We start from the raw sequence: 115,343 nt of genomic DNA, 5'->3' as shown, positions 1-115,343 counted from the left end.
TACGTCGTATCCTTCGTTAATATACTTTAGAATTTTGGAATAATTCTTCTCCGCATTCCTCTTCAGGGAATCCGCATCTCCAGCATCTAGCATCGGCGCTCCACAGCATACAAAATCTCCTAGCTCCACTTGTATTCCAAGCCTGGAATATACGTCTACTAGGTCATTTCCTAACTCCACGAAGAAGTTGTCAACCAAACATGTTGGAAATAATACTACTTTACCAACCGGATTGTCTACTTTTACCCTCTTGAATGTTGACTTGAAGCTCTTTGGAGCTACCTTCAACTTGGGTGCGTCTGGACTCTCCAAGAAGTTTACCATTGCTGGAGCTATTGGTCTAGCTAAGTTTACCATGTCGAGCATTTCGTAAAGCCTTTCCTTCAAAGGTATTCCCTTCTCCCTTCTCAGTAGGAGCCATCCCCACTCTAAAAGGTGAGGAAAGTCCATGTTGAGCTCGTTTGGAGGCGTAAACGGACAGTTAACGTAGCACATGTTACAGTGGAAACACTCTGAAGCTACATCGTAAAGGTCATTTAACGTTAATGCCTTAACTCCTTTGGAATCTGTTAGTTTGAATAACGTAGGGAATGCAGGACAATAATTGAAGCATCTCCTGCACCCATGACAAACTGATGATTGTCTGATGAACTCAGATTGCAATCTACTTTTATCAAAAAAATTTGGATTGTCTTTATTTAGAGAATACAAGGGTTACTCTCCTCTAACTTGCTTGAGGATATTGGTGAACTTTTCAGCGTGGCTCTTCTCGGCTCTTGCTAAAGTCTCAAACCATTCTGCAGCCTCGTCGAATCCTTCCTCTCTGGCTGTCTTGGCGAAACCCGGATACATCTGGGTGAACTCGTAGGTTTCTCCTGCCACTGCAGATTCCAACATTTCCTCTATTGTCTTTATTGGTTTCCCAGTGGCTGGGTCAACTGAATCACCTTGTCTTATGAAGTCCAAATGGCCAAAGGCGTGAGCTGTCTCACCTTCTGATATGCTTCTCAATAGTCCAGCCACTTCTGGATAACCTTCTTCATCTGCCCTCTTGGCGAAGTAGAGGTATCTCCTGTTAGCCATTGATTCTCCTATGAATCCTTCTTTGAAGTTCTTCTCAGTTTGTGAACCTTTCAAACTCTTCATTTTTATCCTTAAGATAATTAGGCAGCTTAATATATAAACATTTCTAGAATAAAGCTATTCTTAACTGATAGTTACTATACTTTAGATGTAGTCCTTGAAGCCCAAGTTCTTTAGGAAGCTCTCATCCATGCTTATCAGGCGTTTAGCTCTTTCCATGACTTCCAAGAGACCTTCCTCTGGGGGAAATCCCTCCCTTATGGAAATATAAGAAGTATAGATACCCTTGACCCTTCCTAGGGGAGTGTTGAAATCAAGCTCTAGATTTACCGGAACAGTCCCTCCCTTTATTTCCAGAGATCTAACCAACTCCCTCCAGTTGGTCTCTATATATGTTAACCTAGCTCTATTTAGCGCTAGTCCAAAAAAGGTAGAGTAAACGTTATCCCTACTAATTGATATTCTTCTAAGAAAATCGCTTACTTCCATTTATAGATAATATAGGCAACACCCTTTTTAAAAGGTAGAGATCAAAGAAAGAACGATCAGAGGCAAATATAGTAAATAAGGATTTTTGGTATAAAATTATCAGAAAATACACTTTATTTTTATAACAAGAACTTTAATAACACTTATTTTAATGAATTATTATATATATAAAAAAACATTTTTTGTTACTTCTTCTCTATGTTCTTCTTTATTGCATCTACAGTAGAATCTGGTATTGTAGTCATACCGTGAGCCTTAGCTGCATGAATCTTTAAGATATCCATAAGCTCGGCTTCGCTTGAAGCCCCTTTAACTTCGAAACCACAAGACATACCTACACTTGAACATGAGAAATAATACTTCTTTTTCTTTCCGAAGAGTTGCATATCCTCATTTAATTAAACTGTAACTTAAATGTGCGTTAGGAAAGTTCTAACGAAGTCTTAATATAACAAGTGAACATTCAATCATATGGCAAAATATTCGTTCTCTTGTGCAAGTATAGGTCAAAACTGTGGGTTTGAAATAGTTAATGCTTCCTCTGAGGAGGAATTATTACAGCAGATAACAGTCCACGCTAAAAGTAGCCACGGCATTAACAACCCACCCAAGGACTTGGTTGACAAAATAAAGGCTAACATTAAGAAAAGTGGCAAGTATTCGTTCTCTTGTGCAAGTATAGGTCAAAACTGTGGGTTTGAAATTAAGAATGCAGGAAATGAAGATGAACTAATGCAACAAATCGCACTTCATGCTAAGATGAGTCATGGCATTAACAACCCACCCAAGGACTTGGTTGACAAAATAAAGGCTAACATTAAGACAGAGTAAATATAAACAGAAAAAGATAAAAAATTAGTTATTATAATTTGTTTTATTTTTCTTTCTTGTAAGCAATAAACATTCTTTATACGTTATTACTGTCTTTGCCAAATACGTAGCTTCTTATTTTCTCATCGATTACCTTCGTCTTCGCAATTTCTCTATAAACAAAAGCTGAAGGCCTCCACCAAGTCTCTCTAGTCTTAAAGTTCATCCCCATAAGACCAAACCTAGCGGAGAAGCCAGAAGACCACTCGTAGTTATCAACCAGAGACCAATGTAAATAGCCTTTAACTGGAACTCCCTCGTCTATTGCCTTCTTCACGTAATAAAGATGAGAGACTATGTACTTAGGTCTGAGCCTATCCTGAGAGTCCGCAACACCGTTCTCAGTGACGTAAATTTCTTTACCATATCTTCTCCACGCATCCACTAACACATTATAAAGTCCTTCGGGATAGAACTCCCAGCCGTTATCTGATACATCTCTTCCTTCAAGGCTCAATTGCAAGCCCTGGGCATACATACCTAATCCCCTCTTAACTGAAAATCCATCTTCAAGTGGTTCTACTACTATTCTAGTGTAATAATTCACTCCTAGCCAGTCCCACTTAGTACTATCTAGGAAATAGTATTCCTCGTCCATCTTAGCTTTATCCTGAACTAGCCTATCTTGGCATTGTATGTCAGCCATTGCATATACTACTCCAACCTTCTTTTTGGTCAACGATTTAATGGTGTTGTAGGCTTCGTTCGTGGCAGAAATTAAGTTCCTTCTGGCTATATTAGCCTTCTCAAGGCTTAAATATGATGGAGGAAAGCCCATTTTAACGAGAACAAAGCCCGCTTTCCAGATCACGTTAGGTTCGTTTACAATTACATATTCATCCACTAAATCGTCGAAATACCTGACGGAATCATCAACGAATTTCTTAAAATGGTCCACTGTTGACTCGTTAAGCCACCCACCCTTTTCACCGTTCTCTCCCTTTCTGACTGATATGGGATCGTGAACCCAAAGTGGCATGGACCAATGATAGAGATTCAAAATTACGTGGAAACCCAAGTTTTTCAAGTCCTTTAGAATCTCTCTGTAAGTTTGTACCGCTTTTTCATCAACCTTTCTCTTCTCTGGATTTAGCCTAGACCACTCTATGCCTATTCTTACTGTGTTTAGACTCATTTCCTGAGCGTTCAGATGATATTTATGATAATCGGAAAGATAACCTACACCTTTCTCTGGAAGATCCCCGCTCACAAGACCTCCTATTATATTCTCTTTATCATGAACCCATGCGAACCAATCCGACTTGGAATCCAAAGGACTTTTACCTCCCATTTCAAATTGAAAACCTGATTGCGACCAACCGAACTTGAAATCGTCTGGAAATCTCATTTGAATACCTTGTAATGGTTCATTAAAAGGATATTTTTATATGTCATATAGGAAAAAGAGAAGTCAATTCTCATTCTAACATGTAAAAATCATTATCTATCTTCAATTTCCCTACATGTCTCTTCCACAAGGTCTCTCCATTCTCCGTTTACGGACCTACAGTAAGATAAGAGTGGCTTAACTCTGTCTTTGCCTAATAAACTTAACAATGGCGGCAATGTAGAATACCATGATAGAGCCCTTATTTCTTGATTATTGGACTTCAACATTGAAAATAAACAGTCCAATTTCTCGATGACGTTTTCAATGGAAATCAAACCCGAAGTGACCATCTTGGGAACTAAATTCCAAACTCTGTATCTTGTTCCCTCATCGTGATAACAGAGCAATGGAATAACTTCCTCTTTATGTTTAATGAGTCCTTTTTCTATCATGTCTTGTACAATCTCCCACGCTCTATGCTTAAGTTCCTTATCGTTTGACGATAAGAAATCTAATAAAGAATTAAAAACTGCCTTTGGATCACCTTCAAGTAGTTTTTCATAATCTCCGCGTTTCAAGAGATACTCTACATCCATAAGTTCCTGATCCTTTTCAAAACTTTATTTTTAACACTGAAACGTATGCCTTAGTGTTTATCCTCTAGTCTGTAGTTCAATATTAAAAAATACTAATAAATATATTTATTCTTATTAGTATAATTATAACATTCTTACTAATTATAATAATAATTTTTCTTTACAAAAATTAGAAATATTTTTTATTTTAGTTAGAGTTAAACTTTCGTAAGGTACGGAAACTTATATGATGGAATCTCGAACTAAACCTTTAGAGTGTATTATTAAAAATAGATTGAGTTTCTTTGCAAAACAAGATTTACAATCCTTATTTTATTTTGAAAGAGAAAGATTATAGTCGCTGGCTGCATATAACAGCGTGACTGAAACCAGATACAATAGCCAAAGTGGAATAAGGAGAATTGGAACGAAGGGAGTTATACATGCAAGTATAGCTGAGGCTAGGAACCCAAACGAGGAAACTAGGAATACCTTATCCCTGAAGTCCTCAAACGCTCTGAAAGCACCAAGGAAGTTAGACATTACAGCTCCTAATATGAAAACTCCGCTTATGGATAACGTAAAGAATGGCACACTTGTAGATGGAATTAACAAGCCCACCGCCGACGTGGATAGGAAAACTACAGAGTAGACAGCAACTAAAACGAAAGATAACAAGAGAAGTAGTGTACCGAAGTAAGGCAGCCTATATTTTGGATCCTTTTGCATAGCTTTAGCATACGCTTCCTTTAGCTTGAATATAGATAAAAATAAAATTATTAATCCTATTATCCCAGTTCCTAAGAAACCTAAAAATGAAGTGAAGTTATTGAAGAAGCTACCTCCGTTTAAAAGATATGCTAGTCCTAAAACTACGGATAGATAAATAAGGGAAATTATATTTATGATGCTAAACGATCTAAAACCCTTAAGGAGGCGCCTCTTCTCATCATCTATGAAGGTATACTTAAATGGATATCCGCACCTCATGCAAAATTGATTGTTATCATCGTTAGGGTAATTGCATCTAGGACAGAACTTTACCATCTATTTACAAAGCTGATTTCACTCTTATATCGGTTTTTCGGCATTGTACATCAATATCATTTCCTACACATGTTATCAAAGAGTTATAAGAAAACCTAGCAGAGGAATCAAATAAAGTACTGAAAGCAGTTTTATTGCATTGTTTTGAAGAAAAGTTCCTATTTTATACGTACCGAAGGAAAGACCTATCGTGGAAACCAGCAAGGTTAATGTTCCTAATGTTGCCAGTGTTATCAAAAGGGAACCTAAAAAGGGTTCTTGAAGGAACAGGAAAAGGATTAGAGAACCTACAAATTCCACGATTAGAAGTAACTTGAATCCTACATTAACTAAAATATATGCACTTGTGCCTATACCCTCTAACGCTCTGGCAAGAGACCAGACGGAAACGTCAAATATAATTAAAGAAAGCACTGAAATTAAATATATTTGAGCACCAGAATAGCTATAAAGGAATATTAAGACTGATTCTGGATTTATTAGAGTAGGAATCCTTTCAACTTCTGTTAAAGTAAAAAAATCTAAAGCCGTATATATGAAATAAGTTATGGCTGAAAGAATCACGTATCTCATGGAGGTTTTAAAGCCATATCCACACCTTATACAAAAATTGGCATCATCTTCGTTTTCCTCTCCACATCTAGGACATCGCTTCACACTAAATAATAGGGAAATCGTAGAATAAGTTTTATCATATCTAGGGTTAAGTGGGCGGAAGACCACTTCCGTAAAGGGCGGGGTAGTTCACTGGGGTAACTATGAGAGGTATAGCTCCGTCTCATTTAAAAATGGTAAATGCTCTAAAGATAGAATATTAAAAAACTAAATTGGTTTAAAATTACTGAGTTCGCTTACCTCTCTTGAACAGAAGAACAACTCCAACTATAACTATAACCACTATTATACCGATGATGATATAGAGAATATCAGAAGGTTTAGAGGTTGCAGTTGAAGGTGTAGTTGATGTGGTTGTTGTAGTAGATGTATTCAAAGTACTAACTGGAGGCACTTGAGATGTAATTGTTAATGAGTGAGTGTAGGTTACTCCGTTATAACTAATTTTCAAGTAAATCTGGTTTGTCCCGTTCGTCTTAGGTAAAGTAAGCTCTTCCATTGTGCTTCCATTGGAAGGTAACGTCATGTTATAAGAAGCTGTAGTTCCGTTTGCTAATTTCACCTCCTCGGTTACTGTAGCGGGAACAGGCATATTATTCATGGATGCCGTAATATTAACATAAACTGGAATTCCACCTTTGACAGTGTAGGGCGATGTTAATATCTTACCATCTTGTTCCAACTCTATAGAAACGTTCATGAACTCCTTTGGTAAGGCTAAAGTTACATTGATAGGTAACGTTGAGTTAACGTAGATAGTCTGGTTTCTCTGCATAAAACCTAGAGAGCTAGCGTAAATTGTAAGGTACTCAGGCGTTCCGTTGTAAGTAACGTTGAACGTTACAGAAGAGCCTCTAGCTGTAACTATAGTACCATTGGGATACTTTAGAGACACATTTGATAATAGTGGAGTGCCATTTGTCTCGCTTACTTTTACGTTGATCGGTACTAATGTAACGCTAGTGTTCGGCACAACTTTAAGCTGAGTTACCTTGAAAGCAACTTGGTTATTGTAGATAACTGTAGCGTTAGTCAGTAACTCATAGGGTTTCCCGGTGTATTTTGGAACGACAGTAAAGTTAGTTAAACCATTTGCATTAGTGGCGTTGTTTAGTACGGAAGTTCCACCTTGTAGGTAGAGATACACTATAACGTTAGACTCTGGCATTCCTTGATATTCTACTTGATATTCTAAGGTTATTGGTTTACCTTCAAGGAAGGTCATCGAACTTTCATTTACACCGAAGACCTTCACTAGGTATATGTGAAGTCCAGTATAAGGTAGAGATAAAGTAACGGGGAAAGTTGCATTGGAGTTTACAGTAACTACCTTTGATTCCGTTGCGAATCCGCCGGCATATGCTATGACTGTGTAGTTGATTGGAGATAATGGATATTGAACTTGAAGGTAAGCTACTCCGTTATTTGACGTCTTGTTCATTGCTACTATTGTACCGTTTGGTGCTTTAGCTTCTACCGTAGCCCCTGGTATTATTGTACCGTTTTGTGATTGAACTGTAACCGCAAGATATGCTGGGTAAGAATCTGGAGTTATTGTTAAGTTAAATTCGGCATAAGCGTTTGAGTAAGCATCCTCTAGTAATATTTGATATTTTCCAATCGGGTACTGTCCTGAAATTATAGGACCATAGAAACCTCCGCTTGAATTTGTGATCTCTCCTATTTCATTGTATAGCTTTATTGAGGTTTTCCCAGTAGTGCTATTATAACAGTATTTATTTACAATAATTGTGAACGGATTGTTCTTGTAGGCAGAAGAGAAGTCCAATATAACTGTCTGTCCATCCTTGTACGACTGATTGTCCTGTGATGGCGAGTATATATGAAAACCACTCTGAGAAAACTCCGCTAAATAGGGAGTTACGGTCATGAGCATTCCTACTGTTAATATTAACAGACCTATACCAATTCTACGATTCATCGGCGGCACTACATAGAAAAGTAATACCCCGTTTATAACTTTTAGCGTAATATTTAATTTAGTCTTTGTTGAATTTAACCATTTATAATTAAGAATTCTTTTAATTATATACATGTTATTTTTATCTATAAATGGTAGACAGAACAGTCCATTGCTGTTCCTTTAGGTACAAACTTCGTAAGAGTTAAATAATAACGTAAGTAACATCCAAAAAAAAGAAGATTTAAGTAATTATAAGGCTTTATGTTTTTATTTAAGTAATTTTTAAATATAATGATTATTAAGATTTTATGTAACCCTCTAAGGAATAACTGTAAAACAAGAATAATTTGAACGTTAATGTAATATTTTTATTGCCTCAGTCATGGCTGTAACTACAAATATCGAACCCAGGAAAGCGTATATATAACGCGGATCAGCCTTGTTTGCCAGCTTAGCAAAGAAATATCCCGAAATTAAAGCTATGATTCCTATCACTATTGAGGCATAGATATCTATCACACCGGTATAAATATAGGCTGAAGCTCCGCTTATCGCTGAAAGCAACATACCTAGAGTAGCTGTGCCTATCATCCTCTTTATAGGTAGCCCAGGTTCGAGAATCATCATTACTGCTATAAACATTATTCCACCGCTTGCACCTAGGGTGCCCGTAACTATGCCTACCAAAAAGCTCAGAGAAGGAATACCTATCACCCTCCTTATCAACGACGGTGAAGTTCTAACTTGACCTCCATCCTCCACTTTTTTGTCCTCCCTTTTCTTTATCCTTGAAAAAGATCTTATGGCCATGACGATTGCAAATACAGCGAAAACAGCCTCCAAAGGTGTTTCTGGAACCGCTAACGCAAGTCTAGTTCCAACTTGAGCACCTATTACAGCACCTACTCCTAAAAGTAGAGCTAACCTAACGTCGACGTTTTTATTTTTCATATATGCTATAATAACAGAGATTGTAGTTATTACGTCAACTAACAAGCTGGACCCAACTGACTCTTGAAATGAAAGACCAAGAAGAGAAAGGGCTGGTACTACAATCAATACTCCGCTAGATCCGGTTACTCCAGTCAGTATGCCAACCGCTATTCCAATCAATATAAGTATGATAGGAGAGATCACAAAGATAACGAGAAACCGATGGATAAAAACCTACCTTAGGTTTCGGTTTATCTGCGAAAATAAATTCACAAAAAGAGATAAAGTATCATGTGAAAAAATTGATGAGGAAAAAGATTAAGCAACAAACTGACTTCCTCCCCGCCCTAAAGGGCGAGGGTTCCCACCATCGATTCGGGATTACATCTCTCATTTGGTGGGCAGTCGAGTGGCTCAGAGAACCACTCCCATTTGGACAGAGTGGGTAGGGGACTTTCATTGCTGAGCTCTAGTCCCTTGAAGGAAAAGGAAGATGATGGTTGCTCCTCCCACAGTCCCATTAAGCCCTCAATCGAGCTGGGGAGGAGCATCGTTAGCGTCACTAAAAGATTTTTGAAAAAAGAAATATTTAAACCATTTATAAGGGGGCTATCCATCCCCCGCCTCAGAGAGGCGAGGCTTTCCGCCCCCTTAACCCCCTTCTCTGTAAGGTAAACCTCTCAGCGACGCTATTTCAATAAATTTTTAAAAAAGATTTAACTCCCGCTTACAGATTAATGATAATGAGTGCTATCATAGCTGAAAACTTAAAGAAGTTTTACGACAAAAAGGGTAAGAAGCCAGCACTTAATGGAGTATCCTTTGAGACAGAAAGAGGCTCAGTTACTGCTCTTCTAGGTCCAAACGGCAGCGGAAAGACAACTTCCATAAGGATAATAATGGGTCTCATATTTCCAAACCAGGGAAAAGTTTCCATATTAGGCGATGATCCTTTTTCTTCAAAGAAAGTATTCAGGGAGGTAGGTTATGTACAAGAACTGCCAAATCTTCCACCTTTCATGAGCGGAAGGGAAGTTTTAGAAATGTCATGTTCTCTGAAAGGCATAGATAAGGGTGAGGTGAGTAAGGTATTAGATATAGTTGGAATGAAGGAATTCGCAGACAGGAAAATAGCAAAGTATAGTAAGGGTATGACTCAGAGAATAGCAATAGCGGAAGCCTTGTTAGGAAACCCTTCATTATTAGTTATGGATGAACCTAATATAGGAACTGATCCTATTATAAACCTTAAAATAAGGGAGGTTATACAGGATCTTAAAAAGGGTGGAACTTCAGTTTTCATGACGTCGCATCAGCTCGACGACGTGAGGAAGTTGGCGGACACTGTTTACTTAATATATAAAGGCAAGATCTTCTTCAAAGGAACTGTAGAAGACATGGTAAAGAAGTTCTTAGGCATTATAGTTATAGTTGATACTACGACCCCAGAGAAGTTGCAGGAAGTAATCAAGAGCATAGATTACGTGAAAGTTAGTGAAATGAGGAAAAGAGGAGAGGACTACAGATTTTTGTTATCACTTAAGGAAGATAGAAGGGAAGAGTTGTCTCAAATCTTAATCTCACAAGGAGTTAAAATTAAGGACTTCTTCATAAATGACGAACTTGACGAGGCTTATGGAAGGGCAATGGAGAATGCCTCAAAAACAAGTAATTAAAAGGAAGAGACTGTTTTTAAAAAGGAAAGCGAACTACTCTCTCCCTTATAGATGCAGTCTCTTGTTTAAAAGATGTAAAATATGAGGACGAGGCTTGGACGTCTAGCTCTTTTTCACGACGTCTATTCGTGAACCTTAAAATATATCCTTTTACCTTCCCATTCTTTCTTCTTTGAAGGAAAATCTTCCCTAAAGTGATTACCTCTACTTTCGTCCCTTTTCAATGCTGCCAAGGAAGTTAGATAGGAAATTAACGAGGCGTAGGATTCCTCGCTATTACTGCTGGTGTCAACGCCCTTATAGAATTCCAGAGATTTCTGTAGCCTCTCAGCGTTCCTGACTATACCCATGTTATTCCAGTTAACTTCCCTTATTTCATTCAATGAAACAGACCTTCCTTTCCAAGTAGACACGCCTATCATTATTCCATCGTCTGGGTACATTCCTTCCCAGCTGTCTATGTAACGATAGAGATTGATGCCGAAAACTAAGCCTTCTATCAGAGAGTTACTTGCTAATCTGTTTGCACCGTGAAGACCACTGTCGCTAACCTCACCTATAGCGTATAGACCTTTCACGTTAGTTTCTCCTCTTATGTTTACCCTCACTCCTCCGTCTACGAAGTGAGCTGCCGGAAAGATAGGTATTAATTCCTTCACCGACTTTCCATGTCTGCTCAAAAATTTCATTAGAACTGGGAACTTACTTTCCAAGTTGTTAATTTCCTTTAAGTCCATAAAGACCTTCCTTCCTTGTTTGTATTGATCGTAAATAGCCCTAGAAAGCACATCCCTGGGAGCTAACTCTCCCCTTTTGTCATAATCAAAGGCAAATCTCTCTCCCTTATCGTTTATAAGAATCGCCCCCTCTCCTCTTAAAGTCTCGGTCAGGAGAAATACTTCTCCATCTAAAGATGTAACGGTTGGGTGAAACTGAACGAACTCCATGTCTCCAAGGATAGCTCCGGCCTTAAAGGCGATTCCCATTCCGTCTCCGACATTGGTGGACTGGGTCGAGGAGAACTTGTAAAGGTAAGCATAACCTCCGCTAGCCAAGACTACCTTGTTGTCGTCAATTTCTCCATTCTCAGTTAAAACTCCTTTTACCTCATGATCTTTAACTATTAAGGAAGTTACCCTTGTCTCCTTAACACTTATACCGGATTCGATAACCTTCTTAAACAGAAAATTATAGAATTCCCTTCCCGTCTCATCGGTTTTATGTGCAACTCTTCTCCTTGAATGTCCTCCCTCTAATCTTAGATCTGGGTCGAATTGAAAACCCCATTGCTCTAACTTCCTGATTGCTGCTGGAGCTTCGCTGGTCACGTAGTCCACAGCCCTCAAGTCACACATACCGTCTCCTACCTTAATTGTATCCTGAGCGTGTAGGGAAGGCGAATCATCATCGCTGAGCGACGCTGCAGCACCTCCTTTAGCTATGTAGGTCGAACCTCCAGTTATTTTCTTAGTCACTATTTTAACTGAGTATCCTTTCTCCTTCAAGGATAAAGCTGCGGATAAGCCTGCAACCCCAGTTCCTATAATTAGAACCATAGCCGAACATGTGTTCGGACAATTAAAAACTTTATCTCAACTTTTATATCAATTTTAGATGACGATTATTGCTTAATGACCTAGTTCATTAGTGACTCGCTGAAGTTCTAAAAAGCTAGATAAATATAGAAAATAACAACAAGAAGATTTTTCCAGTGCAGACTCTAGATGACCATTTTTACTTAACTCTTTAATCTTATAGATCACTAAAATACCTATGATCTCAAAGTTTAGAGCGTTGTTTTTCACCTCTGTTGCACACTTCTTCAATGACGGGACTTTCCTAATATTCCCGTTACTCATAGTATACTACGAGGAGTTGCATGTTAGCGACGTCTTATTGGGCTCGGTTGCAGTACTTTATACTCTTATCTCAGGCCTTCTCTCGCCACCTATAGGCGACTTCGCAGACAAGCATCAACATGACTCCTTATTGATAATGATAGGCATAGCCTTGGAGGGTTTTTCCATGATCTTGTTTGCGTTATCATTTAAGCTATTTACCGAAATCTTTATGATAATTGCAGCTACGATCCTCGGAATAGGTCAAGCGTTTTACCATCCAATAGGAGGTAGTGTACTTGCCAACGTTTTCGGCAAATCTTCTGGTAGAGCTTTAGGAATTAACGGATCCATGGGGAGCATCGGAAGGTCAATAATGCCTTCTGTTGTTGCATTTCTTATATTGATCTTATCTGCATTGTATGGATTACTTGTGTTCGGAATCATTATGCTGATAGCATCAACTATCATTAGACTTGGCTTAACTGGATACGCCAAGACGTCTACAATAAGGAAAGCTAAGGAGAAATTAGAGAACAAGTTCAAGAAGTTCCTTCTTCTGCTAGGTGTCATGGTGTTTCTAAGAAGCATGTTCATAACTGGTGTAACAACCTTTACTGGAAAGTACGTCTTCTCAATTTATCATTCGGCCTTCCTGGCTGGAATATTCCTTACAGTAGGTTTTATAGGATCGGTGTTCGGACAGCCAGTCTTCGGAATTATCACTGAAAGAAAGGGCGGAAAGTTCGCTTTCATATTATCAAGCGTCATGTCTATAGCCTTCTTCCTTGGATTTCTCGAGATAAAACAGTTTACCCTTTCTTCCTTAGTCTATACCTTATTTACGTTCTCAGCGTTCAGCTCATTTCCAGTTCTATTGGGTTACGTGAACCAAGTTTTTCCAAAGAGCTTCGTCACGGTTGCCAACTCCTATGTTTGGGGAATAGGTGTAACTGTTGGTGGTGCAGCTGGAGACGCATTAATTACCGCATTTCTAGGGTACAATATACCATTGATTACGTCATTCATAGCCCTAATTATAATTGCGTTCGTCTCTCTCCTAATGACTCCGCTTTTACCTAAAAGGACAGTACAAAGCGACTCGAGAACGATCTGAGACAAATCTTTACGCTCCACTTCTTTTTTATACCGCATTATGAAAAGAGTTCACCTATTTTTTAAGTTAAATAACACTTTTACGTCTCTCTCATAGTAATCTTTAGAAGAACTAATGAACACTTATACAAAGAAAATTAGACTAAACTTTTTTTAACTTACTTAAACTTCTAAGTATGCGTAATTATATTCATGCGACCTTGTCTTCCACCCTTGGATGGGCCGGCAACATTTACGACCTAGTATTAATCACTTACGCATATACGTTCCTTCACAGCTATCTTCATATATCCTACATTTACTTGACCCTTCTCTTTGCCCTTGGGCTATTGGGTAGAGCAGTAGGGGCACTTTACTTTGGTAGGCTAGCCGACAGAAAGGGTAGGAAAATCGTCGCTATGATGGGAACTGCAGGCTATGCTGTAGCTCAGACGGCATTCGCGTTTACGTTGTTCCTACCATTCATGCTGATGCTTAGGCTAATTGAGGGAGTTTTTATGGGGGCTCAATGGACCTCTGGAACTGTCTTGGCTATAGAGAGCGCTCCTCCCAAAAAGTTGCAGCTTGTAAACAGCGTAGTTCAGGCAGGTTACGCTGTAGGCTATGCGTTAACCGGAGTTACCTTCGCTATAGTAGGGCAATTGTCAACGATACAGCAATACGAAGTGTTCATGTTAACTGGATCGTTGCCACTTTTAGTGGTTCCTTATATAGCTTTTATGGTAAAGGAGAGATTTGTACCATCCTCTAGCTCATTCGTTAAAGTTAACGTAAAAGACTATTACGGTTACTTAATAAAGGCTTCCTTAGCAATGTCTGGATTGTTTGTGGCTTACATGGCAGTTTTCAGCATTTACCCTGATTACGCGTCCCTTAACGGGTTTTCCTCCACTGATCTAGGGCTAGTTATGGCAGTGGCCAACGGCATTCAAGGCTTTTCCTATGTTTTATTCGCTAGATTAACGTCCTTTGTAAGTCCATTCAGGCTAATATACATGGGCTTAATAGGTATTATGGTAGCTGCTGTTCTATCTCTGCCCCTTATTTCCCCTATGAGGACGGTTCCGATAATGTCCAGTGGAGTTATGCTTTACGCTTTCTCCATAGGTTTCTGGCCCTTGATATCTGGGCTTGTGGTTTCCTCCGTACCTCCAGAAGTTAGAGCTTTCATTACTGGGACTTCTTACAACTTAGGAGCAGTATGGGGAGGTGTAGTATCTGCAGTTTTAGGGGTTGTTATACAACTGTTCGGAATGTCAGTTCTTCCCTTCTTCATAGACGGCCTTGAAGGAATATCTGCAACCGTAATATTCATATCAATATTTACCTGGCCTAAGAGGACTCCAACACCAGTTTATGCTTAATCAAAACTGAATTTTTAGAACACGAAAATTTTCATCAAGTCATAGAAGTTTTCCCTTCTTTATCTAAACTATTTTTTCTAATTCCTTCACTACGTCCTTGATGGAGGGTCTCCTTGAAGGGTCCTTGGAAACGCAACTTGAGATTATCTCTCCCATTTTTCCCTCTATTTTGTCTGGATTGAAGTTATTCCAAGCCTCTTCTGCCAAGCTCACGTCGTGAAGGGTTATTGCGTCGTTCATTTTTTCGGTGATTGAGAAGTTTAGCATCTTACCAGTGAGCATCTCGTAAATCGTTGCACCAAAAGCGTAAACGTCCATGGATTCGTGGGAGCCTAGACCCTTTAACCCAGAGATTACCTGATCTCCCGGTGCATAACAAGGAGTCGCGTGAACTACCTTTTCTCCTACGCGAGTCACAGAACCTAAATCGCTGAGTTTAGCTCGCAATTTGCCTGACTTTAGGTCAGCAAGCAATTCTTCTCCTCCACCTCTTACGGGAGAAGTTAAGAGAACGTTTGATGGCTTTACGTCTAGATGAACTAAACCTTCCTCGTGGAGGGAGGCTATCCCCTTAGCTATGGAAAGTGCAACTATGGAAACGACCTCTTCCCACACATTAGAAAGGATGTACCTCTCTTGAATAATTGACCTGAGGGTACCTCCTTCCATGTACTCCATAGCAATGTAAGGAGGATTCTCGTAATAGAAACTTGGGTCTCTAAGACATTTTATTATGTGTTCCCTTGAGAAGTTAACTCCTGTTATTTCCACGAGATACTCTTTTCTCTTTTCCGAGATTCCCTTAACTACTGCAACTTCCTTGAACATATCCATTAGAGTGTTCCCTGTGATTAGAACTGTCCTGCCCGGATCGTGAACTATGACTGGAATTTTCAAAGCCACCTTAAACGACTCAGCCCTTCCCTTTAGCACATAAGAGTTACCTCCCTTAGCTATAACATCTTCAACTTCGTACAGACCTCCAATTCTTTTGCCTATCCAATAAGATGGATCCCAACTTGTCTTTTCCCTATTCAAAAATACCTTAAATTTGCTATCATCAAGCGTCAGAGGAAGAAAATAAAAGAAGGTTTTGTGCCCTACCTTGAATTTGATGGAAAAGTTAGTCCCGTTAAGGAACTTGATGAAATCCTCAATTTTTTCCCTTGAAAACCTCATGGAAGAAAGGAACTTAACTATAGCCTCCTCTGTCATTAACACACCTCCGTAAACGTCCCTTCCTAAAATGGAATTGTAAACGTTATCCAACTTCATCATGGAGGTGACGGACTTATCAATCTCCCTCAGAAGTTTGAGTGCATCTATAAAACTAATTGGCAAAGGAGAAGAGATCTCGGAGAAATCCCTTTCAATTCCCTTAACTGAGAGTTGTCTGATCCTAAATGGAATTTCCCTTCTGTCTATCCTTATCTTGTATACATGTTTCATGGCCATGAGCCTTTCCTCAGGAGGATAGTTGGAAAGGAAGGACTCCATAACCTGAGAAGTTATGTCATCTCCTGTCTGAGCATAGTCTTCGACCTTTCTGTACACTTCCTTAACAAGAAGATATACGTACTCCGCTAGAGAATCCGGATCGTTCACTCTAGTAGGTTATTAACGTAAGTAAAAAAGATGAATGTGACGTAACATAACAAACCCATGTTTTTATGGAAAAGGAAAATTTCTTTCGCTTTTTTTTCCTTTTTCTATTCTTCCCTTTCCTCTTCGTAACCACGTTTTTTCTTTTCTTCTATGCCTTTCTAACAAAGGCAATGCATCACGTAAATGTGATTCAGCCAGGCAACGATAAATCATCTATCAGAGCCGTTTGCCAGTCATCACTTCAGTAATATATTTTCATACTCTTTTACGTATTTAACGCTTCTCTTAACGTCGCTGAACAACGAGGATGCCCTTTCCACGTCCTCTGGTTTTATTGTGGACCTGCCTTCCCTCTGTGCTATAACCAGCGAAGGCTCTATCAATTCTACTGCGTACCTCATGCTATTCTCCACTCCTAGCTTGGTTAGTATCTCTAGCGCTTCTGGCTCCAGCATCACGTCAAGTTCCTCAGCCCTTATTTTCAGTATTTCTCTTATCTCGTCTGCGGTATAAGGCTTGGTTGGAATTATTAGGAGCCTGTCCAGCAAGTCCAACGGCATGCCGTGGGGAGACTCTATTTCGGTTCCCCTTATCTTCGTGACTCCTCTGTTGGTAGCTAAGATCAGGATTGGGGATAGATCACTTTCAAGTGCTCTTGTCAGGAAGGAGAAAGCCTCCATGTCAAGCATGTGGGCGTCATCTATGAAAAGAACTCCTGGCAAGAGCTCAGCAGTTCCCTTACTTACCATGTCCTTCACTATCCTGTCTACTTCCTTCCTAACGTCCTGAGTTATTTCCCTCTCTGACCACAAGGAGAATATAGCTGAGATTGAAAGGTTCCTAGCAGCTAGGTTAAGGTCTAAATCGTGAAGGGAAAGAGTCGTGGTCAATTCTTTTTCCTTCTTAATTGGACCCGACGGTATCTCCACCGTCCTGGTTCCTGCGATGTCTAATGTTGTCCCCTCACCTTTAGCTTTACCCTCCTTGAATACCTCACCAGTTTCTGCATCTATCCATATTACGTCGCCCTTCCTAATCCCCTTACCTACTACTTGTTCTGCTATGCTCTCTCCTACCCTAAGGGTAGTCTCCTCATCCTTAGTGCCTATTTTGATCTCAGCCTCACGTGGAACTTGTGAGTAAGGGTTAAGTCTGTTCTTAGCTACCTTGAGCCTAATCTCCTTCACTACTCCTTCGTAGACTGTCCTTCTCTGCCTTATTCTGACTCCTATAGACTTCCTTACGGCTTGTGTCAATATCTCAGTTTTTTTAAGTTCAGTAGAATATATTTCTGATCCATTCAATGAATTAAACGGTGTATCTTCGCCTAATTCTCTAGCAATAGCGACAGCTAACGCTGTCTTCCCAGTGCCAGGCGGACCTACTAGAAGAATACCCTTTCCAGCCATTTTACCCTCGTTTACTAACTTCACAATTACGCCTGCTGCCTCCCTTGCCTCCACCTGACCTACGAGACCATCTGACTTGAAGATAGGTTTTCCCTTCTCGTCTAAGCCAAGACCAGAAACATGGCTATGTATGCTGGCCTTTTCTTTGGTAACCTTCCTCAAATCCTGGATCTCGGACATTTCGCTTGTATATAAAACTTTGTATTTATAAAAGCTTCGACTTCATAGGTAGTGAAATACTATAACCTAAAGGACATGACTTTCTACCTTCATCTTCCATCACCAGAGACCCCGTCCGTAAGGGCGGGGAGTTAAGTATAAATACGAATCTAGAAATTGAAAGCTTTGAGGATGTTCCCTGAAAGCAGAGGTTAAAGTAGCAGTACAGGGAAAAATTGTGAACCCTAACAAGGAGAAGAGACATAAGCTAAACGTTGTTTTAGAGAAGTACATGAAAACACTGAAGTTCTTCGCTTCCTTCAAGATGAAGGATAAGAAACTCCTCCAACAGAAAGCATACAAGGAGGCTAGAGTCAAGTTCGGTCTATCTTCTACTCTCACTGAGACAGCTAGGGACAAAGGTGTCGAACTGGTTAAGGCTAATGATGATAGAGAGTTCCACATACATCAAGTATCAATAAGGGTGAACTACCGTGCATTCAAGTGAAGAGGAACGCTAAACTAACCCCTTACTGGTTGTACCTCAAGCTTGATGGTGAAGGTGTGTGGTATCCAATACAGTTCGGTGATAAACAGAAAGAGATGATAGATAATGCTCTCTCCGATGATGGCGAATGGTCTTTACAACAAATTGAACTCGTGAAGAGGGACAAAGAGTGGTACGTCTACTTCACTCTAGAAAAGCCATTCAAGAATTACGAGCCAAAAACACCTATAGGGATTGATTTAGGTGAAAGAAACTTAGCCACAGTTGTTGCACTGGTGAACGGAAAGCCCACGAAAGGAACTTTCTTCAAAGGGTCGAAGATTAAGGAAGTTAGACACAAGTACTTCAACATTAGGAGGGAACTGCAAGAAAAGAAGAGGCTGGACGTGATCAAGAGATTAAGAGGTAAAGAGAAGAGGATAGTGAACCATGAGCTTCACAAGATCGCTAAGGACATCGTGGAATATGCAAAACAGTTTCCCTCCCCTGTGATAGTTATGGAGAAACTCACTGGGATTAGAGGGAGCTTTAAGAAGGGTAAGAAGCTAAACAGGAGGTTTCACTCACTACCTTTTAGGACGCTACAGAAGATGGTGGAGTACAAAGCCAAGATACAAGGGATCGAGGTAGCGTACATCAATCCTAAGAACACATCTAGGACTTGCCATAGGTGTGGGTACATTACCCAAACTGACGGTAGGGAATATCACTGCCCCAAGTGTGGTCTGACTTACAACCGTGATTTGAATGCATCCATAAACATAGCCCGTGCCTTAACGAGAGGTACGGGTCGGGGGTACGTAAACACCCCTAAGGGGAAATGAAGGTGCGACGTGAAGTCCACTGGAAACCCCAAAGCCCCGTCAGTTAGGGCGGGGTAGTTTACGTGGTTCAAAGGACGAGAATATTCTCATGATGATTTCAGATTAATATGTTAATCCCTTACGCTTTTTCCTTCAACCTCAAGCATGCCAAACCCTTGACTATTCTTGCTGCCTAATCCAGCCTCATAAATTACCTTGATCAAGGATGATGGTCCAGTTATCGTGAATTTTCCTTTCCATGCTATTATGTAATTTTTCTTATATCTTACTCCAACGCTCCTGACCTGCAATGGGACTACTCTAAGGGGAGTTGTAGGTTTCCTTCCAATTATGGCCATCAGTTTCCTCTCAGCATTGAGTGACGCTAAGTGTTGAAATTCAGCCTCGTATGGAGAAATATATCTAACTCCATCTTCTACATGCTTGTATATGGTTACAGGGGACAGAGTGTAAAACTGTCCCTCGCTTACCGTCTCGTCCCTAACCTTCATGCTATCTACGTAAAACTCTCCCTTACCTATTCTAAATACGGGATCCTCCATGATAGTCTTAGCCATTTCCTTGACTATGATTTCCATTGGTGAAGAAAAGCAAAGGTATACGTTAGACTTAGGGTCGAACTTTAAACCATCATTCTCTCTCTCGAAATCCCCCATTAACCTCGAGAAGGTGAAAAGTTTGAACTTTCTCGGTCCCTCTTGAAAGCCTCTCTCATGCAAGGACTCTGCAATGACTGTAGGTAACTTGTTGTAGAACGCTGCCTGCACGTAATGGTTATAGTGTTGAGGAATAGTTCCTTTAATGTACTTCATTCCCATACAAAGTCTCATTACAATCTCCTAATCATTTCTCTTCCCTCATCTCGACGAGGGAATCGTTCCACTTCTTTCCCCACCTTCCAAGTTCGTCGAAGACTGGCTTGAGGTCGTAACCCTTCTCAGTTAACCTATAGATCACCTTAAAAGGTCTAGTGCTCACTACCTCCCTTTCTACTATTCCCTTGGATTCCAAGAACTTTAACGTAAGTGAAAGGGTTTTTGAGCTCAACTTCGTTACTCTAAGTAACTCGTTAAATCCCTTCTCTCCATCGAACAAGTAATGAAGCACCAAAAGTCTCGCCTCAGTACCGACTGACTCTATGGCCGAGACTACAGGGCAGATTTCTCCGTCTTCACTACCTTGACTAAATTCCATCTCATTTATTAAACTATACAAGTAACTTAAATACTTTACTTTATACACTAGATGCATGGCAAGATTCGTAAAACATGAGGAAAAGGGTCCGTACCAGATTAAAGCCTCTAGCGGAGAAGTTTTTTACGTTTGCGGCTGCGGTCTCTCAAAAAATAAACCGTTCTGCGACGGAAGTCACAAGAGGACTTTAGACGAAGACGGAATTTTCGTATACGAAGGCGAAAAGAGAGTTAAGATAGTTTGAATGACCCTTTTAAAACTAAAGGAAAAGCCAAAGATTTATTTGTAGATTTTTTATTTAAATAAAGATTATTGTTTATTATTATGTTTATACAAGATAATATTTTCATATAAAAACATTAGATATCTAAAAATTATAAAGGATAAAAATTAGACTTTTTTCCTCTTCAGAAGGACAATTGCAACTATGTTGAAAATAAAGAATGCTATTAGAATACTAAATTTAATCAATTTCAACCCGTTAGATTCTTGGGTTAGACTTGTGGATGAGCTTGTGGATGAAGTAGCTTTATTTAAAAAAGATGATTGGCATGACTGGAAAGTCATATTTGATGAAACGTACAAGGGTATACACGAGCCATTTTCCCTTTCATAAACGTACTCGGGAAAAGGTAAATAGAAAGTTTCGCCTTTTACCCCGTCTACTACGGTGGGTCTTGCGAAACGCAACTGGATCCTCTTCTGCGGTGAGAACGAATGATTGAAGTAAAAGAAAGGAGCGATCTCTCCACAATCATTTGTGTTATTTATAAACGGCTTTCCGTTCTGGAACCAAAGGCTATTCTGAGGGAAGGTGTAAACGCTATCGTTGACTATGACCACGCTGTAATTATAAAGCTCCTGAATTCCCTCATTTCCCCAAGTTACCCATACCTTGCCGTCATAGAAGTGGGCTGATCCATTAACTGCGCTCTCCCCCGTGTTTGGATATCCGCTGAATGCAACGGGAGGGACAAACCATTCACCGTGGTATCTGTAGAATTGTTGTATGGATACGTTGAACCCTTTACCAAGATAAGCAGTAGCTGAATTACCGTATCCCGAGATTACTGTTCCAGCGTAATATCCAGGGTATATAATCGCCAAGAAGTGAAGAGGAACCAGACAAGTTACCTTGTTTGAGTCAGTGAAGTTGGACTCGCAGAAGGTAATCAATGTTCCATTGTTAGTGTTGATCCATGTAGTGGTCAAATTGAAGCGATTTCCTTCCACTTGATGAGAGGTAATGTGATATTCACCGTCAAAGAAGATGCTCGTCTCCCATGTGAAAGTTTTGTTCACGCTGTAATTGGGGTATTGCTCAATGGTATACGAGCAACTTATCACGTTCTGAACGAAAGCTGGTACCCCCAAATTAAGACATACGTTTTCCTGGACTGAGAAATATGGGGATACGTAAGCCAAGGAAGTGTTGTAAAACGTTATTAAAGCTTCTACACCGTCAGCATGGACGTAACCGAATTCGTATCCGTAATCGTAACTACTGGACATCACTTCACCTTGTAGAAGAGATACATATGTCAGCGGCGTTAATATTAAAAGGATCGTAAATGCGAGATGGAACTTCATTTTGTAATAGTTTGGAACAGAAGATGAAAAGCATTGAGGAACTGGAAAAGTTAATGAGTTCACTTGAAGTGTGAAAGACATTTGATATAAACTATACATTTTAGTTTTTATACAGAGATTCTTCTTGTTGTATTTTACTTATTATAGCAAGAAACATGAATAGATGATATATATTGTTTAACTTCCAAACTGTCTTTGTACCGTATCCGAAACGGTAAGTAGATGAATAATGAGGATCGAGATAAAATTCGCTTGAGGATCATATTTCCCACCTAAGACCACGTCCAGTTGTGTAGACGGCGTTAATCATGATATGAGATATTATAATGCTAAGGAAGGCTGACCCTTCTGATCTTGTGATATATACCTTGAACACTACAACGTCATATCATGGGAGTGAGTGGCAACCTTTGAAGTAATGAGAATTTCCTTTATAGTAGTTTAGGCTATCATGGATAATCTCCACGATGTTTCCTTGTTAGGATTATGGCTTTACATCTAAAGAGTTAGATATATACTAAACAATCAATTCGTATTACCCTCCTTAAGTGAAGCATTGTTAAACTGCTATCTCTACAAAAGATTTTGGAAAAATTTTTAAAAGTCATTCTGAAATATAATATATAAAATGCTAAAAGTTAATAGAATTATGCTGATGGCTTTTGCAATTAACTCATCTGCCCCTTTGATTCTTGAAGTTTCCCATGAGAATCCTTTGGTTTCTGTAATATCAATAGTTCCTATGGCAAGTTTGACGGCAATGATATATTATTATATAAAGTTCGATTGGAATGAAGGTGGTCTTTATTCATATTCTTTCAAGATATCTCCAACTCTTGGAAAGATTCAAATCTATACTTGGGTACTTAGCTATTTTCTTTATATAGTGTATACAGCAGATTATATTAGCTTTTATGTTTTAAATCTGCCTATCCTTTATAGTTATTTACTCACTATTTTATTGCCTATTATAACATCTATTCTTGTACTAACTGATTTTGTATATCTCGTACTAATTGGTACAGCTGCTGTCCAGTTATTACTTTCTATACCTATAACATGGAACTTTTCTGTAAACTTTAATTCTGAAGAACCCAGTTATCTTTTTTCCAATATTCTGTCCTCCTCGCTCCTTCTCATATGCCTTACCCTTACCACTTATTTAAAAGGTGAAAGAAAATACGCAAACGTGGTAATTTATGCCTTCCTTATTTCTTCATTTCTATTAGTTGTAGGAGGATTCTTTATGCCTTCAAATATCGTTCTAGAACTTTCTGCGATATCTGACTTTTCCTTAATTTTAGTAGAATACAAGGCTTTACATAACCTTTTTAATTTTATAGGAGTTAGACAAATCATAAGAAACTATATAATTCCACTTCTTGTTATTTTATTTACATCTATTAGTATTATCAATTATAAATTATTTTATTCTATAACTACTGCACCTTCATTTACTGCCTTATTTATAAGTGTATTAATTCCCTCTATAATATTTCCATTTTATAAGAGAGGAATAGGATATATTCTTTCTATCATAAATTCAGGTTTAATGGTTTATGGAGTCTATGAAGTTACTAGCTCATTTCACGGCATATACTTTTACGATTCTGTAATCCCTCCACTTATAGCAATTTTAATACCTTTACTACAATCATACTCAAAGAGATAATATCTAATAAGAAATTTTAATAGAACATATTAATCTAGCGTATAGTTTCACGTCTTGTCCTAAGTGTAGTGTAAAGCTGATAGAGACATTACATAGAGATTTTCCTGTTCTAAATGCAGTTTTGTAAGAGCTATCCTGACGTTATTGCTATGACGAATCTAAATGAAGGAATTCCCTGAACCTCTCCACTGTCTCGCTAAAAGATGTAATAATGAACTGATGAGGGAAAACCACCTCCTCGTTGGAGAATAGGTCAGAATCATCTTGCTATAGATGAACCTTTATATTACATTTTGAAAGAAATTTGGGAAAAACAATATATAATTACCGTCAGTAAAGAGGATTAATGAAGCTTGATAAGAAAGTCTTAATAGGAGGGTTAGTAGCTATTGCACTAATTGCAATAGGTATAGTAGTGATAGCGGGAATATCCCACTCTACGTCTCAAATGCAGACTTCTCCTTCATATGGAGGTTCTAGTACTGTAGGTTCCAGTTCTAGCAGCGCTTCTAATAGCCAGAGTAGTTCATCTACATCAACCTCTTCCAGTTCTAGTACTTCTTCAGGATCTTCGGGAGGATACAGCTGGGGTTAAAATACTATTTTGTGTATAAGAATAAATTCTTAAATTAATTTTTTAAAAATTTTAATAGATATTTTATAGTTATCTTCATCTTTAACATATACATATATATTCACTTTTGTTTGTTATTCTTAATAATATTAGCTACTATTTTAAAGTAAACTTTTTATATATATAATCCTAAATTATCCTGTATTGATGAAACTGTAAAGTTAACGAAATAGAGAATAGAAAAGGGTTTAACCAATATCTATCATATCTCCTCATGCTAAGACTTTTGGTTTCAGGGTTTCTGGCTGGTCTGTTTGACGTAATTTTCTACCTAAACTCTCTTAACGTGTTTGCGGTAATTTCCTATCATATAACGAGGATATCTTCAATCCCTTTGGGTATAGTTCTACACTTGATAGCATCAACTATTATTTTCACAGTATCCTTTACCTCTAACCTGATTTTAGGTATTATGGTAGGATCCTCAACCTTAGCACTGTTTAGCCTTCCCATACATCTCCTAGTGTTTCCAGTTAAGATAGATATTACCTACGTTCTTGGCCACGTATTTTACGGAATTATAGGCTACCTTATCTATTGGTTCCTAGAAAGTCATAAATAAAATATACTTTATGATTTTTATCTAGTTGCAAAGAAGAATGAATTACCATAAAAAACATTAGCTCTAAAATAGATAAAAGCTATCAATATAGAATAGATCTAAATTATTTAACAAAAATTTAATGTAATAAAAAATTAATTCAATTTAATTAGAGGCATAACTATTTTCTATCATCTCTCTTAGGTACTGCTTTTTTCGTTTCTTCCTTTACTTTCTCTCCTGCTTTTTTCGTTTCTTCCTTTACTTTCTCTCCTGCTTTTTCAGCTTTCTTTTCCACTGATTTCGTTGTATCCTTTATCTTATCTTTTACTTTGTTTGCCATATACATATACTACTTTTCATATATTAAAAGGATTTTGCTTAAGATTTGTCATGTAACTTCCCTATTTTTTATCATCTTTTTACGAACTCGATTAGTATCCCTCGAAATTTCGTGTCTATTTCACTTTTTCTAAATATTAAGTAAACTGAAACAAAACTTCCGAATATATATAATATAGTTTAGTAATTTCAGGGTGATAACTGGATTGGGAATAGGAGGGGAATACTCAGCCATAAACTCAGCAATAGACGAGCTTATACCTGCACGTGTAAGGGGATGGGTAGATCTGGCTATTAACGGAAGTTAGTGGGTAGGAACAATGGTCGGATCAGCTCTATCTCTCTTCTTGCTGAATCCAGCAATATTTCCAATAGATCTAGGCTGGCGTCTATCCTTCGCCATAGGCGCGACCCTTGGTTTAGCCGTTCTCCTCATAAGAAGGTACTTACCAGAGAGCCCAAGGTGGCTATTAGTTCATGGAAGAGAGGAGGAAGGTAAATGCGATTGTAACACAAATAGAAAATAAGGTATCTGACATGACTGGTAAAACCTTGGAGGACCCTCATAAAACTCTACATCTCACGGAAAGTAAATACCTCAAATTTCTCGATTCTCGTACGTTCAATGGAAAGTTATGATCTATGGCTAACCATGAAATCGTTCTGATCAACCATAGTTTACATGTAAAAATCTCTCTGTTGTACCTCAAACCTGATACCAGTACTTTCCACTTATCCTGTAAATTATTATTGCACTCTTTTATTTGTCTAAAAATTAACTTTTTCAAGAATAATAGAGAAAGACAGTTTTAAAGACTTCAATCAGCATATATTATTTGTGAATAAAAGTTCATCAATGAGCATGAGGAATATATCATGGAGCAAGTGGTTCAGCTATACCCTTATTATAGTAGCAATACCATCCCTTCTAATTTCCCTTGGAGTTGAGGAATTATCGTCCATGTTAGGACTGTCTGGAGTAGAAAACGTAGCTACCTATACCTTGTCCTTGATAATTTCATTCTCAGCCTTGTCTGCTTTAATGAGGAAAGTCCTCATAACTAAGGGAATGCTAACTCCTTCAATAAGCTCCTCACTTACCTTGGAGAAACAAACAATAATTCCTCAGTCCTTCCTTAGGGAATTGGAGGGAAAGATATCAAAAGTTGATAAGGAGAAGGAACCAGAGCGATACGTTCATTTGGCTTCTGTCTTGGGAATCTCTTATCTTCAAAACGCGATAACACTCAACGATAAAGAGCTCTTCATAAAGGCAAATTCAATGAAGGAGGAAGTAGAGAAGTTCATAAAGTGCCACAAAATTAAACCTGAGGCTAAGACAATATTTGACGGATTCAAAGGGAAAGTGGAGCAGTACAAGTCGAGCTTCTTGAAGTAGTTCTGAGCAGGAGTTTCGTGCAAATTCATGTTTTGAAAAATAAATGCAACGTTATATCTATTTCCACATCTTTCCCTTACGTGTAGATATATATAGCATATTGTTTATCTTAACGAGGGTTAAGGGGGGGAGAAAACCCCTTCCGTAAGGGCGGGGTAGTTCTCACAGCATTGGGTAAGCTACCAAAAGTTCATTTTGAGTTCGTGTATACTGCCATCATAGCTTTGCAACTTATTCCGAAATAGACTGCACGAGGGACTTCTATTCTTTTTTTCCTAATTCCCTTGTCTCTCAGTGCCTTCTCTTTCGTTTGTTAAGATCAACGCGACAGATATTTTTAATCCATGTTTTAACTACTCTATCCATGGCACTCCTGGACAAGGTTATAGTCTATGAAATAAAGAGGGCAGTAGCCAGGAGGAAGGTTATATCCCTAGTTTCTATTACGCTGGTATTCGAAGTAGGGATCTACTTGCTTCTGGAGTACGCTGGTACATCAAGGGTAGCATCGCTTCTTGATCCATTTCATCCTTACCTCTGGTTGGTGGGAATTCTTCTCCCACAGTCCTTGTTGCTTCACTTTATAGCTATCTCTATATCTTCTGGTTCAATGAGTGAAGAGTATGAACAAGGTACTGTAGACTTCTTTATGACGAAGCCAATCACTAGGATGACCTTCATTACAGGAAAGTTCATTGGTGGGTTTATTCTCGTACTCCTCATCTATTTACTCATGGTAGCACTTTCAATAGGTTTCTCATACTCCTTTTTCGGGGCTCAGGAATATGTTAACTTCATTCCCCTTGTAGTGGGTAGTGTAATACTCTCTGCTGTGACTTTCTACTCTATAGCGTTCGCTCTGGGAGAGATGTTGAGGAAAAGCTCCCTAGCTTTCCTACTTTCTAGCTCCATCCTAATAGGATCAATACTGGTTACCACAATCCTCATTTTCGTGGCTACCATTCTGAAAGACCCAACTTACTACGGCTACGCACAATACTTACCCAGCTGGGGAGCTGAAGAGTTACCCTTCTTCATAGCACAGCATATACCTAACGTTTACCTCCTTCTTAACTTCCTATCGGTTTTCCCCATAGGCCAAGGTACAACTGCACAAGCTGCAGTGTCTATCTTCGGTTACTCTTCAATACCTGCAGCCATCGGTTACATCTCATTCCTTCGAAGAGACATTCCAAAGAAGGTTACCTGACTTTCTTAATTGGACGCATTTTTACAGTTATTTAGGCTTATCTTTTTTTCTTAACTTACACGAGTTACTTTTTCCATGTCTTCGTGTGATATGCGTTTTATCACCTTTTTTTAAAACGTGACTGCATTATCTTCAATATGCCAATAAAGCCAATTGATGTGGCTGTGATCATCATATTGTTTGTAGTTACAGCCTCTTTAGCTTACGTGTCTTCTCCTTCTTCAACCACTGTTAATAACGTAGTCCCTCAGAAGATGGTCCAGATTCCTGTAATAGCCGAGGGTCAATTCAATAATTTCACCCAAGCTTTTTACCAGCTAGGGACTGTGATACAAGGGCTCCCCCTTAATGAGCTGAACTCGGGGATTGCAGGAGCTCTCTTCTCGCAGTTCTCTTCCAAGCTAGGCTCCACTGAGATCATGGTAGTAGAGAATGGAAGCCAGATCTCAGGTAAAATAGTTGTTAACACAACGTCAGGTTTCGGCCCAACTTTTAAGGAATTACAGAGCGGACTCGTACTTTTCGAAAACTTCACTTCGAACTTCTCTACAACCTTCGGTATCTTAGACGGATATGGAGTTGCTTTTCAGTATTTACCAGGTTCTACTAACTTATGTATTTCAGTTTACAAAGGAACGGGTATCCTTTACGAAGGAGCGTTACACGCACTTTCTTTACCTATGCAGGAGGAGTACAATTTATCTTTAGCTCCAGCGGTGAAGGGATTCTATCCATCCGGTATTCTTTTCGTTAATGGGACAGCCTTAAATTCAGCCTCAATACATACTAAAGTTAACGTGAAGGGGGAATATTGGGTTCTCACTTATGAAGGACAATCTAACATGAGCGTAGTTTATACTGAAGTTAACTACACCGGTACTATACTTTCCGGTTACTCCTTCAGTCATTATGATAAGGGATATCCTATTTATGTGAATGGACAGGAAATATCATCATTTACTCAGGTAAAGCAAGGCTTCTGGAAGGGAGATGCAGTAGTCGTATTCCTGAGCAATAGTATGGAATTGGAGATCCCGCAAATCATGGAGGAGGTCTCGTTTCAAGCCCTCTAAGGATTTCTACAAACGATGATGAGCGGGACGATGTTCAGCGACGACTACGTGTTTCAAGCCCTCTAAGGATTTCTACAAACTGGGGGTATTGCCCCCGCAATTACAAATACAGATTCTTGTTTCAAGCCCTCTAAGGATTTCTACAAACTTGGCGGTTCTTTCTCTATCCTTCGCCCCTTTCTCAGTTTCAAGCCCTCTAAGGATTTCTACAAACCCATCTTAGAGGCCTATCTCATTCCCTGGTCCTTTTCTGAGTTTCAAGCCCTCTAAGGATTTCTACAAACCCTTTTCTTCTTTCTATTTTTTATTTATGAAATATTTCGAGTTTCAAGCCCTCTAAGGATCTCTACAAACGATGAGGACGTAGTCCCGATAGAGATAGATTTCTCTGTTTCAAGCCCTCTAAGGATCTCTACAAACCACTAACGACGGAAACATTGAATTTCCAGAGCTTCTGTTTCAAGCCCTCTAAGGATCTCTACAAACTAGGTCCTTCGACAGAGAGTTGGTAATGTATGTAGGCGTTTCAAGCCCTCTAAGGATCTCTACAAACAGAAGAAGAGCACTAGATAGGCTTCCCCCTAGGAAACTGTTTCAAGCCCTCTAAGGATCTCTACAAACTAGAAGACTGTTGGTAAAGTTATTTCTATTTTTTTATGTTTCAAGCCCTCTAAGGATCTCTACAAACTGGGCAGATTATTGTGTATGACGATGAAAAAATGATTTGGTTTCAAGCCCTCTAAGGATCTCTACAAACTAGAAGACTGTTGGTAAAGTTATTTCTATTTTTTTATGTTTCAAGCCCTCTAAGGATCTCTACAAACTGGGCAGATTATTGTGTATGACGATGAAAAAATGATTTGGTTTCAAGCCCTCTAAGGATCTCTACAAACTTATCGATACAACCATTTTCTTTTCTTTTAGATCATAGTTTCAAGCCCTCTAAGGATCTCTACAAACTAAAGGACTGTCAACATATGAAATGGGAAGAATTTCCGTTTCAAGCCCTCTAAGGATCTCTACAAACGTGGTAGGGCGTTCACGAAGAAAGGGACGATGAAAGTTTCAAGCCCTCTAAGGATCTCTACAAACTTCGCGATGTTGATATTATTGACGACACCATTTTAAAGTTTCAAGCCCTCTAAGGATCTCTACAAACATTTAGTGAACACTCTCTGCGGAACAAGCTTGAGCGTGTTTCAAGCCCTCTAAGGATCTCTACAAACAGAACTGTCTAACAATTCTCTGAACTGCATATTCAGTTTCAAGCCCTCTAAGGATCTCTACAAACAAGTTGAAACTCGCAGTTTTTATCCTGAAAAGTGGGTGTTTCAAGCCCTCTAAGGATCTCTACAAACAGCTTTAAATTATCTCCTTTCTTTGCCTGAAAATTTGTTTCAAGCCCTCTAAGGATGTCTACAAACTCAGCTAGGTACATCGCCCATACGAACATAAGCAGGTTTCAAGCCCTCTAAGGATCTCTACAAACATGCCTAAACACGCAGATATTAGAATTGAATTGGTTTGTTTCAAGCCCTCTAAGGATCTCTACAAACATGGGTATTTCAAAAATGAGTATGTGGGTACATGTTCGTTTCAAGCCCTCTAAGGATCTCTACAAACTTGTCTAAGGTGAGGCAAGAATGAAAAACATGAAATTGTTTCAAGCCCTCTAAGGATCTCTACAAACTTTCGAGAAGGAGAGGTTTCTGGTTCTTTTCCTTTTCGTTTCAAGCCCTCTAAGGATCTCTACAAACTAGTATTAGAACAAAGCCTTATGCCAAAGTATTAAAGTTTCAAGCCCTCTAAGGATCTCTACAAACTGTTTGATATATTCTAGATCACTCATTCTGTCTCACCGTTTCAAGCCCTCTAAGGATTTCTACAAACATCTCAGAGAGCCTGGGGATTACCGTAAGGACTTTGAATAGTTTCAAGCCCTCTAAGGATTTCTACAAACGAAATTTTGGCTGTAGCCACCACTTTCGTGGTGGCTTGTTTCAAGCCCTCTAAGGATTTCTACAAACCAGATTTTAAGTGTAACGTAGTATTTCTCTTTATATACGTTTCAAGCCCTCTAAGGATTTCTACAAACATGAAAGGAAAACTAGATGAGAAAAAAGAAAAATACAGTTTCAAGCCCTCTAAGGATCTCTACAAACTTTTCAGAAAGGGAAGAGAGTAGGGATCCTAGGTTTCAAGCCCTCTAAGGATTTCTACAAACCGAACCCAATCGGTAGTTTCAACGGAGGATCTTCTAGTTTCAAGCCCTCTAAGGATTTCTACAAACTGGAGAAAACCGGATATAATAAGAACTTGATACTGGGTTTCAAGCCCTCTAAGGATTTCTACAAACTAAAACTTTCTCCTCGATTTTGCGTTGGTATCACCGGTTTCAAGCCCTCTAAGGATTTCTACAAACTGGATACAAGAAAGCTATCTCTTTTATCTTAGGGGGTGTTTCAAGCCCTCTAAGGATCTCTACAAACACGGACGGGGTAGTTCACGTTCTTTCATGTCCTTATGTTTCAAGCCCTCTAAGGATCTCTACAAACGTCGACGTCTTTCTTCTCTCTGATGACGGCAACGGAGAGTTTCAAGCCCTCTAAGGATCTCTACAAAGTAATTTTTAGGATCTACTCTGGTTTTTCTTTATATTTGGGGGTTCCCCTCTAGGATCTCAAAAGATAGTCTTGTTTTTTGGGGGGGAGTATATCATATATTCGCCCTCTAGGATCTCTAACTTAGATTGGTTTGAATATGCGCTTAGACCGATGATCCTTATGCGACGGAGCTAAAAAGCGTTTCAAGCCCTCTAAGGATCTCTACAAACAAGTGCCATCATTGTTTTCCCCGTCCCCGTTGGGGCGTGTTTCAAGCCCTCTAAGGATCTCTACAAACAAATCATATGGGAAGCTCTTTATTCTTTAATCAAACAACTCTGACTCTGGAAGGGAGGGAAGAGCCAATTAAGCCTCTAGGATCTCTACAAAATTTAGAGTTTCTTATCGGTTATTCAAGTTTTCAAGCCCTCTAAGGATCTCTACAAATTAGGTAATCAAGGAAATAAAAAAAGTTGCCCTTAGATCTTAAACGAGATAGAGATAAACGAGGAACAACTGAAACAAATTGGTTTCAAGCCCTCTAAGGATCTCTACAAACTCTCCGTAATGGGAGTTGTTACATCGATACGGAACATGAGTTTCAAGCCCTCTAAGGATCTCTACAAACATAGTGATACCAGGGTAGAGACACAGAGAAAGATTTAGTTTCAAGCCCTCTAAGGACCATTCCTAATTTTAGGCCCTCTGACTTTATATTTTTGAACCCCAGGAACTTCGCCCTCTAGGATCTAAAATCTCTATTTTTCTCAACCGATTAGGCCCCGCCCTGAATGAAATCCAGCTGGACTCAATCTCCTACTAAAACTTATATAAATAAAAAAACAATATTCCTCTACAGGCCACCTCTAGCGTCTCTCAAGCCCTCACTACAACCAACACGCACCAAAGACAAACAAAAAACACACTGATTATAAACTATTTTCAAGCCCTCTAAGGATCTCTACAAACATCACTTTTAAATACATCTTTCTTTTTCAGCCCTCTAAGGATCCTAATATTTTTAATAACTGTACGCGCCCTCTGGATCTCTACAACACACCTGGCTGACCTATCAGAGGCTAAAGTCCCCTGGGTTTCAAGCCCTCTAAGGATCTCTACAAACTGCAGGGGAGGGGAGAATATCGACTGTTTTTTACGGTTTCAAGCCCTCTAAGGATCTCTACAAACCTGCGATCATTTGGTGTGGTCTGAGAAACCTAGAACGTTTCAAGCCCTCTAAGGATCTCTACAAACGAAAACACACCCCGCCTGGGAGACTCTGGAGTCTAGGGGTTTCAAGCCCTCTAAGGATCTCTACAAACTCTCGCCCTGAAACTCGACTATCTTTGGCACCTCCAGTTTCAAGCCCTCTAAGGATCTCTACAAACAGTGTGTTGATTTGCATCGTCTTGCTGTACAGTGTAGTTTCAAGCCCTCTAAGGATCTCTACAAACCTCTGCTTGGTTCTCTGCTAACAATGACTGCCAAGAGAGTTTGTGTTTCAAGCCCTCTAAGGATCTCTACAAACGACTGGGAGCTCACAGAGGGTCAGGAGAGGGATTCCAGGTTCAAGCCCTCTAAGGATCTCTACAAACCTTCCCCCCTCGGGTGAGGAGGTCGTCGTCTCTTAGTTTCAAGCCCTCTAAGGATCTCTACAAACTCTGTGGTTCTACCTAGTAAAATAGGTAGAATATATGTGTTTCAAGCCCTCTAAGGATCTCTACAAACACCCTCTGTGAGCTCCCAGTCCAAAATCCTGGGCTCGTGTTTCAAGCCCTCTAAGGATCTCTACAAACCCTAAAGAAAATTCAATTTTTTTCATTGCTGCAGAAAGTTTCAAGCCCTCTAAGGATCTCTACAAACTAAAAGTCGTTATGAGATGAGGAAAAAAATGGAAAATGTTTCAAGCCCTCTAAGGATCTCTACAAACCAAATAGACCGTCTGTAGAATTATCTGAAGTTACTATTGTTTCAAGCCCTCTAAGGATCTCTACAAACTCTATACGTAGAGCTTGTCCTGTCAGTCCAGTAGGTAGTTTCAAGCCCTCTAAGGATCTCTACAAAAAGTTATCCACCTTCCGATTCAGTTAGTTCCTATCTATGTTCCAAGCCCTCTAAGGATCTCTACAAACAGAATTAGAGGTTGAAGTTGCAGAGCTTCATTTATTTTGTTTCAAGCCCTCTAAGGATCTCTACAAACAATAAAGTACCCGCGGGATCCCCGGAAAATCCCAATTGTTTCAAGCCCTCTAAGGATCTCTACAAACGAAGACTGGGTTAAACTTGTGGCTGGGGACGTCGTGTTTCAAGCCCTCTAAGGATCTCTACAAACTTCATGCCAAATTATCTTTTTCGAATATTTTTCGATGTTTCAAGCCCTCTAAGGATCTCTACAAACAAAAAGCTTAGATGCTGAAAATTACCCAGCGGTCTAAGTTTCAAGCCCTCTAAGGATCTCTACAAACATTAGAGGGTTCAAAAATGGAAGGAAAAATGTATCTGGGTTTCAAGCCCTCTAAGGATCTCTACAAACAGTCCACAACCCTCAACGAAACGGAACGACTGAATGGGTTTCAAGCCCTCTAAGGATCTCTACAAACACAATAATATGAATGGTTATGGACGAAGGAAAAAAAGGTTTCAAGCCCTCTAAGGATCTCTACAAACTCATAAAGCACTCTCAAAACTTCTATCTCATCTTCGTCGTTTCAAGCCCTCTAAGGATCTCTACAAACCATCTCCTTCAGAGATATTTCTGAAAAAACCGAGAGGTTTCAAGCCCTCTAAGGATCTCTACAAACTAGAATTCTCTGCCAAAAGAACGACAAACTGGGGAGGTTTCAAGCCCTCTAAGGATCTCTACAAACACTATAATGAGCATATGCAAACAGCTACGTGTCACGTAGTTTCAAGCCCTCTAAGGATCTCTACAAACGTTAGCGTCATTCAACTGAGTTAGCTGAGTTTCAAGCCCTCTAAGGATCTCTACAAACACTTAGACAACTTGAACATAAACAGACTTACGACGTTTCAAGCCCTCTAAGGATCTCTACAAACCCTGCTTACTATTACGTAAAATCTCCCTAAAAAACGTTTCTGTGAATTCGGCAGTGAAGCTGCCTCCTAAACTTACCTTTCACTGCCGAGGGAGTTTTACGTCAAAATTAATATGTTTTGAAAAACATATTTCCTTTTCCCTTTCACTGCCGAATTTTTGACTTCCTTCTACTATGTGAAAAAATTTAAAATCACAAAATAACAGAGCTTTAACATGTCCATTTATCTGAAACAAGATGTTGTAATCACAGGAACTTTAATTTGGTATCTGAAAGTTTGTCCCAGAGAAGTGTGGTACATGGCGAGACACGTGACTCCCTTCGAGGGGCATCGTAGACTGGAGAAAGGCAGGGCTATACATAAAATCTACGGTGATGAGATCCCTCTCTCCTTAGAAGGAATGAAAATTGATGCATACAAAAAGGAAAACAGGACAGTTGTAGAGATCAAATCGTCATCAAGGCATCTGGAGTCAGCTATGGCACAGACAAATTATTACTTATTTAGATTAAAGGAGGTAGGATTAGAGTGTGAGGGACAAGTATTCGTACCTGAAAAGGATGAGAGGTATATTGTAAGGTTGGACGAGGATCAAGTGAAAAAGGACTTGGAAGAAGTAAGAAGAATAGCAACATCTGAAGTTCCCCCTCAAAGAGTGAGGATAAGGTTCTGCAAGAAATGTGCTTATAAGGATTTGTGCTGGGGTTAAATAGACTATTTTTTTCTCTATAAAGTTTGATTAAAATAAGAGATTACCTTCATTTCACGAGGCTTTAACAACTTCCTCACACTAAAAGGAGTGGACGTTTACGTCTCAACTCAAAACAGTGAAAAGAACATCCATATTTCAATAATATAAAAAAAAGAAAGAAAGAGAAAATTTTTTACTAAACACGTCCTTCATATAAATTTAAGAACCTTCTTATTTCTCGCAAAAGCTACGACTTTGAATATTCTTCAATATCATTTTTATAAAAATTGTCTTCTTGATTAGGTATTTAATGAAGACTAACATTAATAACTTAATCTAAACATCAAATTCATAAATGTAGCGTCTGAACCTTTTTTAAACCCGTTTGCGAATAAAGGAAGTCTTTATTATGACCTATATCTTACTTTCTCTTAAATTAAATGTGATAAAATATCAACTTCAATTTTAGTTCACTCTCATCTATCTTCCTTAATTTCTTTAAATCCTTCACCTTGTCTTTCCTAAACTTTTTTATTTTCTTATTCGAAGGTATTAGTCCGTTTTATATTCATGCATCATTTCCTTACAATCATTCGGCAAAAAGGTAGTAAGATGAACACTTCTTTAATAATGATAATAATATTTTTTATCTTCCTAATCTCATCTTTTTTACATGAAGAGATTATTCATTACAAGCAACGGTACCCTTAGGCGAAAACAAAACACGTTGGCTTTAGAGACTAAAGAGGGAACAAAGTATTCACCCATTACTTCTATCAATTCGATTTATGTTTTCGGTGAGGTGAGAATGAACAAGAGATTTTTACAGTTTCTTGGAAAGAATCATATACCAATTCATTTCTTCGGGAAGCGCTATCTAGGGACTTTCTACCCGCGCCTATTCAACGCTTCAGGCTTCATGCTACTAAAACAAGCTGAGGCTTACAACGATCCTATCAAGAGGGTCTCCCTGGCAAGGAAGTTCGTTGAGGGAGCTGTGAAGAACATGGCAACTGTGTTAAGGGAGAACGGAAGAGGTGATGAAGCATCCAAGTTAAGGGAGTACTTAAGGGATGATATGCTCGGAAAGGCTGAAAGCGTAGACGAAGTTATGGGAGTTGAGGGTAACGCCAGAAATTACTACTTCTCGTGTTTGGATTCCGTTCTACCAAAAGACTTTAAGCTCATAAGGAGAAGTAGAAGACCTCCTGAGAACATGGGTAACTCCTTAATGAGTCTCATGAATAGCATACTTTACGCTTCAGTGCTTGACGAGGTTTACCAAACACACTTGGACCCAAGGATAGGTTTCCTTCACTCTACAAACTTTCGAAGATTTTCCCTTAACTTGGACGTGGCGGAGATTTTCAGGCCAGTAATTGTGGATAGACTGTTGATATCCATGACAAAGAGGAGGGAGATGGGTAAGGAGGATTTCGAGGATATGACTAGGGGACTTAAGCTCACTCAGGGAGGGTTGAAAAAGGTAATTTCATCAATGGATAAGAGGCTTTCCTCAACGATTACAGTAGGTAGGAAAAAGATGTCTTACTCTCGAGTAATAAGAACTGAACTGTACAAGGTTGAAAGGCATTTGTCAGGAGATGTGGAATATTCTCCGTTTCTTATCAGGTAGTTTTAAGTCTACCTTGATTAAACTCTCAATTATGAAGCCATAGTTGGTTCTAATATCTTGTTTATTAAGTTCATAAAAATATAATTCAGAAAATTTGTTTATAGAGAATTTAGCTATTTATGATTTTATCAACTGAGAATTTGAGATTTATCTTATTATTTGTTATTCTTGCTGGTCTTTTTTGCTTTTTCCCTTTTTCTCATTTCCAGGGACTAGAACGCTGGCATGGATTATCTTAGGAAAGTCTCTATACCCGTTAACTTATGAAAAATATGGTGTAGACGGTTAGTAAACATGAAGAAATAATTCGAATTTTACGAATTTAGGCCAGATTATATATTAAGAATGTCTCTCAATAGAAAACGTAAAGGAAATGTCAATAGCAGCGAGTTAGCTAAACGTGTTTACAAGTTAGAAATAATAAAGCTTTATCATTATGAAAGACTTGGACATGAAGAAACTTAACATAAAAAGACGGGCAGTGGAGATCTCTTTCTCATGCTAGATTATTAAGATACCATACTGTTTCCTCTGTCATCAGATTGACGGAACATACGTATCCTCCTGTAGCAGCTATTACATTTCAGTCTAAGAACACCGGTGTTGGCATTACTTCTCCCTTGGTAGGATAAGGATTATTAAGACACCACGTTTTCAATGGAATATATGTAGAGAGTGAGGGCATGAAATGGAGATATGCAGAATAGAAGAGAGGGAAATAGAACGTATATTCTTATTAATGTAAACCATACCAGTTAAATTGGTATATATACATGTTTGATTCCCTCAAGAAAATCGGTGAATTGAAAAGAAACTCTAGCGATAATCCTAGCTCATCTCTTCCCATAAAAAGACCTAAAACTAAGTCGAAAGAGATGTATTTAGTAATTTTTGATAATGATAAAAAGGATGTTAAATTTGAGAAAAAGGAAATTACTCAAAACTCCTTTGATGAATGGAAGTTCATAGGAAACGCTAGTGCAAATAAGCCTATGGATAGGGTTACAACTACCAACTTAGAATATGTAATTGGCTTCGATAAGGACGGTAACCTAACACGTGAAAATAAAAGGATCATCAATTCAGCACAGTCAATTCCTAAGGTAGGAGACCTCCTGAAAAAAGTGGATCAATGGTACGATCCATCTAAATGGAAGCAAGAGAAAATTGAAGAGTGGAAAAAAGAGGGATACTTTGACGGCGGTCTATACTCCATTGTAGTAGTTGAAGGTGGGAAAAGACACGAGTTGGCGAAATTTGACGAATACACCAACTATCTTCTTGGGAGTTCTCACGAGGTAAATTCAGGCGTTAAATGTCAGGTGTGCGGTAATGAAGAGGCTCTGCCTAATCCAGATTACCCTGGAGGTACCATACTGAAGATGTACATCACTGACAAGAAGGGCTTCACTTCCGGAATAACGGACTCAGATGAATTCAGGCTGAAGACCCACGCAGTCTGTAACGACTGTAAGAACCTGATGCAACTTGGGGAAAGCTTCGTCTCCAACGACCTTAAGGCAAGGGTTGGAAAACTCTCAGTTTTCATTGTTCCCAACCTTTCTCCAGACTCTCCCGCCATTATTCTAGATAGAATAAAGGTGGACGGAAGTGGATGGATAGTTTCAATAAACGACATGGAGAAAGCCGAAGAGGAGATAATGGATGAAGCCGAGGCCAGAGATTATGTTTACAGCGTCTCCATGGTATGGGGTGACAAGCAACAGTCAAAGTTCATGGTTTACAAGGTAAATTACGATGTAACTATGCCCAGACTTTACGAGGTTAAAAGAACCTCAAATAAGGTAGAGGAAAAATTGCAAATTAAAGAATTGATAAGCGCTCAAAAACTGACAGATAGGAACCTCGACGTCCGTAGCTTGTACGCTTTATCCCCTGTAAAGGAAACAACTAGGGGAGTCATAGCCACTCCATTTCTGGACGTCTTTAGTGCATTGATGGAAGGATACTCTCTAGATAGAAGATATATTTTCTCCAACTTCCTTCAGGAATTGAAGTGTATAAGGACGAATACTTGTCAGAATGCACTTTCTAGAATTCCGTTTGAAAGTGCTGTTACATTATCCACAGGATTTATAATGATGTTCAAGATACTAAATGTTATGGAGTCCAGTAAATTGGAGCTAGATGCTAAAGAATATGTTGATAAATTAGGCCTTTCTAAGGGCTTAAAGGGAGTTTTCCTCCTGGGCGTTGTGACAGCTTCCGTAGGTCTTGCGCAGTACAGCAAAGGAGACAAGAAGAAGGCAATCCTAGACAGGATCGACTTTGAAGGCATGGACGAATCCGACGTGAAGGTATACGCTAATCGTCTCATGGAATCCTTGAGGGACTACGGCATACTCAAGTACAATGAGGCAACTTTGGCAGAAGCTTTATCTTTAATCAATGAGGACAGGGACTCCCTTTCGTCCCCTCAAGAGAACGTTTTTTGGTTACTTTCCGGCTACTCTTGGAAAACACTTAACTTTATAAAGCAAGGTAAGATAAAAGAAGAGGAGATAGAAAATGAGTGAAAAAGCAGATATAATCAAAAAGAAGACTGACATACAGAATAATTCCGAGATTTTATTTATATATGAAGCTAAACTAACTAATCCTAACGGAGATCCAGACGACGAGAACAGGCCAAGGATGGATCCTAAGACAAAGAGGAACTTAGTAACTGACGTAAGATTGAAGAGGTACTTTAGGGATTACATAATAGCTAACGAAGGAGAGCAAGCTATCTGGGTAACTAAGATTGAGGGTAAGAACGTCGATGCCACAACAAGGATTGATAGCATCAGAGGAGGAAAGCCAGAGAACGTATTAGAACAATGCATAGACGCTAGATTGTTTGGTGCCACCATTCCCCTGAAGGGAAAGGACAAAAGCAGAGGCGATTCTGTTTCCTATACCGGTCCAGTTCAGTTCACTTGGGGTTATTCTTTGCACAAAGTTGATATGGTTGACTCACGCTCCATTACCTCCCTCTTCTCAGGCAGGGATACTGGATATGGTAACATCGGAAAGGATTACAGAGTCTATTACTCTATGATAGCGTTTCACGGTGCAGTTAGCGCCAAGAGAGCAGAATTTACTGGAGCAACTCAAGAGGACTTGAAGACTCTAGATGATGGTCTTTGGAACGCAATTACAACTGAGACTGTCACCAGGAGCAAGCTTGGCCAGAGACCCTTGCTCTACGTAAGGGTTGAGTACTCTAAGCCCGAGTTCATGTCTGGAGATTTGAGACGTTTCGTTCACGTAAAGGAAAAGGGAGAGGCGGTGAGGGACTTCTCAGACCTAGATGTTGACACTTCTAAACTGAAGGAGCTATTGGGGTCAGAGCACGTAGTTAAAGCCTATGTGAGGTGTTCCGAGGAGTTTAAGAACTTCTGTGAAGGTTTACCTTCGAAGGTACAAAAACTTCCCCACCAAGGTAATAAGTGATGATGGCGCTCTCCTTCAATTTAAGGGGGGCAATGGCTCACTTCAGGAAAGTGTTCACTAATTCGACCTCTCTATCATATTATTTCCCTCCTAGAACTACGCTTATGGGAATTATAGCGGCTACAATGGGAATGGAAAGGGACTCATACTATTCATTCATGGACAAGTTCGACTTTGCAGTAAGCCCAATCACCGGCCTTAGAAAGGTAATGTTCGGCGAGACATATCTTGACACTGACGAGGTAAGCGAAAAGTCCCTTAGAAGACTCAAACAAGGAGTTCCAACAGGGAGAGAGTTCGTCCTTCCGTCTGGAGATGACTTTCTCGGATATCGTGTAGTAATATCTCCGTCTAATAACTTGATGAAAGAGAACGTTGAGGAAATGAAGAAACAAATAGAGAAAATAAAAAATGCATTGAAATCACCTGCATTTCCTATAGCTTTAGGCGCGTCAAACATGCTAGGTTGGGTGGAGGAACTTAGGGAATTGGAGTGCCAGGAAATGGAAGAAATTGATGGAGAAGTATCGTCAGTGATCCCCTCTGAAATGAAGCCAGAGCTGAGAAACATGAGGATAGCTATAGAAGAGTTAGTCCCTAGAAGATTCGACGAGGGTAGACACACAGGAAAGCTTTCTTCGTATTTGGTGGAAATTGATGGTGGAAAATTAAAGGTCAAAGGGAAGGTTAGAGGAATATCATGTAACGGGGAGAACTTCGTTTTTCTTTAAGCTTTAGCAGCTGTAAGCGTTCTTTTCTTTTTCTAAAATTCGAAGGGTATGCTTTTTCTTTCTCTTATTCGTTCTCTTGTAGCTCTCAAATCGGTTCATTAATCACATCGATAAGATGCTTTTTTTATTTTACTTGATAGAGACTAATTGTGGTATATGTAATATTAGTTTACGACATTGATGAGAGTAGAGTAGCCAAAGTCCTTAAAATTTGCAGGAAGTATCTAATATGGGTACAACGTTCTGTATTTGAGGGTGAGATTACCGATGGAAACTTAGAGCTCTTACAAGCTGAACTAGGAAGGTTAATAAAAGATGAGGATAGCGTTATGTTCTACATTACTCCTACAAAGAAGAACTTTAAGAGGAAAACCATGGGAAAATCTAAGGAAGAAGGAAGAAATATACTATAAAAGGAATTGAACTATTCTATCGTTTAACAATGAGAGAAAAAGTTTTAGTTAGAATATAACTACATAGATATAAGAAAATATTATTATGATGAATTCTTGAATTGTGTTGCAGTTTTTAGAGGAGTCTATCGTCTTTATGCCGATGAAGGACCTAAAGGGAAAAGTCTTAGCTTTATAATATCAGCTTATGTATGTATAACTTTTTTATATATATGTGAGATAAAAATGGACAAAAGACGTAAACTTATGCAAGGTTGATCATGTAAACGTAATATTCATATATATGTATACTAATTAAACCCTTAATCACATGTCCAAATTTAAGTCTCATCCAGACAAGTTCCTGATAGATCACTTAAAAGAAGTAGGGGAAGGAGCAGAAAAGCTAGCTCCAGAATACCTGAAGACTGAGGCATACGTTGCAGGCTCTCACCACGATCTTGGGAAGTATACCCCATTTTTTCAGCAACATCTCCAAGGTAAGAGAGTCCAGTGTTCTGATCATTCTACAATATCGGCTCTAATAGCCTTTAGCACAGCAAGGAAGCTTGGACTAGATGACCTTTCATCTTTTCTTGTAATGACGTCTGTGAAGTCCCATCACGGTAAACTCGTGGGGTTACAATATATGAGCAGATGGTTGAGAACATTGAGGGATTCTCTCAAAGATGGAGATAACCAGTGCCTGGAGCCACAAGCTAAATCCCTCCTTGTGGACGAAGTACGGAGAGAAGTGTCTTCCCTGAAGTATCCTCCTGATATGGACGCTTTAAAAGACGTAATCTCAATGGTCCAAGAAGCCTGGAAAGTCACAAGACGTATTATGGACAAGGAAAGATCGTGGGAGGAGTTCCTCAAGGGGGAGCTTCTCTTCTCCTGTTTAATAGACGCAGATAAGCACAGCGCATCGGGAAATGTGTTCTCCTCTTCTTCCTCCTTTTCCTTACTCTCACTGTCAAATGTTGAGAGATTTCGAGCTGGTCTTTCAAGATCCTCTCCTATGGCATCTCTCAGGGATGACCTTTATAATGCAGTAAAGGGATGGGACGCAAAAGGTAAGATTAAGGCTATAATTTCCCCTACCGGCACTGGGAAAACTCTCTCAGGTATCTTGGAAGCCGTAAAGGAAGGTAAAAGGATAATTTACTCCTTACCTTTCATAAGTATAGTAGAACAGAACTACGAGGTTGCAACCAAAGTTTTCCCAGGAGTAGACATACTGAAATTCCATCATATGGCCTTCCCTGAGGATGACGACGAGAATAGAAGTGCTGAAGACAAGTTAATGATGGCAGAATCTTGGGACTATCCAATGGTAGTAACTACATTCGAGGGCCTCATGAGTACGTTGCTTTCCCATAGAAACGTTAACTTGAAGAGGCTTCACAGTTTGGTGAGTTCGGTGGTGATCCTAGACGAGGTTCAAGCAATACCTGCTGAAAAGTGGCATGCAGTAAAAGAGACGTTGAAAAACGTATCAGATAACTTAAACGTCACTTTCATCCTTATGACAGCCACAATGCCACGACTAATTCAGCCTCAAGAGGTAATGGATCCATTAAGGGGAAAAGAGCCTAACAGAGTAAAGGTAGAATTTAGAGAAAACTTCGTCACACCTGAGGAGCTTGCAGAGGAGATATTTCAAGTCTCAGCCTCGACGCCGGTGATGGTGGAGCTAAACACTATAGCATCAGCTGAAAAAGTAGCTAAAAGGTTGAGCGAACTTCAGAGAGAAGCCAGTAATGAGATAGAAGAGAATAAAAAAGATAGAAAAAGCCGGAAAAAAGAAGAGAAGATAAAGGAAGGAAAAGAAGAACGAAACAAGAGAAAAATAATCTTCCTTTCTACTCATGTTACACCTTGGGACAGAGCTCAAAGGATAAAAGAAGTTAAGGAAATGTTGGAGAGGAAAGAAAACTTCATTCTAGTGACAACTCAAGTTGTGGAAGCAGGAGTGGACGTTAGTTTCCCCATAGTTTATAGGGACTTTGGACCTCTAGATTCAGTCATACAGGCATCAGGAAGATGTAATAGAAATGGAGAGTTGGGAGAGTTGGGAGGAAAGGTCACAGTAGTCAAGGTTAAAAGAGAGGATAGGCAAAGAAGCGATTTCTCTTTAGTGTATGGAAATGTAACTGAGGAAGTGGCTGAGAAAGTCCTAAGTAAATATATGATAACAACTTCCAAAAAAGGAAATCAAATAGAGGAAAAAGACTTTAGATCATTATTGGAAATGTATTATGAAGAGCTTGAGATAACCAGGGATCTACCTAATCAGTTTACAAAGTGGAAGGATTGGATAAAACTCCTAGACTACGATGAGGTTAATTTTTCCCTAATTCAGGAAGAGCCTAAATACTCAATTTTGGTTTTGGAAAATTCCGAAGCTGAAAGTAGACTTAAGCAATTGAGAGATGCGTTAGGACTTGAAGGATACAAAAGAAGAGCTGAGGTAAAGAGAGCTAGAGCTTTAGTGGAGGAGTTCACGGTGAAAGTTTGGGAAAAACCTGAATTAGATTTTGATAAAAGGCTTGAGCTATATATAGCACCTAAAGAAAAGTACGATAAGCTAACTGGATACCGCGTTAAAGACGTTGATGAGTCACTCATCTGGTAGGAAAATACATTTAATAAAATTTTTAAAGAAAATTTTAAGCCTTTTATCTAATAAAGTTTAAATTAAAATAAGAATTCTTTTTTAAGTTTTAAATTTATAAAATATAATAGATATATTCTTATATGTTATATATTTAATTTTAAAAATTTTTATTATATATTAGACACAAACTTTCTCCAGCTAAATGTCAAGATTAACTATCTTTATGAGATTAAAGGGAGTAAATAAAAGTAAATTTTAACTTTAGTTAATTATTTAAATATTATAATATATAGTAATTTTTTCACATAGTAGAAGGAAGTCAAAAATTCGGCAGTGAAAGGGAAAAGGAAATATGTTTTTCAAAACATATTAATTTTGACGTAAAACTCCCTCGGCAGTGAAAGGTAAGTTTAGGAGGCAGCTTCACTGCCGAATTCACAGAAACGTTTTTTAGGGAGATTTTACGTAATAGTAAGCAGGGTTTGTAGAGATCCTTAGAGGGCTTGAAACAAATTCAATTTTTCAACTGTCATTACCAATTAACTCGTTTGTAGAGATCCTTAGAGGGCTTGAAACAAAGAAACGTCATGATGTTGTGGATAAATATAATAGTTTGTAGAGATCCTTAGAGGGCTTGAAACTTGAGGTTAAGCGAGGAAGAAAAGGGCATGTTAACCCGTTTGTAGAGATCCTTAGAGGGCTTGAAACCCATATTCGACATTAGGGTATTCGTCTTTGGATTGCGGGTTTGTAGAGATCCTTAGAGGGCTTGAAACAATATTTCGGTTCCGAAATATCAGGAGAAAAATAAAGTTTGTAGAGATCCTTAGAGGGCTTGAAACTGAGAGCTAACGCAGGCAAAGGCGTAACAAAAGAATCCGGTTTGTAGAGATCCTTAGAGGGCTTGAAACTGGAAAGAAGAAGAGGAAGGAGAAAGAGGCAGAAAGGTGTTTGTAGAGATCCTTAGAGGGCTTGAAACACGATGACGAAAAGGTTTACCTTGAATGTATAGCAGGGTTTGTAGAGATCCTTAGAGGGCTTGAAACAACTACTAGCACTGTTCATGTATAATTGCCCATTCAATGTTTGTAGAGATCCTTAGAGGGCTTGAAACCCCCTCCAAGGGTTTCTACAATTGGACGCGGTAGTTCTGTTTGTAGAGATCCTTAGAGGGCTTGAAACCCTCAAGTATAGCGTAAGCTACGCCAAACGACAGAGAGGTTTGTAGAGATCCTTAGAGGGCTTGAAACTCTAACTAACTACGCTCGTCTCATGTCTCTACTCTCATGTTTGTAGAGATCCTTAGAGGGCTTGAAACTTCATGGTCATCCCTGCCAGTATTTCATTTCCTTCTGTTTGTAGAGATCCTTAGAGGGCTTGAAACTGGTGCACCCCCACTGGGGGAGACCCCCAGACCCCCTGTTTGTAGAGATCCTTAGAGGGCTTGAAACTGTATATGGCTCCAGATAATTTGTACACAACAGCGTGGTGTTTGTAGAGATCCTTAGAGGGCTTGAAACCTGCCAGCAACAAAAGGATGAAGAAAGCTGCAGCTCCGGTTTGTAGAGATCCTTAGAGGGCTTGAAACTCTTCTCGTAAATCTTCTCGACGTCTCCACGCTCTGTTTGTAGAGATCCTTAGAGGGCTTGAAACAGAGCTCAATGATATGTATGAGAACATGTCATGGTTCCTGTTTGTAGAGATCCTTAGAGGGCTTGAAACCTGATGAATTCTAAGGGACAAATAGAGCCTCTCGTGAATGTTTGTAGAGATCCTTAGAGGGCTTGAAACAGTTGACTTATGTGGGACATGAAACGCACCCCGATTGTTTGTAGAGATCCTTAGAGGGCTTGAAACTACAAACTGCAGTTTCTACAATTCAAGGATTTGTTTGTTTGTAGAGATCCTTAGAGGGCTTGAAACTTCCGATGGAGTCCCGTAAAGCGAAGGTCCATTCAGGTTGTTTGTAGAGATCCTTAGAGGGCTTGAAACCAAAAGTGCACCACATGATGACAATGTAGCAGGTATAGTTTGTAGAGATCCTTAGAGGGCTTGAAACTAGTATGACTAATTTCGCCACTAGTGGTATCGATGGTTTGTAGAGATCCTTAGAGGGCTTGAAACGCTAGCCTCCCTTCGGTCATCAGGAGGCTAAGCTCTTGTTTGTAGAGATCCTTAGAGGGCTTGAAACTCAAACCAACGATGGTATACACAAGAGACCTCTCTAGGTTTGTAGAGATCCTTAGAGGGCTTGAAACAACCTGGTATCGATGAAGTAGACTTCTGCACTGTCCTGGTTTGTAGAGATCCTTAGAGGGCTTGAAACTTTCACGCCCCTCACGGGTTTCCACACTTACGTAGTAGTTTGTAGAGATCCTTAGAGGGCTTGAAACGGGTGGCGTTGGCGGAGCACCTCCAGGAACTCCTGGAGTGTTTGTAGAGATCCTTAGAGGGCTTGAAACTCCATTCATCTTCAATTTTTATTTGCAACAAACGTGTTTGTAGAGATCCTTAGAGGGCTTGAAACGGATAGGTAAATGGCTTTCACTAGTTGATAAAAGTGGTTTGTAGAGATCCTTAGAGGGCTTGAAACTCGATATTGTATGAAGGTAAAGGGAATTCTACTTCTGTTTGTAGAGATCCTTAGAGGGCTTGAAACACAGTAATAACAATAATATGGATGATATATGAATTGGTTTGTAGAGATCCTTAGAGGGCTTGAAACTCGATATTGTATGAAGGTAAAGGGAATTCTACTTCTGTTTGTAGAGATCCTTAGAGGGCTTGAAACACAGTAATAACAATAATATGGATGATATATGAATTGGTTTGTAGAGATCCTTAGAGGGCTTGAAACGCCAGGAAAACGGTATACTATTAGACATTCCTTGCTGGTTTGTAGAGATCCTTAGAGGGCTTGAAACACCTTTTACTTCCGCCATTTTTTGCACCTGATTATAGTTTGTAGAGATCCTTAGAGGGCTTGAAACATGGTAAAATAAAGGAAATAAGGTACAGGTATTATTTGTTTGTAGAGATCCTTAGAGGGCTTGAAACGAGTAACTGATCGGGCGGGGTAGCTAACCTCTCCATTGTTTGTAGAGATCCTTAGAGGGCTTGAAACCAAAAGTGCACCACATGATGATAACGTAGCAGGTATAGTTTGTAGAGATCCTTAGAGGGCTTGAAACACATTCAGAGCCATCACGGGAATAGAAAGAGCTGACATGTTTGTAGAGATCCTTAGAGGGCTTGAAACCTTGGTCAGCATTTTGAAGAGCTACATCATACTCTGTTTGTAGAGATCCTTAGAGGGCTTGAAACTAAAATACTGAAAGAATATAGTATAATGCAAAGTAGTGTTTGTAGAGATCCTTAGAGGGCTTGAAACAGAGGAACACTAATGGGGATTTCAAACCTTCAGCCGAAGTTTGTAGAGATCCTTAGAGGGCTTGAAACCAATTCAAACCTTTCGGTCAATAGAGTGGCGATAAGAGTTTGTAGAGATCCTTAGAGGGCTTGAAACCGTAGATAGCGTCTTCATCTTGAGATATACTTTCTCGTTTGTAGAGATCCTTAGAGGGCTTGAAACTCAGTTTTCTTTTTTGGAAATTCTGTCCACATTAGAGTTTGTAGAGATCCTTAGAGGGCTTGAAACTTACTAATACGCTTGATCTGATGCAGAAAATTTTCGAGTTTGTAGAGATCCTTAGAGGGCTTGAAACTGTCATAGGCACAATCCTGGCAAATAATGGCAAACGTTTGTAGAGATCCTTAGAGGGCTTGAAACTATCTTTGTGAATATCAAAGATTCCAGTCTATATACGTTTGTAGAGATCCTTAGAGGGCTTGAAACCTATGATCACGGGGAGGACATCGTCCCCGAACTCTGTTTGTAGAGATCCTTAGAGGGCTTGAAACATATCTCAATTTCTACTTCTCTTTTCATATTTTCCCCTAGTTTGTAGAGATCCTTAGAGGGCTTGAAACCAGGTATAACGTCGCCATACGTTTCCTGGAAAGCCGGTTTGTAGAGATCCTTAGAGGGCTTGAAACCTTAAGAGAATTTCATGATTTAAATCCTGGTTAAATGTGTAAAGTACTAAAAGACTTAAATCAAAAAATTTCCTAGAAACACTGATCCGTTCTAGATGATTTGTTTATAAACTTCAATAATAAAAAGATATTATGAGTACTATAGTTAGTGAAAGCACTATAAGAGATGCGTGGTATTCCGATATAGTGGAATATCTACTTGACGAGAATATTGATAATGTTACGATACCAGAATTAGTTTTACAAAATAATCAAAGACCTGATTTAGTTACTTATATTTGTGAGAACGGATATTGCAGTCCTTTCTTACTAATAGAATTTAAGAAAAAACCGTCTGGACGTCGATCTAAAGCATATACTCAGTCTTTGAGGTATTCTAATGTTATAAAACCACAATATACTGTAATTGTTTATTATAGTAATATTTATTATAGCCTTAATATAATAGACGAACTGACTAAACAAGACGAATTTAAGATGTTTTTCTCTAATGATGAGATGATTGACGCTTTCTGGGAATTTTTTGAAAATAGCATATCTACTTATCATCCTTCCAAATCAGTCAATAAAAAATCTCTAATTAAGGAAATATTTAGGGCTCCTACATATGAGAGATTTTTAAGAGCAGAATTTTTTAGAATTTTAGCTAATAATAACGCTAATAATAACCTTATTCCTAAATCTGAGTATTCTGTAATTTATGCTCGTGAAAATAGTATTATTAGACCGGACCTAGTGGTATTTAACGGAAACTCTAATAAACCTTTATTGGTTTTAGAATTTAAATCAGTGTACACTCCGTCTATGTTTTCTCAAGCTCATAAATATAAAGAAGCTTTAGATCCTCATTATTATGGGGAAGTTTACGGCACCAAAAATTTAGCTAGAGTTAGTATTTTAGATACACAAGACCGCGAAATTATAAATGATTATATAAAAGTAGGTGAACCATACTTAAATGAGGATGAAGTAATGAGTATAATTAGAAAATTATAAAATTTAAAGGCTTAAGATTATTGTACATATTATTAATTTCAGTTATAATGCTAGCTAGTAGATTAGGCAATTATGGACGCTATCGAGATGACTCCAGCTAACTTCTGTAAAAGTGAAACATATTCTCTTGTTTGTAGAGATCCTTAGAGGGCTTGAAACTCTTCTTCTGACAAAAATTTACTATTTCTAGCCCCCGGTTTGTAGAGATCCTTAGAGGGCTTGAAACACTCATAGTTAACAGGGAATACACGGGGCTTGAAGGCTGGAGTTTGTAGAAACCCTTAGAGGGCTTGAAACTTAGATTATTGTACCGAGATCTTGGCCAGCTTTACTTGTTTGTAGAGATCCTTAGAGGGCTTGAAACAGCCAAATTAGGGTCTAGGAAAGCAAAGGCTGAGTTAGTTTGTAGAGATCCTTAGAGGGCTTGAAACCATGTACCACCTGCCTTCTGAATTCATCACTTTCTAGTTTGTAGAGATCCTAATAGATTTCGGTTACACCCAAACTAACCCATATCAAATTGCGGAGGAAGTCGGATAGATGTATAACTAAAAAATTTTTTAATCGAAGTCTTCTTTATTTCTATTTAATATGACTTGTCAGGCTGCTTTAACGGCTCCTGTAACCGGTGTTCCTCCTATACCTGGAAACTTAACAACGCCGGCTCAAATAGCTGAATTTCTTGAGACTCACGTAAACTTTACTGCTATCTATGATTCTTTATGCAAAAACCGCTTGTTGATAACTCTACTTCAAATTCTGCCATTTCTCATACGATAACTTCATCCCATGCTCTCATAACAAGTACAGACATCAACCTAGCCTTGATAGGCGTTGGTATCTCAATCCTGATAGGGGTATTCCTGGTTTACAGGAGGAGGTAATTGTGGGCCGAAATCTTCGCTTTCTACTTCGCCCACTTCGACGACTTCCTCACCACCAGGATGGCGCTCTCAAGGGTGGGGGAAGCTTACGAGGGTAACTTCTTTCTCAAGAAGGTAGCCTCTTCGACGTGGAGGTTGCTCCTGTACAAGCTTTCCCTAGCTACGCTTATGGTTTCCATTTACTTGTACCTAGGCTCGCCTTCATTGATATCTTACCTCATCTTGGGCGATACGGTCCTGGAGCTTTCCATCTCTGCGTGGAACTTGTACCAGGGATACGTCGGCACGAGGCTCAAGTAGTTCTCACATATAAACGTGATATGTTTTTCTTCATCTCATGAAGAGGACCATCTTCTTTTCCTTATTCTTACTAGTGTTCGTCTTAGTTGGGGTCATGGGGATAACTAACGCTGCTGTGCCAATAAGGACCCCTGGCCTTGGAGGTGGCGGAAACCCGGGTTACTTCAAATACACGGAACAAATTAACCTCACCCAACCCACTACTGAGACTACTTTCACGTCGTATCCGGGCGAAGACTTGGACTCTCTGTCTTGGCTTTGCCCCGGATATGTCTCAGGCACAGAGCTGCAAATACTGTCCGCGACGGAATACACTCAGAACAACGCTTCCCTTTCTATCTCTTCGTCTGCTACAGCCGTGAACGTAACTTTCACCAACGGAGGCGACGGAGGAGCTGATTCCAAGTATGGAGGGATAGGTTATGGCGGTTATATCCCTGCAACCATTGTTGCACTTAAACTGTCCGCAAGTCCATTAATTAATGTCTCGAAAGACGAATCAGATGAAATTGTGACCCATGTAGGATCATAGTCGGCACCGCTATCTTCAGCTAATTAATTTGGTCAAATAGTCCATTTCTTTGTGTTTTACTCCAAAAACTAAACGAAATAAGTTTTCGGGACTGGTGTCTATACTATAAATAAGTTTCGAAGCCTAGAGAAAAAGGCGACTTGTTTCAGAACGTAATCAAATTCATATTGATTACCGAACCCAGTAAGAGATTCGATATTTATGAATTGCTCACCATCTTCTTCATATAATGGCCCAGCAAAATACGAACAACCATAAACGTAAACATTATTTCACTCATGGTAAACGTATATCTGCAAATCAATAGGATCAGTTTGATACAGCTCTACACCATTAGTTGTAGTATTTATACACCAAAGGATAATGCTATTCTACAATTATTGTAGCCTTCTATGTACAAGTAATTGTCTAATTCACTTATCATCCAATTTCTTCACTCTGCTACTATTGTAGCGTTATTTTCACACTTTTGCGTAAAGCATGAGTTATATACTAGTAGAGTATAATTCACGATTTGAGGATACATTGAAGAATTCAAGATTTCCAGTACAAGTGTAGCATTAGTACCATTCCAAGACAACGCTACTTCATAGTACTTTGTGTTACCGCATGCGTCAAGCTTATCAATTGTAAGCCCTATGAAGTATACATTTTTGCTGTTAGCACCCCTCCTGATCCTGGGTAAGGTATGGGGTTGTAAGCTGCAGATGATTCCAGCGTGTATGGTTGCAGAATCAGAAGAGGAGCTATTACTGATGATACTATTTGTAGATTCATTACTTATAACTAGTGCCTACCATAGATTTATCTTATAGAATTTTATTGTATAATTATTATTATTAATTTATTTATATTAAGATCTATTATACTTTCTTTATTGCTAACATAAATGCTTACAGGAAGGGTAGAAATATCCTTACTTATTGTTTCATCTTGTATTTTACAGAGAAGGGGGTTAAGGGGGGCGGAAAGCCTCGCCCTTTAGGGCGGGGAGGAAGTCAGATGCACAAGGATCAAATCTTCAGGTCTCAAAGCAATCCCAGCTTCTTCCTTTGCCTCTCTTATCATAGCTGAAGTAGCGGATTCCTTCGCTTCAACGTGTCCTGCTACAACACTCCACCAACCGTCTCTATAACCCGTGTTTTTTCTGAGTTGTAATAGCACCTCATTCCTTCAACAGAAAGAGATGAACAGAGAGAATCTGAGGATATCATTCCTTCATAATTAAAACTTTGATTTTGCTAATTAAAAAGAGAATGGGATTAAATCGATGCAATAACTTTTATGTTTGGAGGTGTTTAAGTATCTACTATCCTCTTATTAGAGGATTGAAGATTATAGTAGAGAAAAAAAGAAAATTCAATGTAATAGTTGATGTCAAAAACTAGAATTCGGAAAAGAAAAAAGACAGACTACACTGTATCCTACGTTGTGACGCTTATTTATATGGATATACTTGAGAAAAAAGAAACTAAGGAAAATCTTATCACATTATAAATGCATATCCATTTTTTTCCTCAGCAGAACTTTTACCGCTCTTTTTAATGATTTTTTAATAAAATGTTACTTTTACGTTCTTGCTCTCTAAGGTAATCTTCACGATTCCAAATCCGTTCCTCCTTGAGCTTCCTATTCCCTTCGCTATAGCGTTCTCCAGTACTGGCATGATCTCGCCTAACCTCTCTGAGGAATAAGTGAACTTTCCTGTGACCCCAACCACTCTCTTTCCTGCGTAATTCACGGTTTCCCACCTCATCCACGACGGCTCTTCAGTTACTACTTCCTCTATGGTTGCCAGCTTCTCCTTCACATCCTCTCTTGTGAACTTTAGTTCGTCCATAAAGTTAACGGCAAAAACCGTTACGAATTCGTTGGAGAACCTCTTTCTCTTTTTTGGGTTAAACGGATCGGGAAGTATAGCAGGGGTCATTGTTTCCACTACCATCTTCTTGGCGTCTGAAGGTACGTTCTCCACTTGGTTCACTTCCACGTCTCGAACATGCCACCAAGTGTTGAATACCTTGGTTTCCCTCAGACTTGTTATAGCTCTAGCTACGTCTTTTTCATCTCCACCAATCCTGAACCAGTAATCATCTCCTGCATATACTGTCATGGGCAGGGGGACATCACCAGCCTTGAAGAGGTATTTTTTTCCGTCCCATAAAGGCGATATTGAGACGTTCAACTTGGTCCCTCCCAACAACGTTTTTCCAACTTTGGAGGAAAAAGGAGGAATAATAGCATCTGTGGAGGGAGTTACTTTCACCCTACAGATGACCTTCATCTAGCTCTTCCCTTTAGCGATTTCCTTAGGACGCTCAGAAGGTATCCTTCAGGCGAAAGCCATTCCATACTCTCTTTCCTGAAAAGACTTGGTAGACTACTGGGCAGGTCAAGGCATGGAGAAAATGATGAACCAGGATATACTAACATTACGGCGTAGATTATTGCCTTACAATTAACTATCGTGTATGGAGTGTAAGCTATGACCGGGATTGTGGGCGCTTTCTTTAATGAGGATTCCATAGAAGCGTATATTAACGATTGAAGTACATGACGCTCGAATTTTGTTGAAGATATGAGGCTCTCCCACCAAGACTTGCACCTAGATTTAGCTTGAAATTCTCTTTCTATCATATCGACGTGAATTCCCTTATGTTCTACGACTACGTTGAAATCCCTCATTTTAATTGTAAGGTCCGGTTTTCCTATTACCGTTATTTCTTCTCCATCAAAAGGAAGGGTAAGCTGGAGTTTCTCGTGTCTTTGGCCGTAGCCTATTAGCTCTTCTACTATGGGAACCGCTGCGTTTTCTACTGAGAAAGTTTCATGGGGGGTTTCGTGGACGTTGAAGCTTAAGTTCACCAAGTCTTTAACGCTGTAAGTCCTTTTCGTATTAGACGTGAATTTGCCAGCTATATTATCTGAAATTGATAAGGCACGACGGTAGGGTATCTCTAGTTTGGGATTTGTGACAAAGTTTACTTCATATACTTCAATGAGGTTACTGGCCATCATTAGAACACCCCGTGGAAATGGAGATAATTATTTGTCTTTTCCAGCCCGTTGGAGTCTCTGAAGCTATGCTGTAAATATTTACTTTAAAAAAACGTCTAAATAGAATCAACTGCTTTAAACCAAGGTTATTCAGTCTCATTTTAGGACAAGATTATTTCTGTCAAAAGTAGTTAAAAAACTTTACTCTGGTATATAAAATAATAGTAAGCCAACTACCTTACACTAGATTAAATTTTAATTAAATTTTACTCATCCTAAATCGTCCTAAAATAAACGTTCTTAATCACTACAAAAGACTTTTATAGTCTTACAAAAAAGTTAAAGCGTCTATCCTTTATGAATTGATAGATAACCTACAGTTTATTTAGTATTATTTTTGGATACGTTTCCCATATGAGAATTTTTTTATAAACTTCTAAAGGTTATGGCTAATCTATTATTAATTTTTATATTAAAAAATATAAATAATAAAAACTTGAACTAGACAAAAGAAGACACAAGGAGAAATACGTGTTCCGTGATTTAAAAAGTAAAATATTATACGAATGCTATTGAGATAAATGCGTAACTGATCATGAGACTAACTGTCTTTATCTTATATACTCGATCTTATATACTCGCTTTGAAGGGTTAGTATAGAGGCTCTAACTTAATACAACTCTAGGTTTTTCCTACTGCAAAATATAACACCGAATAAACCTATTGTTTAGCCTAATTTTTACGTTTCGTAACATATTTTAATGTGTTTAGACTTTATATTAAATGCCCAGATGGGCAGGTAGATCAAAATGTCCCAATCTACGTCATCTTTATATGATATTGTAGCGAAAGCTGTTTCTCAGGCAAAGAGAGAAGGATTGAATCCTACACAGATAAACAACATGCTTGAGTTCTCTCAGTCTACAGACAACGTTAATGATCTCCTCATCTTCATTATGAGACAAGCGTCTAGAAATCATTTCACTGAGACTGCAAAAATCCTGGTTAAATACTTGAAGGACAAGGACATAATGAAGGCAAGGGAATTCCTTGGCTTATTCAAGTGGTCATTCGAGGCACTTAGTAACGTGCAGTCTAGCTTCGATAACTTCGGCTCCATGGTGAGTTCATTCATAAGCTCTACAAACGCAAATTATACTGGATCTAGCGGTTCAGGTAGAGTAAGTTACGAACATCACGGAGGACCAAACCAGGGAAGGGGTAGTCGTCCATGATAGATGGAACCAGAGTACAAGGTATCCTAGTCAACGATACTCCTCTCAGGATAGGGGGAGGGAAAACAAGTGTGTCAAAGAGCGCATTTCAGCAGACTACAGACTCAGCTATGATAATGAGGAAGGGAGTTCCTTTTATACCAGGTTCGACGTTGAAGGGGTTCATGAGGAGTCTTGTTGAGAGTATGATTAAGGCAAGGGGAGGAAAAGTCGTCTATCCCTACGACGATAAAGAGGATAATGGAAAAACTGGTGAAGAAAATAAGAAACCTGATGACATCACCTCGCAGCTTTTCGGTTCTCAGTCCAACGCCTCTGCAGTGGAAGTGATGGACGCAATGCCGGTTGATAGGCCTACAGTTCACACTAGGACAATGGTAACAATAGACAGGGTTTTTAATGGACAATATCCGTCTAACTTGTTCTCCCTTGATATGGTTGATGTAGGGAATAAGTTCAAGTTTACTGCGATACTGTGGGGGATCGAGTTGAGTGAGGACTGTAAGGGGAACGATGAAAAAGGTGAGATTATAGCTCAGGTAATTGAAACTATGAAGTCGGGATTTCAGATAGGCGGAAAGAAGAGCACTGGATTAGGACTGATGAGGTTAACCGAGGTTAAGTGTACCAAGTTCGGACTTTCAGATCTTGAGGTGTAAGGTTATGGCTCAGAACTTATCAAATCAATACATCCTGATAAGGAAGGATATTCTGGTAAGGGAGGCAGTAATTAGCGGGGAAGTAGTAAACGTAACTCCATTGAGGGTAGGGATTGGAAGGGATAACGTGGACGTACTGTCAACCGCGAACCAAGGTCTGCTGAGGGTAAGGATGGGTGAAGATAGAGTTCCGGTGATCCCTGGCTCTTCCTGGAAGGGCGTCTTTCGTTCCACTGGAGAGAGGTTAATGAGGGGTAAGGGCGTTAACGTTTGCACTGGACTCACTAAGCAGACTTGCGTGGATAGGATAGAGAACAAACTTGAGGAATTGCTAAAGAACGGAAACTACGATGAAGCCGTGAAGCTAGTTTGGAGTGATACATGCATCAACTGTAAGGTCTTCGGCGCCCCCCATATGAGGGCTTCTGTTTCCTTTTTCGACTCATATCCAAAGACGCCTACTTCATATGAAATAGGCACAAGGCCTATGATAGCCATAAACAGGGAGACGGGAAGCGTATCCGGACGTGCGCTAGTCACTATGGACTACGTGGAGCCTGATTCCGTGTTTACATTTAGGATAAACATGATAAACCCAACCAACTATGTGATAGGGTATATTCTTTCAATAATGAAAGAAATAGACCAAGGGTTTACGCAAGTTGGAGGAAATAAAAGTCGCGGCTTCGGAGTTGTAAAGTTCCAAAATTTGAAACTAGAAATGAAGGAGTACGTTCCCTATGAGCTGCCAGACATGGATCCAAAAGACGAAAAGGTAGAGGTTACATTCCCCATGGACCCCATGAATGACAATAAGTTCTTGGAGGTGTTCAAGCATGTTAAACCATAAAGTGAGCGTTAAGGACAGAAACGGCGGAAAGACAGCTAGCTTCAAGCTGGAGATGAGTGTTATGAGCGATCATCTCCACGTATCATCAGGGAAAAGCCAGTTTGAACAAGTCACTGCCATTAACGACAGTGACGTGGAAATGTTCCTCAAGACAGGATCTCTGCCAAAGGAAGCTCATGCAGCTAGGGAGTTCGTGAAGTTCATGCAGACTACTCAAGGGTTAGCCATTCCTGGTGGTACGGTGAAGGGACTTGTGAGATCTAGGCTAGAGCTCTTGGTTGACTGTGCTTGTTACACCTTCCTCGCCACTAAGCCATCTAGGACGGTGTCTAGGGTTTATCAATCCATATTTCGTCCCCAGAGGAAATTTAGCGAGAGATTTGAGGACAACAGTGAGATGTGCTTCGTGTGTGATCTAATGGGAAATATGGGATTGGCCAGCAGGGTTTCCTTCACAGATTTAACGTTTCAGGACGGAAAGGTGAACCTCGTTCCCATGACTGGGTCCACTTATGAAACCGTGGAGAAAGGATCAAAGTTTCTTGGATCCTTCACGGTTAGAAACTATGATGACGCAGACGTTGGGGCAATACTCTTCGCCTTAGGGATAGGTAGAGGAAACGGCATAGTTCTCATGGGAAGGTTCAAGTTCACCAACCAAAGTTGGGGGAGGGTTAAGTTCAACGTCCCTAACGTGGATACGGGGAAATACGTGAAGGCATTTCTAGAAGCCCACAAGGGACACGTGAGAGTAGTTGAGGAAAGGTGAGATTTTGAAACTCTGTATAAGAAATGATTTAAGCGTTACCCTCGAAGATAAGGGGAACTGCTTCAAGTTAGTTAATGTGGAAGTTCAGGGAGACAGGATGGTGTGGACAGAGGAAAACTCGGAGTTTCTGATTCACATACTGTCAAGATCTTTATTAGGTGATAAACATGATTAGAGGAGTTTACAATCCTGACACTGGAAAAGTGGATATGGTAGACGAAAACAAGACTAGGACTGCTTTCAACAATTTCAAGGACGTAATCTCCAAAGGAAGTAGTATAATGCTTGAGGACTTTAACGTAGATGAGAGAGAAGCAGCGTTGGCGATGTCAGACCTGATCTCCTTGGTGTTGAAAGCACCGATGTTGCTTCCTCCTTTACGTTATACAGTAGATGTTGTACCAGAAAATGAACGTTATAAAAGAGATGTACCAAAAAATGCCAACAACTTTGAAACGTTAGCGAATTACGTCTTGCAGAGGCATATAAAAGGAAAGGTAAGCCCTGACAAGGTAACGGAAGTAGTGAAAGGAGATTGGGGAGCTAAGGGAAATTCTAATAAAAATCCGTTCTTACGCTTCATTTCTCTATTTCAGGACAAAATCTACTCAGTGTACGAAGCTCTCATAACAGTTCCAGCAGACAGTAGACCGGGAAATAACATAGGCTCGTTATCAGCCCACCTTTCCATTTCCTCCATGGCCGAGTGGACGATCTTCCCTGACTCCCAGGATCTTCCATTCCTGAGGTTAGCGACAGTACTGCACGACATAGGGAAACTAACAGATTTCGGGAGGCATTGGGAATCATCAACAGATTTCTTTGACGGTCTAATTGACGAGATCCAAAAAAACACTGATGTTAACCCAAAGTTGAGGTCTGGATTAGTGGACGTGCTACGCAAGGCTGAAGAGAGGGCTAGGAAACATCACTTGGTGAACATAGAGGGCGACCTAATCTCGTCAGGGGAAGGAAGGATAGAGAGGAGCGACCTGGAGCAATTATACTCTTCAATCCAAGATTGTTCTCCTTTCCGTGAAACACTTCACAAGAAAGCAAGTGAAGCTGAGGATTATATTAACGAACTAGAGAAGAAAGATAAATTTCTAAAGAACAAATATGAAGAATGTTCCAAACAAGTTTATAAGAAATTACAGGAGAGACAGAGGTCAAATAGGCAGGACGATATTAATCCATCTCAGAACGTGATAGCCGACCTCAACATGTTCAACTTCCCAGGCGTTCAGTCCTTTATAAAGTTCTTCTCTGACTTAAGGGACATGTCTGCTGCAAGTACTTTAGTTGATATGAGTGTAACTACAATACCTTTCGTGGTCATAGACAGCATGTATGACAAGACTTATCTCCCCTTGGATTCCTTGCTTGTCAGTAGTGGAGGTCACTCCTTCATCGTGACCAGAAGGGATTCATCTAACGTGAACGAGAGTAGGATAGAGGAGGAATTGAGGAAGGTAACCTTGTTGCATGACCTCGACGTGAGTCTAACAGTTTCATCTACCCCCTAATTATTGGAAACAATCCCTACAGGATGAGAGGATATAAAGCGGTCAGCGAACTTTTCGGGAAAGACGGAGTGAAAGGGTTAAAGATATCTCCCTCCTCCTTCAAGATTGTGTCGCCAGGTCTACATGCGGTCTGCGAAAGCTGTGGAGTATATCCTGCTGTTAAAAAAGATGATAGAGGGAAGCGTCTATGTCGTAGGTGTTTAACAGTTCACGAAATATCAAAGAGCAAGGGATTTAGCTCAAAGCTTAAAGCGTCGTTTAAGATAGGATCCGTTGATATATCCCCTCTAGAGGAAGCCTTGGACGCTCCTATGAGTTACTTGTCTGGAGATATAATAGATGAAGGCGAAGGGAAGAAATACGAGCCTGTTAAGGCTCCTAGAGGTTACTTATCCGTTGTAAAAAGCGACGGGAACGACGCCGGAGAGTACTTCGGCAGCTCCCTTAACTTCGGCGAATACATTGACAAGAGCTTCAAGGTGGACTACTGGGTTAAGAAGAGCTTTGTGGAGGCCGCAGACGAGGCCGAGAAAGATGGCGTACTAAACAAGGGTATGATAATGAGGACTCTCCTTGGAGTCCAATACATGGGAGGAGATGATATACTTCTCATAGGCCCTGCAATGACTGCACCGATACTTACAATGAACGCATTGGAGAAAGCGACGAGTAAGTTGGGGATGTCCTTCAAAGTTGGCGTTGCAACGGTGAAGAGCGATACTCCCATTCAGTTCGCCATAGATGCAGCTGACAAGCTAATGGAAGATGGAAAGATAGAAAAAGAGACCGTAATGGGCACAACTAATAAAGAAGGAGTAAAAAGCGAACAGGAAAGGAACACTCTCACGTTCCTCTTTGCCTCGTCGCTGGTAACGCGGTCGTCAGTGGAGGAAATTAAGAGGGAATGGAGCGCTGACCCCCTATCTTCCACCCATAATCAAAAAGAGGAAGAAAAGGTAAGGGCAATGTACAAGATGAAGACAAACTTCTCCTTCTGGAAGGACATTATGGCCTTGTCGGATGACCTCAAGTTAGTGCTGAAGAGCTTCCCTGATGATTACGAAAAGAGGGTCAAATCGTTCAAGGACTACGTGAGAGTCATGGAGGATATAGTGGAGACCTTCCATAGAACCAAGGATCCTTACTATACTGTAATATACATGATGAGGCAAGCAACGAGACATAAAGAAGCTTCCAAGCTGATGTTAACCTTACTGAAAGGGTGGGATAAAGAGGGACAGATACCTCTAGTTGACGCGTTTTACATGTTCAAGGCTGCGCTAGTCGAAGCAGGAGACAGAGGTGAAAGCTCTTGATAAGAAGTAAGGTCAAGGATAGTAATTCCTTGAATGGGCAAATCGTGTTGAGCAACACCACAGTTAGACCTACATTAAAAAACCATAAAACAACTGCAATGCACGTAATAACCAGCCTTATTGAACCTAAACTCCACCTTGGAGAAAAGAGCGAGTCAAGCCCCCTAATGTTAACTTCATTTCTCTTTTTTCTGTCTCATTTACGCGCTTACATGTTTTTCCTTTATGCGCAATTTCCGCGTTTCCTGATAAAACTCTTTCAAGAAGGTGATTAAATACGTTATGTGAAGGAATAAAAAACACGGGTAGATTCATGTTTTTAATTAAAGGAACAATTAAAACTGTTAGTTCGTTCACCATAGGTACTGATGGGTACTTTATCGACGTTCAGTTCAACGAGTTAGGACTAACTCCTTCCGCTCTGAAAGGAGCAATGAGAACTTCTATCTCTTGGGCTATCAGAAACGGAATGGTAAGGGGAACCTCTTGTGATGAGATAGAGCCTTCCAGAATAGCGAAAGTGCACCAAGGTAAGCCATGCGACGTATGCTCTCTATTTGGGTATCCCGATCACGAAGGTAAGCTCAGGGTATATTCAGGTCCAAATAAAGACGGAAAAATGAAGCCAAAGACACACGTGATTACTCATGTTAACATAAATGATGAAACTGGCACGGCAAAGAAGACAGCCCTTTTCAAGCAGGAAGTTGTACCGCCCGAAGAGGAGTTTCCCTTCACGGTTCAGGTGGTAGGCGGAGAAGAGGAGCTTTGCCTCGCTTTGGCTTCCCTTCATTATTTACGTTTCCTAAGGCTAGGTAGAGGAGGAATGGTTGACGTTAACGTGGACAAAGTGATTAAGGACGGGAAGGAGATTGATGCACAGAAGATTCCCTTAGAATTGAAGTGGGTTTGGTGATTCAAATGAAATATGCACTCCTTGAGATAAAACTTATGTCTCCTGCACTTCTACACACCAGAAACGTGAAGAGTTACTTCCTTTCTACGGAGGACTTTATCCCGTCCCAGACGTTAAGGGGAGCCGTGATTGACGCCCTCATTAAGGAGGGGTATGATGTCCATGAACTTGAGGAAATTTTCGTTTCTCCCGGCTATCCTAGTAATTCAGCTCCGGCTCATCCCTTCGTTTTCGCCAAGGGAAGGAAGTCAAATGAGTTTGTTGAGAGGAAAGACTCCCTTGTTATAGAAGGAGACGTTGAGGACATAATCAACAGGAAGAGGAGAGAAATCGAGGAAATTACGAAAGACACTGACTCATTGAAGTCTAAGACGGGTACTGTGGTTCGCCTTAATAATACTTTAGGAAATGGCTCATTCGAGTACAGCGAAGTAAAGATACCTTCCATTATTCAAGGCCATGTTGCAATTAATAAGGTTACAATGAACAAGGAGTCTGGGATGCTTTACCACTACGAGTATAAGATGCCCACCACTTTCTGGGCGCTGTCAAGCAACACATTACCAAAGGAAGAGATCAGGATCACGCTTGGTAGGTCCAAGAATAGAGGGTTTGGCGAAGCCCTATTGACTAGGAAGGGAGAACTGGAACTTGCAGACGCCAAGAACGGATGGGCTTACTGTCTCTCGCCTTGCTACACAGACGTGGAAACCGGAATCGGGAAGGTAACGAATTACACGGGTTGGTTCACTTCCGACGATCTGAGGGGAACGAAGCCTTTCATGAAGGTGGCTATGCAGGGGTCACTGCTAAAAATAAAGGGGGAGATGTATCCCCTCAAGACTGCTGGACTAAATTTCGCCTTCTCCCTCAGTTCCCTGGGAGAACTTTTATCCAAGGTGAGATTATGACCGACAAAGTGATACGTCTATTCAAGCTAAGCTTCAAAGGAGACTCCTTCAGAGTAGGAGGAGAAAGGGAGGGTTCCACTGTTTACCAGTTAAAGTACACCGTGAAAGGAAGGGAAATCCCGGTCATCCCAAGCTCTTCTTGGAAGGGAGTGTTCAAGAGGATAAGTGAGGGAATAGCAAAAGGTAAAGGAATTGGGACAGCATCTTCGCATAATAACGATGACCACCCTAAGGAGAAAAGAAACAACGAGGAGGCAAATAAGAGGGTTCAGAGCATTTTAGAACACGTTAAGAGTGAGGTAGGTAAAGGGACGAAAGTGAAGGGAACTCAACTGAAGGGGATTGACATAGATGACGAGGTTTGGACAATAGTCAGATCTAACGTTTCTGCAGACGATGTTACATGGGAAGACTTAGAGGAGATCACTACGAGGGCGGTTTACTACTACATGTGCCCAGTGGATAGACTTTACGGTTCCAAGCTTTTCGCGTCCTCCATATCTTTCTCCGATTCGCTAGTTGAAGGAAATACCTCTATCCAGCCCCATGTAGTGTTGGATAGAAATTTTGGCGCTCAAAAGGAGAAACGGCTATTCGAGGAAGAAGTGGTGGAGCCTTCCAACATTACCTTGAAGGTAGTGCTTAGACCAGAAGGCGACGTTCAACTATGGAGATATACCTTAAGGTATGTAGAGAAGATGGGAATAGCTGTGGGAGGCTCTAAGAGCAGGGGACTAGGTCATCTTACTCTAGACGTGGAAGAAAGCAAAGTAGGGGAGGTTGACGGGGTCAATGTAAAGTGGGACGGGTTGAAAGGGTTCTTGCGAGGTAAGTAAAATAGAAATAATTTAATAGTTATATTTCTTTTTTAATAATATATTATTTTTTCGTCTGAACATTTTTAAGTTCTAAAATACAAAAATTACGACTTCCAATTTGTTGGTATACTACCTCCTGGAGATTATATCCTTTTCATGTTCACTTTTCCTTTCCTAATCAGTAGATATCCTCTATCATTATACAAGTTACTCTTTAATGACATGGTTCCAGCGTTCACGCATTGGAGTGAGGGAAAGTAGCTCATAGCGTGGGAGTGTCCAAGCACTAGGAATCCGCTCATTTTAACTCTGAAACCTAAACAGAAGAGAAACGGAGGAATTTCTCTATTCACCTTCATCAGGATTTTAGCTAGCCATTTCTCGCCCTCCTCATTCATCAACTGATGACCGTGGAGCATGGTGAACTTCTTTCCTCCGTTAAACAGCGAAACCACGTCGTCATCTCCCTTAATTACGTCCTCATCACCGTTAACGTGAACTACATTACCTAAGGAAGACTTAAAGTCATGAAAGCCTTTAACCTCTTCCACTGCATCACCCAACAAAATCACCGTCTCTGGACTCTCTTCCTTTACGATTCTCCTCACCTCGTCCACATCGCAATAAGGGTAATGAAGGTCAGAGATCACCATAACGTTTTCGCTTCTGAGTTCCACGTTTGAAATTAATGGGATGAAATTTAACTTTTTTGTTTAAGGTAGATTCTTACAAAGGTACCACAAGAAAAAGTTTAACGATAAAAGCAGTTAAGCGCTGAATGCACTAACATTATAGAAAAACAAGGCCTAATGATGCATTATCGGTAAACGATATTTAGTGCAATAATAGAGAAGAATATTCTACAACTATAAAGAGATAACGTTCAGATCTCCACTCTTTTTCGAGGTTCATTTCTCTCATTTTTCTTCATTTATAATCATTCTCATTTTTTATCATATCTTATATGACTTTGCAAAAGAGATTTAACCATCCTTTTCATATTTGTAGCTAATGCTTGAGATTCAACACGTGACTAAAACTTTTGGTCGTTTCAAAGTCTTGGAAGATGAAACTTTTAGCGTGCCAGACGGGGAGATCACAGGCTTCGTCGGTCTGAACGGTGCAGGGAAGACGACAACCATGAGAATAGCATCAGGGGTCATCTTCCCTAATTCTGGAGACGTATTAGTTGATGGGTATAGCATAGTAAAGGATAAGAAGAAGGCTTCTGAAAGGCTGGCTTGGGTTCCAGAGCTTCCCATCTTCGAGTTGGACGTGAAAGCAATTGACTACTTCGTTTATATAGCCGGTTATTACGGATATTCCACTTCAGAAGCCAGAAAAATGGGTATGGAAATGCTAGAGAAGGTAGGTTTGAAGGGCTTCGAAAAAAGAAAGCTGGAGAACTATTCGCAGGGTATGAAGAGGAGGTTCGCCCTTGCAGTTTGCCTTATCTCTAACCCTAAGAATTACCTTTTTGACGAGGTACTCAACGGCCTTGATGCCCAAGGAATAATGTACTTTCGCAACTTGGCTGCTAGCCTCAAGAAGGAAGGGAAGGCAATCCTCTTCTCGTCTCATATACTTAGTGAAGTGGAGAGCTTGGCTGACAGGGTTGTTTTCATTCATAAGGGAAAAATAGTTAAAATTATGACTATTGATGAAATAAGGAAATTTGCAACTCCTTCCTTGGTCCTGAGAGTAGACAAGGTTGATAATAAGTTATTGGATAAGCTTTCAAAGTTCGGAGAACCCCTAGTTAACGGAAACCAAGTGATGGTAAGAGACTTTAAAGACGACCCTTCAAAAGTTAACTCTATACTTTCATCAGAGTACAAGATATATGAAATGAAGATGGAGTACTCCTCATTAGAGGAGGTCTTCTTCAAGATAATAGGTGTCAATAATGAGACCGTTCATATTTGACTTCAAGAGGAGCTTTCTCAGGATATCCACTCTGCTTTTCTTGATAGTCTTTGCCGTAGCTGGGATAGGGATAGCCTATACTATAGATCATGGTATCGGAAATCAGGTGGATATTAAGTATTCAGTAATAGGATATTCCGAGGTCAATGGAAATCATCTTAGAGTAACTGCAATGACTATTGGACCTAACGGAGATCCTGCCTCAGGGGTAAAAGTATCAGTTTTAAACAGCAATAATACTGAAATGGCTTCAGGAACTACTAATTCTTCTGGAGAGATTTCTTTTAACTTGCCTCTTCAACAAAAGATTATACCATTAGCGCTGATTGTCTATCAAGAAAACGGGTTAAATATTAGCGAATTCCTACATTTACAAAACGAAACATTCTATTACTCATCCCCGTATACAAATGAGCCCTTCTTCAGTCCTGGTGTAAATATTAACTCGTTTTCATCATTCCTTGTATCTAATTACTTTCCTAATGGGAGTGTAAAGCTTTACGTTTCGACCTTATTACCAGTTTCCTTGTACTACAACGTAACAGATAAGGTGAGCTTGTCAGCAACTCGAGGATTCGGTAATTTTTCCTTGAAAAACTCTCATTTCATTGCTAATCAAAGTCTAGGAATAAGAAGCTACATGATAAACGTGAGACATCACCCTTCAACTTTGCTCTTTTACTTCTTAGCTAAACCAATTAACTCTAGTCAATACACGAACTCTATAACGAACTATGAAGTAACTTCTGGGTCACCGATTTCAATAGACGAACTTACAGGCTTTGAGAGTTCCTTCTCCCTGTATGCTGAATTCTTCCCTATAATCTTCTTATACCTAGCTTATTCCCTTCTTGCCAAACCTAGGGGAACGGGGGCTTTAGAATTTCTGCTGTCAAAGCCCATCACCAGAGAGGAGATATTCATAAATAGGTTCCTGGGCGGAGCAATAACAGCTTTTGTCTCCTCCGGAGTCTTCATGATTATACTTTCTATTGCGTTGTTATCCATCACTGGAACCTTCGTAGGAATCTTACCAACTCTTTATATATTCATTGGACTCTCGCTGAGCCTTGTGGCGTTTTACTCATTAATGTTCTTAATAGGCGGGGCTGTAAAGAGCTCAGGTACATTTCTCGGTCTATCCATCTTTGCATATGTGTTCTTCCTATTTATCGAGCCGTCCTTGTTCTTTGTGCTGGATTTAAACGGGATTCATATACTTAAATATGAAGATTACTTCTCTTTCGCTGCACCGTTAGCTTTTATGGAAAACTTAGCCGGAAAGTCACTAAGTTCAATATTTACCAGTTTTTACTATAACGCTCCATTAGAAGTTATAGACGTCGCCTTATGGATATTTGTTCCTGTGATCATTGGCTACATTTTATTTACAAAGATATTAGAAAAAAGAAAACTTATAAAAAATAAATAGATAAATAATAACTTATTTCTTCTACTTTTTATTAAGATAAAAGGTTCTAATTATTTTTATATATAATAATCAAGTATATTTTATTATATTAAAGTTAATATAGGAGAATAATTAACTTAGGTAAAAGCCTAAGAAATAGCAATCAAGGTATAACCTTAAAGAATAGTGTGTAATAGAGACCTCCTTCTAAAGTGGGTTTTCATTTTTATCTTAGAATCTATTTTCATTTAGAGAACGAAATCCTAATTAATGTTAATGTAGCTTAAATTATCTTGATATGGAGGCTTATGAGGAGATATGTTCTAACCTGAAGAAACTTTGTCCCAGACTGGTTCCCTCTCCCCTTTGGGGTTACAGTTTGGCTTCGTTTTCTCGAGTTGATCCTGGACTAGGTGAAGTCTTCTGTGAAGGCTGCGAACAAACGTTAAAGGAACTTCATGACTTTTGGTTCTCACTTTCAAGAGAACGATGTGTCATATGTAACGGTGTAGGGAACGAAATTGACGAGGATTGGAATTATTTTGTTGAAGGCGGAAAAGGAAGGGCCTCGTTAACCTCAATAAGAACTCTCTGTCCTTCATGTCACTTGGCTAAACATCAGGGATATGCCAAGGTGATAGGTGAGAGTGAAAAAGCTATGAAACATCTGGCGAAAATAAACGGCGTGAAAGACGTTGGATTTCTTGTATCTAGAGCTTTCTCCATTCACTTTAACTTGAGTCAAGTGAAGGACTGGAAATTCTCTTTGGACGCATTGAGGGAGCCTCTAAGGAGTAAGGCGGAGAATATTCTTAATGCGGCATATTCCCGTGGGCTGAAACCTGATGGAGGATGGCTCTTCTACATCTCAAGGGAACCTTCTGGTTCTATTGAGGACAACTCGACTTTGCTAAGGAAGAAGACTGACGAGGAAATGTTATCTATAGCAAAGGAGGAGATGAAAGGCGAAGTAAATGTCATGGAAAAGGAGTTCATTTTGTTCGTAAAAGAGTTGAGGAAAAAGTTAGATGCTCCACTTTATGAAATTGAGGAAGATCTGATAGGCAAGTGGATGGTCTTCGTGAAAAGGGAAGTTTACGGCTCCTTCTTCTCAACGGTGATAAAACAACTAGAAAAAGAAAGGTTGGCCTATGAAGCTAAGGTTGACACGAGCTTGACGGGAGAGGAACTTCCTTTGATTGTTTACATAGAATCTTCTTTAGACTTCAAGAAGATCTTGAAGGTAAAGGATTTAATAGCCAAGGTGATGGAGGAGTTTCAAGTAAAGAAGGGTATTTATTTCAAGCCTGACTTGTTTACCTCTAAAGGGATTTATAGAGGAGGAAAAATGAAGCCTTACATTTACTATGTGTATCCGTACAAATTCACTTCTTACCGTTCTAGAGAATAACTTACACAAAACGGGTTGAACCCACGTTTTTCAAACACATTTTAGGGGTTCAAAAAGCTAATCTATAGAGAATAATTGAATAACCTGAATATTCATCATTTTTCCTAGATTATTCTAAAGTTAGCTCTTCATCTTAGTGCCTTAACTCTTCGGAAGAAAAGATCAGCAAAGAAGTCCTGATGGCCGACTTTAGTCTCCTTAACCCTAGTTAAGACAAGAATTCATCTTCCATCACCAGAGACCCCGTCCGTAAGGGCGGGGTAGTTTACTGTTCCGGAGGATCTTTAGCATTTCAAGGACTCATTTCCATAACATGTTTGCCAATAAATATTTTCTACGAAATCTTTTTCCAATAAATTAATGATATATTTTAGGATATGATTGCCTTTCATTTTGGCATTAGTTAAACCATCGTGGCAAATCTAGATAGGTGAAGCAAGAAAAAGTACTTTGACAAATTTTATTATTGTTATGTTACGTCTATTTATTAACATGACAAAGAAGTGTAATTCTTGTGGAGTAGAAAACCCGGATAACGCTGACTTCTGTTTAAACTGTGGGGCTCCTCTAAACCTTGAGCCAAATGGAAGCCCACCTGTTCCTGCTCCATCCAACGGATCAAAGTTCCCTAAGAAGGCTATAGTAGCCGTGGGAATAGTTGCAGTATTGGCAGTAGCAATTTTGGTAATAGTACTTCCATATCTTTCATCTCCAGGATACGTAACAGCTTCTGATATGTCCTCAGTATTCGGAGGTTCATGGAATGAAGTTCCCTCTATCAGTATAAAGGCAACGTTCTCAAACGATACAGCGGAGCTAAATTACTTTAATGGAACTGTCCAGAAGGTAAATCTAAACTCCAGCGATGATTATTTCATTTGTGATGGAGCTAAATACTTGTATCAAGATAATGTAGAGAAGTTGTATGAAATAAACATGAACAGCTCCTCTGGATATCACGTAATTGAGATTGTGAGGGTTGCCACAATTGGATCCCCTTACTATGATAAGCTAAAATCAAATGTTTCGATACTGTTCTCATCTTTCGGTCTTCAGAACGTTAGCCAGAACGGAGACGTGTACTACGCCTACGTATATACCTTTTACGGAAACGAGCTAATCTTCAACCTTAAGACTGGGTATATAGTGTTATTGCAAGGCTTACCATCAATAAACCAAACGACAGCTGCTAAACTTGCGTCGTATGTTAATTGAAAAATAAAAGAGGATGTAATAAATTTTTTTAAGGAAATCAAAGCGATGGAAGAAAGATTCTTTTTCCATAAAACTATGCCTTTTCATATTAACGTCGTTGAGAACATCCAACTTATTACTTCACAACGTTGAATGAAGGAATGTGATTATATTTAATTTAATTGTTTAGCTGAATCAGTACGCTCTCCTTTTCTTCTCCTCTTTACAGTTCACTTTCCCTTAAACTGGAGCCTTCTCTTTTCCTTAAATGCAGATACCCCTTCCCTGAAGTCCTCTGTATAAGCTAACTTTGATTGTTCCTCCAATTCCACCCTCAAGAAGTTCTCCAGACCCAATGAAACATTTATCATCTTTTTACCTGCCAAATAAGCCATCAGAGGTCCACGGGAAATTTCCTCGGCCAATCTCTCAGCTTCCTTCATGGGATCTTGAGATACTTCTAGTAGGTCCATTTTCTCTCCTTCCTCTGCGGTGAACTCGCCCCCTAAAACCGCCATTTTCATCCCCTTGTAACCTCTCAGGAAGAGGGCAACCCCTGTATCTGGAGCCAATCCTATTCCCTGAAATCCGGTAACGAATCTTGTTCCTGGTGAGGCTATTCTCACGTCGGAAGCTAGAAACATACCTAAACATGCACCGGCTACTATCTTATCTGCAACTGAGATAACTATTCTATCGGATCTAATCTCCCTTAATAAGGGATGGAAAGACTCTTCCAGCTCTTTCCTAATATCTGATAGAGATGTCACGTCAGCTCCAACACAATATGCACTCTCGCCGGTAAGGACTGTAACCGGCTTTGCAGACCTTAAAGCCGACAACAATTCATCTCTCATTTCCCTGCTTAATGCATTGAGTTTTGGTCCCCTCATAACAATTAAGGACCATTTTCCTTTGTCTTCCAGCTTTACAAGAGACATAACGAAATCCTAAATTCATAGCTTAAATATGATCAGGGTTCATGTAAGATGAAGATTCTAAATGTAATTCAACCACAACTTGAAGAAAAAAGTAGAGCAAATGTAAGTAAAGGGAGGGGGTGGAGGAAAAACCTCTCTCATAACCTTATTCTCTTGTTATATTCACTCTCTTTAAAACGTGAGAGAAACTAACCTTAGGTATTTGTCTCTTTTAAGTGAAGTTATCTAATAATTTTAAGAGCTAAAGGTAAAGTTTTAGCTTTAATAGAGCATCGCCTATACATCTTTTATGGAGACCGAAAGCCGAAATTGCGTGATAATCCCAGTGAATAGGTCTGACGTATCCTTCAACAGTTCATTCTCTTCCATAGTGAGGTCGTTTGAGAACTTTGATCCTAAGATATTATTTATATTATATGCAAATTTTAACAAAAACTTAATAAATAGATTAAATCCTCTGTTTGAACAGCTGGAAATGAACGGAATTAAAGTAGAGAAGAAGAACTTAAACGAGATGTTTTCTGCCATGAAAAGCACTGAGGAAATAGCCGATGGTATTGAGAACTTACTTCAGGATTGCGAGAAGGTTTACCTTGTACCTACGTCTGGAGCTAGCATCGTTTCCAGTGCCTTGGGTTTGCTTTACCAGAAGAACAGGGACAAGAACTATTTTCTTGTAAATTACTTGTTCTCCTTCGGTCCTTGGATCTCCTTTTATTATCCGTTTACGCCTAGGGGGACGGAAATGGTTATTGTAGATCCTCCAGTAAGTATTACCCAGTCTCAAGGTCCTATTATCCCCATAGAGCAACAGATCCAAAGGCTGAAAAAACTTGACAATTACTTTCAAGGACGAATCGGAGAAACGTCTAAGAAGAACACCTTCTTAGGAAACATGTTCAAGCTAGTTTATGAAATGAATACAAGAAAGGAAGGCGTAAACGCGTTGAAGATAACGTTACCTCCCATAAAATCTCCTGCGTCGTCTACGCAGAAGGGAAACAAGGAGGAAAAAACCAAGAAACCCCCTTCCTCAGGATCATCACTTACCCTAAAGGTTAACGATATGGAAAAAATAAAGGAGAAGCTGCAGAGCGTCCTAGGGGATCACCTAAGAGACCTCAAAGTTGAGCCATCATATGTTGCAGAGATAATAGAGAATATCTCAGGAATCCACAGGATTATGGTATACGACGAAGGAGACAAGAATGAAAGTTCTAAGAGAGATTTGAGCGAAGTAGTTAACGATTTTGACTTCGTGGTAATTGATACCAACCTTATATACTACGGAATTCACTCTTACGAAATCAGAGGGTTATCAATACCTTATTGTGTTAATTTCGAGATGGAAACAAAACTTTACGAGGAGAAGAGGATATCCTCGTTTTACGAAACGCTGTACTCAATTTACGATGCCATATTATTAAGAGCTAGGGTGCTTCCCTCCGAGATGACTTATTGCGATCCGTCCGTACCGAAAATGGATCCGGATCTGTTAAAGGATGGACTAATTCTCACTGGAGATAGGAGAGCTTTCAAGGTGTGGAGCAATTCCTCGTTAAGTAGGTATGCAACGGTCAAGTTTGTTAAGTTGGACAATAAGATAAGGGAAAGGGAGCATGAAAGGATGTACTCCCTTTTGAGTGTTGCCTCATTGCTAATGGGGTTAAAAGATGATATTGAAATAAAAGATGATATTGAAATAAATATTGAGCTGATCAAAGTCTAATGAAGAAATTGTGTCTGAGAAGAAGAAAAGTAAAAGACAGTATCGTTTGGTTTTAAGGAAACGTGACAGAAATATGGTCACATCCAATTAATCCTATCTGATTGAAACGTTTACAAAGATGGGGGATAAAGTAGCGGAAAGACTCTTCCTTAAGGGCATTAAAGAAATCAGAAGCCGTTTCTACAGTCCACTTCTTATTGATCCTGATATTATTCCACGTTCTTCTAAACAAGTCAGGAAGGAGGTCTCCACATGAGATAATAAATTCCGATACTGGGATTCCACACCTCTAAGGAGAGTCTATTGTTAACATAACGGAGATCATGCACCTCCTTAATCTTCTCCAGTTCACTGAATCCTCTTTCCATGCTCAGTCCTCCCTTCATTCCTTCAATGGTGGCAGGTTTCCATGGAAGATCAGCGATAATCCTTATGTGATGTGTTGGCTGCGCCACCACTAATCCCTCCATGGTATAGTCTAGATGATATCGCTCATGTAGTTCTTTCATGGTGAGGGCATATATACCTTCGTCCCAAGTGTAGAAGCTGTACTTTACAAACTCCCCCACAATAAGAGGAGGGTCGAAGACGGTTCGTAGCTTTATTAGGGTAGGACTCTCAATATCCATCTCCCATTTTGCTGATCCGTTTTTCCTGTTTTCTATCACGTTCCTCCTTATGATCTTGTTCTCCCTTACTACTTTGGCGAACCTTTCCACGTCGAACCGGTTGGACTCGTGAACCTTTTCCCTAATTCCGTCCTTTAAGGGTGTGAACTCTGCTGTGAGCCTCATTGCTCTATCTCCTCGAGGGGAGAATTGGCACTTCTTTTCTAAGGAGGTAAATAACAAGTTATAATCTGAAGCTTTACCATTTCTTATAATTCGATCATCTTGAATTTCTATTAAACCGATGGAAGTCATCATTTCTAACGTGGACAAAAGCTTAAGCCTGCTTATCTTGAAAGAGCGTAAGAGTTCGCTTATAGTTAAGGTTTCTCCTTGGTTTATCACTCTCCTTATTAGAGTAGCAACGACCTTCTTCGATGCCAAGGAAAGGGTTTCCATCGGTAGTAATTTTTAAAGAGATCTTTAAAACTGCTGTACAATTGCAGAAGTTCTTGAGTTAGGAGATCGCGATCTAAAAGGAGAAAATTATAGTAAGATCTCACACGCTAGATGAAGTTGACGAATAAGAAAATCCTCTTCTATGAAAAGAAAGCTAGATAGGGCTTTGAATGGTTATTTACAAGGGTTTCTCACTATCCAAAAGAGTTGATAGCCTATCCTTTCAAGTTCTTGGACGGTTGTTAACACTTCACCCTCCTTTAGCCTCTTCCTCAGGGTAAATGCTATTGCCTGATCTCCTTCCTCAAAGAAGACCTCCAATCTATTTGTCTTCACATCGTAACCTAGAAGATTGCTCATCAGTTTAGCAGTTACATCGTGACCTACTGCGCTAATTACGTTGTTGTTTTCCTTGATGATATCAGATGCTTTTTTCGCATCAACTCTTGTAACCTTGAAACAAGCTTCGTCGTCCTGAAATGGGATTATGAGCGTGTTTAAGAGGAATAGCCTCATGGTTTCAAATGAGGTATGTACACATTTATAAGAGTTTAAGAGAACTGAAAAGATAGGAAAGATGATATTATATATATATATTATTATGTTCACTCCTATCTCTACACATTAATATCATAGAACATCAATAGAAAAATAAACAAACAAAAAAAGATAGTATCTCGTGAGACTCATATATTCTAATTCTCATCTCAAAAATGGGAAGTAAGTCTTAAATTTGTAATATTTCACTATAAAAATATTATGCCTTCTTGATTCATTATCATGATTTCTTCAAGATACATTTCATGTTAACAATAATGATGAAGATCATGTAGATATTTGTGGAAACCGTAATGAAAGATCTCTTCTTAATGTGTTGACTTTGTGAACTTTACGTTTACTTTTACGATTTTCTTCTCATTTGTGGAGCCTCCTTATCTACAGAATAAAAGGAGAGATCAGCTTAGCGTACCTTTCCCATCTAAATTTTCGTCACTTTTAATCGTAGAGACTAGAATGAGAGACGTTAAAGGACCCAAGGATAAGCTCGCAATTGCAAAGGTTGGATCTCCAAGTGATATGAGAAGACCTACTATGAGAGGAGCTGTCATTGATCCTACCTGAGAAACAGCGTTCGCTAAACCCATGGACGTTCCAGCGTTCTCCTTGTTCATCTTCACTATCACCGAGTCCGTCGGAGGTCTGTAAAGGAACGATGATATCCCGAGCAATAAGCTTAAGCCGTATAAAAATGAAAAGTACCTTAGGAAAGATACCAAGATCACTGACAAAATGAAAACTATTAATGATGTTCTAACTAAGGTAAGGTCCCTTACTCTGGTTGATATCTTGTTATTGATTATTATTGATAAAACTTGACCAACGGCGTAAAGCACGAACAGAACCTCCGACTCATTCTTGGGAATACCATCATACAACACCAGGAAAGGAAACAGCCATGATGATGCACCCCAAGTCCCCCAAAGCTCCCCTCCCCTGATTAAGGAAACTTTTGCCATATCTCTATTGAAGACCCTTCTCACGTTCTTTCCCTTCCTAGCGTTCACCCTCACCAAATGTGAGGACAGTCCTGTTATAATTAAAGCAATGAACAAGACCACGTAGAACTCTCTCCAGTAATTTATGATGATGCCTGAAGCCAACGCGATCACGAGTAGAACTATCGGAGCTGCGCTTTCCAACAAGGCTAAGTAAGGAGTTAGCGGTCTTTCAAGGGATGAAACAATCTTTACAGATGACGGAAAGAGTCCCGCAGTGAGAACTCCCTCAGCCAAATAAATTGCATAAAGTTGAAATATGTTGTTAATAAGTAAAATAGGAAGCAAGAGAACTCCAGATGTAATTGCAGACAACGTGATTACCTTGTTTGGTCCAACCTTGTCAATAAGTGTGCCCCATGGAATTGAGCTTGCCACATATCCAGCATAGAACAAGAAGAGAACCGTTCCTATTTCTACGGAGTTTAAATGTAGAGTATATGCGAATGTGACAGCTATAACTCCCCAGCTGAGTCTTAAGGCTAACTGTAAGAATGTGGCAGTCCAGCTCAGCCCCAGGTACTTCATGGAATCTCTTTTCTCCTTCTTACTAATAAAGTGAGGAGTTCTCTTGTTCGAATTTCCAATTAGATTCCTACTTTTAAAACGAAGTTCAAACTGAATTGACCATTGATTCGAAGAAAAGTTTAAATATTGAATATATCTATAGTTTTCTTTGTCTCATATGAGAAGAAATTTATATAAAATTCTGGAAAACGCGAAGTGGTCTTCTGTACATAACTGATCCTTCATAGCGTTCTCTCTGGGAATGACTTTAGAGGCTTATATTTTTGGAATGTCCTCCATAGCAACTAACTGGGTCCCAATGCCTAAGTTTCTTGAAAGCCTGCTCCTAGCCTGGGCACCACTATGGTTGATAATAGGAATTGCATTCACCGGTCCCCTCTCCGACAAGTTAGGTAGAAAGAGGATGTTCTACCTCACAATGTCCCTTTACGCTCTAGGGGCAGTGGGAATAACCTTCGCTTACGAGTATTATCTGATACTTCTCTTCTTAGCAATGCTATTGTTCGCGGCGGGTGGAGAGATGAACACTATAATGGTTATGAACCATGAGATAATGCCAAATAGGCACAGAAGCAAAACCATGTTCTTCGAGATCAATTTCATTAACTTTGGAGGTCTTCTCCTTGCAGCTGTGGCTTTGAGCAGCGCTTATGCTAGCGTGTCCTTTCAGAGGTTGATGATAGGGGCTACGGCAATTGTCATACTACTGGTGCTAGCTTACGCTAGATTAAAGATACCAGAGTCAATCAGATGGTTAGAGGAAAAGGGAGATATTGAAGGGGCTGAAAGAGAAGTGAAGAAATACTTCAAGGAGGGAGAAGAAGTCAAAGTTGAGGAAATTAAAAAGGATAAGAAACTACCCTCTATCCCGCTGAGACTCGCCGTTTCCACAATAATGGCAGGAGCTAACACAATAGGCTTCGGTTTAATGACGTATGTTGCAGGGCCTTACTTTTTCCCTCAATTGACTGCTACTATTATACTTGTTGCAAGCATAGCTGAGTTCGCGGCTGGACTTGGAATTTCTCCCTTCGCAGATAGAATATCCAGGAAGTTAATTCTCCTTATATCCTTTGTTGGAACAGCCTCCTCTACTGCGGCTATATATTTGACAATCCCTCTATGGTCTTCAAACTTAATTCTATTCTGGTTCCTCCTGGTGGTACTTAACGTATTCACCAGCATAGGTTACCTCACCGAGGATACTCTAAAAGGAGAACTGTGGCCCACTACTAAGAGGGGAACTTATACCGCTATAGTGAGGTTTGTTTCCATAGGAGCTTATATACCAGTGATCTTCCTAACTGCAGGACTTTCTATTTATCAGTATATGCTGTTTAACTTTAGCGTGTGGTTCATAGGACTGATTGCAGCAATATTGTGGTTCACTAAGGGGATTGAAACTGGAAAGGGAAGAAGCTTAAGCGAAATCTCTTAATGAATACAAAAATAATAAATATGCATATAAAAAAGAGACAATTTTTTTCCTTATATCTCTAAAAATAATTTTTTAATTAGTCTAACTTACCTATTTCTTTTAATATTTCTACAGCTCGTAATGCGCTCTTCTCCTTATCCTTTATTTCCAACATCACATCAACGTTGTCTACCCTTTTTACATAATCTAAAAAGTGAGAAATAGACAAAGTAGATGCGTGGACGCCCGGTCTCTCCCCCTTTTCTTGGGAACTGTAATCCGTCATTGGCCTATTTCCTTTCCAAGTATTCCTCACCATTCTTAACGCATCTTCGAGTGATTCTCCGTTATTATTCAAATCGTGATGAAGGTTATCAAACACCACTGGAGTTCGCAATACGTCCCATAAATCCAGACAGTCATTCACCGTATATACTCTATCGTCGTTCTCTATAGCCAATCGTTTCATCACGTTTTCAGGTAAAAGATAGAAGTTCTCTTGAAACCTTCGTAGCCCCTCCTTTTTGCCTCCCTGAGAACTTCCCACATGTATTTGAATGTATCCATCAACGCCCATAGAGTCCAACAAATCTGCGTGATACTTAAGCTCCGCTACAGAGCTCTCCACAACCTCCCTTCTATTGGAGTTCAATACTACGTATTGACCCGGATGCATTGAAATTCTAATCCTTCCCATAATTACGTCTCCCACGCTTCTCAGTTGATCTCCAAGTTCATCTCTCCAATTTAGGGACATTTTAGGATGAGAGGCGAAAGGAATCGTGTTGGAGCTTATCCTAAAGAAGAGAATATCATGATCCATGTTCCAGATAAGTGTACGTTTTAAACAATTGAGGTTTCTCTCAGATACCTCTCTCACCTTTTCTAAGTGATCAAGCCTCACGGTGGAGTCAGCTTTGCATAGGGAACGGTTAGTTGAAACGTAACCTATCTTCACGACTAGAATTAGAGTGGAGAAATTAAGTTGATGTGTAAAGATTGTGTGAACGGCAAAGCTATTTATATATAAATTTAGTAAAATTTTTATAAATAATGAATTTCTTTCTGAAATGAAGTGTTCTTCTTCATATTAAAAATGTCGTAATGGCTTCTACATTAGACCTTCTAAATATCGTAAGTAAACTACCCCGCCCTTACGGACAGGGTCTCTGATGATGGAAGATGAAAAGGTTATCTCAAGTACATATTAACACGTATTGTCTCAATCTTTATATTCTCAACGATCTTCCTCTATTGCAGCAATATTTATACCATGATAATGGATTGTTGTTTGTATACATGCTCTCTTTCCAAGCAATCAAGGTCTACAAGAAAATTCATAGTGAAGACGTAAATTAATTTATATTATTATAATATATTTTCTTTTTTCTTATCTTCTCATGTCTATCCAAGTTACTACCCTTTTACGTTCTTAGGTCCGAGGCGACTTCCTATAGTCAGCAGGAAAGTCATCAAGGCCATCAGCCAAGGTATACCAGAAGGTAAAAGAAAGAGGAATCTCAAGAGAAAGGATAAGGCGGAAAGCAAAGACATTAAGAAAACTCTGTCATATTTTTCTCTAGCTAAGGAAAAAGTAATGCATGAAAAGAATAGAGGGGACATTACCCCCAAAGTGAAGGCATGAATCTCATGATGAAAGGAAAACAAAGGAATGAGGCCCACGGAAAAGAGGGTAGTTAACGCTGACAAGTTAAACTTTACCTTAGAGTTAATCAAAGCTAGGGAGTAAAGAACTCCAACTATCATAAAGAGATATGGGAAGAACGCTACCATGAGCACCAACGCCATGATAGGTATTTGTTTAATACCCATTATCACTCTAGTTCCCATAGTTGCTCTGAAAACGCCGATATTGATCCCCAGTACGTACATAAGCAGCGGGACAATTAAGACGTTAAAATCAGGATACGTTGTCCAAGCTATGATTGACAGAGGAGGAGAGGATAGAACCATGAGGTTAACTGGAAATCTACTTCCGTAACCTATTACATCCTTCAACGCTACGATTTCCTCTATGGATAGAAAAAATGACGCAACAACCTGGGAATAATGAATAGGAATCGCAGTGAATACAAGAACTGCAACTTGTAGGGGAAAGTACTTCTTAGCGGGGAAGAAGAGTCTTTGCATCATGCCGAAGAATAGGGAATATGCGCCTATCATCATAAAGTAAGGGTGTTGATCATAGACTTGATGAGTGAATAGAGAGATAACTCCAAAAACCCAGTAGAAAATGGAAAGGTAAATGAATGGAACGTTGACACCCCAGGGTTCTACTTTCTTGTACATCGCTGCAGAAGATAAAATGGTGAAGTAGTTTATTAAAACATGTGATATATTTTATTTTATAAATATATGTTATATTTTTCCTGTTTATCTTCTTTTAATTTCTCCTATTACAATAACCATTCCTCTAGCTTTTTCCTTTTATTAGTTTTTAATTATGTAAGATCCTCCATTTATGAGCATTTATAGTTATATACTTAATCTACTAACGCATGAAAAAAAATTCACGTCATATGAACCTCAAATTAATTTTTATTTAAGATCTATAAGAACCAGAAACACAAAAAACTCTATGAAAACATAAATATTTTTATTAGTATAAAGATTTACGAATTTTACATTCTTTTAAATACAATATATTTTTCACCCTTTTATATCACCTCTTGACGGAGTGGATGCTATACCAAGAAAATAACCTAACTTATATTACCTCCACCTCATCAGGTACATGGCTCACCACCTCTACCATTGGTGAAGGGCAACCCTTCGATTTGACTTTTAACTATTGGTTTACAACTTTTCATTCTCATTCCATACTCTCATTCATAATTTAATTCTCTTTCTCATGTAATCTCTGAAAGCTGTTTATTTTACGCACGTTAATTCAGCTAAGTAATCTATAATTATTAAATTCTTTACGCTTATACTTTAGTTAATGTTTAGCTTTTCTCCTTTTTAACAAGTAAAAGTAGATCATAGTTAATTTTATATAGAAAATGACATAGAAAAAAGAAATTATATGGTTAATCTTAATCCAATATACTTCTTTGTTGTTTCGTAAAACTAGTATAAGATGAGCTCAGTGTAGTATAGAGCTCTGCGCGATAGAACTTAATAAAGCGTTGCAGATATTTAATAGAGCATCTGGACTTCGTGAGTCTAGGTCAGCGTATACATGTTTGCTTAAATTGTAGGTAGAGATCACTTTAATAAAAATTGTTGAGTGAGCGTTAACAAGATACATCAAATCTAAAGACTATGTATTACGTCTCATCTCCAATAATTCCGTCTGATATATCATGAACGTTAAGTTGAATTAGTATAGAAACCATGCTAATGTAGAGCTTTTCCTCAGTCGTGGTCAAGATAATGATTGAAGCAGTAAGTCATATCTTTTAGAGTAGGATAGCTAGCACGAATCGGTCTTTTACATATCCCTCAAGGAGGGTTTGAAAATCAGGTAACCCTTTCCGCAAAAAGATACAAATTGAACTACTCTTTTACAACTAAAACGAGCCTCCTAGAACTTTCAACCACCTTTGATGATACACTATAAGACACCAACTTTCTAAACCCTCTTAACCCTCTGTTTCCTACAACTACTAGATCGAAGTTCTCCCTTTCAGCCACATCGGAAATCACTGCGGCTGGATCTCCTCTCACTGGTTCGTACTCAACTTCAACTCCTTTATCCCGGGAAATCTCCCTTATCATCTCCTTATGTTTAATAACTCTTTCCTTGTCCCTTATCTCTTCCTCCAGATATAGCTCTACAGGGTAACTCCTTGGCAATGCCTCAACTACTTTCACTCTAGCCCCATGTAGCTTAGCTAGCGTAATCGCAGTCTCTAATGCCTTAATTGAATGCCTAGAACCATCAAATCCAACTAAAATCTTCCTGAACATTTTCCCACTTCATATCTCATCTCCCTATAATTTAAATATTTCTATCTTATCGATTTTTAGGATCTTTAAGTAACTTATATGAATAATTTTTAAAATGTATGTAGAGTTATTTCATAAATCTTAATAAATTAATAAGCAATTGCCTTGTTATTATAAAATATTTACTAAATTATACAAATGATTTTAAATAGTTTAAAAGACATGTAGATAGAGACACAACTTCATTACTTTCTTCTCTCGACGATCTGTCTCAATATTACACCATGACGTTAACCTTGTCTTGTAATTTTTTCTTCTTTCTTAAACTCTTTTTACTGATCTACTCAGGATCACTGAGCTACCTAAGAGCTCCCTCTTCTTTCACATTCAAGTACTACAGGACGCCGGTCTCGTAGCTGTTAAGAGGAGATTTACGGTGTCTGGTCCCAGGACTTTCATAAGGATAACGGAGAAGGGTACAGATAAGGTGAAAGGATGCCTCGACGTAATGAGGGACTTTGATCAAAGTTAATACGTTGTATAACGGGATTATTTTTCTTATATATATAAAATAAAATTTTTGCTGGTAAATAATGGAATATAAGTGAATTTATAAGTTACTTAATATACATGTATAAATCATGGATTATAGGAAGGACGTTGACTTCTCTGGATGGAACGCTTCTCATTGGTCTCTTTTCGTCTCAATCATGGTAGGTTTCTTCATGTGGGGGGTAATTGCCAGTATAGCTCCCCTCTTTTACCCTTCTGTGAACGCTGTTTGGTTCCTTGTTGTTCCGATTCTAGCTCAGCTTGCAGGAGACTTAGGAATATCTGCACTTTCTGACTTCAAGTTAGGTAGAAGAGGGACCTTCTTCCTCACAATGGGATTATACGGCACAGGATCCATGATAATTTTTGCGTCTTCCACCACTGCGTCCATGTCCATCATTTCGTCTTCATCTCCCCTTTTTCTGATCCTGATCGTATTGGGGATAGTTGCTGCAGATATGGGAATAGAAGGCGAGGTTCCTACTGCCCTTTCCTACGCGTCGGAAACCATGCCCATAAAGTTGAGGGAAAAGATGTTGGTCATATTGCCCAACTTCAATAACGTAGGTGCAATGGTAGCTGCACTAGTCTCCTATTTAACGTATTCTTTATCGAATTCCTACATACTTCAATTAAGAGTCTTAGGTCTACTTTCCTTGGTATTGGTTGGCATCGCACTTTTCCTTAGGAGAAGAACTCCCGAGAGTGTAAGGTGGTTAATCAAGGCTGGGAGAAACAACGAGGCCAAGAAGGAAATTGAGAGAGACTTTAAACCCACGTCTATCGTACAAGAGAAACACGTGAACAAGAGAGTTTCTTTAGCCTTCAGGTTCGCGTTTCTTGTCGTGATTAGTGTATCCCAGTACCTAACCTATGGTCTAATGGCAAGCACGATAGCTGATTATTACTTCAAGGGAGTTACCGTTGATTTAATATACTTGGTGGCAAACGTCGGTGCTTCCTTAGCAGGTTTCATAGCCGCGATGATATCAAGTAGACTGGGGTCTAGAACCTTCGCTCTGTTCTCCTTCGTTGGGGGTACATTAACAATGCTGCCTATCTTGGCACTAGTAACCTCAGTGATTCCATTTACTTTGATTGCATTTTATATTCTCCTTATGGCTAACATGTTCTTCAGCGAGTTTGGATGGGCTGTTAGGACTATTTTAGAGCCTACATTAATGCCAATTAAGGCTAGGGCTTTCTTGATAGGTAGTGTGAGAATTGCTCCCATGTTATCTTATGCTGCATCACTTGAGCTAACCAGTACTTTCACCGAGGTCCAATTCGTGCTTTTCAACTTAATCCTCTGGAGTTTAGGTGCTTTCGCATCAGTGATGTGGTTCTTTAAGGGATATGACACCAACTTGGTACCAATAGAGGAGACATCACAGGAAGTGGAAAGACAAGGACAAGCGTGAACTACTCCTCCCTTACGCAAGTGGTCTTCCGCCCCTTAACCCCTGTTAAGATAAAGAAGTGGAGGGGAAGGGAAAGAGAAAGAGAAAAAGAGAAAGAAAGAAAAAAAAACGCAGAAATATGTGGAACGTGAGAATCACATTAAATCATGTTCTTGAAGAAACAAAAGTAAGGAAAAAGTTACTTTCTCCCTTTCCCAACGATGTTTACTTTAGCTAATTAAGAATATAACCTTTTGATCACCATCTTTATTTTCTCTTTGCTTGATAGCTCTTTCATTAAAACTAGGAGAATTTTAAAAGCGATTTCTCCTTAACTATTAAATGGAGCTTCAACTTTTCAGTAATACTCGGTTAACGCTTGGAGAAGGACCAGTATACGATGTGAGGCTAAAGTCAGTCTTCTGGGTGGATATCCTTGGAATGAAGATAATGAGGAAAAACCTGGAGACCGGTCTGGAGACAATCCTAAGGCTCCCAGATATGGTTTCGTCGTTGTGTGTTGTAAATGAGGAAACAATTATCCTGACAATGAGGCACTCTTTCTCTTTATTAAACCTAAAGGACGGCTCTCTTAAGGAGCTTGCGAGGGTGGAGGAAGACAAGGAGAACAATAGATTCAACGATGGAAAATGCGACAAGTTAGGAAGGTACTGGGCTGGAACTATGGATATGAAGGAAAGGAACCCCACCGGCTCCTTGTACAAGTTTTTCAAGTCACCGGTAGAGGTCTTTGACGGTCTTACTATATCAAACGGACTGGGATGGGATCCAGACAACGAAATAATGTATTTGATAGACACACCAAAGAGGAAAGTCTTCGCTTTTGACTTTGACCTGAGCAAGGGTGAAATATATAATATGAGCGTAGCTGTAGACTTCGGTCATGAGCCTGGTAACCCAGACGGAATGGCTGTAGATGAGGAAGGATTTCTGTGGGTTGCCCATTGGGGAGGAGGTAAGGTTAGTAGATGGTCTCCAAGAGGAGAAAAGAAGGGAGAAATTAAGGTTCAGGTCTCAAAGGTAACATCAATAACATTCGGCGGAGAGGACATGAACGAGGTTTTCATAACCACCGCAAAGGGAGAAGAGCCGTTGAGCGGTTACATCTTCACAGGAAAGGCTGAGGTATCAGGAATTCCCAACTATAGGTTCAGGTTATAAAGAGACAAAAGAAAGGGTTTAAAGAAAAGAAGAAAAGGTATTATTTCTTTCTTTTCTTTTTTTCCTTTTCCTCTCCTCTTTCCTGTTTTCTTATTCCATATTTTTCTGGTTATTGAAAAACTTAATCTATATATATAAAATACACAAGAGAAATAGCTTCCATGAATATACGTCAAATTAAACTACAAATGAGGGAAGTCCAACGTTTGAAACATACACATCGTCTTGATAAAGGTATGAATGTACACTGCATAATTTCATTCATGAAGCGGAACAGACTGACTTCCTCCCCGCCCTGAAGGGCGAGGGTTCCCCTCATCGATTCGGGATTACATCTCTCATTTGAGGGGCAGTCGAGAGGCTCAGAGAACCCCTCCCATTTAAATTCATGATTGCAATTACATCACGGTCGTTCTCATAACCACATGAGCACTTAAACCAACGATATCCTTTCTCCTCCATCCTTCTACCACACTTAGGGCATGAGACTGATGAATAACTAGATTAACAAACTCAACAATCATTCCGTGTTTCTTAGCCTGCCAAGAAATCCAATACTGTAAACGACGATACTGCATCAGATACAGTTTGTCGTGAAACTCCTTAGGTAGTTTGTTAACATTCTTGAGGAGGTTCTTAAGACTCTCCAACTTAATGATGTTGGAACCAAAATCCTTAGCAATCTCAACAACCCACTTCCCCACTTTTCTAGCGAAATCCTCCATAACCCTCCTAGCTTTTTGATGAGAAGAACGAATCCTGTGAAGGATCCTCTTATTCTCCCTCCACCTCCTTGGGTATTTCATTTGAAGGTTTTCAGCTAAAGACTTCCAGTGATGAACCTCTTCGAGACGAGTTGGAATCCTAACGTAGTTTCTGTCGTCTTTGCCAACTACTATCTCACTCATGTTAATGTCTACTGCAATACTTTCCTTTGGCTCAACCTTCTCTCCTTCTGTCTCAAAAACAATTTTGAGGAAGGTCTTCCCGTCCTTAACCACTAACCTAGCCTCCTTAATCCTCCAACTCAAGTAGTCCTTGAGGTTTCTAGGGTAACCCAAGATTGGTAGTTCACCAACACTTGCTATCCTAACAGTCATCCTCTCGAAGTTCACGCTATAACTCGCTTTAGGAGTTAACCATACCGTAGGTTTGTACACTATCGGAAAACGCCCCCTCCTCGGGTTGTTGTACCAACCCTTGTATATTGAAAGGGCATCCCTATAACAGTCCTCAGCAACCTTTGACGGTAGATTGTACTCCTCTCTTAACTTCTTGTATAACTCCTTGTGGACTTTCCCTAACACTCCCTTCTCATTTGGGTTTTTCACATTTTCCTTTAACCAAAACAACGAAAAACGGAGTGCTTTAACGTAGTTATTAACGAGGGCTAGGAGGGAGTCTGATACGGCGATCTTCATCGAAACAGTAGCTCTGATCGCTTTAACCCTCCTAGCCATTAATGGAATTTAAGAAAAAGAATTATTTAAATATAAGTGGGCTATCCATCCCCGCCTTAAAAGGCGAGGCTTTCCGCCCCCTTAACCCCCTTCTCTGTAAAATGAATTCGCTTATATACAATCACTCGAAGTTATAGAAGCGTTATCTGCTAACATGTTCTATGCATTGACCGCATAGTAATATAGTAATGCATATGCCATCCATATTCGCTCAATTCTCACCATTCTAATACTGTTTTTCCTTTTTCAATATCATAACTCTAAACCTCCAATCATCATCAAAAAGAGTTCTTGTTACTATCAAATCTAGTTGTTTTTCCAATATTTTCATGTCCTCTTCTTCACTAAACATATCTGAGATTACAAAATATCCACCCTGTTTCAGGGCGAAAATTACGTTCTCGTATACCTTAAATCTCTCCTTTCCTAAGTTATGGAAAAACAAGTTTGACGCTATCAAATCGTAAGACCCATCAATAGGTTCTCTTAAGTCGTGTTGAATAACCGTAACTCTGTCTTCCACCTTCAGAGCACGAAAGTTGAGGATCGCTCTCTCTACGGAAACGTCAGATAGGCTATCTCCCTTGAAAGTATCCATGCAAGTCACCTTACCTTGAGGAAAAGTTCTCGCTATAAGCCAAGATAGGAAACCAAGCCCACATCCTACGTCCAACGCGTTAATTCTCGCTTCTCTATTAAAGGCAGATTTAAGGAGTGGCATCAAAACCCTTTCCAGTCTCTCTCTAAACGCGTTAGACTCCTCAGGAGTTGAATGATGATAAACGCCGAAATCTACCTTCATGTATATCTTATATTATTGCAGTCTCCATAAAAAACTAAGTCGTTTAGGAGAGAAGATAATTTAGTTAAGATATGTTTCTCTCATTCCCTTGCGTTCTCTCTCCATGTTAAATTGATATTTTACTATCATTATTATTATTATTTTTATTCTATCATCTTAATTTTCTAGAAAACCAGATGTGAAGCTTTAAGATTCCTTATGATCATTACTTACAATGTCATCAGAAGACATATACAACAAGAAGTTTTCCTCCTTCAGCTACGTTGAAGTCAGAAAACAAGCGGATTCCTACCGTTTAATAAGGACTATTAACGGAGAAGTTGTATCCATTACCAGCGTCTTAGACGAGGGTTACTCCGTTAGGTTCTTTAATGATGGTTCACTATACTTTTCCTCTTCCAATAATCCAGAGAACTTGGGCGTGAAACCAGAGAGAATCCAAGGATGGGAGAAAGGGTTCGACGATCAGAGTCCTTCCTCTGGAAACTTTAGAGCAGAGGAAGAGGTGCCTATCTCATCAAAGTCAATCCATGAGAAAGTGGAAATACTTAAGAACCTTTACCAAGAAGCGTCATCACAACTCCTCCACTCCAAGTTAAAATCACTGAATCTGGACTACGTAGAGAGGGTGGAGGAAAAGGATGTCACAATTAACGGGATATCTTTCAGTAGTTACGTTCCCAGAGTGCTTTTGTCGGCGATGATAGTCATGAAAAACGAGAGGATGACAGTTAACGGAAGATTCGAGTACGGCGGTAGCGGAGGACTTGAGCATTTGAGAGAAGTTGATTTAAAGGAAAAGGTGAAAGCGTTAGATGATCTACTAGTTAAGGGAAAGTCAGTTGAGCCTGGATCCACAAACGTGGTGGTGAGCGGAAACATATCTGGAATTATGGCTCATGAGTCTGTTGGACATCCCTTCGAGGCTGACAGGATTCTTGGTAGGGAGTTCGCCCAAGCCGGCTTAAGTTACCTTACCTTCATGAAGGGAAAGATAGGTAGCGACGCGGTAACCGTAATAGACGATCCTACCATCAAGAAGAGCAACGGATACTATGAGATTGACGATGAGGGAGTCAAAGCCAAGGAGAAAGTCCTCATCAAGGAGGGAAACATAAATGAGCTTCTTCACGATAGGTTCTCAGGTTACAGAATGGATATAAGAAGTAATGGTTCGGGTAGGGCTTCATCCCACTCCAGGGAACCCTTAGTGAGAATGTCAAACACGTTCTTCAAGCCCGGAAAGGTAAAGTTCCAAGACTTAATAGATGTTAGCAAGGGAGTGTTTATAAAGAGTTACATGGAGTGGAATATAGATGACATGAGGCTAGGTCAGAGGTACGTCGGTTTAGAGGCGTACGAGATCAAGCACGGGGAATTGGGTGACCCGCTCCTCTTTCCAGTATTGGAGGGAAACACTGATCAACTCCTAAAGTCGGTAGAGGAAGTTGATGACTCTCTCCAATTCTTTCCCGGAACGTGCGGTAAGGGAGATCCAGATCAGCCAGTCCCAGTATGGTTAGGAGGTCCTGACATGTTGCTTAACTACAAGGTGAGGAGAATATGAAATCTATTCAGGAGTTTGTGAACCTCTATAAGGGGAAAGGATACAACGTAGCGGTGCTGAGGTTGAAGGAGAGAAGGAAGGTGATAAAGTACGTTGAGAGCAAGATAGAGAACGTACAAGAGATAGAAGATGAGAGGTTTTCTGTGATGCTAGAGAGGGAAGGTAAATACGGAATATCCCACTCGTCTAGACTGGAGTTCAATGGAGAACTTTCCCCAGGGAAGATAGTCCCGGTACTCTCACAAGGAGGAGAATTGAGGAAAGTGAAGGAGAGGGTCCCTGTCCAAGTGGTGGAGCTGGACTCTAGATATCCTACCTACGGCACGCTAGTTGGAGTACAAGTCGAGAGAGAGCTAATCACCTCCAACGGATTTCACGGGCTTGACAAGGACGGATATACCTACGGGTACTTCAGAGTTAAGAACGGAGATTACTCAGGTTCATGGGCGTTCTCTGACGTTAATTTCTCTAAGGAAAAGGTTGAGGAGACTGTAGGGATGGCAGAACACTTCGCCTCCTTCCAGGGGAGGGCTGAAATAGAGGACGGTGAGTATCAGGTTGTGCTCTCTCCTCAGGCAGTGGGCAACCTTATGATGTACGTTGCTAACATGGCATCAAAGTTTAGCATTATGGCTGGAACTTCTATGTTTAGGGAAAAGGGAGAGATGACGGGGAATGAGGACATTACCTTGATGGACACTCCCCGCGAGGATAGACCAATGTCAGCTGAATTCGACGACGAAGGTACACCTACGTTCAATAAGGAAGTAATATCCAAGGGAGTCTTCATCAATCCACTATCAAACAACGAATTGGGAGAAACAACGGGTAACGCTGGGTGGATCACTCCAAAGCCATGGAACCTTGAAGTGAAGGAAGGAGACTCCTCCTTAGAATCCATGTTAACTGGAAACGTGGTGTTCATTAATAACGTGTGGTATACAAGGTTTAACAACTACAGCGAAGGAATCTTCTCAACCGTTAGCAGGGATGCTGTCATGGTATATAAAGGAGGTAAATTTGCCGGAATCGCCGGAAGGGTTAGGATTGCTGATTCCTTGAAAAAAATCCTTTCACCAAGTGCCGTATCCAAGGAAAGATATTCGGTTATGTGGTGGGATGCGAGGCTCCAGGGCGTTTACCCTTACTTGAGCGTGAATGTGAGGCTCATCAAGTAAAGTTGTAGAGCCCTTAGAGTCAAGAGGAGAAAATATGATATAAAGTTTTCTTTGAAATGAAATTATATAATCTTATTTTTACTACTCATAAAATATAAAAAAATTTGTGCAAACCTTGACTAGAACAAAAATAGCTCTCTACGTCTCTTCCTAAAATTTAAAAAATAAATCTCTCTTTGTTGCATTCAATTATTTTTCTTCACAACATATAAACACAACATATAAAAATGTAGTTGAATTATGGGCTATCCTTGAGGATTAACCTTTAACACGGATAATTTAGAAAAATACTCTTTTAATAGTTAATATATGTATATGTATTCTTGTGGATAAACGTCTTTATAAATAAAATTTCTGGTTTATTTTATTTATCAACTTTCTCCTATAAATGAATATGTTTAGTTTCTTTTTAAATCATTGCGTTGTAAACATACAAAATCTTATATATAGCCTATGTCTTATCTATAAATCTTCCACAATGATTAATTTCAGGTTCATTAGATTTTGGATGTCTAGGAACTTATTAAGAACATCAAGCATGGGTTTCTCCATTTTCTTTATGTGGGAAATAGTGGTCAAGTACCACTCAGTCTTCTTAGTTAGTTTGATACCAACCTTCTCATTACTTGGTTACTTGATAATAACTTTACCAATAGGTTACGTTCTAGACAAGGTCAATAAGTCCAAGGTGATCTTCTTGTTCTCTGTAATGACAGTGTTAGTTTACTTTTTGCTTATTTTCGTTCAAAGTTTGATCTACATATACGCGGTGGACTTCCTTTCATTTATGCTTTACATGGGATCAGGTGACGCTTATTACTCAAGCATAAAGGAAATTGTAAGTGAAGATCTTTCAGGCGCAATGTCTCTAAATACAGTAGGTAGGGCAGGAAGTGGAATAGCAGGTACAGCTTTGGGAGGCAGTGTAGCATATTTTGATCCAGCTTCCTTACCTTTCATCTTAGTTGTCATGGCCTTAGTTGCAGCTTCCCTTTCTTTTCCATTCAAGTCCGTGTCTAGCAAGGATTCCACAATTTATTCCTTCTCCCACGTGTCAAAGGTAATCAAACTGATCCTTCCCCTTCTTTTGATGGGCCTACTCATAAACGGGGCGTTTACAGCGATTGACGTTTATTCTTCAGGGCTGTTTCACTTAATACTACACGTGAATGCCATATACTACACAGCCTTCTTGATGGCGTTCTCTATCGGTGAGTTATTAGGTGGAGTAGTTGGCGGAAGGATTAAAGTTTTGAAGGAGGGACTAGTTTCATCATTAATTTCGCTCTTCGGTTTGTCCTTCATCCTTATATCAATAACAAGGGAACCCCTAGTTGACGTTTTGTTATCATTACTTGTGGGGATTGGGACCTCCTTGGTTAACATACCTTTAGATACATTGCTGACTAGTCTAATTCCAAATAAGATGATGGGAAGAACTAACTCAATAATTCAAATCTTCCTTTTGAGTTCTTCTCCTGTGATGGCTACCCTTTACGGAATTCTGGCTACCTTATTTGGCATAATTAACGTGCTTTTTGCAGTAGGCGTCTTTGGAATTTTAATGGGAATTCCGTCTTTCTTCGTAATCAAGAAATTCAAAGGAATGAAGGAGGAGGATGTGCAAAAATTTATTGCCTAATTTGAAAGAAAATAGAAATTTTTTCGTTATCTGGAAGTTAAGTATAAAAAACGTGATCTATTTTTGAATTGACTTGAGTTAATGAGTTGAAAGTAGCTTTTCGTGAAAAAGAGAATTAATAATCTTCTTATAAAAGATTGTTAACGATAAAAAATAAGGAAATAATTCTTAGAGCTAGGCTGAAATAGCTAGGTCAACACCCTTAGGAATGGGTGAACTCAAGGTTGTGGAGAGTAAATCCTCTGTGCTCCTGTTAATGGGTATCAAAGAAAGGTTTCTTCCTCAGAACGTCCCTTATATGTGAAGGATTATTAAGGCAGTTTTGAAAGCAGGAAATCTCCATACACAGTGGAGATGTCCCGTCATAATGGCAGGTAAGTTCACCTTTATGAAGATGATTTCTGGTCTACCGTTAAATAGCAAACCTTCACTTCCCTTAATCTCATTAAGATAGAATAGCATGTCCAACAAAACTATTCTTCTAAAGCAATTTTGGTCTACTGAAGCGGGAAAGTCAGAAGAAACAGATAGTGATAAGAATTGAAGAGATGAGAAGTTTCATAACTATTACAAATAAACAAAATATATTCTCAACAAACAAGTGAAATTCGACAAAACTAGAAGATAAAGTTAGTTGAGATGATGAAAACCTAGCTGATGGGAAACAGAGAACGTTTGTAGAATGAAATAGATAAAAAGAGGGTGTTGTTCCGACTCATCCTGATCTTAGCATTCTCTTGTAAACTACCCCGCCCTTACGGGAGGGGACTTCTACCCCCTTTACCCCCGTGCAGTGTTTCAAGCCCTCTAAGGATCTCTACAAACATTTACATATGGACAAATAGACAACGGGACTGAGTTGTTTCAAGCCCTCTAAGGATCTCTACAAACTCAGGTCGTCGCAAATGACGCCCCTTTCCCACTCGTCGGTTTCAAGCCCTCTAAGGATCTCTACAAACGTGATTGGTAATGATGGAGGGGGAAGATATGATACTTGTTTCAAGCCCTCTAAGGATCTCTACAAACTTTTGTAGGCTTTGGCTAAATCGTCTGCTATTTCCTTAGTTTCAAGCCCTCTAAGGATCTCTACAAACAGAAGAAAACGGTAATTAGGCAAACTGAAGACGGTTTGTTTCAAGCCCTCTAAGGATCTCTACAAACAATTGGCTCTTCTTCATTTACATCTATGACTTCATCGTTTCAAGCCCTCTAAGGATCTCTACAAACGCCCGTGACAGGGCGTATCACTGTCATTTTTACAGTGTGTTTCAAGCCCTCTAAGGATCTCTACAAACACTACGACAAAATACACAATAAACGGTGTTTCGTTGCCTAGTTTCAAGCCCTCTAAGGATCTCTACAAACCCTCGCTCTGAGCCCATATTCCTTCATCATGAGGAATTGTTTCAAGCCCTCTAAGGATCTCTACAAACATAATCAAGATGAAGCTACTTTCAGTCGTGAAAGGAAAGTTTCAAGCCCTCTAAGGATCTCTACAAACGGAAAGTTTGGGGTATCTTGACGTCGATAGTCTCGAGTTTCAAGCCCTCTAAGGATCTCTACAAACGTTTAATGACATCTCCCTTTGCTACCTTTCCCGCGTGTTTCAAGCCCTCTAAGGATCTCTACAAACTCTAGGTAAATATTTTGAAGAAGTCCTAGAAGGACTTGGTTTCAAGCCCTCTAAGGATCTCTACAAACAATTGGCTCTTCTTCATTTACATCTATGACTTCATCGTTTCAAGCCCTCTAAGGATCTCTACAAACAAGGACTCTACGAAGGGTGAGAGTCCTCCGGTCAAAGTGTTTCAAGCCCTCTAAGGATCTCTACAAACCAACTCTAGGTGGTTTAATTGGCGGACAACTTTGATTAGTTTCAAGCCCTCTAAGGATCTCTACAAACATTCTACCCCTTCTGTTATCTTGCCCTTAGCGATGGGTTTCAAGCCCTCTAAGGATCTCTACAAACGAAAAAGAAGAAGTATTACTAAAGATAGAAAAGTTTTTGTTTCAAGCCCTCTAAGGATCTCTACAAACATTCTACATAGCGTTTATACCACTGGCGTTCGGCTTGATGTTTCAAGCCCTCTAAGGATCTCTACAAACGGTGTGATGCTGTACCTATGCCAGGTCCCATTATCAGTTTCAAGCCCTCTAAGGATCTCTACAAACATATTTCAGCCCATCCGTTTTCCGTGTGTGAGCCAGTTTCAAGCCCTCTAAGGATCTCTACAAACGAAAAATGAAAAAACGAGGTATATCTTTTCGGCTCAACGTTTCAAGCCCTCTAAGGATCTCTACAAACTTCGGGTTCCCATAATGCCCCGAACCCTGTCATTTTGTTTCAAGCCCTCTAAGGATCTCTACAAACTTACTACTTCTCTTCCCCATTGGAATTATCACAGAATGTTTCAAGCCCTCTAAGGATCTCTACAAACATACATTCCTACCACCCATTATATTCGATTCCAGGCGTTTCAAGCCCTCTAAGGATCTCTACAAACTCGAATAGGCTATTAAAGGCCCCACTCTTTTAGGCATTGTTTCAAGCCCTCTAAGGATCTCTACAAACCGGAAATCCGCGGGGAACGTGGGCAGAAAAAAATCTGTTTCAAGCCCTCTAAGGATCTCTACAAACACAAACGAATCCACTAACTTCTCACGCTAGGAGTACAAGTTTCAAGCCCTCTAAGGATCTCTACAAACTCGAATAGGCTATTAAAGGCCCCACTCTTTTAGGCATTGTTTCAAGCCCTCTAAGGATCTCTACAAACCGGAAATCCGCGGGGAACGTGGGCAGAAAAAAATCTGTTTCAAGCCCTCTAAGGATCTCTACAAACACAAACGAATCCACTAACTTCTCACGCTAGGAGTACAAGTTTCAAGCCCTCTAAGGATCTCTACAAACTAAAAATGAACACCCAAAACATCCAAAACCAAAAAAGTTTCAAGCCCTCTAAGGATCTCTACAAACCGGATGAAAAAGAAGGATATATCATGATGAATATTGAGTTTCAAGCCCTCTAAGGATCTCTACAAACGCCCGTGACAGGGCGTATCACTGTCATTTTTACAGTGTGTTTCAAGCCCTCTAAGGATCTCTACAAACTGTGAGAAGAAGAAGTGAGAAGTGAGGAGAAGAGTGGGTTTCAAGCCCTCTAAGGATCTCTACAAACATGAAGTGCCACATGACGTTGACGCCAGAAAACCATTCGTTTCAAGCCCTCTAAGGATCTCTACAAACAAACTGGTCTACGTTACTCGGTACATCTGGTCCATGTTTCAAGCCCTCTAAGGATCTCTACAAACTAACGTACACACATATAAGGCATAATTTGTAATTCCTGTTTCAAGCCCTCTAAGGATCTCTACAAACCAGTCCCGTGGTGTTCTGTGGTTGCGTTATAGGATAGTTTCAAGCCCTCTAAGGATCTCTACAAACCTATGGCACTGGATCCCGTGATGGTTCCCACGGGAAGGTTTCAAGCCCTCTAAGGATCTCTACAAACTGAAGAAAATGGAATATGACAACTTGTCTGGCATTTAGTTTCAAGCCCTCTAAGGATCTCTACAAACCCTGGGCGTCCGTCCCGCCCAGGGTTTCCCTCTTAGGGTGGCTAGTTTCAAGCCCTCTAAGGATCTCTACAAACTCGAAAGATGTAGACGAAACTACCAGGTTGATAGAAACGTTTCAAGCCCTCTAAGGATCTCTACAAACACGAAGTACCTGACCAAAAAACGGTCATACAAGGCGTCGTTTCAAGCCCTCTAAGGATCTCTACAAACGGCTTCCGCGTCTATCTTCAACCATGAGGAGATTAGTTTCAAGCCCTCTAAGGATCTCTACAAACAGTGATCACTCACGGTATTGAAATAGAGGTCATGGGGAGTTTCAAGCCCTCTAAGGATCTCTACAAACCAGGAATGCCAAAAATTCGAAAATGCCGTGGAAAGGCAGTTTCAAGCCCTCTAAGGATCTCTACAAACCTTATACGCCAAAAATGCCGGTCTTTTTATCGTTTCGAGTTTCAAGCCCTCTAAGGATCTCTACAAACGAGAGACTCGGTAGACCACTCAGCACTAGGATGGCTGTTTCAAGCCCTCTAAGGATCTCTACAAACGAGCTTCTGCGGTCCACTGGTCCTCCTGTGGAGAATGTTTCAAGCCCTCTAAGGATCTCTACAAACAGCATTCTAGAAATCTCTCTTCCTTACCATACTTTTCGTTTCAAGCCCTCTAAGGATCTCTACAAACTCTCTTACGCTAACGGTATAGCTTATGTTTCAGCTTCGTTTCAAGCCCTCTAAGGATCTCTACAAACGAGAGAATAGCCCCCCTCACCATCTCAGGATGACCGAGTTTCAAGCCCTCTAAGGATCTCTACAAACATTTGAATTTGCCATTAGAGGTGATCACGGGATTCCCGTTTCAAGCCCTCTAAGGATCTCTACAAACATCTCTGGTGATACTATCCCATTTTTCATAAGTAGACATGAGTTTCAAGCCCTCTAAGGATCTCTACAAACTTAGTTCCTCTTCACTTATTTCTATTATTTTCGCTTTGTGTTTCAAGCCCTCTAAGGATCTCTACAAACTCTGTGGTTTGACTGGAGAAGCACAAAGAAATAAAATGTTTCAAGCCCTCTAAGGATCTCTACAAACGACTATGACATGGATAAGGAGAAATTTGCTAGAGAGGGTTTCAAGCCCTCTAAGGATCTCTACAAACATCGCTTGGGAGGAGCTGTCTTATCATGTCTATGTTTGGTTTCAAGCCCTCTAAGGATCTCTACAAACTTAACTTGTCAATACGTCTCGAAGAGGGAAAGGTTCTCAGTTTCAAGCCCTCTAAGGATCTCTACAAACCTCTTTTCCTTCTTCCCCTCTTATCCTCTTCTTGTGGTTTCAAGCCCTCTAAGGATCTCTACAAACGATATAAGGAGGCAATAAAGAACTTGAATTTATTTGTTTCAAGCCCTCTAAGGATCTCTACAAACTCCGACATCAGCTGGTCTTAGAAATGATGCTGCTACGTCGTTTCAAGCCCTCTAAGGATCTCTACAAACTTTAGCCTCTAAAAACTGATTTTGTATAAAATCTTCTAGTTTCAAGCCCTCTAAGGATCTCTACAAACGATTATTCAGAATCATACTTAGAGTATTTGACGATCTTGTTTCAAGCCCTCTAAGGATCTCTACAAACACATGAGGCTCCATTTAGAAGCAGAGACGCAGTGTGGGTTTCAAGCCCTCTAAGGATCTCTACAAACTCTACCTTGACACAACGACAGAAAAAGTCGGAGAAGAGTTTCAAGCCCTCTAAGGATCTCTACAAACTTAGTTGAGACAAGGAAAATTTTCCCTTCATTACGTGTTTCAAGCCCTCTAAGGATCTCTACAAACGGAGAGAATAGCCCCCCTCACCATTTCTGGATGACCGAGTTTCAAGCCCTCTAAGGATCTCTACAAACCCAGTCTAGCAATGAATCGACTGGGAAGGTTCATGTCGTTTCAAGCCCTCTAAGGATCTCTACAAACCAGAGAGAGACGACTAACATCTCTCTGCCCTCTGTGTGTTTCAAGCCCTCTAAGGATCTCTACAAACTCTTGAGGTCCATTTTCTGACCTGGAAAAACATGAAGTTTCAAGCCCTCTAAGGATCTCTACAAACCATAATTTCTGAGCTGGATTATAGGTGGATAAAAGGTTTCAAGCCCTCTAAGGATCTCTACAAACGCTCAAACTAGACATTTACAACTAGTCTTGCAGAAAATGTTTCAAGCCCTCTAAGGATCTCTACAAACTCCACTGGTGGAGGACCTCAGTCGGAGGAGAAAAGGGACGTTTCAAGCCCTCTAAGGATCTCTACAAACGCAATGGAAATCTTACAGAATTCTGATTCGTTTGAGTGTTTCAAGCCCTCTAAGGATCTCTACAAACGGGATTGAACCCGGGACCTCTGGGTCCACAGACCTATGTTTCAAGCCCTCTAAGGATCTCTACAAACCCTGCTTACTATTACGTAAAATCTCCCTAAAAAACGTTTCTGTGAATTCGGCAGTGAAGCTGCCTCCTAAACTTACCTTTCACTGCCGAGGGAGTTTTACGTCAAAATTAATATGTTTTGAAAAACATATTTCCTTTTCCCTTTCACTGCCGAATTTTTGACTTCCTTCTACTATGTGAAAAAATTTTAATAAATATAAAAATACATCAAAATTTTCACCATGTTGATAAACCTAAACATTTCTCTCTGACGAGGGAAGTTGCTCAATTTTGTAGAAGACTCTTATGCTTGAACCTGTTTAATATCAAAGGATGTAGCCACTTGTTTGATACACTGAGCATGGATTTTCTCTACATCAATATTATTCTCCTTATTCGAATCAAGAGATTTAACGGGAAATCCTGCGCTACAAATACTCCTTCTGAACCAAGGTAGACTAAGGATTACACGGTTATACATAGACAGTTTTCACTGACTTCCTCCCCGCCCTAAAGGGCGAGGCTTTCCGCCCCCTTAACCCCCTTCTCTGTAACAAATTAGAAAACTCTTTCACTTCAAACATGTTCTACGGAAGGTAGTTAATGAAAAATCTTTCTTCTTCCATCACTCACCAACATTATGCAAGATATACCACTGATGACTTCAGCTATTAATACTACGGAAAAAACGGAACCTACTAAACCGGCAAACTTCAACAGCGATGGAAGTACAACCACTAGGAGGATTCCAGGGATCAAGGACATCATTCCGAAAACTGTCCCAACACAAGTGTTCCTTATTGGTGTCTCGAATTCCTCTGCCATCATACCTAAGGCCCCCAACCTATTGAAGCCACTGGGAATACTATGAAGCCGGTCAAGGAATGGATAAGGAGTAATGGTAACGTGACTACGCTACCTAGAATTGAGAGGAACAAAACTCCTCTCCACCCTATTAGTGTGGTCAATGCTCCTCCAGCTAGAGTAAATAAAATTGCAAGGAGAGCAAATCCCATAAATGTTAACGTAACTACCTTCTCCCCAACTACTTTGCTGTAATATTCCACCGCAAAAGGGTAGACTGCGAAAGTCAGCACGGTAGGATAATAAGTTGCAATCAAAGTGAGAAATACTAGTTTTCTTCTAGCCTTATGTATCGCCTCTCTTATTGGACTAGTCGTCAGTTCTCTTGCCTCAGTCAACTTCGTAAAGTCTGGGCTTTCCATTACCTTATACCTAAAGAAAATGGTGAGAGCAAAAGCAACTGCTCCCAATCCTATTAAGATTCTCCAACCATAATCTGTCAGGAATATCCTAGTCTCCAAACTTTCCGATAAGAATATTCCCAGCACGCCGAGGAGTATACCCAACGATGCGGTACTCAACAGTCCAGCCAAGAAAATCGGTGCCTTGTCAAACCTCCTGGAGTATTCATAAGTTAAGGTCCAAGAACTGCCGCCGTCTCCTCCCAATCCGAAACCTTGTATGAACCTGAACGCAGCTATGGCTTCAAGTCCAATGATACCTATGGGAGGCATGATAGCTATCATTAACATGGCGAAGCCCGAAAGTGTCAAAGTCCAGAACATGCTCCACTTTCTCCCCAACTTATCACTGAGATGACCAAACATGACTCCTCCAGCTGGCCTTCCTACAAGAATGGTGGAATATGCTAAAACCGATAGAGCCAGAGCTGAGGACGAGGAACCGTCGAAGAGGTGTGGCCATATCTGGGTCGATATTATTCCAACTGCAAAGAAGTCGTAAGCCTCAACTGTAAATCCCACGGCAGAAAGTAGGGCAATGAGCTTAGCGGAGTTAAGGTAAGATTTACTATTTACCATAAATTACTCAAATTACAAGATATTTTAAAGATTATGGTTTACCCTTCGTAGAATCGGAAATGATTGCGGATGGATAAGTTACTCCATGAACTTCTTATTTCTGAAAGGAGTATGGAAAGCCAAATATCAGTACCTTGATAGGTCTCTCATGAGAGGTACTCAGATTCAATGTCGCCCATGGATATGATATCTATACTTTTAAGTCACTTTTTATCCCAATGTGGATTTAGGAGTGAAGGACCCTCGTAAGGGCGGGGTGGTTCACTCCTTTGTAGGATATGAGAATTAGCAAACGTTATGTGAATGAAATTAAATGCTTATGAAATTATTCAATTTTAGAAAAAGAATCAAGTTATGATAAATTACTTAAATCTTGACTCCGTAAACTTTTTTCGCGAACGTCAAATAGGATTCTGTCATATTTAGAACCTCCTTTATGCGGGGTCGGAACGACAGTGCCTGTGGAGCTGAGACCTCTACCTTTGGCAAGCCTCGTGAAGCAGGAAGCCCCGTCCGTTAGGGCGGGGTAGTTCACAAGCCTCTCATCCCGATAATAGGTTGAAGAAAGGACGCATACGACGCCTTGAATCCATTTTAGTTTAAGTGATAGTTAGAAAATAGCTTAATAAAAAACAAGACGTGAGAAAGATGAGAGTTAATAAACAATAAGGTTCGAGTTCGCGATTCAACAATTCTAATTTAACGATAAACTAGAGCTATTTGATTTACAAAACAAATTAACAATCTCCTTAGCTTTCTATAAAAAGTTTCGTATAACTAACTACGAATTGAAAGAGATACAAGTTAATAAAAAATTCAGATTAGTACCCTCACCATTTCCCTCAAGATCTCTACTTTTCAATTGGGGAGAACTGTACCACTTTTAGGAGTTTCATCTCTAATACAAGACAAAAAGAGATTAGTTTCAACATTTCTCTCGGGTAGACACTTGAAATCTACTAGACTTTTTTTATCTGAATTAGAAGATAAATTACATGAAAGATACACGGAACTCTAAAAGAAAACTGGGGGGATTCCATATATGTTTCCTTTAACGCATATCAGAATCCTATTTGAAACCCTCCCAATGAGACGCTTGGGCCTCCACCTCCACCAGCAGGGAAATACTTGGACAGCTTGCCCACTAATTGTCCTAAAGAAGTGTTATGAACCCAAACCCTACCTGGTCCCGTCACTTTTACGAAGAATATACCCTCTTGTTCTATTGCTCCAAGGAGCATTGTCCTTAGATTTCCAAGCCTTGTTACTTGTACCTGCATATTTTCATCAAATGCCAAGAGGTGTTCTGCCTCTATCTCTATTTCCTCTCCTTGCCTTAACACGAATGAAGAAACTCCTCCTAAAGCATGAAGGAAGACGTTTCCGTTACCTCTGAAGTTTGCCAGAAGGATCCCTTCGCCCCCAAGGATTCCGGCGCCTAACGGTGCCAAAGACGCTGAATATTGAACTCCCGCCTCAGCGAATAGGAAGGAGTTACTCTCAACCTTAATTCCATTACCTTCAAGGTGTACTTGGATTACCCTTCCGGGAAGGAAAGAAGAAAACTCAGCCATCCCTGGGCCAGTTAACTCAGTTATGAAGAACCTACTACCGGTTAATTCCCTCTCAAGAGACTTCAGCAAACCACCCTGAGCTTTAAACGCAATAGAGACGGAGGGGGATTTTGCAACCAGATGGCCACCTTCCCCGTAGATGATCTCGCTAGGCTGAAGGTAAACCCTTACGTGTTGCATATCGTAACCTAAGACCCTTACCTCCATAGGATCACCAGAAGTGATGCTTCTTTATCTCCTTACCGCAGTAAGGACAGAATCTCGTGCCTTGCGGAATTGATGCCCCGCAATGGGGACAATTCGTCATTGGGGTTTGTGGAGTAGATTGCGGAGGCGTAGCTGGAGGGTAAGGTTGTTGTTGAGGGTATTGAGGCTGGATAGGCGTAGCAGAGTAAGCGTAAACTACGTCGTGATACACTTGGTCATAAACTGAGACGTCTGCACCGCAGGCTTCGCAATAGTTGAGCCCGGGCGTAAGTCTATTTCCACACATGGGACATTTATCCATGTTCATGTTTATGTCTTTTTCAGTATATAAAACGTGAGGAGCTATGATCATTTCTGATAAAATCCGATCATCGGAGTAGTTATATGTTGCTGCAGCAAGAGGTGAATTGGGATTCATCCCTTTTTGTTTCGAGGGAAATACACGCTTATGATTTGATTTAACTTAATTAGGGGTTAAGGGAGCGAAAGTCCCCTTCCGTGAGGGATGGATAGCCCCCTTACAGAAACCTTATTTTACAGTTATTAAAAAATAGATAATAACTATGCGGTACAGATTGGACAGAGGATCGCATTCATTGGAGGTGCTGAAAAAATATGTGGAGAGCCAAGGAGAAGAATGACAAGATCCAACTCTCATTCAAGTACAAGATTTACCCAACGAGAGAAGTAGAGGAGAAACTCCTCAGGGCAATGCAAATTGAGGCTAAAGTATACAATGCCTTGCTAGACGTGGTGAATAACGCGAGGAAAGAAGGGAAAACGATAACACCTAAAGACACTCAAAACATGTTGAAAGACTTGAAAATAGAAGGGAAGGATCTAGTTTACTCCAAGGTTCTTCAAATGGTTAACAACCAATTATGGTACAACATCAGCTCTCTTCACGAACTGAAGAAGAAAGGGAAGAAAGTTGGGAAACTTAGGTACAAGAAGATCTTGAAGATCATCAACTACAATCAATCTGGTTTCAAGGTTGAGGGAGACAAGCTGATCCTCTCAAAGATAGGAGAAATAAGAGTTCTCTTTCACAGACCATTAGAAGGCGAGGTAAAAGGAGTTATAATAAAGAAGAGTGTAACTGGATGGTATGCTATCTTTCAAGTCGAGGTTGAAAAGAAACCTCTTGAGAAAACTGGGAAAGTGGTTGGAATAGACTTAGGAGTGGAGAAACTTGTAACCACCTCTGACGGTGTAGTAATAGAGAACCCCAAGGTCTTTGATAAGGTAGAGAGGAGGATAAAGATTTTGCAACAATCATTATCTACAAAGAAGAAGGGGTCTAGAAACTACGAGAAGGTCAGGGAAAAACTAGCTAAGCTTCACGAGCATGTAAAGGACTTGATGAGTGATTATATTCACAAGGTAACTTCGTGGCTAGTGGAAAATTACGGCGGGATCTACGTGGAAGACCTTGGTGTGAAAGAGATGGTTGAGGACAGTGAAAGTAAAACTTTGAGAAAGCATATTCTTCATTCTAACTTTTCTAAGTTTATGAGCTACCTCTCCTACAAGGCTGAAAGAGCTGGTAGGAGGGTAGTGAAAGTAGATCCGAGGAATACTTCTAAGACGTGTGCTAAATGTGGATACGTTAAGAAGGACTTGACTTTGGCTGACCGTATATTCTCATGTCCCAAGTGTGGTTGGGCTGTAGACCGTGACTATAATGCTTCTCTAAATATTCTTCACGCGGGGTCGGGACTGCCCTTAGAGCCTGTGGACAGGAGACCTCTGCTACACATACCCTTCTCTGAGGGTGTGTATAGTAAGTTTCCTGGAAGAAGCAGGAAATCTCCATCGCGAGGTGGAGATGCCCCGTCCGTAAGGGCGGGGTAGTTCACTCTCCTGTGAAAGATTAGATTAGTAGAAGTAATCTAAGTTAATGACGGAGAGATAGCACTATGGACAGAGAATGTACAATCAAGTTATTTGATAGCGTTAAGAGCAACGATTTCCGCTCAGAATTTTAAAAACTATTCATGTGATATTAGTTGATATAGAGAATATCACGAAGATATTGGATGACTTTATAAACATAATATGAAGATATTGGATGACTTTATAAACATAATATACGGACAGTTTCTTTACATCTTCAACAGAGATCCTATTCATGAAAACATGTAGTTTACTTGGTTAATATACTCTAGTCCAAGTGTATCTAAACCTTGTATTGACTCTATTTTACAATATATATAGAAAATTTTATTTTAGAAAAGAAAAAGTATTATTTTTAGTGTAAGTTCGATTGTAAACGAACTAAGGTCTGTAAATCAAGTTTACGTCAACTGTTTGACCTGTGGAGAGGGTTATCCTCATTGTGTATGTTGATCCTGAGTTAAGTCCGCTAATCATTCCAAAGTTTGCGGAGACGTTGTTGTTCCCCACGCTTAAACTATTTGGAGATATGGAAGACGTAAGGTACTGAGTCCCCATTATCTGAGCTGACGATATTAAAGCTTGTTGAGAGGAGTATAATACGAAGGTGGCTATTCCGTTCCCGTTTAGAGTTCCTATTCCTATCTGATATACCTGCAGAGAAGATAGAGGCATCATGCCTTGACTGGCAGGAAACTGCCCGACGGATGATCTCAAATTCCTCTCCACCTCTCCCAGTCCTATGTAAGACATTATCAACCCTATGAATCCCAATATCAGCGTCGCAATGAGTATACCTCCGATCTTGGTAAGGCCGTTATTGAATGTAGAACCTATTCTATATATCCCTATTCCGAACAAGATGAAGCCTATGAGCTCCGCTAAGGCACCTATAGAGATGAACGCTATTCCCACCAAGACTAAGAGAAGTATAGCCCCAAGCAATTCCAGTATAAGTCCTATTAAAACGAGAGTCAAGCCCGTTGAGCCTATTCCAACAGAATTTATGAAATTAGAAAGATCTGACATACCCCCCTTAGCTTTCATGAAACCTAGAATCGCTACCACTAGACTAACTATTAACAGGAATATTGCAACTATGGGACTGAAAAAGGTGAGACTTGCTATTACGGAAATTAGAGGGACTATGATGAAGTAAAGTATGCCAGTCCTCAGTTTCCCCACAGCGTCGGCCTCAAGTGAAGGATTAGGATTATTACTATAATTATACGACATATTTTTCCCTAATTACTTCTATGATCGCACTTTTATATAAGTCTTCTATATTAATTAGTTACCTAAAGTAATTATCAATGTTTTTGAGAATAGGAAATGGTAACGACGTGGAGAATTTCTGCACACAACGAAGAGGTAAAAGAACGATAAGAATGGAATCCCTTTAGTTGTCATGTTAAAATTCGTTCTAACATATAGTAGGAAACTCCTCTCTTTTTAGAGAAAAAATTAAATAAATGTTATTATATACGATATTAAATCTTTGGAGCTTACACTGACGAAGGAACGTTGAGGACGTTGAAAGCAGTTGAAGTTAGCGTGTGAAGTGTACAACACACTACGCTGGGCGGAAGCGTATTTTCATGAAAGGGATGGAAAAGGACTCACCAAGACTGAGTTGAGACAACTAGCTCTCGACCTGAGGAAACAGGACGAAGAGTACAAGAAGAAGCTCTATTCCCAAACACTGCAACAAGTCGCAGACCGCTTCTACGACGCAAGACAGAGGTCCCTTCACGGTGTGGCACGCTTTCCCAAGGAAAAGAAAGCACACAAGTAGTACTCACTAGTGTATCCCAATCAGGCTGGAAAGTCCTGAAAGTGAAGGAGATCAGGACGAAAAGCAAGAAGAAGGTGATGACGCTTCAGCTGTCAAAACTGTGGATCTTCAACATCATGCACGGGGATTTCCCTGGGCGATGTTGGGACTGTCAAGGTAAGGGGGGTAAGGGTTTATGTTGCTGACGGTCAGACCTCCTTGGCCATCGTCAAGGTATCACCGGGGAGAATACTGGAGGCTTTTTCCCCTGATTAGAGGGTTGAGACTGCACGTCAGGAACAGCTCCTTCCACCCAGAGCTCGTGATTGACATAGCCAAGTTCATGAGGGAGGGGAAGATAAGCAGGAGGGTCGAAATCGCGGATGACTGAATCATGTTGGTAAACCTGAGGCCCAAGGAGCTCTGGGGAAGGAGGGTTAAAAGTCCCCCAGGCCCCGCAGGTCTTCACGCATTTTGATTAGCGATAACGCGGAAGAAGCGACTTAGAGAATAGAAGGTCGTATTTTACACAACTGCGGGGGATCAGGAACTGCAAGGAGATATAATACACGTTGATCTGGAGGGAGTCCTAGACTACGAGGAAGTGAAAGTAGACCTGATATCCCTCCAAGACATAGCTTTAAAGCTACCATATATATAACGTCAGCATCCTCTTGTCCAGGAAGACGTTAAGAGTTACTATCGTGGACACCGTAACTACGAGGAATGAACTGGAGGAGATGTGATCCATGGGCGATAAAATCTGGACTGAGATTTACATGCAGGAAGTCAGAGAACCCCTCAAGCTCCTGCACTTACTCAAGGAGAGCTATTTCGATGAATATCCAAAATCAAGGTGATGGCACAAGACGACAAGTTTTCGGTGTATGTGGAGCCACGGGAGATGAGGAAAATCCAAGGGGACATCTCCTCGTTATGATTGGGTTAGTCAGATATTCTTTCGACTTGTCCTAACAACGAGATAAGAGCTTTTGAGAGACTAGGTCAACACCACGTAATCCCGCGAATTAACTGCAACGTAATTTCCCTATCACAATCCGAGAGGGCAGTTCACATAAGAAAAGGATGAAGCCAAGTGTCGAGGAGAGTAATTACTCTCCAAGGAAGGAGAAACTGGGACGCAGAATGGGATAACACCCGGGTAACACAAGGGGTGAAACCAGCTCTAGAGGAAGTGGACACGTTAATGTTGCCATATACTACAGGGAGAGCAACCAATACCAGAGGGGAACTGCCTCCACTCCGTCAATTTCTCCCCTGTAGCTCCACGTTATCAGGGTCATCTTTTCAGGGTTAAGTTGTTCCTTCGCTTTCCTCAAGGCTTTGGTCTCCCTCTCGTCCACCTTGTCTTGGGCGTACGTCACTTGTATCAACTCCCTTGCCTTGAAATTTTCTGAGACTACGAAGTCGACCTCAGCCCCTGTGGCCTTCCCGTATTCCTTCCAGTAAAAAGTGTCGTAGCCCCTCCTCCTTAATTCCAGGAAGACTACGTTCTCCATTGCCTTAGAAATGGAGGACTCGTAACCTAGCCCCATGGGATACCCAGTGTCAACTATGTACACCTTCTTGGGGTTGACCTTCCTCTTTCTTTCGCTTTTTTCAAATATTTCTACAGGAAAATAGAAGTAACTCCCCTCATCGATGCTCAGCATTTCAATCAGTTTCTCCTTGCTCAGCGGCATTTCCCCCTTTAGCGTGTTGTACAACTTGTTCACCGAGAGAAGGGTAGAATAGCCAGACACGAGGGCCCTTGCCACAGCATCCCCCTGAGGGGTCCCACCCATGTCCCTTACCACCACCGAATCGAAATAGGACTTGAGGATCATCTTCTTCATGTTCAAGTCCCCCTCTAGCGCGACAGCAGGGTAACCACCGAAGGTTAGGTACTCCCTGAGGAAGGAGAGGAGCTTCCCCCTCTCCTCGGAGTACATGACCTGCTCTCTGTTCACCTTTATCCCAAGGAAGGTTAGATACTCCCTGAAGCTCAAGGGGAAAACCTCAAAGTTCACGCTCCTACCCCTTAGTTCTTCCGCTATTTTCATGGGAGTCAGAGACGAGGACGAGCCAGAGAGATACACCTTGGCGTTAAGCCTCTTCCTGAACCAGGAGCCTTAGTCTTTCACCGACTGGATCTCGTCCAAGAAGAGGTACTTTGGCGCCTTTCCAGTCAGTTCCCTGAAGGCCACTAGCATGTCGTCGAGATCTTCCACCTTTGTACCCCTGAGCCTTGGGTGTTCCATGTCAACGTAGAGGATCTCGTCCTTCTGGGCTAAGCCACCCTGAAGTATCCTCCTCATAGTATCGTATAATAGGGAAGTCTTTCCTCCCCTCCTTCCACCGGTCACAGTAACTATCAAGTTTGGTTCTAGCGGGAGTTTCAATTCCCTTTCCTTGACTTCGGGAACCCCGTAACTTAAGAACTCCGAGATGACGTACTTGAAGTCTTCACTCCTCACAGGATAAGTTAACTGGAAAGATATAAATTAGTGACTACCACCTTTATGGGAAAAGTGGTCTTCTCTGGAGACCAGTTTTATGAGAAACTAAACCTGATGACTATAGCGTACTTAGTCCTCGCGTCACGCAGACGTCCTTAGTCGTTACGGTCAGAACTGCAACCGCGATGAACGACCCTAAGAAGTAAGCGATGAGTGCACTTATTTGTTTGTGTGCATAGGTGTATACTATTTATATACACATATATCCTTTCTCTGTCTCTTGGATTAGCGCGACTGCTTCGGCGAGAGATAAGCAACAGTTAAATGATGGATGTTAACCCGAATCGATGAGGAAATCTTCGGAGAGAGCAGTGTATTTGTTTCTTTACGTGTGTAAACTTCCATCGTCCTCTAAAGGCAAGGTCCAACATCTTTAATTAGTTACCTAAAGTAATTATCAATGTTTTTGAGAATAGGAAATGGTAACGACGTGGAGAATTTCTGCACACAACGAAGAGGTAAAAGAACGATAAGAATGGAATCCCTTTAGTTGTCATGTTAAAATTCACTCTAACATATAGTAGGAAACTCCTCTCTTTTTAGAGAAAAAATTAAATAAATGTTATTATATACGATATCAAGGCTTCTTATTACTTTATTTTCAATATTTTTAAAAATAATTACTAATGTAAATTACGTTCTTTTTTATCTTGTTTGGTTCACTCGTTGGAAAAAAGAATATAACGGAAGTTGTTCACTTTCTTCTCCTCAATACTACTGCTACCACGATCGCTATTGCGATAATAGAAGCTATCAAGAAGGGAAGGTATTGAAGGGATGAGTATGACGTAAATTCAGCTACTGATCTAGCTCCAAGAGAGTCAACTGCAACTACGGTTACGTTGTTCTCACCTTGTGCCAGAGTTAAGGTGGTTGGAGGAGAAGAACCTTGATAGATCTTTTCACCGTTAAGGTAAACGTAATATGTCACATTTCCTACTCCTCCCGTGATGGAGTATTGTAAAGACGCATCGTGGTTGGTGTAGAGGAAACTGTTAGTCTCCTGATGTGTCACTGAGAGTATAAGGTGAGGTTTCACATTTACTGTGAAGTTGTAAACCTTGGTGAAGCCTACGGAATCTGTTAACTTCACCGTGATTTCAAAGGTTCCTGCTTTGGTTCCATTGAGGGTAAACACGCTTCCCTGGAAAGTGGATCCTTGGAAGAGCCACGATATTGTATAGGGTGGAGTTCCTTCACTCACGTTAACCTTCTCCATGACGGGGATTCCCACCTCGTCCTCCTGATAGATAAAGTTCAGGATGGGATCAGGGTTTACATTCACGGTCTTGGAGAATGACGTGACGAAGCCCAATGAGTCTTGTACTATCGCTGTAACGTTGTAATTACCCTCGGAGTAGTTCAGCACTATTGACGTTCCGTGACCGACAACCTTTCCGTTGACTAGCCAAGTGTAGTTGTAGGGCGGAGTTCCAAGGGAGGCTATAGCATCCTCAGAGACGGCCACATGAGCGTCAGTAACGTTCTCACCTTGTACCTCTACCTTGGGATCAGGGTTCACGATCAAATGACCCGTAAAAGACGATGACTGTCCCAATCCGTCGGTCACAGTTAAGGTGTAAGTGTAATTACCTGAGGCTAGATTAACTTGTGCTATTCCACTATAGTTTCCCGGGAAAGGTTCCAGGAAGAGGTAGGACTGACTTCCTCCGTCTGAAGTTAATGTTAGGTTTGCAAAGTATGGTCCCTCGCCTCCGCTCTCTATCCAATTCACTGGGATGCCGAAGTTAGCATCAGCTATGCTTGTTGAGAAGTAAGATTTGAGGCTTGACGTTTGGGAAAGGAAGATATGGGTCATCTTTCCCGTTGTAACTTCCCAAGCACCGTTCACGGGATAAGTGTTAAGGTCATCTGCAGATTCTTCCGTGTCTAGTCCAAAAGGCGTCACATAACGCGGAGAGAAGAAGTGGTTCCCGTCAAGGAAGAACATGTCCAGCGTAGCATTTAGGGAAAGATATTGGGTGAACTCACCGTTACCTTCACCGCCGAAAACCAGCTCTGCGTCATAAGCGTTCCCACCCCCAGTTGCATTATAACCTGAAACCAACATGTATGACCCGTCGTTAGGTATTAGGACTGTCACGTTGTCGTACCAGAAGGTGCCTGAGGAGTTGGTGAAGCCGAAGTGCACCGTGAAGGAAGTGGAATTTGACGTTACGTAATCCATTAAACCTAGGGAGAGAGGCAAGGAATAATTATAGGTAGATGTTCCGAAGGCGTAGTATTCCTGCAACCCGTCTAGGTAGACCGATCCTTCTCCGCGGATCAGGTTATTATTAAGCTCACTTGAAATTGAGGTAAAGTTCCACACGTTGTCCTCCACGTAGTAGGTTTGTTCCCTCGTGTTAAAGCCTATCACGTCTTGAGCCCAGTATTGCTGACTTCCTGAGGGAGTATTCACTTGGATCACTGTGTTCAGCTGTAGTGAAGCACCGTATCTAGATGTTCCGTTTGGAGGAGTTGCATTGAAAGCTGATATGGAATAGAGCTTCACGTAACCGAAAGCCTCAGTGAAGTTCTGAATGAAAGGTACCAAGCTGTTTCCTTGAGGTTGTACACCTATGTCAGCTATACCTGTGGGAGCTTTCTGTCCCACGATATAGAGGTTGCTTATCAATGCTGTACCAGAGGACACGTTGTTGTAAACTATAAGGTAAAATTCTCCGGTCTCGTTGAGCCTTTCTGTGACTATTCTACCTTGCTGATGAAGAATTACGTCATTGAAGTTTCCAGACGAAGGAAGCTGAGACGAAATCATTACGTAAACTGTTGAGTTTGAAATTAACATGATGCTAACTCCATTTGTACTGTTAAATTGAAAGTCATCGTAGTAACCTTGAGGTAGAGTAATCCCGCTGTAAAATACAGTCCCTTTGGGCTGGTTCGCCTGATACATGGAGTCTATGCCTGATTGACTCACGTCATGCATCGGCTCTGAAAAACCTAGTAAATTAGCAGAAGATGTAAAAAACAAAAATAGAAAAATCATGATAAAGATTCTTTTCATGAGATGAAAAAACACTATGACATTTAAAAGAGTTTCCTTATTACATTCTCCTGTCTTTAACATTCGAATTATGTAAGATTTAGTTAAAGCTTACGAGGAAGAGAAGGACGCTAGGATTAAGGAGAGGATTCTTGCGGTGAAGCTGCATGTGGTTGACGGTAAATCGGAGAGAGAAGTTTCGAAAATGCTGAACAAGGGTTATTCCACAATAAAATTGTGGGTTGGCAAGTACAAGAAAGAAGGTCTTGACGGACTAAGAGATAAACCTAGATCAGGAAGACCGACAAAAGCTGAGGAAGAAAAAATAAAACAAATACTAGAAGACCAGCCTCAAAAATACGGAATACAAGAAGAGTACTGGACAATGAGAACATTCAAGATAGCACTACTACAACAAGGAATAGAGTACAAGAAATCAAGACTATACGAGATAGTTCACGAACTAGGATACAATCTAGTAAAACCTAGGCCTACTAACGTTCAAGCAAGAAAGGACATGTAGGAAGACTTTTTTTAAAAAAAATAAAGGAATTGGAAGAAGAGGCTCTCTTCTTTCTAGACGAGAGTAGGGCAGTAATTAGTACGGCAATTAGGAAGGTTTTAAGATCGGTAGTAAGCCCGTAATGCACGTCAATATAGGTTTTTCTTCGGTTCACGTTTTTCTCGCTATAAACGCGTGGACCGGTGAAGTAGTTGTTGGTATATTTAGAAGACCTAATTCTGAGTCTCTTAAGTACTTCTTGAGGTACTTTAAGAGACGTTTTGGTAGTGGGAGGGTCTACATGGTTATGGATAATTATTCTCCTCACAAAACCAAGGGTACGCTTGAGGTTTGTCGTAGGAAGGGCATTCATCCCATATTTACTCCTCCCTACTCGCCTGAGCTTAACATGAGGCAGTCTTCAAGCCCCTCAAGGAATACATGAGCAATAAAGTATTTCACTCGATAGATGAAGTTGTAAATTGTATTAAGCAGTTCTTTGAGGAAAATAAGTATAAGTTTAATCTTAATGCAATAACATACTTAGAATTAGATAAAATTGAGGTCTAAGAACTTCCCTGAAATACTAGCGTAGGATATTTCCTTTACTGTTATAATACTAAGTTCTTGTTGCATGATGTTAACTACCTTCAGCCCCTAGAAAAATTCGCTACAACCTTCCACTCGGGGTTTTTGTCCCCTCTTGTTAGACCGTTCTAGGGGCGTCACAGCCAGCCTCACGAATAGGGTTTAATCCCCTTAGTGTCCTTGGGCTTATGTTGTTTTCCCATTGTCAGCTTATTTGTTTTACTCTCGTAATACTCGTTCTTATCTCGTTCCTTAGTGTTGCGTGAATTTCCCGTGGAAGAGTTTCCTTCTTAGTTAGCTAATGGAATTTTACTTAAATATTTATATATCAATTTTAATTTCTGACAATCATTAAAAATTTTATAGAGAGAACTTTCTTATAAAATCTCTTAATAGGAGTAAGAAAAGTCAGACTATTTCTCTTTCTCTTTTATATTCTCGATAATTTTAAATAAGTTCTCTACTACTTCTCTACCTTTAGGTGTTATTTCCACTATACTAATTATCCCCTTTAGCGAGAAAGCCTTTTTGTACTTTATCAGTTCCTTATCTGCAAGGACTTGTAAGTTTACGTAAAGCGTATTCTTCCTTAGAGAAGTAAAAGCTAACAGTTCACTGAATGTGAGTCTACCATAGATGTAAAGAATAAGGAGTATACTAAGCCTGACGCTCGTAGTTAATGAGTTTTCCTTCAGTAAATCCATGATCTCCTTAAGTGCTTTTACTTTTTTCTCATCAGTCATCCTTATTAGCCTCCACTAGATCGCTCATGGAGAGTGCGAAGAATATTAACCATAGAATTCCGAAGATATAATCTATAGTTACTGAAGCAAAGTAGAATAGGGTATTTTCGAATATATAATATAAGTAGAGGGAGGAGAACGTAATCGGTATTAGATTCAATGTATAGATTGCAATCTTATCATAGAACTTTCCCTCAGTAATTCTAAACTCATTTGTGAATAAGAATTTATAAAGATTTCTTTCAACAATTATAAATAAGGGTACGGAAGCCATTATGAATAGAAATAAGAGAGGTTTAAAGAAGTAGGAAAGAAATATAAAAAGGTACGTGCTTACACTTCTTATAACATAAGATCTAACGTAAGTTTTTCTAAATTTTATTTCACTAGTTATACTGTTTTTGTAAAGTAATAGGTAACTCCTAATTAGTACGTAGAATATCTTTGCGGTATAATAATTAGGTATAGACATAAGGACTACGATAAGGAGAAGAACATAAAATTGCGGAATTAGTGAGTATAACAATGGAATAGCAACTGTTAAAGAGAGTGAGTAAATACTCCACATTAGATAATACATTGCCATTGCTTTTCTTCCTTTGCGTAACAGAAACTTGTAAGTTTGTTTCTTTGCCTCACGGATAATATCAAGCTCATTGCTCATTTAAAATTCACTCTTTTTTCTACTATTTAAACTGATATCTCAGTTCATATTTTTGAATTCAGTTCAATTCTTTGAACAATTTTAATTAATTATATATGCTGGTTCCTACATTATCATGATGATCGAGTACCAAAACGTTACAATAAGCTACTGGAAATGGGACGTAATAAAAAACCTCACTGCTAAAATAGCTGGGAAAGTATTCATCATAGGTAAAAATGGTTCTGGGAAGACAACATTAATTAAGGCTACCGCAGGCTTACTCCCATATAAAGGCTCGATACGCATTGAAGGAAAAGAGGTAAAAGAAATTAAGAACTATCTAGGCTTAGCTACAAACTTGGGAGAGGTATATAACCTAGGCTATACTATTAACAATATATTGGACATCTACTCAGAGGAAATGAACGTGGACAAGGGGTTATTTTCTGAACTTTTGAAAGAGGTAGACTTAGACATTAATTTGAACTTACCGCTCTTTAGACTATCAACCGGTCAATCTCTGCTAGTTCGCAATATTCTGGCTTTCTCGTCAAAGCCAAAGATTATCTTACTCGACGAACCCTTTGAAAACATAGATCCAGCGAGAAGAGCAATAGTAGCGGAATGGATAAAGAAATTCGGAGAAGAAGGGATAATTACAACTCATAATCTTGATATTTTAGGCAAATTCCCAGACTATAAGCTTTATATCTTATCGGACAGCAAACTTTTCAGTCCTATATTGGTCAAGGATTTTCTAGAGTCTTCTGTAGTAGAGGGAGAAAGAGAAGATGCTATTTTAACGCTTCAAGTATCTGGTAAAAAGGTTTCAATAGTTAAAGGTAAAGAAGGAACGAAAATAGGCTCGTTAGGCACTATAGATAGACTTTACGGGGTGTGAAAATGAAGAATTTGTTCATATCTTATGTAAAAAGACTTACGATGAAGGTCAATTTGAGCTGGGTGTTAGGTTTTTTAGCATTCTGGAGTATTCTTTCAATGTTACTTATTAACGTTTATAAACCTTCTGACCTCAGAGAATACTCACTTTATGTTTCTTTAGGTTATAGTTCAACCACGTTAATAGCCCTTTCCACATTCGCAATAGGTGTGGCATTTGCAATATTCTTCAACACACAAGCTTTACCGTTTATGTTTAAGTTCTCTAAATTAACACCACCTAAATACATATTAGCCTTCTATTCAGCAAACCTTATAGATGCTGAAATTATCGGCATATTTTCAATGTTAGTATTCATAATGCTCACTAAGTTAGAGGGCACTATTGTCCTACCGTCAAACCCCGCACTTTTAATAGTAGGTGTGTTCTTTGAAGGATTACTCTTAATCTCTTTAGCAGTTCTTATTGAACTATTCTCTCTGATTAAAATAAAGATACTACAATACTCCCTCTTCTTGCTCTACATTCCAATGTTTATAGTCATAGCCTCATACTTTCTTTATATAGTATATCCTTACAGTAACCCTATAGTAGACTATGCAAATCCGTTTTTATCATCAATGCTTTTGACTGCATATTCCTATTACGGCAATACTTTACCCGTAAGTGTGCCGGACTATAGTTCTGAACTCTCACTTCTCTATTTATTCCTCGGAATCTTTCCGTGGATTATAGTACTAACTGTAGTTGATATACTTATGCTAAGAAAAGTATATCTAAGGCAAGTGGAAGAACAAAGAATGTTCTAAAACTTTTAAATAGATTCGTCCTCTATTCCTCCTATTACTTCAAGTATATTTTCCTAGACATTAATATCTTTTTTCCTAATATATAAAATAACAAAGATTTCATGAGCAATTATTGCCGGTATAATGGAGTCAGATACGATAACACCTATGCCATTTACTTTCTCCATATCTAAAGCATAATTAACGCATAATCTTACAAGATTACTTAGTAGTTCAAAAAAATGAACTAATAGCCGTAATTAAATATTAGAATCTACGAAAAAAGTATTGGGGATATTAACTATGAAAATAACAAATAAAAACGAGGTTAAAACTACCTCTAGTAGTATTGAAGATAACATCGAAGTAGAATTAGCTCCTGGTGCATGTACTACAACAGACATACTTTCGTCATCTAGTTCGTGTTGCAGTAGTGGTAATGTAAGAATAGAAAACACATCAAAGAAAAAATAGAATTATCAGACCCCACATAGTCACGTGATAGATATGGCTAAGAGACCTCTAAGAATTATAGTAAATCAAATATATTCTGCTTTAAAGGATGGTCCGTTAAAAGCAAGTGAACTTAGAGAAAGAACAACAGCTTACGGTTGTTTTTTTGATTTTGCAATAAGTTATCTCCTAACTTACGGAATAATTAGGAAATACGTAAAAGATAAGGAGGAATATTTTGAGCTTACGGAATTTGGTAAGAATTTGCCTACGGATCCAGATAAGTGGATATCCGAATGGATTAATGAATGGTGGGTATGGATAGGTTGGTAAAGTAAAATTTTTATGATTTAACAACCATATAATGCTAAGCATAGAAAGTCTTAGTTTATTTATCACAAAATATATACCTATATTATATATCAAGGAGGTATCCATAAAATGATTAAATTTATCGTATTTATCAGTAGTTATTTAATTCTTGTGACAATGTGGACTTTAGGTAATCTTATTATTCATAAAATGAGTGTGTCCATAGTGTAGCCACTAAGCTATTTATATTTCTTTTTTAACATCTTGTAATATTCTAATTTGTTGTTAATTCTCTAAATAAAGAATTAGTATTTAATAAGTTTATAGCTTAATAACTATACCAGTGAGATACCCAAATAATATTTAGTAATAAATTTAAAAACTCTTAATCATTAAGTTATTTGTGAAATTAAAGATTCACATGGAATGGGGAACTTGACCCATTAAAATACTGCGCCTCAGTTTATGGAGCTCAGGGTTTTGAGGCTGATTACGTCGGAGTTGTATGGGGAAGGGACTTAATATGGAGAAACAACGGTTGGACTGTGAACTCCGATGCAATAACTGACTACGTAGGCGGAAAGGAGTCTTTAAAGAGGATTGCTAATAAGGACGAAAAGAAGGCATTGGCACTTCTTAAGAATAGGTATTATATAATGCTAACAAGAGGATTGAGAGGGGTTTACGTATTTTTCGAAGACAGGGAGACTTCTAATACAGTAAAGTAGTCGATAGAAAAACCTAGTGACGATTAGCTAATTGCGCAATTGAGACGCTGTAAAACTGTTTGCATTTTTAGGATATTCAAGCTTCTTGGAAGAAGCCTGATAAGTTTCATAAAGAAAAGCTAAACCTTATATTCTGTTAATAACTTAGAGGCTATTTCTTCTCCCTCTTTAGTTAATTTTACGACTGTTCTAGTTTTCATTCAATTTCTATACAGCTTCCTCTTGAGATAATCTCTTTATAAGAAACGTCTAAAAATCAACTAATTAAGAACATACTTAAGGTATAATAATACTATTTAAATAGAAAAAAGAGATATTTCATTACTACTTCAAAGATAATTTATCAATTTTAAGGCAGAGTATTATTTTTATCTTATATTATAATTTAGAAATAATGAAATTTAAAATAGTCCAAATATAGCACAAACGGCCCGTTGAGGAAATCTATAAATGAAAATAAAAGGCTTAAAAATAAAAAGAGAATTAGATTAAAATATAAGAAAATATATAACAAAAAAACTACATAAAATCTTCTTTATACAGCCTTGTACCCGAAAAGTTTCTCGAGGTAGGCTTGTTCCCATCTATCCTTCTGTAGCGTATAGTCCCTCTTAAGCTGTGGGTCCTTTGTTGGTTTAGGAGGTTGAACTGTCAAGTCAAGTTGAAACTGCAAACTCCAACTCTCAAGCTTCCCCTCAAGATTACCCATGTAAGCCCAACCCACGAACGCGTATTGGACTGGTAACTTCTCAGTCAACCCCTCCATCTCCATGATCTTGTTAGACGCGAACATTGCGCTTTCAAAGGCTATCTCTTGGTTCTTTGGGAACGGAAGTTTAGCAGCGTCTCCAGCAGATAAAATATCGTCATACTTAGGATGTCTCAAGTCTTGGGGAGACCGTACATCAATGAAACCTTTACCTAACCCTGCCTCTTCCACGAACTTTGGAGCTCTATTAGGTTCTAGCAGAGCTAACACAGTGTACTTATACTTTTCACCGGATTTAGTGACAACGTAGTCTTCTCCGATC

The 115,343-nt window shown here is 39.7% G+C and carries 96 protein-coding genes, 6 pseudogenes and 5 CRISPR repeat arrays (2 of these 107 only partly in view); of the genes and pseudogenes, 57 read left to right on the top strand and 45 right to left on the bottom strand.

Going from position 1 to position 115,343, the window contains the following annotated elements; translation table 11 throughout:
* The 4 genes from RQ359_RS06380 to RQ359_RS06365 all read right to left on the bottom strand — a co-directional run.
* Positions 1-711: the 5' portion of a heterodisulfide reductase-related iron-sulfur binding cluster gene (locus RQ359_RS06380; RefSeq protein ID WP_156017361.1), read on the bottom strand. The gene continues 471 nt to the left of window position 1, outside the view; 711 of the gene's 1,182 nt are visible here — the first part of the coding sequence; its start codon is at positions 709-711; its stop codon lies off the left edge, out of view.
* Positions 712-714: 3 nt separating this feature from the next.
* Positions 715-1,146 carry a rubrerythrin family protein gene (locus RQ359_RS06375; protein WP_054838853.1) on the bottom strand — a complete coding sequence of 144 codons (432 nt, stop codon included), beginning with the start codon at positions 1,144-1,146 and terminating at the stop codon, positions 715-717.
* A gap of 81 nt (positions 1,147-1,227) precedes the next feature.
* A complete protein-coding gene (locus tag RQ359_RS06370) occupies positions 1,228-1,572 on the bottom strand; it encodes a hypothetical protein (protein WP_156017364.1) in 345 nt (114 codons plus the stop codon).
* Between the two features lie 185 nt (positions 1,573-1,757).
* The gene (locus RQ359_RS06365) at positions 1,758-1,958 is read right to left on the bottom strand and encodes a DUF1059 domain-containing protein (protein WP_054838851.1); all 201 of its coding nucleotides are present in this window, start codon (positions 1,956-1,958) and stop codon (positions 1,758-1,760) included.
* A gap of 85 nt (positions 1,959-2,043) precedes the next feature.
* Here RQ359_RS06365 and RQ359_RS06360 point away from each other — a divergent pair, with 85 nt between their 5' ends.
* The gene (locus RQ359_RS06360) at positions 2,044-2,403 is read left to right on the top strand and encodes a DUF1059 domain-containing protein (RefSeq protein WP_156017367.1); all 360 of its coding nucleotides are present in this window, start codon (positions 2,044-2,046) and stop codon (positions 2,401-2,403) included.
* 76 nt (positions 2,404-2,479) lie between these two features.
* On the opposite strand, the gene RQ359_RS06355 is transcribed toward RQ359_RS06360, so the two are convergent.
* From RQ359_RS06355 to RQ359_RS06325, 7 genes are all read right to left on the bottom strand, one after another.
* The gene (locus RQ359_RS06355) at positions 2,480-3,790 is read right to left on the bottom strand and encodes a glycoside hydrolase family 1 protein (protein ID WP_054838850.1); all 1,311 of its coding nucleotides are present in this window, start codon (positions 3,788-3,790) and stop codon (positions 2,480-2,482) included.
* A gap of 92 nt (positions 3,791-3,882) precedes the next feature.
* A complete protein-coding gene (locus tag RQ359_RS06350; protein WP_054838849.1) occupies positions 3,883-4,368 on the bottom strand; it encodes a hypothetical protein in 486 nt (161 codons plus the stop codon).
* Positions 4,369-4,680: 312 nt separating this feature from the next.
* The gene (locus RQ359_RS06345; RefSeq protein ID WP_156017370.1) at positions 4,681-5,394 is read right to left on the bottom strand and encodes a zinc ribbon domain-containing protein; all 714 of its coding nucleotides are present in this window, start codon (positions 5,392-5,394) and stop codon (positions 4,681-4,683) included.
* Positions 5,395-5,469: 75 nt separating this feature from the next.
* Entirely contained in the window at positions 5,470-6,051 is a 582-nt protein-coding gene (locus tag RQ359_RS06340; protein WP_156017373.1) for a zinc ribbon domain-containing protein, read from the bottom strand.
* Between the two features lie 181 nt (positions 6,052-6,232).
* A complete protein-coding gene (locus RQ359_RS06335) occupies positions 6,233-7,951 on the bottom strand; it encodes a carboxypeptidase-like regulatory domain-containing protein (RefSeq protein WP_156017376.1) in 1,719 nt (572 codons plus the stop codon).
* A gap of 336 nt (positions 7,952-8,287) precedes the next feature.
* A complete protein-coding gene (locus RQ359_RS06330) occupies positions 8,288-9,070 on the bottom strand; it encodes a sulfite exporter TauE/SafE family protein (protein WP_338116997.1) in 783 nt (260 codons plus the stop codon).
* A gap of 143 nt (positions 9,071-9,213) precedes the next feature.
* Complete coding sequence (locus RQ359_RS06325) at positions 9,214-9,429, bottom strand: hypothetical protein (RefSeq protein ID WP_338116998.1); 216 nt, start codon at positions 9,427-9,429, stop codon at positions 9,214-9,216.
* A gap of 180 nt (positions 9,430-9,609) precedes the next feature.
* On the opposite strand from RQ359_RS06325, the gene RQ359_RS06320 reads away from it, so the two are divergent.
* On the top strand, positions 9,610-10,542 hold the full coding sequence (locus tag RQ359_RS06320) for an ABC transporter ATP-binding protein (RefSeq protein WP_156017379.1): 933 nt from the start codon (positions 9,610-9,612) through the stop codon (positions 10,540-10,542).
* Between the two features lie 122 nt (positions 10,543-10,664).
* On the opposite strand, the gene RQ359_RS06315 is transcribed toward RQ359_RS06320, so the two are convergent.
* A complete protein-coding gene (locus RQ359_RS06315; RefSeq protein ID WP_054839231.1) occupies positions 10,665-12,098 on the bottom strand; it encodes an L-aspartate oxidase in 1,434 nt (477 codons plus the stop codon).
* Between the two features lie 217 nt (positions 12,099-12,315).
* On the opposite strand from RQ359_RS06315, the gene RQ359_RS06310 reads away from it, so the two are divergent.
* A complete protein-coding gene (locus RQ359_RS06310) occupies positions 12,316-13,497 on the top strand; it encodes an MFS transporter (RefSeq protein WP_156017382.1) in 1,182 nt (393 codons plus the stop codon).
* A gap of 175 nt (positions 13,498-13,672) precedes the next feature.
* On the top strand, positions 13,673-14,860 hold the full coding sequence (locus RQ359_RS06305) for an MFS transporter (protein ID WP_156017384.1): 1,188 nt from the start codon (positions 13,673-13,675) through the stop codon (positions 14,858-14,860).
* Positions 14,861-14,923: 63 nt separating this feature from the next.
* Here the strand turns inward: RQ359_RS06305 and RQ359_RS06300 are convergent, their stop codons facing one another.
* Positions 14,924-16,465, bottom strand: a complete 1,542-nt coding sequence (locus RQ359_RS06300; RefSeq protein WP_156017387.1) for a protein kinase domain-containing protein — start codon at positions 16,463-16,465, stop codon at positions 14,924-14,926.
* 236 nt (positions 16,466-16,701) lie between these two features.
* Positions 16,702-18,054 (bottom strand): RuvB-like helicase, encoded by a 1,353-nt coding sequence (locus RQ359_RS06295; protein WP_156017389.1) that lies wholly within the window; start codon positions 18,052-18,054, stop codon positions 16,702-16,704.
* Positions 18,055-18,271: 217 nt separating this feature from the next.
* On the opposite strand from RQ359_RS06295, the gene RQ359_RS06290 reads away from it, so the two are divergent.
* Together RQ359_RS06290 and RQ359_RS06285 are read left to right on the top strand one after the other, a co-directional pair.
* Positions 18,272-18,541 (top strand): hypothetical protein, encoded by a 270-nt coding sequence (locus RQ359_RS06290; protein WP_240900184.1) that lies wholly within the window; start codon positions 18,272-18,274, stop codon positions 18,539-18,541.
* Complete coding sequence (locus RQ359_RS06285) at positions 18,538-19,365, top strand: RNA-guided endonuclease InsQ/TnpB family protein (RefSeq protein ID WP_338116999.1); 828 nt, start codon at positions 18,538-18,540, stop codon at positions 19,363-19,365. The genes RQ359_RS06290 and RQ359_RS06285 overlap by 4 nt, the downstream gene beginning before the upstream one ends.
* 110 nt (positions 19,366-19,475) lie before the next feature.
* Here RQ359_RS06285 and cas6 read toward each other — a convergent pair whose 3' ends face one another.
* Together cas6 and RQ359_RS06275 are read right to left on the bottom strand one after the other, a co-directional pair.
* Complete coding sequence (cas6, locus tag RQ359_RS06280) at positions 19,476-20,195, bottom strand: CRISPR-associated endoribonuclease Cas6 (protein ID WP_083477047.1); 720 nt, start codon at positions 20,193-20,195, stop codon at positions 19,476-19,478.
* Positions 20,196-20,208: 13 nt separating this feature from the next.
* Positions 20,209-20,559, bottom strand: a complete 351-nt coding sequence (locus RQ359_RS06275; protein ID WP_054839293.1) for a winged helix-turn-helix transcriptional regulator — start codon at positions 20,557-20,559, stop codon at positions 20,209-20,211.
* Positions 20,560-20,614: 55 nt separating this feature from the next.
* Between RQ359_RS06275 and RQ359_RS06270 the strand changes: the two genes are divergently transcribed.
* Entirely contained in the window at positions 20,615-20,803 is a 189-nt protein-coding gene (locus RQ359_RS06270; protein ID WP_054839292.1) for a CDGSH iron-sulfur domain-containing protein, read from the top strand.
* Positions 20,804-20,949: 146 nt separating this feature from the next.
* Here RQ359_RS06270 and RQ359_RS06265 read toward each other — a convergent pair whose 3' ends face one another.
* Positions 20,950-22,149 (bottom strand): hypothetical protein, encoded by a 1,200-nt coding sequence (locus tag RQ359_RS06265; RefSeq protein WP_457921139.1) that lies wholly within the window; start codon positions 22,147-22,149, stop codon positions 20,950-20,952.
* A gap of 628 nt (positions 22,150-22,777) precedes the next feature.
* Between RQ359_RS06265 and RQ359_RS06260 the strand changes: the two genes are divergently transcribed.
* From RQ359_RS06260 to RQ359_RS06250, 3 genes are all read left to right on the top strand, one after another.
* Positions 22,778-23,821, top strand: coding sequence for a hypothetical protein (locus RQ359_RS06260; protein ID WP_054839288.1), 1,044 nt, complete (start codon positions 22,778-22,780; stop codon positions 23,819-23,821).
* Positions 23,822-24,167: 346 nt separating this feature from the next.
* Entirely contained in the window at positions 24,168-24,416 is a 249-nt protein-coding gene (locus RQ359_RS06255; protein ID WP_054839287.1) for a hypothetical protein, read from the top strand.
* Between the two features lie 253 nt (positions 24,417-24,669).
* The gene (locus tag RQ359_RS06250) at positions 24,670-25,017 is read left to right on the top strand and encodes a hypothetical protein (protein WP_156017393.1); all 348 of its coding nucleotides are present in this window, start codon (positions 24,670-24,672) and stop codon (positions 25,015-25,017) included.
* A 160-nt stretch (positions 25,018-25,177) separates the two neighbouring features.
* Here the strand turns inward: RQ359_RS06250 and RQ359_RS06245 are convergent, their stop codons facing one another.
* Positions 25,178-25,339 (bottom strand): hypothetical protein, encoded by a 162-nt coding sequence (locus tag RQ359_RS06245; protein WP_170267528.1) that lies wholly within the window; start codon positions 25,337-25,339, stop codon positions 25,178-25,180.
* A gap of 319 nt (positions 25,340-25,658) precedes the next feature.
* Here RQ359_RS06245 and RQ359_RS06240 point away from each other — a divergent pair, with 319 nt between their 5' ends.
* The 3 genes from RQ359_RS06240 to RQ359_RS06230 all read left to right on the top strand — a co-directional run bounded on the left by RQ359_RS06240 (position 25,659) and on the right by RQ359_RS06230 (position 27,947).
* Positions 25,659-25,865, top strand: coding sequence for an MFS transporter (locus RQ359_RS06240; protein WP_054839398.1), 207 nt, complete (start codon positions 25,659-25,661; stop codon positions 25,863-25,865).
* A gap of 311 nt (positions 25,866-26,176) precedes the next feature.
* Positions 26,177-26,737, top strand: a complete 561-nt coding sequence (locus tag RQ359_RS06235; protein WP_054839334.1) for a hypothetical protein — start codon at positions 26,177-26,179, stop codon at positions 26,735-26,737.
* Between the two features lie 364 nt (positions 26,738-27,101).
* Positions 27,102-27,947, top strand: coding sequence for an ABC transporter permease (locus RQ359_RS06230; protein WP_054839332.1), 846 nt, complete (start codon positions 27,102-27,104; stop codon positions 27,945-27,947).
* A gap of 310 nt (positions 27,948-28,257) precedes the next feature.
* Here RQ359_RS06230 and RQ359_RS06225 read toward each other — a convergent pair whose 3' ends face one another.
* Entirely contained in the window at positions 28,258-28,416 is a 159-nt protein-coding gene (locus RQ359_RS06225; protein ID WP_156017395.1) for a hypothetical protein, read from the bottom strand.
* Between the two features lie 588 nt (positions 28,417-29,004).
* A CRISPR array of direct repeats spans positions 29,005-31,643; the repeat unit is 30 nt; unit sequence GTTTCAAGCCCTCTAAGGATCTCTACAAAC.
* A 1,072-nt stretch (positions 31,644-32,715) separates the two neighbouring features.
* A CRISPR array of direct repeats spans positions 32,716-34,680; the repeat unit is 30 nt; unit sequence GTTTCAAGCCCTCTAAGGATCTCTACAAAC.
* Positions 34,681-34,894: 214 nt separating this feature from the next.
* Between RQ359_RS06225 and RQ359_RS06220 the strand changes: the two genes are divergently transcribed.
* From RQ359_RS06220 to RQ359_RS06170, 11 genes are all read left to right on the top strand, one after another.
* Positions 34,895-35,389, top strand: a complete 495-nt coding sequence (locus RQ359_RS06220; RefSeq protein WP_156017397.1) for a CRISPR-associated protein Cas4 — start codon at positions 34,895-34,897, stop codon at positions 35,387-35,389.
* 655 nt (positions 35,390-36,044) lie between these two features.
* Positions 36,045-37,007 carry a type I-B CRISPR-associated endonuclease Cas1b gene (cas1b, locus tag RQ359_RS06215; protein WP_083477029.1) on the top strand — a complete coding sequence of 321 codons (963 nt, stop codon included), beginning with the start codon at positions 36,045-36,047 and terminating at the stop codon, positions 37,005-37,007.
* A gap of 773 nt (positions 37,008-37,780) precedes the next feature.
* Complete coding sequence (locus tag RQ359_RS06210) at positions 37,781-39,544, top strand: TM1802 family CRISPR-associated protein (RefSeq protein ID WP_156017399.1); 1,764 nt, start codon at positions 37,781-37,783, stop codon at positions 39,542-39,544.
* Positions 39,537-40,463 carry a type I-B CRISPR-associated protein Cas7/Csh2 gene (gene cas7b, locus RQ359_RS06205; protein WP_054839127.1) on the top strand — a complete coding sequence of 309 codons (927 nt, stop codon included), beginning with the start codon at positions 39,537-39,539 and terminating at the stop codon, positions 40,461-40,463. The genes RQ359_RS06210 and cas7b overlap by 8 nt, the downstream gene beginning before the upstream one ends.
* Entirely contained in the window at positions 40,463-41,194 is a 732-nt protein-coding gene (cas5, locus tag RQ359_RS06200; RefSeq protein WP_156017402.1) for a CRISPR-associated protein Cas5, read from the top strand. The genes cas7b and cas5 overlap by 1 nt, the downstream gene beginning before the upstream one ends.
* A gap of 149 nt (positions 41,195-41,343) precedes the next feature.
* Entirely contained in the window at positions 41,344-41,607 is a 264-nt protein-coding gene (cas2, locus tag RQ359_RS06195; RefSeq protein ID WP_054839124.1) for a CRISPR-associated endonuclease Cas2, read from the top strand.
* Positions 41,608-41,917: 310 nt separating this feature from the next.
* On the top strand, positions 41,918-44,224 hold the full coding sequence (gene cas3 / locus RQ359_RS06190; RefSeq protein WP_156017405.1) for a CRISPR-associated helicase Cas3': 2,307 nt from the start codon (positions 41,918-41,920) through the stop codon (positions 44,222-44,224).
* 462 nt (positions 44,225-44,686) lie between these two features.
* Positions 44,687-48,262: direct repeats of the CRISPR family, unit length 30 nt; unit sequence GTTTGTAGAGATCCTTAGAGGGCTTGAAAC.
* Positions 48,263-48,394: 132 nt separating this feature from the next.
* Positions 48,395-49,258 carry a hypothetical protein gene (locus RQ359_RS06185; RefSeq protein ID WP_457921265.1) on the top strand — a complete coding sequence of 288 codons (864 nt, stop codon included), beginning with the start codon at positions 48,395-48,397 and terminating at the stop codon, positions 49,256-49,258.
* A 128-nt stretch (positions 49,259-49,386) separates the two neighbouring features.
* Positions 49,387-49,689: direct repeats of the CRISPR family, unit length 30 nt; unit sequence GTTTGTAGAGATCCTTAGAGGGCTTGAAAC.
* Between the two features lie 291 nt (positions 49,690-49,980).
* Positions 49,981-50,142 (top strand): LPXTG cell wall anchor domain-containing protein, encoded by a 162-nt coding sequence (locus RQ359_RS06180; protein ID WP_156017406.1) that lies wholly within the window; start codon positions 49,981-49,983, stop codon positions 50,140-50,142.
* A 75-nt stretch (positions 50,143-50,217) separates the two neighbouring features.
* Positions 50,218-50,442, top strand: coding sequence for a hypothetical protein (locus tag RQ359_RS06175; RefSeq protein WP_156017408.1), 225 nt, complete (start codon positions 50,218-50,220; stop codon positions 50,440-50,442).
* A 37-nt stretch (positions 50,443-50,479) separates the two neighbouring features.
* Positions 50,480-50,974, top strand: coding sequence for a hypothetical protein (locus RQ359_RS06170; protein ID WP_156017411.1), 495 nt, complete (start codon positions 50,480-50,482; stop codon positions 50,972-50,974).
* A gap of 636 nt (positions 50,975-51,610) precedes the next feature.
* On the opposite strand, the gene RQ359_RS06165 is transcribed toward RQ359_RS06170, so the two are convergent.
* The 4 genes from RQ359_RS06165 to RQ359_RS06150 form a co-directional block, all read right to left on the bottom strand.
* Positions 51,611-51,751 carry a hypothetical protein gene (locus tag RQ359_RS06165; protein ID WP_156017414.1) on the bottom strand — a complete coding sequence of 47 codons (141 nt, stop codon included), beginning with the start codon at positions 51,749-51,751 and terminating at the stop codon, positions 51,611-51,613.
* Between the two features lie 204 nt (positions 51,752-51,955).
* Positions 51,956-52,138: an NUDIX domain-containing protein gene (locus RQ359_RS06160; protein WP_256202123.1), complete on the bottom strand. Its 183-nt coding sequence runs from the start codon at positions 52,136-52,138 to the stop codon at positions 51,956-51,958.
* A 388-nt stretch (positions 52,139-52,526) separates the two neighbouring features.
* Positions 52,527-53,258 (bottom strand): CRISPR-associated endoribonuclease Cas6, encoded by a 732-nt coding sequence (locus tag RQ359_RS06155; RefSeq protein WP_156017417.1) that lies wholly within the window; start codon positions 53,256-53,258, stop codon positions 52,527-52,529.
* The gene (locus RQ359_RS06150) at positions 53,255-53,992 is read right to left on the bottom strand and encodes a hypothetical protein (protein WP_156017420.1); all 738 of its coding nucleotides are present in this window, start codon (positions 53,990-53,992) and stop codon (positions 53,255-53,257) included. The genes RQ359_RS06155 and RQ359_RS06150 overlap by 4 nt, the downstream gene beginning before the upstream one ends.
* A 788-nt stretch (positions 53,993-54,780) precedes the next feature.
* Between RQ359_RS06150 and RQ359_RS06145 the strand changes: the two genes are divergently transcribed.
* From RQ359_RS06145 to RQ359_RS06095, 11 genes are read left to right on the top strand one after another with little or no spacing between them, the layout of a single operon-like run.
* Positions 54,781-55,206, top strand: coding sequence for a hypothetical protein (locus tag RQ359_RS06145; RefSeq protein WP_054839018.1), 426 nt, complete (start codon positions 54,781-54,783; stop codon positions 55,204-55,206).
* Positions 55,203-55,865, top strand: a complete 663-nt coding sequence (gene csx7, locus RQ359_RS06140; protein WP_054839017.1) for a type III CRISPR-associated RAMP protein Csx7 — start codon at positions 55,203-55,205, stop codon at positions 55,863-55,865. Before RQ359_RS06145 ends, csx7 (RQ359_RS06140) begins: the two co-directional genes overlap by 4 nt.
* Positions 55,866-55,869: 4 nt before the next feature.
* Positions 55,870-56,715 (top strand): type III CRISPR-associated RAMP protein Csx7, encoded by an 846-nt coding sequence (csx7, locus tag RQ359_RS06135; protein ID WP_083477014.1) that lies wholly within the window; start codon positions 55,870-55,872, stop codon positions 56,713-56,715.
* The gene (locus RQ359_RS06130) at positions 56,702-57,484 is read left to right on the top strand and encodes an RAMP superfamily CRISPR-associated protein (RefSeq protein WP_054839015.1); all 783 of its coding nucleotides are present in this window, start codon (positions 56,702-56,704) and stop codon (positions 57,482-57,484) included. The genes csx7 (RQ359_RS06135) and RQ359_RS06130 overlap by 14 nt, the downstream gene beginning before the upstream one ends.
* 4 nt (positions 57,485-57,488) lie before the next feature.
* Entirely contained in the window at positions 57,489-57,659 is a 171-nt protein-coding gene (locus RQ359_RS06125; protein ID WP_156017426.1) for a hypothetical protein, read from the top strand.
* Complete coding sequence (locus RQ359_RS06120) at positions 57,652-59,010, top strand: hypothetical protein (protein WP_457921264.1); 1,359 nt, start codon at positions 57,652-57,654, stop codon at positions 59,008-59,010. Before RQ359_RS06125 ends, RQ359_RS06120 begins: the two co-directional genes overlap by 8 nt.
* A gap of 23 nt (positions 59,011-59,033) precedes the next feature.
* The gene (locus RQ359_RS06115; RefSeq protein WP_457921263.1) at positions 59,034-60,326 is read left to right on the top strand and encodes a hypothetical protein; all 1,293 of its coding nucleotides are present in this window, start codon (positions 59,034-59,036) and stop codon (positions 60,324-60,326) included.
* Entirely contained in the window at positions 60,323-60,601 is a 279-nt protein-coding gene (locus RQ359_RS06110) for a hypothetical protein (protein WP_156017433.1), read from the top strand. The genes RQ359_RS06115 and RQ359_RS06110 overlap by 4 nt, the downstream gene beginning before the upstream one ends.
* A gap of 38 nt (positions 60,602-60,639) precedes the next feature.
* On the top strand, positions 60,640-61,242 hold the full coding sequence (locus tag RQ359_RS06105) for an RAMP superfamily CRISPR-associated protein (protein ID WP_054839009.1): 603 nt from the start codon (positions 60,640-60,642) through the stop codon (positions 61,240-61,242).
* Positions 61,243-61,247: 5 nt separating this feature from the next.
* Positions 61,248-62,153: a hypothetical protein gene (locus RQ359_RS06100; RefSeq protein WP_162308997.1), complete on the top strand. Its 906-nt coding sequence runs from the start codon at positions 61,248-61,250 to the stop codon at positions 62,151-62,153.
* Complete coding sequence (locus RQ359_RS06095; protein ID WP_162308998.1) at positions 62,150-62,989, top strand: RAMP superfamily CRISPR-associated protein; 840 nt, start codon at positions 62,150-62,152, stop codon at positions 62,987-62,989. Before RQ359_RS06100 ends, RQ359_RS06095 begins: the two co-directional genes overlap by 4 nt.
* 125 nt (positions 62,990-63,114) lie before the next feature.
* Here RQ359_RS06095 and RQ359_RS06090 read toward each other — a convergent pair whose 3' ends face one another.
* A complete protein-coding gene (locus tag RQ359_RS06090) occupies positions 63,115-63,648 on the bottom strand; it encodes a metallophosphoesterase family protein (RefSeq protein ID WP_054839005.1) in 534 nt (177 codons plus the stop codon).
* Between the two features lie 334 nt (positions 63,649-63,982).
* Here RQ359_RS06090 and RQ359_RS06085 point away from each other — a divergent pair, with 334 nt between their 5' ends.
* From RQ359_RS06085 to RQ359_RS06070, 4 genes are all read left to right on the top strand, one after another.
* Positions 63,983-64,897, top strand: a complete 915-nt coding sequence (locus tag RQ359_RS06085; RefSeq protein ID WP_156017437.1) for an ABC transporter ATP-binding protein — start codon at positions 63,983-63,985, stop codon at positions 64,895-64,897.
* Entirely contained in the window at positions 64,878-66,329 is a 1,452-nt protein-coding gene (locus RQ359_RS06080; RefSeq protein WP_156017440.1) for an ABC transporter permease subunit, read from the top strand. The genes RQ359_RS06085 and RQ359_RS06080 overlap by 20 nt, the downstream gene beginning before the upstream one ends.
* Before the next feature lie 277 nt (positions 66,330-66,606).
* Positions 66,607-67,719, top strand: coding sequence for a putative phosphothreonine lyase domain-containing protein (locus RQ359_RS06075; RefSeq protein ID WP_156017443.1), 1,113 nt, complete (start codon positions 66,607-66,609; stop codon positions 67,717-67,719).
* A gap of 492 nt (positions 67,720-68,211) precedes the next feature.
* Positions 68,212-68,934: a zinc-ribbon domain-containing protein gene (locus RQ359_RS06070; protein ID WP_054838982.1), complete on the top strand. Its 723-nt coding sequence runs from the start codon at positions 68,212-68,214 to the stop codon at positions 68,932-68,934.
* A 209-nt stretch (positions 68,935-69,143) separates the two neighbouring features.
* On the opposite strand, the gene RQ359_RS06065 is transcribed toward RQ359_RS06070, so the two are convergent.
* Positions 69,144-69,854: an enoyl-CoA hydratase-related protein gene (locus RQ359_RS06065; protein ID WP_156017448.1), complete on the bottom strand. Its 711-nt coding sequence runs from the start codon at positions 69,852-69,854 to the stop codon at positions 69,144-69,146.
* Between the two features lie 289 nt (positions 69,855-70,143).
* Between RQ359_RS06065 and RQ359_RS06060 the strand changes: the two genes are divergently transcribed.
* Positions 70,144-71,583, top strand: a complete 1,440-nt coding sequence (locus tag RQ359_RS06060) for a hypothetical protein (protein WP_156017451.1) — start codon at positions 70,144-70,146, stop codon at positions 71,581-71,583.
* A 233-nt stretch (positions 71,584-71,816) separates the two neighbouring features.
* On the opposite strand, the gene RQ359_RS06055 is transcribed toward RQ359_RS06060, so the two are convergent.
* The 3 genes from RQ359_RS06055 to RQ359_RS06045 form a co-directional block, all read right to left on the bottom strand.
* Positions 71,817-72,650 (bottom strand): hypothetical protein, encoded by an 834-nt coding sequence (locus RQ359_RS06055; protein ID WP_054838986.1) that lies wholly within the window; start codon positions 72,648-72,650, stop codon positions 71,817-71,819.
* 174 nt (positions 72,651-72,824) lie between these two features.
* Positions 72,825-73,166 (bottom strand): STIV orfB116 family protein, encoded by a 342-nt coding sequence (locus tag RQ359_RS06050; protein ID WP_054838987.1) that lies wholly within the window; start codon positions 73,164-73,166, stop codon positions 72,825-72,827.
* 440 nt (positions 73,167-73,606) lie between these two features.
* Positions 73,607-74,734, bottom strand: coding sequence for an MFS transporter (locus RQ359_RS06045; protein WP_054838988.1), 1,128 nt, complete (start codon positions 74,732-74,734; stop codon positions 73,607-73,609).
* A gap of 223 nt (positions 74,735-74,957) precedes the next feature.
* Here RQ359_RS06045 and RQ359_RS06040 point away from each other — a divergent pair, with 223 nt between their 5' ends.
* Positions 74,958-76,172, top strand: a complete 1,215-nt coding sequence (locus RQ359_RS06040) for an MFS transporter (protein WP_338117035.1) — start codon at positions 74,958-74,960, stop codon at positions 76,170-76,172.
* 76 nt (positions 76,173-76,248) lie between these two features.
* Here RQ359_RS06040 and uvsE read toward each other — a convergent pair whose 3' ends face one another.
* The 3 genes from uvsE to RQ359_RS06025 form a co-directional block, all read right to left on the bottom strand.
* Positions 76,249-77,055 carry a UV DNA damage repair endonuclease UvsE gene (gene uvsE / locus RQ359_RS06035; protein WP_338117000.1) on the bottom strand — a complete coding sequence of 269 codons (807 nt, stop codon included), beginning with the start codon at positions 77,053-77,055 and terminating at the stop codon, positions 76,249-76,251.
* A gap of 512 nt (positions 77,056-77,567) precedes the next feature.
* A complete protein-coding gene (locus RQ359_RS06030) occupies positions 77,568-78,461 on the bottom strand; it encodes a hypothetical protein (RefSeq protein WP_156017457.1) in 894 nt (297 codons plus the stop codon).
* A 1,209-nt stretch (positions 78,462-79,670) separates the two neighbouring features.
* On the bottom strand, positions 79,671-80,084 hold the full coding sequence (locus RQ359_RS06025) for a universal stress protein (protein ID WP_054838992.1): 414 nt from the start codon (positions 80,082-80,084) through the stop codon (positions 79,671-79,673).
* A 322-nt stretch (positions 80,085-80,406) separates the two neighbouring features.
* Between RQ359_RS06025 and RQ359_RS06020 the strand changes: the two are divergent.
* The 3 genes and pseudogenes from RQ359_RS06020 to RQ359_RS06010 form a co-directional block, all read left to right on the top strand.
* Positions 80,407-80,595 (top strand): annotated as a pseudogene (locus tag RQ359_RS06020) (transcriptional regulator); the annotation flags it as partial.
* A 109-nt stretch (positions 80,596-80,704) separates the two neighbouring features.
* The gene (locus tag RQ359_RS06015; RefSeq protein ID WP_054838991.1) at positions 80,705-82,036 is read left to right on the top strand and encodes an MFS transporter; all 1,332 of its coding nucleotides are present in this window, start codon (positions 80,705-80,707) and stop codon (positions 82,034-82,036) included.
* A 321-nt stretch (positions 82,037-82,357) separates the two neighbouring features.
* The gene (locus tag RQ359_RS06010) at positions 82,358-83,197 is read left to right on the top strand and encodes an SMP-30/gluconolactonase/LRE family protein (RefSeq protein ID WP_156016023.1); all 840 of its coding nucleotides are present in this window, start codon (positions 82,358-82,360) and stop codon (positions 83,195-83,197) included.
* Between the two features lie 315 nt (positions 83,198-83,512).
* Here the strand turns inward: RQ359_RS06010 and RQ359_RS06005 are convergent.
* Both RQ359_RS06005 and RQ359_RS06000 read right to left on the bottom strand, forming a co-directional pair.
* Positions 83,513-84,657: pseudogene (locus RQ359_RS06005) on the bottom strand (RNA-guided endonuclease TnpB family protein).
* Positions 84,658-84,883: 226 nt separating this feature from the next.
* The gene (locus RQ359_RS06000) at positions 84,884-85,459 is read right to left on the bottom strand and encodes a class I SAM-dependent methyltransferase (protein ID WP_054839336.1); all 576 of its coding nucleotides are present in this window, start codon (positions 85,457-85,459) and stop codon (positions 84,884-84,886) included.
* Positions 85,460-85,673: 214 nt separating this feature from the next.
* On the opposite strand from RQ359_RS06000, the gene RQ359_RS05995 reads away from it, so the two are divergent.
* From RQ359_RS05995 to RQ359_RS05985, 3 genes are all read left to right on the top strand, one after another.
* Positions 85,674-87,026: a TldD/PmbA family protein gene (locus tag RQ359_RS05995; protein WP_156017460.1), complete on the top strand. Its 1,353-nt coding sequence runs from the start codon at positions 85,674-85,676 to the stop codon at positions 87,024-87,026.
* On the top strand, positions 87,023-88,204 hold the full coding sequence (locus tag RQ359_RS05990) for a metallopeptidase TldD-related protein (protein WP_054839310.1): 1,182 nt from the start codon (positions 87,023-87,025) through the stop codon (positions 88,202-88,204). The genes RQ359_RS05995 and RQ359_RS05990 overlap by 4 nt, the downstream gene beginning before the upstream one ends.
* A gap of 508 nt (positions 88,205-88,712) precedes the next feature.
* Entirely contained in the window at positions 88,713-89,846 is a 1,134-nt protein-coding gene (locus RQ359_RS05985) for an MFS transporter (protein WP_162308957.1), read from the top strand.
* 294 nt (positions 89,847-90,140) lie between these two features.
* Here RQ359_RS05985 and RQ359_RS05980 read toward each other — a convergent pair whose 3' ends face one another.
* The 5 genes from RQ359_RS05980 to RQ359_RS05960 form a co-directional block, all read right to left on the bottom strand.
* Complete coding sequence (locus RQ359_RS05980) at positions 90,141-90,317, bottom strand: hypothetical protein (RefSeq protein ID WP_156017463.1); 177 nt, start codon at positions 90,315-90,317, stop codon at positions 90,141-90,143.
* A 324-nt stretch (positions 90,318-90,641) separates the two neighbouring features.
* Positions 90,642-95,852: a CRISPR direct-repeat array (repeat unit 30 nt; unit sequence GTTTCAAGCCCTCTAAGGATCTCTACAAAC).
* 578 nt (positions 95,853-96,430) lie between these two features.
* Entirely contained in the window at positions 96,431-96,658 is a 228-nt protein-coding gene (locus RQ359_RS05975) for a hypothetical protein (RefSeq protein ID WP_156017466.1), read from the bottom strand.
* 2 nt (positions 96,659-96,660) lie between these two features.
* Positions 96,661-97,674: an MFS transporter gene (locus RQ359_RS05970; RefSeq protein ID WP_156017469.1), complete on the bottom strand. Its 1,014-nt coding sequence runs from the start codon at positions 97,672-97,674 to the stop codon at positions 96,661-96,663.
* 1,061 nt (positions 97,675-98,735) lie between these two features.
* Complete coding sequence (locus RQ359_RS05965) at positions 98,736-99,455, bottom strand: AIM24 family protein (RefSeq protein ID WP_083477049.1); 720 nt, start codon at positions 99,453-99,455, stop codon at positions 98,736-98,738.
* Positions 99,456-99,459: 4 nt separating this feature from the next.
* Positions 99,460-99,873 (bottom strand): zinc ribbon domain-containing protein, encoded by a 414-nt coding sequence (locus RQ359_RS05960; RefSeq protein ID WP_083477050.1) that lies wholly within the window; start codon positions 99,871-99,873, stop codon positions 99,460-99,462.
* A gap of 197 nt (positions 99,874-100,070) precedes the next feature.
* On the opposite strand from RQ359_RS05960, the gene RQ359_RS05955 reads away from it, so the two are divergent.
* On the top strand, positions 100,071-101,309 hold the full coding sequence (locus RQ359_RS05955; RefSeq protein WP_156017471.1) for an RNA-guided endonuclease InsQ/TnpB family protein: 1,239 nt from the start codon (positions 100,071-100,073) through the stop codon (positions 101,307-101,309).
* Positions 101,310-101,732: 423 nt separating this feature from the next.
* Here the strand turns inward: RQ359_RS05955 and RQ359_RS05950 are convergent, their stop codons facing one another.
* Positions 101,733-102,587 (bottom strand): DUF973 family protein, encoded by an 855-nt coding sequence (locus RQ359_RS05950; protein ID WP_054839230.1) that lies wholly within the window; start codon positions 102,585-102,587, stop codon positions 101,733-101,735.
* Positions 102,588-102,845: 258 nt separating this feature from the next.
* On the opposite strand from RQ359_RS05950, the pseudogene RQ359_RS05945 reads away from it, so the two are divergent.
* The 3 genes and pseudogenes from RQ359_RS05945 to RQ359_RS05935 all read left to right on the top strand — a co-directional run.
* Positions 102,846-103,277, top strand: a pseudogene (locus RQ359_RS05945) (RNA-guided endonuclease InsQ/TnpB family protein); the annotation flags it as partial.
* A 44-nt stretch (positions 103,278-103,321) separates the two neighbouring features.
* Positions 103,322-103,516 carry a hypothetical protein gene (locus RQ359_RS05940; protein WP_156017474.1) on the top strand — a complete coding sequence of 65 codons (195 nt, stop codon included), beginning with the start codon at positions 103,322-103,324 and terminating at the stop codon, positions 103,514-103,516.
* A 335-nt stretch (positions 103,517-103,851) separates the two neighbouring features.
* Positions 103,852-104,100 (top strand): hypothetical protein, encoded by a 249-nt coding sequence (locus RQ359_RS05935; protein WP_156017477.1) that lies wholly within the window; start codon positions 103,852-103,854, stop codon positions 104,098-104,100.
* Between the two features lie 245 nt (positions 104,101-104,345).
* On the opposite strand, the gene RQ359_RS05930 is transcribed toward RQ359_RS05935, so the two are convergent.
* Positions 104,346-104,972 carry an ATP-binding protein gene (locus RQ359_RS05930; RefSeq protein ID WP_240900381.1) on the bottom strand — a complete coding sequence of 209 codons (627 nt, stop codon included), beginning with the start codon at positions 104,970-104,972 and terminating at the stop codon, positions 104,346-104,348.
* Positions 104,973-105,075: 103 nt separating this feature from the next.
* Here RQ359_RS05930 and RQ359_RS05925 point away from each other — a divergent pair, with 103 nt between their 5' ends.
* Positions 105,076-105,261 (top strand): hypothetical protein, encoded by a 186-nt coding sequence (locus tag RQ359_RS05925; protein WP_240900396.1) that lies wholly within the window; start codon positions 105,076-105,078, stop codon positions 105,259-105,261.
* Here the strand turns inward: RQ359_RS05925 and RQ359_RS05920 are convergent.
* A pseudogene (locus RQ359_RS05920) lies at positions 105,174-105,491 on the bottom strand (ATP-binding protein); the annotation flags it as partial. The gene RQ359_RS05925 and the pseudogene RQ359_RS05920 sit on opposite strands and share 88 nt — an antisense overlap.
* A gap of 847 nt (positions 105,492-106,338) precedes the next feature.
* Positions 106,339-108,672: a thermopsin gene (locus RQ359_RS05915; RefSeq protein ID WP_162308999.1), complete on the bottom strand. Its 2,334-nt coding sequence runs from the start codon at positions 108,670-108,672 to the stop codon at positions 106,339-106,341.
* Between the two features lie 115 nt (positions 108,673-108,787).
* Here RQ359_RS05915 and RQ359_RS05910 point away from each other — a divergent pair.
* A pseudogene (locus tag RQ359_RS05910) lies at positions 108,788-109,723 on the top strand (IS630 family transposase).
* A 431-nt stretch (positions 109,724-110,154) separates the two neighbouring features.
* Here RQ359_RS05910 and RQ359_RS05905 read toward each other — a convergent pair.
* Positions 110,155-110,484: a transcriptional regulator gene (locus tag RQ359_RS05905; protein WP_054839215.1), complete on the bottom strand. Its 330-nt coding sequence runs from the start codon at positions 110,482-110,484 to the stop codon at positions 110,155-110,157.
* Complete coding sequence (locus tag RQ359_RS05900) at positions 110,477-111,148, bottom strand: hypothetical protein (RefSeq protein WP_054839214.1); 672 nt, start codon at positions 111,146-111,148, stop codon at positions 110,477-110,479. The genes RQ359_RS05905 and RQ359_RS05900 overlap by 8 nt, the downstream gene beginning before the upstream one ends.
* A gap of 115 nt (positions 111,149-111,263) precedes the next feature.
* Here RQ359_RS05900 and RQ359_RS05895 point away from each other — a divergent pair, with 115 nt between their 5' ends.
* The 4 genes and pseudogenes from RQ359_RS05895 to RQ359_RS05880 form a co-directional block, all read left to right on the top strand.
* Positions 111,264-112,031: an ATP-binding cassette domain-containing protein gene (locus tag RQ359_RS05895; protein ID WP_083477038.1), complete on the top strand. Its 768-nt coding sequence runs from the start codon at positions 111,264-111,266 to the stop codon at positions 112,029-112,031.
* A 2-nt stretch (positions 112,032-112,033) separates the two neighbouring features.
* On the top strand, positions 112,034-112,840 hold the full coding sequence (locus RQ359_RS05890; RefSeq protein ID WP_156017484.1) for a hypothetical protein: 807 nt from the start codon (positions 112,034-112,036) through the stop codon (positions 112,838-112,840).
* Between the two features lie 486 nt (positions 112,841-113,326).
* The gene (locus RQ359_RS05885; RefSeq protein ID WP_054839212.1) at positions 113,327-113,605 is read left to right on the top strand and encodes a hypothetical protein; all 279 of its coding nucleotides are present in this window, start codon (positions 113,327-113,329) and stop codon (positions 113,603-113,605) included.
* Positions 113,606-114,018: 413 nt separating this feature from the next.
* A pseudogene (locus RQ359_RS05880) lies at positions 114,019-114,312 on the top strand (DNA/RNA helicase domain-containing protein); the annotation flags it as partial.
* A 535-nt stretch (positions 114,313-114,847) separates the two neighbouring features.
* On the opposite strand, the gene RQ359_RS05875 reads toward RQ359_RS05880, so the two are convergent.
* On the bottom strand, positions 114,848-115,343 hold the end of the coding sequence (locus tag RQ359_RS05875) for an NAD(P)/FAD-dependent oxidoreductase (RefSeq protein WP_457921262.1). The gene runs 536 nt beyond the window's last position; 496 of the gene's 1,032 nt are visible here — the last part of the coding sequence; its start codon lies off the right edge, out of view — the gene reads right to left on this strand; the stop codon is at positions 114,848-114,850.

It is taken from the genome of Sulfuracidifex metallicus DSM 6482 = JCM 9184 (genome assembly GCA_032834875.1).
In the GTDB taxonomy this organism is placed as follows: Archaea; Thermoproteota; Thermoprotei_A; order Sulfolobales; family Sulfolobaceae; genus Sulfuracidifex; species Sulfuracidifex metallicus.
The sequence above is the reverse complement of the archived record's forward strand: the minus strand, read 5'-3'. Positions and strand labels throughout refer to the sequence as shown.

Bases quoted from the DNA above. Each gene is read 5' to 3' on its own strand.
- RQ359_RS06375 (WP_054838853.1), bottom strand. From the start codon at position 1,146: ATGAAGAGTTTGAAAGGTTCACAAACTGAGAAGAACTTCAAAGAAGGA.
- RQ359_RS06370 (WP_156017364.1), bottom strand. From the start codon at position 1,572: ATGGAAGTAAGCGATTTTCTTAGAAGAATATCAATTAGTAGGGATAAC.
- RQ359_RS06365 (WP_054838851.1), bottom strand. From the start codon at position 1,958: ATGCAACTCTTCGGAAAGAAAAAGAAGTATTATTTCTCATGTTCAAGT.
- RQ359_RS06360 (WP_156017367.1), top strand. From the start codon at position 2,044: ATGGCAAAATATTCGTTCTCTTGTGCAAGTATAGGTCAAAACTGTGGG.
- RQ359_RS06355 (WP_054838850.1), bottom strand. From the start codon at position 3,790: ATGAGATTTCCAGACGATTTCAAGTTCGGTTGGTCGCAATCAGGTTTT.
- RQ359_RS06350 (WP_054838849.1), bottom strand. From the start codon at position 4,368: ATGGATGTAGAGTATCTCTTGAAACGCGGAGATTATGAAAAACTACTT.
- RQ359_RS06345 (WP_156017370.1), bottom strand. From the start codon at position 5,394: ATGGTAAAGTTCTGTCCTAGATGCAATTACCCTAACGATGATAACAAT.
- RQ359_RS06335 (WP_156017376.1), bottom strand. From the start codon at position 7,951: ATGAATCGTAGAATTGGTATAGGTCTGTTAATATTAACAGTAGGAATG.
- RQ359_RS06320 (WP_156017379.1), top strand. From the start codon at position 9,610: ATGAGTGCTATCATAGCTGAAAACTTAAAGAAGTTTTACGACAAAAAG.
- RQ359_RS06315 (WP_054839231.1), bottom strand. From the start codon at position 12,098: ATGGTTCTAATTATAGGAACTGGGGTTGCAGGCTTATCCGCAGCTTTA.
- RQ359_RS06310 (WP_156017382.1), top strand. From the start codon at position 12,316: ATGATCTCAAAGTTTAGAGCGTTGTTTTTCACCTCTGTTGCACACTTC.
- RQ359_RS06305 (WP_156017384.1), top strand. From the start codon at position 13,673: ATGCGTAATTATATTCATGCGACCTTGTCTTCCACCCTTGGATGGGCC.
- RQ359_RS06295 (WP_156017389.1), bottom strand. From the start codon at position 18,054: ATGTCCGAGATCCAGGATTTGAGGAAGGTTACCAAAGAAAAGGCCAGC.
- cas6 (WP_083477047.1), bottom strand. From the start codon at position 20,195: ATGAGACTTTGTATGGGAATGAAGTACATTAAAGGAACTATTCCTCAA.
- RQ359_RS06275 (WP_054839293.1), bottom strand. From the start codon at position 20,559: ATGGAATTTAGTCAAGGTAGTGAAGACGGAGAAATCTGCCCTGTAGTC.
- RQ359_RS06270 (WP_054839292.1), top strand. From the start codon at position 20,615: ATGGCAAGATTCGTAAAACATGAGGAAAAGGGTCCGTACCAGATTAAA.
- RQ359_RS06265 (WP_457921139.1), bottom strand. From the start codon at position 22,149: ATGAAGTTCCATCTCGCATTTACGATCCTTTTAATATTAACGCCGCTG.
- RQ359_RS06260 (WP_054839288.1), top strand. From the start codon at position 22,778: ATGCTAAAAGTTAATAGAATTATGCTGATGGCTTTTGCAATTAACTCA.
- RQ359_RS06255 (WP_054839287.1), top strand. From the start codon at position 24,168: ATGAAGCTTGATAAGAAAGTCTTAATAGGAGGGTTAGTAGCTATTGCA.
- RQ359_RS06250 (WP_156017393.1), top strand. From the start codon at position 24,670: ATGCTAAGACTTTTGGTTTCAGGGTTTCTGGCTGGTCTGTTTGACGTA.
- RQ359_RS06245 (WP_170267528.1), bottom strand. From the start codon at position 25,339: ATGGCAAACAAAGTAAAAGATAAGATAAAGGATACAACGAAATCAGTG.
- RQ359_RS06240 (WP_054839398.1), top strand. From the start codon at position 25,659: ATGGTCGGATCAGCTCTATCTCTCTTCTTGCTGAATCCAGCAATATTT.
- RQ359_RS06230 (WP_054839332.1), top strand. From the start codon at position 27,102: ATGGCACTCCTGGACAAGGTTATAGTCTATGAAATAAAGAGGGCAGTA.
- RQ359_RS06220 (WP_156017397.1), top strand. From the start codon at position 34,895: ATGTCCATTTATCTGAAACAAGATGTTGTAATCACAGGAACTTTAATT.
- cas1b (WP_083477029.1), top strand. From the start codon at position 36,045: ATGAAGAGATTATTCATTACAAGCAACGGTACCCTTAGGCGAAAACAA.
- RQ359_RS06210 (WP_156017399.1), top strand. From the start codon at position 37,781: ATGTTTGATTCCCTCAAGAAAATCGGTGAATTGAAAAGAAACTCTAGC.
- cas7b (WP_054839127.1), top strand. From the start codon at position 39,537: ATGAGTGAAAAAGCAGATATAATCAAAAAGAAGACTGACATACAGAAT.
- cas5 (WP_156017402.1), top strand. From the start codon at position 40,463: ATGATGGCGCTCTCCTTCAATTTAAGGGGGGCAATGGCTCACTTCAGG.
- cas3 (WP_156017405.1), top strand. From the start codon at position 41,918: ATGTCCAAATTTAAGTCTCATCCAGACAAGTTCCTGATAGATCACTTA.
- RQ359_RS06185 (WP_457921265.1), top strand. From the start codon at position 48,395: ATGAGTACTATAGTTAGTGAAAGCACTATAAGAGATGCGTGGTATTCC.
- RQ359_RS06180 (WP_156017406.1), top strand. From the start codon at position 49,981: ATGCAAAAACCGCTTGTTGATAACTCTACTTCAAATTCTGCCATTTCT.
- RQ359_RS06170 (WP_156017411.1), top strand. From the start codon at position 50,480: ATGAAGAGGACCATCTTCTTTTCCTTATTCTTACTAGTGTTCGTCTTA.
- RQ359_RS06165 (WP_156017414.1), bottom strand. From the start codon at position 51,751: ATGAATCTACAAATAGTATCATCAGTAATAGCTCCTCTTCTGATTCTG.
- RQ359_RS06155 (WP_156017417.1), bottom strand. From the start codon at position 53,258: ATGAAGGTCATCTGTAGGGTGAAAGTAACTCCCTCCACAGATGCTATT.
- RQ359_RS06150 (WP_156017420.1), bottom strand. From the start codon at position 53,992: ATGATGGCCAGTAACCTCATTGAAGTATATGAAGTAAACTTTGTCACA.
- RQ359_RS06145 (WP_054839018.1), top strand. From the start codon at position 54,781: ATGTCCCAATCTACGTCATCTTTATATGATATTGTAGCGAAAGCTGTT.
- csx7 (WP_054839017.1), top strand. From the start codon at position 55,203: ATGATAGATGGAACCAGAGTACAAGGTATCCTAGTCAACGATACTCCT.
- csx7 (WP_083477014.1), top strand. From the start codon at position 55,870: ATGGCTCAGAACTTATCAAATCAATACATCCTGATAAGGAAGGATATT.
- RQ359_RS06130 (WP_054839015.1), top strand. From the start codon at position 56,702: ATGTTAAACCATAAAGTGAGCGTTAAGGACAGAAACGGCGGAAAGACA.
- RQ359_RS06120 (WP_457921264.1), top strand. From the start codon at position 57,652: ATGATTAGAGGAGTTTACAATCCTGACACTGGAAAAGTGGATATGGTA.
- RQ359_RS06115 (WP_457921263.1), top strand. From the start codon at position 59,034: ATGAGAGGATATAAAGCGGTCAGCGAACTTTTCGGGAAAGACGGAGTG.
- RQ359_RS06105 (WP_054839009.1), top strand. From the start codon at position 60,640: ATGTTTTTAATTAAAGGAACAATTAAAACTGTTAGTTCGTTCACCATA.
- RQ359_RS06100 (WP_162308997.1), top strand. From the start codon at position 61,248: ATGAAATATGCACTCCTTGAGATAAAACTTATGTCTCCTGCACTTCTA.
- RQ359_RS06095 (WP_162308998.1), top strand. From the start codon at position 62,150: ATGACCGACAAAGTGATACGTCTATTCAAGCTAAGCTTCAAAGGAGAC.
- RQ359_RS06085 (WP_156017437.1), top strand. From the start codon at position 63,983: ATGCTTGAGATTCAACACGTGACTAAAACTTTTGGTCGTTTCAAAGTC.
- RQ359_RS06080 (WP_156017440.1), top strand. From the start codon at position 64,878: ATGAGACCGTTCATATTTGACTTCAAGAGGAGCTTTCTCAGGATATCC.
- RQ359_RS06075 (WP_156017443.1), top strand. From the start codon at position 66,607: ATGGAGGCTTATGAGGAGATATGTTCTAACCTGAAGAAACTTTGTCCC.
- RQ359_RS06070 (WP_054838982.1), top strand. From the start codon at position 68,212: ATGACAAAGAAGTGTAATTCTTGTGGAGTAGAAAACCCGGATAACGCT.
- RQ359_RS06065 (WP_156017448.1), bottom strand. From the start codon at position 69,854: ATGTCTCTTGTAAAGCTGGAAGACAAAGGAAAATGGTCCTTAATTGTT.
- RQ359_RS06060 (WP_156017451.1), top strand. From the start codon at position 70,144: ATGGAGACCGAAAGCCGAAATTGCGTGATAATCCCAGTGAATAGGTCT.
- RQ359_RS06055 (WP_054838986.1), bottom strand. From the start codon at position 72,650: ATGGAAACCCTTTCCTTGGCATCGAAGAAGGTCGTTGCTACTCTAATA.
- RQ359_RS06050 (WP_054838987.1), bottom strand. From the start codon at position 73,166: ATGAGGCTATTCCTCTTAAACACGCTCATAATCCCATTTCAGGACGAC.
- RQ359_RS06045 (WP_054838988.1), bottom strand. From the start codon at position 74,734: ATGAAGTACCTGGGGCTGAGCTGGACTGCCACATTCTTACAGTTAGCC.
- RQ359_RS06030 (WP_156017457.1), bottom strand. From the start codon at position 78,461: ATGTACAAGAAAGTAGAACCCTGGGGTGTCAACGTTCCATTCATTTAC.
- RQ359_RS06025 (WP_054838992.1), bottom strand. From the start codon at position 80,084: ATGTTCAGGAAGATTTTAGTTGGATTTGATGGTTCTAGGCATTCAATT.
- RQ359_RS06015 (WP_054838991.1), top strand. From the start codon at position 80,705: ATGGATTATAGGAAGGACGTTGACTTCTCTGGATGGAACGCTTCTCAT.
- RQ359_RS06010 (WP_156016023.1), top strand. From the start codon at position 82,358: ATGGAGCTTCAACTTTTCAGTAATACTCGGTTAACGCTTGGAGAAGGA.
- RQ359_RS06000 (WP_054839336.1), bottom strand. From the start codon at position 85,459: ATGAAGGTAGATTTCGGCGTTTATCATCATTCAACTCCTGAGGAGTCT.
- RQ359_RS05995 (WP_156017460.1), top strand. From the start codon at position 85,674: ATGTCATCAGAAGACATATACAACAAGAAGTTTTCCTCCTTCAGCTAC.
- RQ359_RS05990 (WP_054839310.1), top strand. From the start codon at position 87,023: ATGAAATCTATTCAGGAGTTTGTGAACCTCTATAAGGGGAAAGGATAC.
- RQ359_RS05985 (WP_162308957.1), top strand. From the start codon at position 88,713: ATGTCTAGGAACTTATTAAGAACATCAAGCATGGGTTTCTCCATTTTC.
- RQ359_RS05975 (WP_156017466.1), bottom strand. From the start codon at position 96,658: ATGATGGCAGAGGAATTCGAGACACCAATAAGGAACACTTGTGTTGGG.
- RQ359_RS05970 (WP_156017469.1), bottom strand. From the start codon at position 97,674: ATGGTAAATAGTAAATCTTACCTTAACTCCGCTAAGCTCATTGCCCTA.
- RQ359_RS05965 (WP_083477049.1), bottom strand. From the start codon at position 99,455: ATGGAGGTAAGGGTCTTAGGTTACGATATGCAACACGTAAGGGTTTAC.
- RQ359_RS05960 (WP_083477050.1), bottom strand. From the start codon at position 99,873: ATGAATCCCAATTCACCTCTTGCTGCAGCAACATATAACTACTCCGAT.
- RQ359_RS05955 (WP_156017471.1), top strand. From the start codon at position 100,071: ATGTGGAGAGCCAAGGAGAAGAATGACAAGATCCAACTCTCATTCAAG.
- RQ359_RS05950 (WP_054839230.1), bottom strand. From the start codon at position 102,587: ATGTCGTATAATTATAGTAATAATCCTAATCCTTCACTTGAGGCCGAC.
- RQ359_RS05940 (WP_156017474.1), top strand. From the start codon at position 103,322: ATGTTGCTGACGGTCAGACCTCCTTGGCCATCGTCAAGGTATCACCGG.
- RQ359_RS05935 (WP_156017477.1), top strand. From the start codon at position 103,852: ATGAACTGGAGGAGATGTGATCCATGGGCGATAAAATCTGGACTGAGA.
- RQ359_RS05930 (WP_240900381.1), bottom strand. From the start codon at position 104,972: ATGATCCTCAAGTCCTATTTCGATTCGGTGGTGGTAAGGGACATGGGT.
- RQ359_RS05925 (WP_240900396.1), top strand. From the start codon at position 105,076: ATGACCTGCTCTCTGTTCACCTTTATCCCAAGGAAGGTTAGATACTCC.
- RQ359_RS05915 (WP_162308999.1), bottom strand. From the start codon at position 108,672: ATGAAAAGAATCTTTATCATGATTTTTCTATTTTTGTTTTTTACATCT.
- RQ359_RS05905 (WP_054839215.1), bottom strand. From the start codon at position 110,484: ATGACTGATGAGAAAAAAGTAAAAGCACTTAAGGAGATCATGGATTTA.
- RQ359_RS05900 (WP_054839214.1), bottom strand. From the start codon at position 111,148: ATGAGCAATGAGCTTGATATTATCCGTGAGGCAAAGAAACAAACTTAC.
- RQ359_RS05895 (WP_083477038.1), top strand. From the start codon at position 111,264: ATGATGATCGAGTACCAAAACGTTACAATAAGCTACTGGAAATGGGAC.
- RQ359_RS05890 (WP_156017484.1), top strand. From the start codon at position 112,034: ATGAAGAATTTGTTCATATCTTATGTAAAAAGACTTACGATGAAGGTC.
- RQ359_RS05885 (WP_054839212.1), top strand. From the start codon at position 113,327: ATGGCTAAGAGACCTCTAAGAATTATAGTAAATCAAATATATTCTGCT.